This window comes from Frigoribacterium sp. VKM Ac-2859, from assembly GCF_013204925.1.
Lineage (GTDB): Bacteria > Actinomycetota > Actinomycetes > Actinomycetales > Microbacteriaceae > Frigoribacterium.
Map to the genome: position 1 here is coordinate 857749 of NZ_JABMLC010000001.1, position 115343 is coordinate 973091.

The following is a 115343-nucleotide window of genomic DNA, read 5'->3' on the forward strand; positions in this document are numbered from 1 at the left end:
CGGCGAGGACCTTGGCGAAGGTCGTGCCCCAGCTGCCCGACCCCAGGACGGCGACCCGGCGCGGGATCGAGTCGCGCATGACGATCGAGATCGCCTCGGTCGTGACCGCCCCTTCCCCGAGGGCCTCGATGGCGCCTTCGCGTGACTCGGAGCTACTCAAAGCGGCCTGTCTCCTTCTGATGGTTCTTGGTGGGGTTCCAGCGTTCGGCGGGTGCCTTCTCGCCCCGCAGCCGCTCGACCAGCTCGGTGACGGCGTCCATCACCAGGGCGGTGGCGGCCGTGACCGAGGCCTGGTCGAGGGGACGATCGCGGAAGGCCGAGAGGTCGACGGGGTCGCCGATCACGACGGTGATGCGCTTCCGGGGGAAGGCGTGCAGCCGACTCGAGTAGCGACCCATGAGGTGCTGACTGCCCCAGTGCGCCATCGGGACGAGCGGCACCCCGGCGGCGAGGGCGAGGCGCACGGCACCGCTCTTGCCCTTCATGGGCCAGAGGTCGGGGTCGCGGGTGAGGGTGCCCTCGGGGTAGACGATCACGCCACCGCCCCGGGCGACGAGCAGACGCCCGGCCGCCAGGGGGTCGTGGTCGTGGGTGCGACCCGCCCGCTCGACGGGGATGTGCCCCATCGCGTGCATCATGCGACCGAAGATGGGGACCCGGAAGAGGGACGCCTTCGCGAGGAAGCGCGGCACCCGCCCGAGAGACCACATCACACGGCCCACGACCACCGGGTCGATGTTCGTGTAGTGGTTCGGGGTCAGCACGAACGCACCCTCGGCCGGCAGCTTGTCGCCGTCGACGATGTCGATCCGGGCCATCAGGTCGAAGAGCGGTGCCGCCGGAGTCGCGAGGACGCGGAAGAACGCACCCTTCTCCTTGCGACGCCTCCGCGCCGGGACCGGGACGACGGGAGCGTCGGGGTCGGCTGTCGACACCGGCCGATCAGCCCTTGAAGTCGAAGTCGGCGCCCAGCTTGCGCAGCTTCGCGATGAAGTGCTCGTAGCCGCGGCTGATGATGCCGACGTTGCTGATCTTGGACTCGCCTTCGGCGGTCAGGGCCGCGATGAGGTGGCTGAATCCGCCCCGCAGGTCGGGAACGCGGATGTCGGCACCGTGCAAGGCCGTCGGTCCGTTGATGACCGCGGCCTGCTCGAACTCGCGACGCGCGACGCGACGGTCGTGGTCGGGCAGTCCGTCCTTGTGCACCGTGATGTCGGCGCCCATGTCGTTGAGGGCCTCGGTGAACTGGAAGCGGTTCTCGTAGACCGTCTCGTGCACGACCGAGGTGCCCTGCGCCTGCGTCAGGGCGACGATGAGCGGCTGCTGCCAGTCGGTCATGAACCCGGGGTGGACGTCGGTCTCGACGACGACGGGCTTGAGCTCGCCACCGGGGTGGAAGAAGCGGATGCCGTCCTCGTGGACGTCGAAGTCGCCGCCGACCTTGCGGAAGACGTTGAGGAACGTCATCAGGTCTTTCTGGTCGGCGCCCTCGACGAAGATGTCGCCCTTGGTCGCGAGTGCGGCCGAGGCCCAGCTCGCGGCCTCGTTGCGGTCGTTGATCGCCCGGTGCGTGTAGCCGCGGAGCTTCTCGACGCCCTCGATGAAGATCACGCGGTTCGGCTCGACCGAGACGACGGCGCCCATCTTCTGCAGGATCGCGATGAGGTCCATGATCTCGGGCTCGATGGCGGCGTTGCGCAGCTCGGTGACGCCCTTGGCGAGGACCGCGGTCAACAGCACCTGCTCGGTGGCCCCGACGCTCGGGTAGGGCAGCTCGATGTTGGCACCGGTGAGCCCGTCGGGCGCGGTGAGGTGGATGCCGTTGTACGACTTGTCGACGACGGCGCCGAAGGCGCGGAGGGCGTCGAGGTGGAAGTCGATGGGCCGGTCGCCGATGCGGCAGCCGCCGAGGTCGGGGATGAACGCCTCGCCCAGACGGTGCAACAGCGGCCCGCAGAAGAGGATCGGGATGCGGCTCGACCCGGCGTGGGCGTCGATCTCGGCGAAGTGGGCGGACTCGACGTTGGACGGGTCGAGGATCATCTCGCCGCGGGCCGGGTCGGTGATGCGCACCCCGTGGACCGAGAGGAGGCCGCGGACGACGTTGACGTCGCTGATGTCGGGGACGTCCTTGAGGATGCTGGGGGTGTCTCCCAGGAGGGCGGCGACCATGGCCTTCGTGGCGAGGTTCTTGGCACCGCGCACCTCGATGCGACCGATCAGCGGTTTGCCGCCCCGGATGACGATCTCATCGGAGGTGAGCCCCACACGGGCACCTGCTGCTGCTGCGTCTTGGACGAGAGAGTTCACTTACTTCACCGGCAATGTCTTCGGGCGCCAGGCGGCGCGGCGGGATTCGAATTCTGTGATGGCCGCTTCGTCGCGGAGGGTCAGGCCGATGTCGTCGAGGCCTTCGAGGAGTCGCCACTTAGTGTAGGCATCGACTTCGAATCCGACGGTGAGGCTGCCGACCGTGGCGGTCTGCGCCACGAGGTCGACCGTGATCTCGACGCCGGGCTGCCGGTCGATCTCGGCCCAGATGCGCTCGACGTCGTCCTCGGCGACGGCCGCCGCGAGGAGCCCCTGTTTGCCGGAGTTGCCTCGGAAGATGTCGCCGAACCGCGAGCTGATGATCACGTCGAAGCCGAAGTCGCGCAGCGCCCAGACGGCGTGCTCTCGGCTCGAGCCGGTGCCGAAGTCGGGTCCCGCGACGAGGACGCGCGCGCCCTGGAACTCGGGTCGGTTCAACACGAACTCGGGGTCGTTGCGCCACCCGAAGAAGAGGGCGTCCTCGAAGCCGGTCTTGGTGACCCGCTTGAGGAACTGCGCCGGGATGATCTGGTCGGTGTCGACGTTAGAGCGTTTCAGCGGCGCGGCGACGCCGGTGACGGTGGTGAACTTCTGCATCAGCGGACCCCTGCCCGGTCGGTGCCGTCGGCGAGGACGGGTTCGTCGGACGCGCGGACGGTGGTGGAGGCCGCCGCGTCGTCGTCGGCCTGGAGGTCCCACGGCGAGGACAGCGTCCCGCGCACCGCGGTGGCCGCGGCGACCAGGGGCGACACGAGGTGCGTCCGACCGCCCTTGCCCTGGCGACCCTCGAAGTTGCGGTTCGAGGTCGACGCGCATCGCTCGCCCGGTGCGAGCTGGTCGGGGTTCATGCCCAGGCACATCGAGCACCCGGCGAAGCGCCACTCGGCACCGAAGGCGGTGAAGACCTCGTCGAGCCCCTCGGCCTCGGCCTCGAGGCGGACGCGAGCCGACCCCGGCACGACCATGACGCGCACGCCCTCGGCCTTGGTGCGCCCGCGGATGATCGACGCGAACGCCCGGAGGTCTTCGATGCGGCTGTTGGTGCACGACCCCATGAACACCGCGTCGACCGGGATGGCCTTCATCGGCGTGCCGGCCTCGAGGGCCATGTACTCGAGCGCCCGCGTCGCCGCGGCCTTCTCGTTGGGGTCGACGACGGTCTCGGGGTCGGGCACGGAGTCGCTGAGCGACACGCCCTGGCCCGGGTTGGTGCCCCACGTGACGAAGGGCTCGAGCGTGTCGGCGTCGAGGAAGATCTCGGCGTCGAACACCGCGTCGTCGTCGGTCGGCAGGGTGTCCCAGTAGGCGATCGCCTCGTCCCAGTCGGCACCCGTGGGGGCGTGCGGACGACCCTGCAGGTAGTCGTACGTGGTCTGGTCGGGAGCGACCATGCCGGCCCGGGCACCCGCCTCGATCGACATGTTGCAGATCGTCATGCGCCCCTCCATCGAGAGGGCGCGGATCGCGCTGCCGCGGTACTCGAGCACGTAGCCCTGCCCGCCGCCGGTGCCGATCTGCGCGATGACGGCGAGGATGATGTCCTTCGCGGTGACGCCGGGGCGCAGCGTGCCCTCGACGGTGACCGCCATCGTCTTGAAGGGCTTCAGCGGCAGGGTCTGCGTCGCCATGACGTGCTCGACCTCGCTGGTGCCGATGCCGAAGGCCATGGCGCCGAAGGCCCCGTGGGTCGAGGTGTGCGAGTCGCCGCAGACGACGGTGATGCCCGGCATGGTCAGTCCGAGCTGCGGGCCGACGACGTGCACGATGCCCTGCTCGGCGTCGCCCAACGGGTGCAGGCGGACGCCGAACTCGGCCGTGTTGCGACGGAGCGTCTCGATCTGCGTGCGACTGGTGAGGTCGGCGATCGGCTTGTCGATCGCCAGCGTGGGCGTGTTGTGGTCTTCGGTGGCGATAGTCAGGTCGGTGCGACGCAGCGGCCGATCGGCCTGGCGCAGTCCGTCGAACGCCTGGGGGCTGGTGACCTCGTGCACGAGGTGGAGGTCGATGTAGAGAAGGTCGGGGGCGCCGTCTTCGCCCTTGACGACGACGTGGTCGTCCCACACTTTCTCGGCCAGCGTCCTACCCACGGGCACGCCCCTTCTCCTGTATCGACGGAAAGATGATCCGTGGAGTCTACGCCAGTGCCTCCGGCACGTTTCTCGACGGTCGTGGGGTGAACCCCGCCCCGAGGGCGGCCATTCCCGGCGCACCCGGGGGCTGCGGCGAGCGCGTGGGACGAGGGCTCCGAATAGCATGACGACACCCGTCGGGCGGACGACGGCTGCGCTCGACGAGGAGGCCGACCATGAGCCACCCCGAGCGCGCACGCGACCACCCCGGGGAGGCGCGGGTCGTCGGTCGCTGGCACCGCGCCTCCCCGGGTCGTCGCGTCGCCGCCGTGCTCGGCGCCCTGGTGGTGGCGTCCACGCTCGTGGCCGCCGGGGCGGTCTCGGTGGCTCCGCACTACGGGGACGGCCGTCCGTGGACGGGGCTCGCGGTCGACGACCTCAGGCGGTCGCCGGACGCGACCGGTTGGACGCTCGACCTGGCGGCGACGCTCGCCCCCGACGCCCCGCGGCGCTGCCTGAACTTCTGGACCTCCCCCGCGGTCGACGGACTCGTGGCGGTCGGCACCTCGGTCGACCTGGACTTCGGGGACGCCTTGGGGGCGCCGGCCTGCCGCTCGTACGCGTCCGAGGCGAGCACGAGCCTCGTCGGGCTGGTCGAGACGGCCACGGGCACGGTCCGCTGGGTGCACGACCTGGCCCGCGACGTCCCCGACACCGACGCCCTGAGCATCCCCGCGACGCAGGTCGTCCCCTCGGCCGGTCGCGTGCTGGTGCAGACGCAGACGACGGGGGCGACCGTGCTGGCCGCCCTCGACCTGCGCGACGGCTCGCTCGTCGAGTCGACCCGCGGCCGACGCGACCTGCCGAGCGTGAGCGTCGACTCGCGGGGACCCCTGCAGTTGCGCACCTTCTCGGGCATCGCCGGGTCGGGCGATCGGTACCAACTCGTCGAGGCCTCGCGTCTGGCCGACCCGGTGTGGGAGGGCGGGGTCGACTCGGGCAGTTCTCCGGCGCTGCTGAACGACGGCGCCCTCGTGTCACGGGGCGGTGAGACCGTGTTCGTCGACGCCGCCACGGGCCGGGAACGTCCCTTCGCGGCCTCACCGGACGAGATCGCCGTGCCGCCCGTCGGCTCGCCCGTGACGACCGGGGACGGGCGCCGCATCGTCGCCTTCGGCATCGAGAGGACCAGGGCCAACGGCACCGTCGAGGCGCTCGACGAGGACGGGGAGGCCGTCTGGAGCCGACCCACCTCCGGGCGCCGCCTGGCCGTCACGCCGTCCTGCGTGGTCGTCGTCACCGACGGCGACACGGCCGCGGAATGCCTCGATCCCCGCGACGGCTCGGTCCGCTGGAGGACCGACCTCGGCGCCCCGTTCGCGGTCGAGGCCGTGCCGGGTCAGCGCGCGACCGACGTCTTCGTCGTCGTGCAGCGGTCGGGCGGGTCGCGCCTGCTCGCCCTCGACGGCGCCGACGGGCACACCCGCTTCAGCTCGTCCGTGGGGCTGCTCGACGACCTCGCGGCGGCGGGCCGGTCGGTGCTCTACCTGCAGACGGAGGACGGTCGCTCGTCGGGGCGGGAGGTCGCGGCCCTCGACCTGGACGACGGTCGGCCGCTGTGGGCGACCTCGTCCTCGGGCACCGTGGTGTTCTGGGGCGGTCATCTCGTGCGCATCGACGACCAGGGGGTCGCCCGACGACTCGTGGACACCGCCCGCGTCGGGGCGACGTCGTGAGGGCGGGGCGTCGTCTCGCCGTGGCCTACGCCGCCGTGGTCCTGGCGACGCTGGCGACCACGGTGCTGGTCGCGCCGACGCAGCCCGAGTACGGGTCGGACCCGCCGTGGCAGGGCATCGCCGTCGACGACCTCCGGCAGGAACCCGGCACCACCGGGTGGCGCGTCGACCTCCGTGCCGCTCTCGCCCCCGGGGCCCCCGCCGAGTGCCTCCGCTACCGGGCGACGCCCGTCGCGCAGGGGCTCGCACTCGTGAGCGCGGCCGGGGCCTGGACCTACGGATTCGCCAACGACGGCGACTGCGCCACCCCGACCCAGGGGGTCGGCACGCGCATCGGAGCGCTCGACGTCGACCGCGGCACCTTCCGCTGGGTGCACGACGTCGCCGACGACCTCGCCGGGCTCGGCCTGACCGGCCCGGCACTCGTCTCGTCCGTGACGGCGGTGCACGAGGCGGGACTCGTGCTCGTCCGGGCGTCGGTCGACGGCGAGCAGGTGCTGATGACGTTGTCCGTCGAGACCGGGCGACCCGTCGAGGTGGTCGAGACCGGTTCGGCGGGTGACGGGGACCAGTTCCAGACCGTGGGGGCCGTCGTGGTGACCGGTCGACAGCAGGGCGTCGGCGGCGTCTACCGCTACGACCTGCGCGACGCCCGTGACCTCGACCGCGTGACGTGGAGCGGACCCGCCTCGACCACGGGCGTCGCCCTCGCGCTGAGCGACCGGTTGGTCGTCGCGCGGGCCGACGGCTCGGTCCAGGTCGACCTCGCCACCGGTACCGAGCGCCCCTGGGCGGCACGGCTCGACCGTCTCATCGGCTACGTCGTCCACGACGACGTCGTCTACGCCCCCCGAGGAGGCGCGGCCACGGGACGAGGCGACGCCGGCTTCGTCGCGTTGACCGCCGACGGCGAGCGCCTCTGGAGCTCGGACCGGGACGTCCGGGGCGGCTACTCGGTGACACGTTCCTGTCTCGCCGTAACCGACGTGCGCGCGCAGACGGTGACCTGCCTCGACCTCGCGACGGGAGACGTGCGGTGGACCGACCCGGCGTCGAGCTCGTCCGCCGTCGACGGCCTGCCCGGCCAGACCGACGACCGCGTCTTCGCGACGGCGACCGCCGCGGGCCCGGGGCCCGTGGTGGTCCGTGCGCTCGACGGCTCCAGCGGCTCGGCCGGCGCCCGCCTGTCGCTGCCCGACGGAGCCGTCCTCGCGGCGGCGGGACGGACGGTCGGCTACGCCCTGGCCTACGGCACCTCGGGTGGGCGGTCGACCCTCGTCGCGTTCGACCTCTCGAGCGGGCGCGCCCTCTGGGAGCACGCCGCGGAGCTGCAGGTCTACGCCTGGGCGGGGCGGCTGGTGGACGTGGACGTCGAGGGGGTCGCGCGGGTGCTGGTCTCCCCCGAGCGCGTCGCGGTCCCGGCGGGCTCGTCCGGAGGGTGACGCCTCGGCCGCTCGTTCGAACGCGTGTTCGAATCGGGCGTAGGGTGTCGGCACGAGCCTCCCCTTCACCGCCTCGCTGCTCGACGGCCTGTCCGACGGCCCCGACCTCGCGCCACTCGGCGCGCGCGTCGACCACCTCGACCTCGGCGAGGGCGCCTGGCTTGACGTCGTCCCGGGCTGGGCGTCGAACTCCGACGCCCTCTTCGAACGTCTCGTGACCGACGTGCCGTGGCGAGCCGACCGCCGCCAGATGTACGACCGCGTCGTCGAGGTGCCCCGGCTCGTGTCGTCCTACGACGTGGGCGACGCACTCCCGGACCCCGTGCTCGCCCAGGCTCGAGACGACCTCAACGCGTACTACGCGCTCGAACGTGGCGCCCCCGTCGAGCAGCGCTTCGACCGGGCGGGGCTGTGTTTCTACCGGACGGGCGACGACAGCATCGCCTGGCACGGCGACCACGTGGGGCGCACGATCGACCGCGACACGATGGTGGGCATCCTCTCGCTCGGGGCACCGCGCACGCTCGCGGTGCGGTCCCGATCGACCGGCACGACCCGGCGGTTCCCGCTCGGCCACGGCGACCTCCTGGTGATGGGCGGCAGCTGCCAGCGGACCCACGAGCACGCCATCGCCAAGACCAAGAAGGCCGTCGGCCCGCGAATCAGCGTGCAGTTCCGACCGGTGTGGCCCACCTAGCCCGCCTCTGACGGACCGGCCGGCCGCGCGGACCACGGGGCCGTCGCTCGTATGCTGTGCACACGATCGACGACGAGGTGGACGAGTATGCCGGCAACCCGTGACGACGTGGCGCGTCTGGCAGGCGTCTCGTCGAGCACCGTGTCGTACGCCATCAGCGGGCGACGGACCATCTCCGCCGCCACCCGCCGCCGGGTCGAGGCGGCGATGGCCGAGCTGAACTACACCCCCAACGCGTTCGCCCGGGGTCTCGCCGGAGCACGGGGCGGCATCCTCGCCCTGCACTACCCCTACGGACGCCGCGGCGTCACGTCGTCCGAGTTCGAGTACGTGGCGGCGGCCACCGACCGGGCGAGAGAGCGCGGCTACCACCTGCTGCTGTGGTCGAACCCCATCGACGACGTCGAAGGACTCGGCAGCCTCGTCAGCGAAGGCCTCGTCGACGGCGTGATCCTCATGGAGCTCACCGCGCGCGACGACCGCGTCGCCGTGCTGTCGCGGTCGCGCCTGCCGTTCACGAACATCGGTCGCCCCGACGACGTCGAGGGACTCTGGTTCGTCGACGCCGACTACGACTCGCTGGCCCGACAGGCCGTCGACCACCTCGCCGACCTCGGCCACCGACGCGTGTTCTTCCTCGGTCAGAGCATCCGGGCCCCCGAGCGCGGGTCGGGTCCGCTCGACCGCACGACGAGGGCGTTGCGCGGCCCGGCCGACGAGCGGGGCCTGTCGCTCGAGACGCATGCCGCCACCGACTCCGTCCCGGGCGGCCGCCGGGCCTTCGACGCGTTCGCCGCCTCGACGGCCCGCCCCACGGCCGTGCTGGCGTTCAACGAGATGGCCCTCGCCGGCTTCGTGCAGGCCGCGGCGGCGGCAGGCCGGTCCATCCCGGACGACCTCACGGTCGTCGCGCTGAGCATCGGCGACCTCGCCGCCGAGATGACCTCGCCGCCGCTCACGACCGTCAACCCTCCCGGAGCCGACATCGCCGCCGCCGCGGTCGACGACCTCGTCGACCGCATCGAGGGTCGACGCCACGACGCCCCCCACGTCCTCGTCGCCCCCCGTCTCGTCGTGCGGGGCACGTCGGCCGCCGCCCCGTCGGAACGGACTCGCTAGCAGACGCGGTTGCGCGCCTCCTGCGAGTATGTGACACTCATCGTCGACGCGCGTCGACGACGACGTGCGGCGGACGATCACCCCGACAGCACGGGCCGTCCGTTCTTGCGACTCAATGAGGAGACACCAATGCGAGCATCCCTGCACCGCCGCTTCACGGGCCCCCTGGCCATCCTGGCGGCGTCGAGCTTCCTGTTGGCCGGATGCTCCGGCACGGCCGACCCCAACGACCCGAACGCCGGAGGCGCGGGTGCCGGTGACGTCGGAACCGCCGACGGCGTGGTCAACGTCTACGGCACGATCAACGGCGACGAGGCGACCCTGCTCGAGCAGTCGTGGGCCGACTGGGAGAAGGCCAACGACATCGAGATCAAGTACACGGGCGACAAGGAGTTCGAGAAGCAGATCGGCATCAAGGTGCAGGGTGGCGACACCCCCGATCTCGCGATCTTCCCCCAGCCCGGCCTGCTGGCCGACACGGTCGCCTCGGGCAAGGTACAGGAGCTGCCCGCCGACGCCCTGGCCAACGTAAAGGAGGGCTGGTCCGAGGACTGGCAGAAGTACGGTCAGGTCGACGGCAAGCAGTACGGGGCCCCGTTGATGGCGAGCGTCAAGGGCTACGTCTGGTACTCCCCCGCCAAGTTCGAGGAGTGGGGCGTCGAGGTCCCGAAGACCTACGACGAACTCGTCGCCCTGTCCAAGACCATCCAGGAGAAGACCGGCGGCCCGTCGTGGTGCGCCGGCTTCAACTCGGGCGAGGCCAGCGGCTGGCCCGGCACCGACTGGGTCGAGGACCTCGTCCTGCGCGAGGCCGGACCCGACGCCTACGACTCGTGGGTCGCGGGAGACACCGAGTTCACCGACCCCGAGATCAAGGCCGCGTTCGACTCGGTCGGCGACATCCTGCTCGACCCGACCCTCGTCAACGCCGGCTACGGCGACGTGAAGTCGATCAACTCGACGGCCTTCGGAGACGTCGCGACCAACGTGGCGAACGGCAGCTGCGCCCTGACCCACCAGGCCTCGTTCTTCGAGGGCTTCCTGACGGCGGCGAACAACGCCAGCGGACAGCCGGCGACGGTCGCCGAGGACGGCGACGTCTGGGCCTTCCTCACCCCGCCCATGAAGGAAGGCGACCCCGCAGCCGTCACCGGCGGTGGCGAGTTCGTCGCGGCGTTCTCGAACGACGACGACACCGCCAAGGTGCAGGCCTACCTCGCCAGCGCCGACTGGGCGAACAGCCGCGTCTCGCTCGGCGGAGTCATCTCGGCCAACAAGGGACTCGACCCCGAGAACGCCGGTAGCGACCTGCTGAAGGGCGCCGTCGAGATCCTGCAGGGCACCGACACCACCTTCCGCTTCGACGGTTCCGACCTGATGCCCAAGTCGGTCGGCTCCGACAGCTTCTGGAAGGGCATGGTCGACTGGATCGACGGCACCGACACCGACACGGTGCTCGACGAGATCCAGGCCGGCTACACCTCGTAACACCCGCGCCACAGGGGCCACCGCACGTCGGTGGCCCCTGACCCCGCGCCCGCTCGCCGCCCCGCTCGCCGCTCCGAGCGGCGGCGGCGACGGGCCGCGTCCTGCTCGGACCCGAACGTGAAAGGACAGAGATGTCCAGTTTCTTCCAGTGGCTGGCGGGAATCCCGCCCCTGGCGCAGATCCCCTTGATCCTCATCGCCTTCACCGCCCTCGTGGCCGTGGTGCTCGTCTTCGTCGAGTTCGCCCCCCGCCGAGGCACGCAGTACACGATCATCCGACTGGCCGTCTGCGTGGGCGTCCCGGTCGTCGTGCTGCTGGCGTTCGGCCTCTACAACTCGGTCATCTGGGTCGCCGCCGTCGCGGCCGTCCTGGGAGGCGGACTGTTCCTGCTCGACTACCGCTCGAAACGCGGTGCCGGCTACTCGCTGCAGCTGATCGCCTTCATGACCCCGGCCGTGTTCTTCCTCGTCATCGGCCTGATCTACCCGACCATCACGACCGCCGGCCAGGCCTTCATGAAGAACGACGGATCGGGCTTCGCCGGGCTCGACAACTTCGTCTGGGTGTTCACGAGCCCCGACGGCCTGACCGCCTTCGGCAACACCCTCGTCTGGGTGCTGCTCGCACCGATCACGGCGACCGCGATCGGCCTCGCCTACGCCGTCTTCATCGACAAGAGCCGGGGCGAGAAGTTCCTCAAGCTGCTCGTGTTCATGCCGATGGCCATCTCGTTCGTCGGCGCCTCGATCATCTTCAAGTTCTTCTACGACATCCGCCAGGGAGAACAGATCGGCCTGCTCAACGGCATCCTCGTCGCCTTCGGCGGCCAGCCCGTCGACTGGCTGGGGCTCGAACCGTGGAACACGCTGCTGCTCGTGATCGTGCTGATCTGGACCCAGGCCGGATTCGCCATGACGGTGCTGTCGGCAGCGATCAAGGGCGTCCCCGCCGAGCAACTCGAGGCGGCGTCGCTCGACGGCACCAACGGGTTCCAGGCGTTCCGGCACATCACCGTCCCCGGCATCCGAACGACCATCATCGTCGTGCTGACGACCATCTCGATCGCCTCGCTCAAGGTCTACGACATCGTCTCGGCCATGACCGGCGGACGCAACGACACGACGATCCTCGCGTTCGAGATGGTCCGGCAGTTCCAGCTCGGCAGCCGTACCGGCTACAGCTCGGCACTGGCGGTCATCCTCTTCGTGCTCGTGCTGCCGATCGTCATCTACAACGCCCGCCAGATCCAGAAGCAGAGGGAGATCCGATGACTGCCACACCCACCCCCGTCGGAGTCGCCGTCGGCTCGGGCACCGAGAGGCAGCTCAAGCGAGGAATCGCGAAGATCGAGACCTCGAGCGGCAAGCTGAAGAAGGGCACGACCAGCCGCGGCGCCACCATCGCCGCGTTGATCATCGCCGTGATCTGGACTCTGCCCACGGCCGGGCTCTTCATCTCGTCGTTCCGGCCCGCGAACGACATCAAGACGACCGGATGGTGGACCGTCTTCGCCAACCCGGGGTTCACTCTCGACAACTACGCGAACGCCCTCAACTCGGGCGACAGCCTCACGCTCGGGAAGGCGTTCCTGAACTCGCTGGTGATCACGTTGCCGGCGGCGCTGATCCCGATCACGATCGCCAGTCTCGCGGCGTACGCGTTCGCCTGGATCGACTTCAAGGGACGCAACACGATGTTCGTGCTGGTGTTCGCCCTGCAGATCGTCCCGATCCAGATGGCTCTCGTGCCGCTGCTGCGCCTGTTCTCGGACGGTCTGCGCATCGGCGGTCTGTACATCCTGCCGGGGCTCGGGGTGAACGGTCTCGACGGCTCGTTTGCGAAGGTCTGGATCGCCCACACGATCTTCGCCCTGCCGCTGGCCATCTTCATGCTGCACAACTTCATCTCGGAGATCCCGGCCGAGGTGATCGAGGCCGCCCGCATGGACGGCGCCGGTCACGGGCAGGTGTTCTTCCGCATCGTGCTGCCGCTGTCGATGCCCGCGATCGCCTCGTTCGGCATCTTCCAGTTCTTGTGGGTCTGGAACGACCTCCTCGTGGCCACGGTCTTCACCTCGGGCCAGGGCTTGCCGATCACGAAGGCGCTGCAGGACCTCTCGGGGTCGTACGGCCAGTCGTGGGAGCTGCTCACGGCCGGGGCGTTCATCTCGATCATCGTGCCGCTCATCGTGTTCTTCGCCCTGCAGCGGTTCTTCGTCCGCGGCCTGCTGGCCGGCGCCACGAAGGGCTGACCCCGTCGCAGCACGAGAGACCGCCTGGCGATCGCCCGGCGGTCTCTCGTCATGTCGTCCGGTCTTGCGCTGGGCCGGGCCGGGCCGAGTCGGACCGTGCCGTGCCGTGCCGTGCCGGACCAGGTACAGGAAACTAAGAAACCGCCAGGCGAGAGCCTGGCGGTTTCTTTCGGTGCTGGTGACCCCAACGGGATTCGAACCCGTGTTACCGCCGTGAGAGGGCGACGTACTAGGCCGCTATACGATGGGGCCGTATTTGCAACTCGTCGAGTATGCCACACCGCGCGAGCCCGTCACAAATCGAGGCACCGGCGCGTCGAGATCGACCCGCCCGACGCGCGTACAGTCGCTGTCATGCGCCTCACGAAGCTCGAACACGCCTGCCTGATCCTCGAGAAGGACGGGCGCAAGCTCGTCGTCGACCCCGGGTCGTTCACGGCTCCCCTCATCGACCTGCATGACGTCGACGCCGTCGTGGTCACCCACGAGCACGCCGACCACTGGACGCCCGACCAGCTGACCCACCTGCTCGCCACGAACCCCGGCGCGACGGTCTACGGCCCCGCGGGTGTGGCCACGGCCGCCGAGGGCTTCGACGTGCACGTGGTCGGCGACGGAGACACGGTCGAGGTCGGCCCCTTCACGCTGGCGTTCCACGGCTCGTGCCACGCGGTCATCCACGAGAGCATCCCGGTCGTCGACAACGTCGGCGTGCTCGTCGACGGATCGCTGTTCTACCCGGGTGACCAGTTCACGGTCCCGCCGGTGCCGGTCGACGTCCTCGCGACGCCCGTCGGGGCGCCCTGGCTCAAGGTGGCCGAGGTGATCGACTACGTCGCGGCGGTCGCGCCCCGACTGGCCTTCCCCACCCACGAGCAGACCCTCTCCGGCCCCGGGCTCGCCATGCACTTCGACCGCATGAAGGCGTCCGCGCAGTCGATCGGTGGCGACGCCGTGAAGCTCGAGGCGCACGAGTCGATCGAGCTCTAGCCCCACCCGCGACGGGCACTCCCCCGACGACGAACCGCCCCCCTCCGGCCTGACCGGATGAGGGGCGGTTCGTCGACGGCCGCCGTGACTACAGCGTGACGTCGATCTCGCGCAGCGTCTTGGCGTCGATGGCCACGCGCACCTTCTCGACGAGCTCGTCGGGCGCGGGGCTGTCGATGGTCAGGACGCTCAGCGCCTGGCCACCGGCGCTCTGGCGGGCGATCTGCATGCCCGCGATGTTGATGCCGGCGTCACCGAACTCGCGACCGTAGACCGCCACGATGCCGGGGCGATCGGTGTAGACCATCACGAGGTGGTGCGCCGCCAGGGGGACCTCGACGTCGTAGCCGTTGATCTCGACGATCTTCTCGACCTGCTTCGTGCCGGTCAGGGTGCCCGAGACCGAGATCTGCGAGCCGTCGCTGAGCGAGCCGCGCAGGGTGATGACGTTGCGGTACTCGTCGCTGGTCGGGTCGGTGAGCAGACGAACGGTGATGCCGCGCTGCTCGGCCAGCAACGGCGCGTTCACGTAGCTCACCGACTCGCTGACGATGTTCGTGAAGATGCCCTTCAGGGCCGCCAGCTTCAACACGCTGACGTCGTACTCGACCAGGTCGCCGCGCACCTCGACGTCGACGCTCGTCAACGGGCTGTCGGCGAGGCCGGAGAACACCTGACCGATCTTCTCGACCAGGGGGATGCCGGGTCGCACGTAGGGGTCGATGACGCCGCCGGCCACGTTGACCGCGTCGGGGACGAGCTCGCCGCCGAGTGCGAGCCGCACCGAGCGGGCCACCGAGACGCCGGCCTTCTCCTGCGCCTCGTCCGTCGAGGCACCGAGGTGCGGGGTCACCACGACGTTCTCGAGACCCAGCAGCTTCTGGTCGACCGGGGGCTCCTTCACGAACACGTCGAGTCCGGCACCGGCGATCTCGCCGGTGGTCAGGGCCTCGTACAGGCCGTCCTCGTCGATGAGGCCGCCGCGTGCCACGTTGACGACGAAGGCCGACTTCTTCATCGCCTTCATCTGCTCGAGGCCGATCATGCCGGTCGTCTCGGGGGTCTTGGGCATGTGGATCGTCACGAAGTCGCTCGTGGCGAGCAGCTCGTCGAGCGACAGCAGCGTGACCCCGAGCTGCTGGGCGCGGGCCGGCGTGACGTAGGGGTCGTAGGCGACGACGTTCACGCCGAAGGCCTGCAGGCGCGCCGTGATGAGGGCGCCGATGCGGCCGAGGCCGACGATGCCGACCGTCTTCTCGTAGAGTTCGACGCCCGTGTACTTCGACCGCTTCCACTGCCCCTGGGCCAGGGCGGAGTGCGCTGCCGGGATGTGACGCGCGAGGCTGAGGATGTGACCGACGGTCAGCTCGGCGGCGGAGATGATGTTCGACGTCGGTGCGTTGACGACCATGACACCGGCCGTGGTGGCCGCCTTGATGTCCACGTTGTCGAGCCCGACGCCGGCGCGCGCGACGACCTTGAGCGACGGGGCGGCGGCGATGGCCTCGGCGTCGACCTGCGTCGCCGACCGCACGAGGATCGCGTCGGCGTCGGCCAGGGCGGCCAGCAGTGCGGGGCGGTCGGTGCCGTCCACCGATCGCACGTCGAAGTCGGGCCCGAGGGCGTCGACGGTTGCGGGTGACAGTTCTTCTGCGATCAACACGACGGGCTTGGCCACGGGGCGGACGTCCTTCTCTGGGTGATGTTCGGTGAGGGGCCGCGACGCGCCGTGGGCGCGGCTGATGACGACTCTATCGACTCGCGCGGATCGTTACGTCCGCATGACGACGTCCCCGGCGGGCGGCGTCACGGACGCGACCCGCGCCTCCTGGGCTCGCTCAGACGGTCGTGACGTAGGCCGTCAGGGTCAGCGACACGGCCGCCACGAGACCCAGGGCCGCGAACAGCGCCAGCGTGAACTTCCACAGTTCACGACGGCGCCCCACCACGATCGCCGCGACGAAGGCCAGAGGCGGCACGACGACACCCACGATCAGCGGCACCCACGGGGGTGAGACCACCAGACCGTCGAGGCCGTTCTCACGGTAGAACTCGTTGTTCTGCGTGAAGACCTGCGGCACGAGCACGAGGTTCGAGATGGCTTCGAACAGGTCGAAGGCGAAGAAGACGGCGAAGACGATCGCCACGGCGAGGTAGAAGAAGATGGAGGCGCGGCCCGGTTCGCTCGCGTCGCCTGCCGTCACCGAGACGGCGTCGTGCTCGTGGCCGTGGTCGTGCTCGTGGTCGTGCTCGTGCTCGTGCTCGTGGCCGTGGTCGTTCATGCGGAGCCTCCCGTCACGAGGGGCCAGGGGGCCACGAGGAGCGCGCCGAGGGCCATCCACGCGAGGCGACGGCCCGTGCGATCGACGGGGACGAGGACGATGACGGCCACGAACCACGCGATCGGGGCCACCACGGCGAACAGTTCGCCGAGGTTCCACATGAGCGACGAGATCGCATCGGTGAACGGGTTGGTGAAGTCGCCGACGGCGACGATCCAGCCCGCGGCCCAGAGGAGGAACACGCCGCCGAGGACGCCGTGGACCACGAGCGACGCCGAACTCATCACCGCGGGGCCGTCGTCGACGTCGTCCTCGTCTTCTTCGTCCGGGTCGTCGGACTCGTCGACGGGCTCATCGCCTGCACCGTCCGACCGCCGGGCACGACGCGGACGACCCGTCGGCGCAGGCCCCTCGACGTGGCTGCTGTCGGCCTCGTCACCCCAGGTCAGGGCGTCGTCGGCGTCGCCGCCGGTCGGCACCCGCGGGTCGGCTGGCGTCATGCGGTGAGCTTGGACGAGACCGCCGCGAGCAACGCGGGGAACAGCGGGTGGTCGTCCTGGACGCCCGTCAGCGTGCGCGTCAGCTCGTCGGCGGCGAGGCCCGAGCTCAGCAGCGACTGCAGCTCGACGCTCTCGACGTCGTCGGGCACGGAGAAGTCGAGGGCGGCACGCACGGCGCGGACGAGTGCGTCGTAGGGCAGCCCACGCTCGGCGGCCTGGGCCGCGGGGCCGACGAACCGCTCGTGGCGGCTGAGCTTGCGGAGGGGGTTGCGGCCGACGCGTTCGGTCGTGTCGGGGAGGTGCGGGTTGGCGATGCGGACGAGGTTCTTCTCGATGTAGGACTGCTGCTCGTCGGCGTCGAGCTCGTGTTTGGCCACGAGCAGGCCCTTCGTCTCGGCGAGGACGCCGCGGACCTCGGCCATGACCTCGGCGTCGTCCAGGGCCTCACGGATGCTCGTGAGCCCCTTGCGGAACCCGTGGTAGGCGGCCGCGGCGTGGGCGGTGTTGACCGTGAAGAGCTTGCGCTCGATGAAGGGCTCGAGGTCGGCGACCCAGGTGACGCCCTCGATGTCGGGGCGGTGCTCGCCGAACGGCGTGCTCTCGACGACCCATTCGAAGAACGACTCGATGGTGACGTCGAGCGTGCCCCCGGCCTGCTCGGGCACGATCCGGTCGATGGCACAGTTCGCGAAGACGGCGTTCTCGGCCGGATCGTGCTCGCGCACCGCGGCCGCCAGCGAGTCGGTGGCGTTGATGGCGTTCTCGCACGCGATGACGGAGAGCGGCGCCCGATCGGCGGACCGCTGGGCCAGCCCCTTGGCGATGACCGGCGCGACGAACGGCAGGATGCGGGCACCGACCGCGGTGGTCACGACGTCGGCGGTCGCGATCTCGGCGACGAGGGCCGCCTCGTCGGTGCGGCTGTTGATGGCGCGATAACCGTCGACGACGGTCGTACGGCTGTCTTCACCGACCTCGTGCACCTCGAACGACGACTGCGACTGCAGCGCCCCGATCAGGTCGTCGTTCACGTCGGCGAAGACGACCTCGTAACCACTCGCGTGGAGGAACTGGGCGACGAAGCCCCGACCGATGTTGCCGGCGCCGAAGTGCACGGCCTTCTTGCTGTGAGCCATGCCATAGATCATGCCACGACGTCACCGCGCCGGCGGACGGCGAGAGGGCCCCGCACCGGGTGGTGCGGGGCCCTCTCGGGTGGTTCCGGTGCTGCGTCGAGGTCAGCGCGCAGCGCTGCCGTCGACGTAGTCGGAGTCCTGCTGCTTCCAGGCGAACAGGGCACGCAGCTCTTGGCCGGTGGCCTCGATCGGGTGCTCCTCGCCCTTCTTGCGGAGCTCCTTGAACTCGGGCGCGCCGGCGTCCTGGTCCTCGATGAAGCGCTTCGCGAAGGCGCCCGACTGGATGTCGGCGAGCACGGCCTTCATGTTGTCCTTGACGTCGGGGGTGATGACGCGGGGGCCCGAGACGTAGTCGCCGTACTCGGCCGTGTCGGAGACGCTCCAGCGCTGTTTGGCCAGGCCGCCCTCCCAGATCAGGTCGACGATCAGCTTGAGCTCGTGCAGCACCTCGAAGTAGGCGATCTGCGGCTGGTAGCCGGCCTCGGTCAGGGTCTCGAAGCCGTACTGGATCAGCTGCGAGGTCCCGCCGCAGAGCACGGCCTGCTCGCCGAAGAGGTCGGTCTCGGTCTCTTCGGTGAAGGTGGTCTTGATGCCGCCGGCACGCAGGCCGCCGATGCCCTTGGAGTACGACCAGGCGAGATCCCACGCGGCGCCGGAGGCGTCCTTCTCGACGGCGACGATGACGGGCACGCCGCGGCCGGCCTCGAACTCGCGACGGACGGTGTGGCCGGGGCCCTTGGGGGCGACGAGGACCACGTCGACGCCCTCGGGCGCCTCGATGTAGCCGAACCGGATGTTGAAACCGTGGCCGAAGACGAGCGCCTTGCCGTCGGCGAGGTTAGGCGCGATGTCGTCGGCGTACACGTGACGCTGCACCTGGTCGGGCGCGAGGATCACGATGACGTCGCCCCAGGCCGAGGCCTCGGCGGGCGTCTGCACCGTGAAGCCGGCCTCCTCGGCCTTGGCGCGGCTCTTCGAGCCCTCCTTGAGGCCGACGACGACCTCGACGCCCGAGTCGCGGAGGTTCAGCGCGTGGGCGTGGCCCTGCGAGCCGTAGCCGATGACGGCGACCTTCTTGCCCTGGATGATCGACAGGTCGGCGTCGTTGTCGTAGACGATTTCAGTCACGGTGTGGTTCTCCTTGGGTGGTGACGGTGGGGTGTCGGGGCGAGGAGGCGCGGTGCGCGACCCCTCGCGGGTTCAGTTCTTGAAGACGCGGTCGGTGATCGACTTCGCGCCGCGGCCGATGGCCAACAGGCCCGACTGCGAGATCTCCTTGATGCCGTAGGGCTCGAGCACGCGGAGCAGCGCCGTCGTCTTGCCGGTGTCGCCCGTGACCTCGATGACGAGGGCGTCGGTCGACACGTCGACCACCGAGGCGCGGAAGAGGGTGACGGCCTCGAGCACCTGCGAGCGGGTCGTGTTGTCGACGCGCACCTTGATCAGCAGGTGCTCGCGCTGCACGGACTGCGAGTAGTCCAGCTCGACGATCTTGATCACGTTGATGAGCTTGTTCAGCTGCTTGGTGACCTGCTCGAGCGGCAGTTCTTCGACGTCGACGACGACCGTGATGCGGCTCAGCCCCTCGACCTCGCTCTTGCCGACGGCGAGGCTCTCGATGTTGAAGCCGCGCCGGGCGAAGAGACCGGCGACACGGGTCAGCAGACCCGGCTTGTCTTCGACGAGCAGGGACAGGACGTGGCTCATGCGTGTTCTCCGGTCATGTCGCCGTCGCGGGTGGTGTCGGAGGCGCTCGTGCCCGGCGCCTCGTCGTCCCACTCGGGAGCGAGGGCGCGGGCGTGCTGGATCTCGGAGTTCGAGACCCCCTGCGGCACCATCGGCCAAACCATCGCGTCGCGGCTGACGACGAAGTCGATGACGACCGGGCGGTCGTTGGTCGCGAGGGCGAGCTCGATGGCCGCGTCGACCTCGTCCTCGGTGCGGACCCGGATGCCCAGGGCGCCGTAGGCGTCGGCGAGCTTGACGAAGTCCGGCACCATGCGCGTCTCGTGACCCGTGTTGAGGTCGGTGAACGAGTGGCGCCCCTCGTAGAAGAGCGTCTGCCACTGCCGCACCATGCCGAGCGACGAGTTGTTGATGATCGCGACCTTGATCGGGATGTCGTTGATGACGCAGGTGGCCAACTCCTGGTTGGTCATCTGGAAGCAGCCGTCGCCGTCGATAGCCCACACCACGCGGTCGGGCTGGGCGACCTTGGCCCCCATGGCGGCCGGGACCGAATAGCCCATCGTGCCCGCGCCTCCGGAGTTGAGCCAGGCGTGCGGGCGCTCGTACTCGATGAACTGGGCCGCCCACATCTGGTGCTGGCCGACGCCGGAGGCGTAGATCGCCTCGGGGCCGGAGAGCTGCCCGATGCGCTGGATGATCGCCTGGGGTGACAGCAGGCCGTCGTCGGGCTGGGTGTAGCCGAGCGGGAACTGTTCGCGAAGACCCTCGAGGTGCTCCCACCACGCCGCGATGTCGGGCTTGACCCCACCAGTGACCTCGGCGAACGCGCTCGTGAGGTCGGGGATGACGACCTTGGCGTCACCCACGATGGGCACGTCGGCGATGCGGATCTTCGAGATCTCGGCGGGGTCGATGTCGACGTGGACGACCTTGGCACCGGGCGCGAAGAGCTCGGCCTTGCCGGTCACCCGGTCGTCGAAGCGCGCGCCGAGGGCGATGATGAGGTCGCTCTCCTGGAGTCCCAGCACGGCCGGCACCGTGCCGTGCATGCCGGGCATCCCGAGGTGTTGCGGGTGGGTGTCGGGGAACGCACCGCGGGCCATCAGGGTGGTGACGACGGGAGCCCCGGTGAGCTCGACGAGGGCCTTGAGCTCGGCCGACGCCCCGGCGCGGATCACTCCGCCGCCGACGTAGAAGACGGGTTGCTTGGCGTCGGCGATCATCTGGGCCGCGGCGGTGATCTGCTTGCCGTGCGCCCTCGTCACCGGTCGGTAGCCCGGCAGGTCGACGACGGGCGGCCAGATGAAGGGTGCGCTGTTCTGCTGCGCGTCCTTCGTGATGTCGACGAGCACCGGGCCGGGACGCCCCGTGCTCGCGATCTGGTACGCGGCGGCGAGCGTCGCCGGGATGTCCTCGGGCTTGGTCACCAGGAACGAGTGCTTCGTGATCGGCATCGTAATGCCGACGATGTCGGCCTCCTGGAAGGCGTCGGTGCCCATGAGGGTCGAGAAGACCTGCCCGGTGATGGCCAGCAGCGGCATGCTGTCCATGTAGGCGTCCGCGATCGCCGTGACGAGGTTCGTCGCGCCGGGGCCGGACGTCGCGATCGCGACGCCGACGCGACCGGACGCGGCGGCGTAGCCCTCGGCGGCGTGCCCGGCGCCCTGCTCGTGGCGGACCAGGATGTGTCGGATCGCCGTCGAGGCCATCAACTCGTCGTAGAACGGGATGATGGCTCCGCCGGGCAACCCGAAGACGTCGGTCACGCCCAGGTGCTCGAGCGACTTGAGGATGGCGCCCGACCCGGTCAGCACGGGAGGCGCGGTCGGCGCCCCGACGGACGCGCCGGCGCTCGGCCGGGCCGTCCGCGTCGCGGTGCCGGGCGTGGGGGTGGACTCTGCAGGCATCAGTGCCGGTTCCCTGTTCGTGGTCGGTGATCGATGGTGACGGTGCGGGACGCGGCCGTGCACGGGGTGCGACGTCGCGACGGCTCGGCCGGCGGTGGGACGCGTCAGTAGGTGACGGCGCCCTCGGCCGCAGAGCGGACCTGGCGTGCGTACTTCGCGAGGACACCGCGGGTGTAGCGCGGGGGAAGCGGTGCCCAGCCGTCTCGGCGGGCTTCCAGCTCTGCGGCGTCGACGAGTAGGTCGATCGAGCGAGCGGCGATGTCGACCCGAATCAAGTCACCATCGCGCACGAAGGCGATCGGACCGGAGTCGACCGCTTCGGGTGCTATGTGGCCGATGCACAGGCCGGTTGTGCCGCCTGAAAATCGTCCGTCCGTCAACAGTAGTACATCTTTGCCGAGCCCTGCGCCCTTGATGGCCGCGGTGATGGCGAGCATCTCGCGCATGCCCGGGCCGCCCTTGGGGCCCTCGTAGCGGATGACAACCACGTCGCCGGACTCGATGCGCCCCTCGGTGAGGGCGTCCATGGCGCCACGTTCGCGTTCGAAGACCTTCGCCGGCCCCTCGAACACCGACGCGTCGAAGCCCGCCGTCTTGACGACGGCGCCCTCGGGGGCCATCGAGCCGCTGAGGACGGTGAGGCCGCCGGTCGCGTGGATCGGGTTGTCGAGCGTCCGCAGCACCTCGCCGTCGAGCGGCTTCGGCTTGATGGACTCGAGGTTCTCGGCGACGGTCTTGCCGGTGACGGTGAGGCAGTCGCCGTGCAGCAGACCCGCGTCGAGCAGCGCCTTCATGACGACGGGGACGCCACCCATGCGGTCGACGTCGTTCATGACGTACTTGCCGAAGGGCTTGAGGTCGCCGATGTGCGGCACCTTGTCGCCGATGCGGTTGAAATCGTCGATGGTCAGGTCGACCTCGGCCTCGTACGCGATGGCGAGCAGGTGCAACACGACGTTGGTCGAGCCACCGAAGGCCATGGCCACGGCGATGGCGTTCTCGAACGCCTTCTTGGTGAGGATGTCGCGCGTCGTGATGCCCTGACGGAGCATCTCGACGACGGCCTCGCCCGAGCGGTGGGCGAAGTAGTCGCGGCGGCGGTCGGCCGACGGCGGGGCCGCCGAACCGGGGAGGCTCATGCCGAGGGCCTCGGCGACGCTGGCCATGGTGTTGGCCGTGTACATCCCGCCACAGGCACCCTCGCCCGGCACGATGGCGCACTCGATCGCCTTCAGGTCGTCGTCGTTCATGTTGCCGGCCTTGTAGGCGCCCACGGCCTCGAACGAGTCGATGATCGTGACGTTCTTCTCGGTGCCGTCGCTGAGCTTGACCCAACCGGGGGCGACGCTGCCGGCGTAGAGGAAGACGCTGGCGAGGTCGAGCCGGGCGGCGGCCATCAGCATGCCGGGCAGCGACTTGTCGCAACCGGCGAGCAACACCGACCCGTCGAGCCGCTCGGCGTTCATGACGACCTCGACGCTGTCGGCGATCACCTCGCGTGAGACCAGCGAGAAGTGCATGCCCTCGTGGCCCATCGAGATGCCGTCGGACACCGAGACGGTGCCGAACTGGAGCGGGTAGCCTCCCCCGGCGTGAACGCCTTCCTTGGCACCCTGGGCCAGACGGTCGAGCGACAGGTTGCAGGGGGTGATCTCGTTCCAGCTGCTGGCGATGCCGATCTGGGGCTTGCTCCAGTCTTCGTCGCCCATGCCGACGGCACGGAGCATGCCTCGCGACGTGGTGGCCTCGACGCCATCGGTGACGACGCGGCTGCGCGGTTTGATGTCGATCCCGTCCGGGGTGGGCTTCTCTGGCATGGGTCGAGTTTAGGGCGTGACCGCGCTCGCGCCGTCCACCGTCGCCGACGGCCTCAGAGCTCGCCCGGCTCCCCCGCGGCGTCTCCGCTCGACCGCGTCCGCCGACCCTCGTGGTCGCGGGCGTCGTCGTCACCCTCGCTGTCGTCGAGCCCGGACGAGTCCCCGACCCGGTCCATCTCGACGGCCAACGCGTCGGCCGACCCGACGGGCAGGTCGGACACGTCGAGATCGGCGACGTCGCCCTCGGTCGTCTCGGCGATCTCGCCGGCTGCCCGGGCCACGGCGTCGTCGAGTTCGTCCACGACCAACCGATCGCGCAGGAGGTCGCCGTTGCGGTACCCCGCCCGACCGATCATGTGCGCCGAGATGGGTGCGGTGAGCATCTGGAAGACGAGGACGACGAGCAGGGACGCGATCGTCCCCACGGTGTGCTGGTCGAGCGCGATCGCCGCCAGGACCAGGATGAGGCCGAAGATCTGCGGCTTGGTCGCGGCGTGCATGCGCGACAGGGCGTCGGGGAACCTGAGGAGGCCGATGCCTGCCGCGACCGAGAGCAGTGCCCCGCCGATGAGCATGACCGAGGCCGCCACGTCGTAGACCGTCTCGGGGATCACGAGGGATCCTGCTTTGAGACGTAGCGCGCGACCGTGATGGAGCCGAGGACGGCCGTCAGCGCGAGGGCGAGGATGACCGGGATGGTCCGGGTGTGGCCGTTGAAGACCATGTCGGCGGCGAGGACGCAGATCAGGGTGGTCAGCAGCATGTCGGACGCGATCATGCGGTCGAGGATCGACGGCCCCCGCACGATGCGGATGACCGACGCGAGGCCGGCGAACGCAAAGAGCGCTCCGACGACGTAGGCGACGACGGTCACGAGGGACCTCCTTCGTGGGACGAGGAACGGCTGACCGCTTCGTGGACCTCGGCCGCGGCCGGGGTGCCCTCCGCGATGCGACGGCGGTCGTCGTCGCTGCCGAGCACCCGGACGAGGCGGGCCTCGACGACCAGGACGCCGTCGCGGACGCCCTCGACACCGGCGAGGTCCTCGACCGCGAGGGCGTGCAGGTAGAGGATCGACCGCTCGCGGTCGGCCTCGACCACGAGCGACCCGGGGACGAGCGAGATCGCCTCGGCGACGAGGGTCATGATGAAGTCCGACCTCGTGTGCAGCTGCACCGCGACGATCGCGTTCGAGGTCACGCCGCGAGGTCGGACGGCCTGCCAGGCGACGATGACGGAGGCGCGCACCAGGTCGACCACGAAGTGCGCCAGGAAGACCACGGCGTACCAGAGGTTGAACCGGCCGCTCAGTTCGACCGGGGGCAGGAAGAACACCCGGGTCACGAGCAGCGCCACGGCGACGCCGGTGACGAAGGCCAGGACGGTGAACTGGTTCCACAAGGCCATCCAGAGGACGACCAGTCCGACGAGCAGGGGGAGCTGCCGGGCGAGGCTGCGGCCGACCTCGCCGCGGGTGGGACGGCCGGTCACGGGGTGCTCCCCTCGTCTGCGGAGTCCGAGGCGGGTTCGGGCTCGGGCGACGACGGGTCGGACGTCGTCTCTCCCTGACCGCCCGGGAAGACCGTCTGCACGTAGTCGTTCGAGCCGTAGACCCGGCCGGCCGCACGTTCGGCGACGCCGTAGAGCGGGCCGGCGGCGAAGGTCAGGGCGAGCGAGACGAGCACCATGCCCGCGGTCGCGCCCACCATGGTGCGGGGGTTGGTGCGACGTCGCTGGACGGCCACCCGACCCGGGGCCTCCTCGAGGTGCTCGGTGAAGGGCGACTCGTGGTCGTCGACATCGGCCTTCGGGCGCCAGAACGCGAGGTTCCAGGCACGCATGAGCGCGTAGAGCGTCAGCAGCGACGTGAGGGCCCCGGCTCCGATGAGGACGTACACGAGGGGATCGTCGAGCCGGGCACCGGCCTCGAAGAGCGCGACCTTGCCGATGAAACCGGAGAACGGCGGGATGCCGCCCAGGTTGAGGGCCGGGATGAAGAAGAGGACGGCGACGATCGGTGCCGCCTTGAGGAGACCGCCCAGGCGGGTGATCGACGCCGTGCCGCCTCGCCGTTCGATCAGGCCCGCCCCGAGGAAGAGCGTGGTCTGGACCGTGATGTGGTGCACGACGTAGTAGATCGTGGCGGCCAGGCCCTCGACGGTCCCGAGTGCGATGCCGAAGATCATGTATCCGATGTGGCTGACCAGGGTGAACGAGAGCAGACGCTTGATGTCGGCCTGGGCCACGGCCCCGAGGATGCCCACGATCATCGTCAGCAACGCGATGATCAGCAGGTAGACGTTGACGTTGCTCTCGACGAACAGCACCGTCTCGGTGCGGATGATGGCGTAGACGCCCACCTTGGTCAGCAGGCCGGCGAACACGGCGGTCACGGGGGCGGGAGCGGTCGGGTACGAGTCGGGCAGCCAGAACGACAGCGGGAAGATCGCCGCCTTGATGCCGAACGCCGTGAGCAGCATGACGTGGATGATCGTCTGCACGTCGGGCGGGATGGTGTCCATCTTCTGGGCGATGTCGGCGATGTTGACCGTGCCGAGCGCTCCGTAGATCATCGCGATGGAGGCGAGGAACAGGACGGACGACACCAGGCTGACGACGATGTAGACCACGCCGGCCCGGATGCGCTGCTCGGTGCCGCCGAGGGTGATCAGCACGTAGCTGGCCACCAGGAGGATCTCGAAGCCCACGTAGAGGTTGAAGAGGTCACCCGCGATGAAGGCGTTGAACACGCCCGTGGCGAGGATGAGGTAGGTCGGGTTGTAGATCGAGACCGGGGCCTCACCGTCACCGTCGGCCTGGCCCTGCCCGACCGAGAACACGAACACCGCCAGCAGGACGATCGACGAGATGCTGAGCATGAGCGCCGCGAGTCGGTCGACGACGAGCGTGATGCCGAACGGCGCCTGCCAACCACCCACCTGCACGGCGATCGCTCCCTGCGTGTCGACGACCACCAGCAGCACCAGGCTGATGACGACGACGAGCGCCAGGGCGACGATCGAGACCACGGCCTGCGACCGGGGCCGCCGACCGGCGATCATCGCCGCCGCGGCTCCGAGCAGCGGGATGAGGACGACGAGCGGCACGAGGTAGCTGGTGGTCATGCTCGGTGCCCTTTCTCGTCGTGGTGGGGCCGGTCGTCGCGCAGCGGCCGGTCGTCCGTCGGCACGGCCGCTTCGGCACGGCTGCCGAACTCGCTGTCGCCACCCGCCTCGTCGTCACCGTCGCCCTGTTCGGACTCTTCTTCGGCCGGGACGCCGCGACGACCGATCTCGAGGTCTTCGGCGTCGTCCGCGAGGGTGTCGCCCTGGGCCAGCCGCCACGACCGGTAGATCAACGCGAGCATGAAGGCCGAGATGCCGAAGGTGATGACGATGGCCGTCAGCACGAACGCCTGCGGCAGCGGGTCGGCGAAGTCGGCCGGATCGGCCTGACCGTCGACCACGGGGGCCGCGCCGCGACGGCCGGACATGAGGAGGATGAGGATGTTCGTGGCGTTGCCGACGAGCAGGAAGCCCAGCAGCACACGGGTCATGCTGCGCTCGAGCAGCAGGTAGACGCCGCAGGCGTACAGCGCGGCCATGACGACGATCAGGACGAGGGAGACGCTCATGCGCGGCCCCGCTCGGTCGGGGGCGTACCGGCGACGGACACGGGGAGCGCCTCCTCTTCGGGTTCGGACACCTCGCTCGCGTGGCCGAACGCGTCCTCTTCTTCTTGACGGTCGACCTCGGCTCCGAGGCTCCGGAGCACGTCGAGGACGAGCCCGACGACGACCAGGTAGACGCCGACGTCGAAGAAGGTCGACGTGACGAACTCGACGTGGCCGAGCAGCGGCACCTCGGCCTCGACCCAGGTCGAGGTCAGGGCGTCGACGCCGAAGAAGAGCGGGACGAGTGCCGTCGCGGCGACCGTCAGGAGACCGGCCCCGAGGAGCTTGCCGGCATCGAGGGGCGCGGCCGCACCGAGTTCGTACCGACCGCCCGCGAGGTACCGGGCCACGAACGCGAAACCCGCCACCAGACCGCCGGCGAAGCCACCACCGGGCAGGTTGTGACCGGCGAAGAGCAGGTAGATCGAGACGACGATGATGGCGTGGAAGATCAGGCGCACGACCACCTCGAGCAGGATCGACCGGTTCTGCGGGGCGAGTTTGCGCCCGGCCAACAACCAGGCGCGCCGGTCGCCCTCGGTGCTGTCGCCGATCTGCGCCGTCGCCCCGCCGACGGGCACGACCGGCGCCGGCTCGCGCACGGGCCGGACCCGTGCCAGGAACCGCTGGGCACGCGTACGCCGCTCGGGCCGGGGCAGGACGTCGGCGCGGGAGGTCAGGAAGACCAGGCTCGCGACACCGGTCGCGGCGACGATGAGGACCGCGATCTCGCCCATGGTGTCCCATCCGCGGATGTCGACGAGCGTCACGTTGACGACGTTGCGGCCGTGACCGCCGTCGACGGCGAGGTCGGGGAAGGCGCCCGAGACCGTGGGGATCGAGCGTGCCCCGAGGGCGACGACGGCGATGGCGGCCATGACGGACCCGACCGAGATGCCGATGACGGCCCGGATCGCCCGGTGGGTGCGGCCGTTTCGCTCGCCCAGACGGGCCGGCAGCCGACGCAGCACGAGGACGAACGCGATGAGGGTGATGGTCTCGATCAGCGCCTGCGTCAGGGCCAGGTCGGGGGCCCCGTGCAGCGCGAAGAGCGCGGCCATGCCGTAGCCGGTCACCCCGACCAGGACGACGGCCTGGAATCTCTTGTTGGAGAGCGCCGACGCGATGGCGCCGATGATCATCAACCCGCCGATGGCCAGCTGCGCCGGGTAGTCCCAGAGCACGGCGGTGGTCGGCCAGTCGCTGTTGAGCGCCAGCGTCACCACCGACGAGGCGATGAACACGACGAGGATGGTGGCGAGGTAGAAGGGCAACGAACCGCGCTGCGTCGTGGCGGTCGTCCGCGACGCCGTCCGGTCGATGGTCGCCATGATCCGCACGTACCCGTCGGAGGCGCGGGGCAGGAACGAGACGGCCTTCTGCACCTGCGACACCCGGTCGCGCTGCCAGAAGAGGAGGGCCCCGACCCCGAGCGAGACCGCCGTGAAGCCGAGGGCGGGCTCGAGACCGTGCCAGAGCGCCAGGTAGTAGGGGCCGTGCTCGCCCGGGGCCGAGGGGAGCGTGTCGGCATAACGAGCGAAGACCGGACCGACCTGGTACGAGACGAGGCCGAGCACCAGGCCGGCGACGGCCAGGACGATCGGCGACGCCAGGAAGTCGACGTGCTCACGGACGAAGTCGACCGGCTCGACGCCCTTCTTGCGACCGAAGGCCCCCCAGAGGAAGCGCAGGCTGTAGGCGGTGGTCAGGATCGACCCGACGACGACGCCGACCAGGGCGACGACGCCCCAGGCCGACCCGGTCACGGCGTCGTCGTAGAGGGCCGTGAGCACGGCCTCCTTCGCGACGAAGCCGAAGGTCGGCGGCACGCCTGCCATCGAGGCGAGGGCGAGGAGCGTCACCACGAGGAGGACGGGAGCCTGACGACCGAGCCCGCAGAGCTTGCGCAGGTCTCGCGTGCCCGCCCGGTGGTCGATGACCCCCACCACGAGGAAGAGCGTCGACTTGAACAGGGCGTGGGCGACCAGCAGGGCGAGCCCGGCGAGGGCTGCGTCGCGGGTGCCGAACCCCACCACGATCGTCAGGAAGCCGAGTTGGCTCACCGTGCCGTAGGCCAGGACGAGCTTGAGGTCGTGCTGACGGAGCGCGCGGTACCCGCCGAGGACCATCGTGACCACCCCGACGGTGACGATGATCTCTTGCCAGCCGGGCTGATCGTGGTAGCCGGGGGCGAGACGGGCGACGAGGTAGATGCCGGCCTTGACCATCGCGGCGGCGTGCAGGTAGGCACTGACCGGCGTCGGAGCCGCCATCGCGGCCGGGAGCCAGAAGTGGAACGGCACGAGTGCCGACTTCGACAGCGCCCCGACGAGTACGAGCACGACGGCGACCGTGACGACCGTCCCGGTGGGTGGCTGCTCGACGAGCTGGGACAACGAGCTCGTGCCGCCCTGGACGGCGAGGATCACGAGGCCGACGAGCATCGCGAGCCCGCCCGCGGTCGTCACGATGAGCGCCTGCAACGCGGCCCCGCGGCTGGCCTGCTTCGCCGTGTAGTGCCCGATCAACAGGTACGAGAAGACGCTCGTGGCCTCCCAGAAGACGAACAGGACGAACACGTCGTCGCTCGTGACGAGGCCGTACATCGCTCCGGCGAAGGCCACCAGCACGGCGGCGAAGCGTGCCCGACCGGCCTCGTCCCGCTCGAAGTAGCGCGCACAGTAGACGAGCACGAGGCCGCCGATGCCCGTGACGACGAGCGCGAGGACCCAGGCGAGGACGTCCATGCGGAGGGTGAGCGAGATGGCGAGCTGGGGAATCCACGGCACGGCCTCGGTGGGCACCTCGCCCGACAACACGGCGGGCCCCTGGAGGGCCGTGAAGGCGAAGGCCGCGAAGGGGACGACGGACGCCCAGAGGAAGAGCGAACGGCCGAGTCGTCCGCCGACGCAGGCCACGACGACGGCCGCCACGGCGAACGCTGTCAGGACTACGATCACGAGGACCTCCGTCGGCTGGCGACCTCGTCGGACCGGCTCGGCTGAGCGGCGGCGGGGAGTCGCGGCGGAGTGTCCAGACTACCTTGCAGTCACCTGGGAATGCTCAGACCCGGCCATCACACCCGTTCAAGGCATGCGCTCTCAGGCATGACCGAGATGCCCACGCAGGCCGGCCAGTTCGACGAGCAGGTCCGCCACGGCGGCGGGGTCGGCGACGCGATGCATCGCCCCCGTCTCGCCCGGGCCGACCTTGATCGACAGGTCGCCCTCGCCGAGTGCCCGGAAGCCGTCCTCGTCGGTGACGTCGTCCCCGGCGTAGAGGACGCCCGTGGCCTGGACGGCCTCCCGGAGCCGGTCGATGCCATCGTTCTTGCCGGTCGCCCGGACGGCGAACTCGAGGACGTTCTTGCCGACGCGCTCGTGCATGCCGCCGAGCGCCTCGACGGCCTCGCGGGCCGCCGCGTGGACGGCCTCGGTGGTCGCGGCGTCCGCGAGCCGCGTGTGCAGGGCGAGGCCTGCGGGTTTCTCTTCGACGAAGACGCCCTCACGCCCCTCGGCCACACCGTGGACGGCGTCGGACAAGCGCGCACGGCCGGCCTTCTCGTCGTCGCTCAACGAGGTCTCGTGACCGTCGACCCGCACCTCGATGCCGTGCGAGCCGACCAACAGCACCTCGTCGGGGGTCTGGCTGACCTCGATCAACGAGGCGAGGTCGCGCCCGGACACGAGGGCGACGGTGGTCTGGTCGAGTGCCGACAGGCGCATGATCGCGTCCATGGCCGCGGGCAACGCCCGGGCCCGCAGGGGCGCGTCGACCTCGGGCGCCAGGGTGCCGTCGAAGTCGAGCGCGACGAGGAGGCGCGGGGTCGTCGCGAGACGACCGAGCGCGTCGCTCAGGGCCAGGGGGTCGGAACCGGTCACGAGACGTCACCGTCCGTCGTCGCCGAGGCCGGGGCAGGCGTGATCTGCTGCCCGGGTCGTACGTTCTCGAGGGCCTGCAGGAAGGACGCCGACCACTTGGCCACGTCGTTCTCGAGGACGCGACGGCGCAGGGCCCGCATGCGGGTGGTGCGGTCACGCTTGGGCATCTCGACGGCGCGCATGATGGTGTTCTTGAGGCCGCCGATGTCGTGCGGGTTGATCAGCAGGGCGCTCTTGAGCTCGTCGGCCGCGCCGGCGAACTCGCTCAGCACGAGCACGCCGTCGTTGTCGCGCCGCACCGCCACGTACTCTTTCGCGACCAGGTTCATGCCGTCGCGGAGGGCCGTGACCAGCATGATGTCGGCGGCGAGGTACAACGCCACCATCTCTTCGCGCGGGTAGCCGTGGTGGTGGTAGCTGATGGCCGTGTGGCTCATGGTGCCGTAGTCGCCGTTCACGCGGCCGACGGTGAGCTCGATCTCGTCGCGCAGCAGCTTGTAGGTCTCGACCCGCTCACGGCTCGGGCTCGCGACCTGCACGAGCGTGGCGTCCTCGACGCTGAGCCGACCGTCGGCGAGCAACTCGCCGAACGCCTTCATGCGGTGCCGGATGCCCTTCGTGTAGTCGAGACGGTCGACGCCGAGCATGATCGTCTTGGGGTTGCCGAGGCCCTCGCGGATCTCGCGGGCCCTGGCCTGCACGTCGGGGCGCGCGGCGAGCTCTTCGTAGCTGGCGGCGTCGATCGAGATCGGGAAGTGCTTCGCCAGCACCCGGCGGACCTTCGTGCCCCGGCGCGAGACCGGCGCGGACTCGTCGTCGACCGGGACCTCGATGTAGGGGCGCGTCGTCGAGTACCCGAGCAGGTGGCGGACGGCGCGGGAGAAGTTCGACGCGTCGTCCGCCCGCTGGAAGCCGATGACGTCGGCACCGAGCAGGCCCTCGACGATCTGCTGCCGCCAGGGCAGCTGCGAGAAGATGCCGAGCGGCGGGAACGGGATGTGGTTGAAGAACCCGATGGTGACGTCGGGCCGGGCCTCGCGCAGCATCTTCGGCACGAGCTGCAGCTGGTAGTCCTGCACCCAGATGGTGCCGCCCTCTTCGGTGATCTCGGCCGCGCGGTCGGCGAACCGCTGGTTGACCTGCACGTAGGACTCCCACCAGACCCGGTGGTAGGTCGGGGCGGCGATGACGTCGTGGTAGAGCGGCCAGAGCGTGTCGTTGCTGAAGCCCTCGTAGTAGCGCTGCACCTCGTCGGCGCTGAGCGGCACGGGGACGATCTCGATGCCGTCGGACTCGAAGGGCTCGAACTCGAGGTCGGGTTGGCCCGCCCAGCCCACCCACGCCCCGTCGTTGGCCTTCATGACGGGTTCGAGGGCGGTGACGAGACCCCCGGGCGAGTGCTGCCACGACGCCGACCCGTCGTCGGCGATGACCCGGTCGACGGGGAGGCGGTTGGAGACGACGACGAAGCCGTAACGTTCGGGGGTGTCGGGCATGGGGTGGGTCGGCTCCTGTCGCATCGCCCGCACGAACGCGGGACGGCCAGATTATCAGCGGTGCCCCAGACGGCTCCTGGCGACCGGCGTACCCCACCCGGACGATCGTCAGACGAGGCGCAGGGTCGCCTCGGCGGCCCGCACGAGGGACGACCCGTAGCTCGGCCCGTGTCCGGCGGCGTGCACGGCCAACGGGTGGAGCTGGTGCAGCGGCACGCGACCCCGCCACCCCTCGCCCAGTGGCGAGCGCGCCTCGTAGCCCGCCAGCACGTCCTCGAGGTGCGGGCAGCCGAACAGGGCCAGCATCGCCAGGTCGGTCTCGGGATGACCGCCGTGGGCGGCCGGGTCGATGAGCACGACTCCCCCGGCGTCGAAGAGCACGTTGCCGGCCCACAGGTCCCCGTGGAGGCGGGCCGGGGGCAGGTCGTCGTCGAACGCACCCTCGGCGACGAGGCGGCAGGCTCGCTCGACGACCTCGAGGCCCGCCCGGTCGAGACCGCCCGCCCGGACGGCGACGCGGGCGTAGGGCAGGACCCGCTGCTCGGCGTAGAAGACCCCCCAGGTCGCCTTCGGTCGCACCGTCATCGGACGGCTGCCGATGAAGCACGGCCCCGCCCACCCCCGAGGAGGCGCACCGAACGCCTCCGCGCCGCTCGCGTGGGTCACCGCGAGGGCCTCGCCGAAGGCCCGTGCGGCCTCCGCCGTGGGACGGACCTCGTGCACGGGATCGAGGTCGATGCGCCCCGGGGACGCGGCCTGGACGCCGACCGTGCGCGCGCCTCCTCGGGGCGTGGCCTCGGCGAGCCAGGCGAGACCGGCCGCCTCGGCCTCGAAGAAGCCGGCGGGGGCGTCGGCACGCTGCTTCGTGTAAGAGGTCACGGGAATAGCATGCGCCCCATGACCGACACCCGTCCCCCGCGCACCGAGGGGCCCCGCGGCCCCGCCGACGACGGCGCCCGTCCCGACACGACCATCGTCACGCGCGCCTACCGAGGGGGCGAGCTGATCGCCCACGACTTCCCGCTGCACGAGGTGAGCGACCACCTGGAGACGGACGGCTGCCACGTGTGGATCGACCTCACCGACCCGACCGCCGGCGACCTCGCCTCGCTCGAGGACGAACTCGGACTGCACGAGCTCGCCGTCGAGGACGCACTGCAGGACGGACAGCGGCCCAAGGTCGACCGTTACGACAACCATCTGTTCACCGCTCTCTACGACGTGCGCTTCGACCGGGCCAGCGGCGTGCTCGACACGAGCGAGGTGAAGGCGTTCATCACGGAGCGCGCCCTCGTGACGATCCACCATCCGGAGTTCGACGTCACCCGGCTGCAGGCGACCTTCGACCAGAACCGCGACCTGGCGTCGCACGGCGTCTCGTACTTCCTCTGGGGTCTGCTCGACTGCGTCGTGGACCGGCACTTCGGCGCCACGGATGCGCTGGACGACGAGATCGAGGGCATCGCCGACGACCTCTTCGACCCCGCGCCCCGGACCATCGACGTGCAGAAGCGCTCGTTCGCCCTGCGGAAGAGCCTCGTCCAGCTGCGCCGGGTCGCGTCGCCGATGCGCGAGGTGCTGAACACGCTGCTGCGCCGCGACCTGAAGGAGGTCGACTCCGCCATGCACCCGTACTTCCAGGACGTCTACGACCACGTGCTGCGCGTGGCCGAGCAGAACGACTCCCTGCGCGACCTCGTCTCGACCATCCTCGACACGAACCTCAACCTGCAGTCCAACCGCATGAACCTCATCATGAAGAAGGTGACGAGCTGGGCGGCCATCATCGCGGTCCCCACGGCGATCACCGGGTTCTATGGGCAGAACGTGCCGTATCCGGGGTTCCAGTCCGCCGCCGGCTTCGTCACCTCGTGCGTGCTGATCGTGGCGATCGGCGGCCTGCTCTGGTGGCAGTTCAAGCGCCGCGACTGGCTGTAGCCCGCCGTTCCCGCACTGTTCACCGCGGGGTCGACGCCGCCGAGACGCCCCGGTCGTAGCCTGGCCGCGTGATCACGGTCGGAATGAGCACGTCCTGCGTCTTCCCGCTGTCGACCGACGAGGCCTTCCGGCTCGCGCGGCTCATCGGCTTCGACGGGGTCGAGGTGATGGTGACGGCCGACCGGGCGACCCGACGCCCCGAGCTGATCCGCGCGGCGACCGCCCGGTGGGGCCTGCCCGTGCTCTCGGTGCACGCCCCCGTCCTGCCCGTCGCGCACTTCGCCTTCGGTCGTGACCAGGTCGACAAGCTGCGGCGCTCGGCCGGACTGGCCCGCGAGCTGGGCGCCACGACCGTCGTCGTCCATCCGCCGTTCGTCTGGCAGCGGTCCTACGCGGCGCGGTTCGTCGACGTCGTCCGCGAGATCGCGACCGAGACGGGCGTCACCCTCGCCGTCGAGAACATGTTCCCCGTGAGGTTCGGGCCGGCCGGGTTCGACCCCTACCGCCCGGGACACGACCCCTCGTCCCTCGACGTGGAGGCGGCCACCCTCGACTTCTCGCACGCCGCCGTCGCCGGGCGCGACGCTCTCGACCTCGCCCTGGCGCTCGGGCCGAGGTTGCGCCACGTCCACCTGACCGACGGCGTCGTCTCGTCCCGCCCCGGCGGGCTGCACGACCAGCACCGGGTGCCGGGTCTCGGCACGCAGCCGGTCGCCGAGGTGCTCACCCACCTGGCCCGGTCGGGGTGGGCCGGCACCGTCGCCGCCGAGGTGCACACCGACGGGGACGAGGAGGCGCGGCTCGGCCAGCTCCGGCGGACGCTCGCCTTCGCGCGCCGTCACCTCGCGACCGCACCCGCGTCGGGCCCGAGCGCCCGGGACCCTCAGACGAACAGCACCGTCGCGACGACCGCGAGCGGCACGGCGACCGCCGCCACCCCGAGGCCGGCGAGCACGAACCGCCCCCACGCGACCTCGACGCCCATCGACGACAAGCGCGAGTGCCAGAGCAGCGTGGCGAGCGAGGCCCACGGCGTCACGAGGCAGCCGATGTTGACCCCGACGAGCACGGCGACGAGCCGCAGCGGCGACCCGGCCACCGGCTCGAGGGCGAGGTAGGCCGGGAGGTTGTTGGCCACGTTCGCGGCCACCGCGCTGCCGCCCGCCAGTCGCAGCAGGTCGGGCAATTGGTCGCCGGTGCCCACGACGGCTCCGAGCAGGTCCGCCAGGCCGAGCGAGTGAGCGGCCTCGACGACGAGGAACAGCCCGCCGGCGAAGAGCAGCGTGCCCCACGGCACCAGCCCGAGTCGGAGGACGCCGCGGCGGCGGACGGCCGTGGTGACGACGAGCACGAGCGCCGCGACGGCGGCGGGGATCCAGACCTCGACGCCCGAGACCAGGGCCGGCACGAGCAGCCCCGTCGCGACCGCGGCGACGCCGAAGAGCACGCGATCGGCCACGGGCTCGGACGCCGGCGCCTCGAACCGGCCGACCAGCTGACGGCGGTAGCGCAGTCCGATGGCCACGACGGGGACGACGACGCCCACCACGGCGGCCGGTGCGACCAAGGCGGCGAACTGCACCGGGGCCGGTGATCCGAGCTCGTGCAGCGCGAGCAGGTTGGTGAGGTTCGAGACCGGCAACAGCATCGAGGCGCAGTTCGCGAGCCACACCGTCGTCAGCGCGAACGGCATCGGCGGCAGGCCGGCGTGCCGGGCCACGATCACGACCACCGGCGTGAGCAGCACCGCCGTCGTGTCGAGCGAGAGGAACACCGTGCAGAGCACCGCGAGCGCCACGACCAGGAGCCACAGCACGAGCACCCGCCCTCCGGCCAGCCGGGCCGAGGCGGACGCCAGCCACGAGAAGAGTCCGGCCTCCGCCGCGAGCTCCGCGACGATCGTCAGGCCGACGACGAAGCCGAGCACGGGCGCGACCCGTTCGACGAGCGCGAGCAGTTCGTCACCGGTCAGGACGCCGGTGAACACGGCCACGAGGCCGAGCGACACGAACACGCCTCCGAGCAGGGCAGTGCGCACGGCATTCTCCTTCGACCGCAGGACGCACCGGCACGGGACGCCGGGCAGCTCAACCTACCCCCACCCAGACTCGTGCCACGTCACGCGGTACCGTGGTCGAAACGACCCCTGGGAGCCCCACCGTGCGCAAATTCCTCTTCAACGGCGCGATCATCAGCGCGATCTTCTCCGGCATCAGCCTCCTCAAGAGCCTGAGCGCCGGCCCTCGTGACTGGCGCCTCGCCCTCATGGCGATCAGCTGGGCGGCGTCGACCGCGATCGCCGTGGGCAACGTCATCGAGGCCGCGAACGACGACGACTGACGTCTGCCGAGACACCGAGGAGGCGCGTCCCGCTCTGGCGGGGCGCGCCTCCTCGTCCGTGTGGTCGCGTCAGCGACGCCCGTCGACGCCGGGCGTCGGCCCGGCCGGATCGCCGTCGGGACGGCCGGTCGGCAGGCCACCGGGTCGTCCCGCGACGTGCGGGTCGTGTTCCGCCTCGGCGCCGAGCGAGGCCTGGTACTCGGCGACGTCGTGGATCGGGATGGCCGCCGTGAAGAGCGCCGTGCGTTCGGAGTCGGCGTTGTCGCCGCTGAACAGGGCGGAGGCCTCCGACGTCGACCGGTGGGCCCGTCCCTTCGGCGCCGGTTCGGCCTCGACCATCTGCACCCGCGTCCGCGGGATCGACTGCGGGCTCTTCGCGTGCAGCCAGGCGATCAGGTCCTCTCGGACGAGGCAGCGCAGGTCGAACAGGGTCGGTGCGTCCTTGGCCGTGACGAGCACCCTCACCCGCACGTAGCCGGCCTGGGCGTCGGTGACCTGGAGCACCTTGGTGCGTCCGTCCCAGAGGTCCGTCCCCGCGAGGATCACGTCGAGCTCCTTCCGCATGGCCCCCGGGTCGACCCGCCAGTCCAGGTCGAACTCGACCGCTCCGAGCAGCTCGCTGTTGCGCCGCGTCCAGTTCTCGAACGGCGTGGTCGTGAAGTAGGTGGACGGCAGCACGAGACGCCGGTCGTCCCAGACGTGGACGACGACGTACGACAGGGTGATCTCCTCGATCAGGCCCCACTGCCCTTCGACCACGACGACGTCGTCGATGCGGATGGCGTCGCTGAAGGCCAGTTGGATGCCCGCGAAGACGTTCGCCAGGGTCGACTGCGCCGCGAGGCCCGCGACGACCGAGACCAGCCCCGCACTCGCGAGGACGCTCGCACCGACCGCCTCGACCCCCGGGAACCCGAGCAGCACGGTGCCCGCGGCCAGGATCACGATCAGGGCCACGGTCAGCCGTCGGAGGATGAGCACCTGGGTGCGGACCCGACGCGCCACCCGGTTGTCGGGGGTGTCGACCCGGTAGCGCGACAGGCCGAGGTCCTCGAAGAAGATCGCGAGGGCACCCACGAACCAGGCGACGACGACGATGACGGCGCAGCGGAAGGCCTGTGACACCCACCCCTCCCCCGGGTAGTCGGCGGGGAGCAGGGCGTCGAACGACGTGGTCAGCGCGACGACGAGCAGCACGACGAGCAGCGTGGCGCGGAAGGGGCGGCGCATGCGCGTCACGAAGGCCTGCGCCCACTCCTTGCGCTTGGCGACCACGCCGACGACCAGGCCGACGACGGCCGAGACGACGAAGGTGAGGACGACGGCGGCGACGAGCGAGATGACGAGTTGTATCCAGGGCATCCCCCGAGCCTGTCGCATGACGCACGGCTCCGTCCCGGCTGGCCCCTGGGACGATGGAACGGTGAGACGATCCACAGCTTCCCGTCACGAGTCCGCCCCGCCCTCTCCTCCCCGGCGTCACGCCTCCCGGCGACGACGCGTGCTCAAGGGCGTGGCCCTCGGACTGTTCGCCGTGGTCGTGCTCGCCGCCACGGGGTTCTTCGTCTGGGCCAAGACGCCGATGTCGGCGACGGCGTCCTCGCTCGCCTCGGTGTCCGCCGACGAACGGGTCGAGGTGACGAGCAGACCCGACACGGTCGTGATGCGACCGACCGAGACGGCCGCCACCGGCCAGGGTCTCGTGTTCGTCGCCGGTGCCCGGGTCGACCCGCAGGCCTACGAGCAGACCTTCGCGGGTCTCGTCGCCACCGGCGTCACCGTCGTCGTCGAACGACCCACGCTCGGGTTCGGCATCCTGGACCCCCGCCCGCTGTCGACCTTCACCGACCTCGCCCCCGAGGTCGACGCGTGGGCGGTGGGCGGTCACTCGCTCGGCGGGGTGCGTGCCTGTCAGTACGCCGCCGACGACAGGTCGGTGGACGCCCTGGTGCTCCTCGGCTCGTACTGCGCGACGACCGACCTCTCGGACGACGACGAGCTCGCCGTCCTCAGCCTCGGCGGGTCCGAGGACGGCCTCAGCACCCCGGCGAAGATCGCGACCTACCGCGACATGCTGCCGGGCAGCGCGTCGGTGGTCGAGATCGACGGGTCGAACCACGCACAGTTCGGCAGCTACGGCGAGCAGTCCGGAGACGGTTCGGCCACGATCTCGGACGAGGAGGCGCGCGACCGCATCACGCGCCAGCTCACGTCGTTCTTCGCGGGCGTCGGCGTCTAGCCCCCGAGCGCCCGCTGCGCCCTATCGGTGGCGCCGCACGGACGGGCGGGCCCGGCGGCGGTTCAGATCGAACGCTTGCGCTGCCGCAGGGCCTCGAGGGCGAGCCCCTCGGAGGGGTACCGCCCGACGACCTCGCCCCAGCGGGGGTCGGCGCCGCGCAGCGCGACGAAGGCGCCCTGCTCGGCTCGGACGTGGCCGAGCACGCGGTCCGGGGTCGACACCTGGACGAGGTCGGACGAGACGGTGCGCGTGATGACGCGGGCCATTCTCCTCAGGACGTCGGTCGGTGCGGTGGTGCTCACGGGTGGTGCCTCTCGTGGTGCTCGTGCGGGTGGTGCGACGACGTCTCGGTGACGTCCGTCGACGACGCTACCCGCGCCTCCCGGGGTGTGACCTCGGGGTTCGCTGTGCGTCGGGTGTCGTCCGGCTGTGGTTTCACCCGGCTCCGTCACCCACCCACCGGGCCCCGCCCCGGAACCCCGCCGGGCGCCCGGTACGACGACGCCCCGGGCGAGCGGGGCTCGGCCGGGGCGACGTCCCAGGCGGATCGGATCAGCTGGTGAGGCCGTCGACGTAGTCCTGGTTCTCGGAGATCCACTTCTCGACGACGGGGGCGTAGTCGTCGCCGTCGACCTCGTCACCGTTGAACATGGCGTTCTCGAGCGAGGACAGGGTCTCGGTGTCCATCTCGAAGCCCTGCAGCCACTCGGTCAGCTGCGGGAAGTCCGCCGTGAAGCTCTTGCCGCCGAACGAGTGGATGCCCTCGGCGTCGCCCAGGGTGCCCTCGGGGTCGGCGAGGTCCTTGATGGGGAACGCGTCGTAGGCCCAGTGCGGGCTCCACAGCGTCACCGCGATGTTCTCGCCCGCGTCGGTCGCGCTCTTGAGCTCGGTCAGCATGGCGGCGGTCGACGAGGTCTGCAGCTGCAGGTCGCTCAGGCCGTAGGTGGGGATGGTCTCGTCCTGGACGGCGGCCGTGAGGCCTGCACCCGGTTCGATGCCGACGATCTTGCCGCCGAACAGGTCCGCGTTGGCCGCCAGCTCGTCGAGCGAGTCGATCGGGGCGTCCTCGTTCACGGCGACCGCGAGCTTGGCGCCGTCGTTCCAGGCGCCGAGATCGGTCAGGTCGTCGCCGTACTGCTCGATGTACGAGGCGTGGGTGGTCGGCAACCAGGTGTCGAGCACGACGTCGTAGTCGTCGGTGGTGAGCCCGCTGTAGACGGGGGCCACGTCGGCCGGCTGGAGGTTGACCGTGTAGCCCTCGTCCTCGAGGACGGTCTTCCACAGCCACGAGGCCGCGATGCCCTCGTCCCAGCCGTTGAACACGGCGAGGTCGACGACGGCCTGGTCGCCGTTGTCGAGGGTCTCGCCCTCGGCCGACGAGCCGCTGCCGGGAGGCGAGCAGGCGGCCAGTCCGAGGACGGCGGTGGTGCCGAGGGCGATCGATGCGGCGATGGTGCGCTTCTTCATGTGTTCCTTTCGGGTGGTGCAGGAGGCGCGGGTCGGGTGGGTACGTGCTGCTCCCGTCCCGCAGGTGGTCGGGGTCTAGGCCGAGGCCGTCGCGGGTTCGCGGCGGTCGGCCGGGGGCAGGGGCTGCTCGGCCTCGGCGCGGTCGGGAGCCGGGGTCGGCGGGACGGACCGGCGGTTCTGCGCCCGGGCCAGCCGTCGGGCGTGACGGTCGGACCCGAGGGCCGCCGTCATGCGGTCGAGGACGATCGCCAGGATGACGACCGAGATGCCGGCCTCGGCACCCAGCCCGACGTCGATGCGGTTGAGGCTCGCGACGATGTCGCCGCCCAGTCCCCCCGCGCCGACCATGCCGGCGATGACGACCATCGAGAGCGAGAGCATGATCACCTGGTTGACGCCGGCCATGATGCTGGGCTTCGCGAGGGGCAGCTGGATCTGACGCAGGATGCGCCACGGTGACGAGCCGAACGCCTGGCCGGCCTCGACCACCTCCTTGTCGACGCCGCGGATGCCGAGCTCGGTCAGGCGGACGCCGGGGGCCATGGCGAAGACGATGGTGGCGACGATGCCGGGCACGACGCCGACGCGGAACAGCAGCAGGGCGGGGATGAGGTAGACGAACGCGGGCGTCGTCTGCATGAAGTCCAGCACGGGCCGGATGATCTGCGACGCGACGCTCGACTTCGCCGCGAGCACGCCCAGAGGGATGCTCAGCGCGATGGCGAGCGTGCTGGCGACGAGCACGAGGGCGAGGCTCGACATCGCGTTGTCCCACTGGTTGACCGTTCCGATGAACAGCAGGCCGACGGCCGTGCCGAGCGAGAACTTCCAGCCCTTCGCGACGAAGGCGAGGGCGGCGATCACGATCACGACCGCCCAGAAGGGAGGTGCGCCGAGGAAGTACGCGACCCACTCGTAGAAGAACGTGAAGACCAGGCGGACGACGTCGAAGAAGCCGCCCAGGTGGGTGGTGATCCAGTCGACGACGTCCGAGACCCAGGAGCCGAAGGGGATGCGGAGGTACTCGTTCATCGGGTGGCTCCTTCGAGGGTGGCGTCGAGCTCGACGTCCGAGATGCGGGTGACGGGCTCGAGCACGGGGATGGGCGAGGTGGTCGTGTCGACGTTGCCGAGCGCCGCGAGCAGGGTCACGCGGGGGATGACGCCGAGCAGGCGGTCGGCGTCGTCCACGACGGCGATCGGCAGCGGACTCTCGACCGCCAACTCGAAGAGGTCGACCAGCGCGGCCTCGGGCCCGACCTTCGAGAACTCCGCGTTGACGATGGCGGCGAGGTCGGTGTCGTTCGCCTTGACCTGGCGCATGACGTGCCGGTCGCGCACCCAGCCGAGGAGCTTGCGGTCACGGCCGGTGACGAACAGGGCGGCGGTCTGGAGGTCGCGCAGTGATCGCAGGGCGCCCCGGGGGCCGACCGTGAGCGGGACGACCGCCCGGGCGGGCTCCATGACGCTGGCTGCCGTGAGGACGCGCGCCCGGTCGACGTCCTGCACGAACTGGGCGACGTAGTCGTTCGCGGGGTCGGTGAGGATGTCCTCGGGCGTGCCGATCTGCACGATGCGGCCGTCGCGCATGACGGCGATGCGGTCCCCGAGGAACATCGCCTCGTTGAGATCGTGGGTGATGAAGACGATCGTCTTGCCGAGCTTCGCCTGCAGCTCGACGAGCTGCTCCTGCATCTCGCGGCGGATCAGCGGGTCGAGGGCCGAGAACGCCTCGTCCATCAGCAGGATGTCGGTCTCGGCGGCGAGGGCGCGAGCGAGGCCGACGCGCTGCTGCATGCCGCCCGAGAGCTGGCTCGGCAGCTCGTCCTCCCAACCCGCGAGGCCGACGATCTCGGTGACCTCCCGGGCCTTCGCCAGGCGGGCCGCCTTCGCGACCCCCTGCACCTCGAGGCCGTAGGCGACGTTGTCGATGACGGTGCGGTGCGGCAGCAGCGCGAAGTGCTGGAACACCATCGACACGTTCTGCCGACGCACCTCGCGGAGCCGCTTGGCCGGGACGTCCGAGATCGCGGAGCCCGCGACCTCGACCGAGCCGGACGTGGGCTCGAGCAGGCCGTTCAGCATGCGGATGAGGGTCGACTTGCCCGAGCCGGAGAGCCCCATCACGACGAAGATCTCGCCGGGCCGGACGTCGAACGAGGCGTCGATGACGGCAGCGGTGCCGAGGCCCGCGGCCTCGGAGCGGGAGGCGCCGGCCTCGAGTCGGGCGACGGCGTCCTTGGGTCGGCGGCCGAACACCTTGTACAGGTTCCGGGCACGCACGGCAGGCGTAGTGGTCACAGGTGTCTCCAGGCGCGCCGAGGGGGCACCGGCCGCTCGGGCCGGTTCGCCGTCGGCGGCGATCGGGTCGGGCGAACGGGTCGACGACGCGTGCGGACCGTGTCGGCTCAAGCCCACCGTGGAACCACGGGGCGAACCTGTCCTCCGCCGGGTCGGTCATGGGACCGGACCCTCGCGCCACCAGACCGTACGACGACCGGAACCCGAACTGATCGGACCATCGGTCGGCGCGTCCTGATGATGACGGGCCCGGTCTCCCGGGCCTCCACGACCGTAGCCGACATCCGTCGTCCATCCGAATTGCGAACCGGCCCGACGTCGCCGCGGGTGTACCCCGCGCACCCTGCGTCCCGGCGTGTCGCCCATGCCTGCGGGCCTGGTGATCGTCACCCATTCGTTACCCGCATGTGAATCGGCACCGTGCCTCCTGGGGGTTCGCCCGTCTCGCGGCGGTGATGCGGGCGAAAGCGATAGGGGCTACGGTCGACCGATGACGAGTCCCACGAACGGGGGCGGCGACGCCTCCACCGAGACGCACCTCCCGCAAGACTTCTCGCACGAGCAAGAGGGTTTCCAGCACGGGCTCAAGCCGCGTCAGCTGCAGATGATCGCCATCGGCGGGGCGATCGGCACGGGGCTCTTCCTCGGCGCCGGCGGTCGACTGGCCTCGGCCGGTCCGGCTCTCGCGATCGTGTTCGCGATCTGTGGCGTCTTCGCGTTCTTCATCCTGCGTGCCCTCGGCGAGCTGGTGCTGCACCGCCCCTCCTCGGGGTCGTTCGTCTCGTACGCCCGCGAGTTCTTCGGCGAGAAGTTCGCCTACGCGGCCGGGTGGATGTACTTCCTGAACTGGGCGATGACGGCCATCGTCGACGTCACCGCGGTCGCCCTGTACCTGCACTACTGGTCCGCGTTCACCGCGGCACCCGACTGGCTGCTGGCCCTGGTGGCCCTCGCCGTGGTGCTCTCGGTCAACCTGCTGGCCGTGAAGGTCTTCGGCGAGATGGAGTTCTGGTTCGCGATCATCAAGGTCGCCGCTCTCGTGGTGTTCCTCGTGGTCGGCGTCGTGTGGCTCGCGGCGGCGTTCCCCGTGACGCACGACGGTGCCGCGGTCGACACCGGCTGGGGCCTCGTGGCGTCGTCGGGCATCCTGCCGAACGGCCTGCTGCCGGCTGTGATCGTGGTGCAGGGCGTCGTCTTCGCCTATGCCGCGATCGAGCTGGTGGGCACGGCGTCGGGCGAGACCCAGAACCCCGAGAAGGTCGTGCCGCGCGCGATCAACACGGTCATCATCCGCATCGCGGTCTTCTACGTCGGGTCGCTGGTGCTGCTCTCGCTGCTGCTGCCGTACACGGCGTACAAGGCGGGCGAGAGCCCGTTCGTCACGTTCTTCGGCAGCATCGGCAGCCCCGAGGTGGGCGACGTCGCGGGGTCGATCATGAACTTCGTGGTCGTGACGGCCGCGCTGTCGAGCCTGAACGCCGGGCTGTACTCGACCGGCCGCGTGTTGCACTCGATGGGCATGAACGGCTCGGCCCCGAAGTTCACGACGAAGATGTCGAAGGGCGGGGTGCCGTTCGGCGGCATCCTGTTGACCGCGAGCATCACCCTGCTGGGCGTCGTGCTGAACGCGATCGTGGGGGCGAACACGGCGTTCGAGATCGTGTTGAACATCGCGTCTCTGGGCATCCTGACGGCGTGGGGCACGATCATCCTCTGCCAGATGCGACTGCGCCAGTGGGCGAAGCAGGGCAAGGCCAAGGAGCCCTCGTTCCGGTTGCCGGGGGCGCCGGTCACGAGCTACCTGACGCTGGCCTTCCTGGCCGCGGTCGTCGTCCTGATGGCGATCGATTGGCCGATCGGGTCGTTCACGGTCATGTCGCTCGTCGTGATCATCCCCCTGTTGATGCTCGGGTGGCACCTGCAGCGCGACCGCATCCTCGCGGCCGCCCGCCTCCGTGAGGGCATGACGGGCCCCTACCCCGTGACCGGCCGCGACGCCGCCTCGCAGGTCCCCCGCGACGGCCAGTAACCCCGCCACCCCCTGAGCGCAGGAGGCGCGGGCCGCCCCGCCCGCGCCTCCTGCCGTCTCCCCCCGCTGACGACCCAAGCAACCTCACTCCCCCCGTGACGAGCGAAGCGACGTCACCCCCCGTGACGAGCGAAGCGATGTCACCCCCGAGCAACGGCGACCTGGCGGGCCCGGCTTGCTCCCCGTCCGTGACGAGCGAAGCGACGTCACCCCCGAGCAACGGCGACCTGGCGGGCCCGGCTGGTTCCCCGTGCGAGGTGGGCCGCGGTCCGCGGAGCGGACCAGACCCATACGACGAAAGAATCCCCCGCTTCTGCGCCTGCAGAACACGGGGGACCCAATTCTTTCGTGCACCCCCTCGGACTTGAACCGAGAACCCACTGATTAAGAGTCAGTTGCTCTGCCAATTGAGCTAGAGGTGCGTGCTGCGATCTCTCGCAACGACGGTCAACACTAGCATGAGATCCGACCCACTCAGAACCATCGGCGCCGTCCGTGGCGCCCGCAGATCGGAGCACCATGTCCACGAAGCTCGAGAAGGGCGCTGCCGCGCCGACGTTCACCCTCGACGACGAGAACGGTTCGCCCGTCTCGCTGGCGGATTACTCGGGGCAGAAGGTCATCGTGTACTTCTACCCGGCGGCGTCGACGCCTGGCTGCACGACGGAGGCGTGTGACTTCCGCGACAACATCAACTCGCTGAAGTCGTCGGGCTACCAGGTGCTGGGCGTCTCGAAGGACGAGCCCGCCGCCCTGCAGGAGTTCAAGGACGAGCAGGGGCTGAACTTCCCGCTGCTCAGCGACCCCGAGCTGACGGTGCACCAGGCGTACGGCGCCTACGGCGAGAAGAACAACTACGGGCGCATCGTGACGGGCACGATCCGTTCGACGTTCGTGGTCGACGAGCAGGGCGCCGTCGAGCTGCCGCTGTACAACGTGAAGGCGACGGGGCACGTGGCGTCGCTCCGCAAGAAGCTCGGCCTCGACTGACCCCTTCGGCGACGAGGAGCGCAGGAGGCGCGGCGCCGGTCTCGAGGACCGGCACCGCGCCTCCTGCGTGTCGTCTCGCGACGGCGGCGGGCGGGTCGGTCAGTAGACGTGGGGGTCCGAGTCGCGGGCCGAGGTGGCCGCGACGACCGACGGCACGAGCAGCAGGACCACGACGGCGACGGACGGCGCGAGGAGCGCGAGGCCGATGGTCGGGTTGGCGAAGACGCCCTGCAGGCTGCCGATGCCGACCGCGAACTGCAGCACCTGCCACACGATCGCCGCTCCCCTGATCCAGGCCCGGCCGCGCAGGGCGCCGACCATGATGGACCCGAGCCAGGCGGTCGCCAGCAGGGTCAGGACGAAGATCGCGACGGCCGACGGGTACGAGTCGGGACGGGCGACGAGCAGCTCGACGAGCAAGAAAGCCGCCGTTGCGGCGACCAGCAGGAACTCGGCGGAGAGCAGCACGATCACGACCCAGAGCAGTGCGGGTCGACGGGTCTCGGCAGACCGACCGGTCTCGTCTCGGGCGCCGTCCGGGCCTGCTGTGGTCACGTGTGAGCCTCCGAAAAATCCTTGATTTGGCCGTACCAGTATGCGACCATATTCGAGGTCGAAGTGACGCGCACATTGCGGTGCGCGCCTCCCGAATTCTTCTCTTTCCCCATCCCGAACCAGGCGCTTCGACGTGCCTGGTTCTGCACTTTTAAGGAGTACCCATCGATGGATTGGCGCGACAAAGCCGCTTGCCTGCAGGCTGACCCGGAGCTCTTCTTCCCCGTCGGCAACACGGGTCCCGCCGTCGACCAGATCGACAAGGCCAAGGCCGTGTGCGGCCGCTGCACCGTGACCGAGACCTGCCTGCAGTACGCGCTCGAGACCTCGCAGGACTCCGGCGTCTGGGGCGGCCTGAGCGAAGACGAGCGTCGCGCGCTCAAGCGCCGCGCGGCCCGCGCCCGCCGCGCCAGCTGATCGACCGTCGACCGCCCGCTGCGGTCGACCTCCGGCCCTCGGGGCCGATGACGAAGCCCGGCACCTGATCGCAGGTGCCGGGCTTCGTCGCGTCCGGGGCGGGGTCGTCGCCGGCCTCCGTCGTGGCTCAGGGCTGGGTGAGCCAGCGGAACGGGATCTCGATGGTGACCTCGGTGCCGTTGCCGACGAGGGTGTGCCAGTCGATGGTGCCACCGAGTTCGCCCTGGATCAGCGTGCGGACGATCTGGGTGCCGAGCCCCGAGCCGACCTTGCCCTCGGGCAGCCCGACCCCGTTGTCGCGCACCTTGACCGTCAACTCTTCGGCCCGACGGTCGGCGACGATCTCGACCTCGCCGTCGCGACCGTCGAGGCCGTGCTCGACGGCGTTCGTCACGAGTTCGGTCAGGGCGAGGGCCAGGGGCGTCGCGTATTCGCTCGGCAGGGCACCGAAACTGCCCGTCATGGTGGGGCGGACCGTCGTGTTGTGACTCGACGCGACCTCGGCGATCAGCATGAGGACCCGGTCGAAGACGGTGTCGAAGTCCACGTTCTGGCTGAGCCCCTCGGACAGCGTGTCGTGCACGACGGCGATCGACTGCACTCGGCGCATGGCCTGCGTCAGTGCCTCGCGGGCGACGTCGGTGTGGGTGCGACGTGCCTGGATGCGCAACAACGAGGCGACCGTCTGCAGGTTGTTCTTGACCCGGTGGTGGATCTCGCGGATCGTGGCGTCCTTGGTGATCAGCTCGCGCTCTTGGTGACGCAGCTCGGTCACGTCGCGGCAGAGGACGATCGCCCCGACGCGCTCACCGCGGTCACGCAGCGGGATCGCGCGCAACGACACCGTGACCCCTCGCGCCTCGATGTCGGTGCGCCAGGGCGCCCGGCCCGTGACGACCAACGGCAGGGACTCGTCGATCACGAGCTTGCCCGCGAGCAGGCCGGTGGTGACCTCGGCCAGCGACTCGCCTTCGAGTTCGCCGGCGAACCCCATGCGGTTGAAGGCCGACAGGCCGTTGGGGCTGGCGAACGTGACCATGCCGTCGACGTCGAGGCGCAGCAGCCCGTCGGAGGCGCGGGGTGCGCCCCGTCGCGGACCCGTCGGCGCTCCCAAGTCGGGGAAGTCGCCGGCGGCGATCATGGCGAAGAGGTCGTTGGAGCACTGGTTGAAGGTCAGTTCTTGACGGCTCGGGGTGCGCGCCTCGCTGAGGTTCGTGTGCCTCGTGATGATGGCGATCGGTGCGTCGGTCACGTCGGGCCGGCTGGCCCCCAGGCGGCGGAGCACGGGCACGGCCCGGACGCGCGTGGGCGTTTCTTCGTACCAGTCGGGTGCGGCCGAGTCGACGATGCGGGTCGTCGTGAACGCCTGCTCGATCTGCTCGCGCCACTCGGGCCGCACCTCTTGTCCGACGAAGTCGCGGTAGAAGAGCGTGGCCGAACTCGAGGGCCGGGCGTGGGCGACGGCGACGAAGCTGTCGGTCTGCGTGGGGACCCAGAGGACGATGTCCGCGAAGGCGAGGTCGGCGAGCAGCTGCCAGTCCCCCACCAGCAGGTGCAACCACTCGACGTCCACCTCGCTCGAGAGACCCTGGGCGAGAACGAGATCACTGAGCGTCGACACCCGCCCAGTCTAGGTCGACGGTCCGTCCGGCGACGTCGGCCACTCCCCCGCGGGAGGACCCGACCACCGCTTCTCCACAGACCGTCGAGTCGGTCTGGTTTTGCAATCTCACATGTCATATCTTCTAGTCATGCCCGGACGCACGTGAACAGGAAGACTGCTCATGCCCTCGAACCACCACGCCCTCGCCCTCGTCGAGCCCCAGGGACCCACCGCACCGCCTCGGCCGCACCTGAGGCCCGTCCCGCCGCTCGCGGCGCCGGACCCGACCGACCCCGGCCCCGGCGCTGCGCCGGCGGAGGGTCGACCGTCCGGTCCCCGACCTGCCGTCCGCACGGTCCCTCGCGTCGGCACCTCGTCCGGGTCCCCCTTCCCGGACGATCCGGACCTGCTCGTCGAGAACCTGGTCCGCTGCGTCGTCGAGATCCTGGCCGGGGCACGAGAACTCGACCAGGTCTCGCGGTGGGTCACCGAGGACGTCTACCGCACCCTGCACAAGCGGGTCGTCCTGGCCGCCCGGGCCCGGTCCGCACACGGCATGCGTGCTCGGCGACCCGTGTTCACGATCGGCGGCATCCGGTCGAGTTCGCCCGCCGACGGGGTGATCGAATCCGTCGTCGTCGTGCACGGCCGCGCTCGGAGCCGAGCGGTCGCCGTCCGACTCGAGACCTACGACAGCCGGTGGAGAGCAGCGGCCGTGCACGTGCTCTGACGGTCGGCCCGGTCACCGCCGACGGACGACGCGCCCCCGAGCCTGGCTCGGGGGCGCGTCGATCGTCGTTCGGACGACGGGATCAGCGGGTCTTCTTACCGGCCGCCCGACGCTCGGCCCGGTTCACCGAAGCCTCGCCGTCGCCGGTCTTCTGGCCGAAGGCGCCGACCTTGCCGTCGTCGGCCTGCCGTGCCGCCGGGCCACCGGAGGCGCGAGCCGCCGCGATCTCGGGCGAATCGGAACGCTCGGCTTCGTCCTGAGCCTTCTGGGCCTTCGCGGTCGCACCCTTCTCGAGCTGACCGCGCTGGTTGCGTACCTCGACCTCGCCGTCGATGTTGGGAGCCGAGTAGGCCAGCTGGGCCTGCGGTTGCTTCTCGGCCTCGAGCCCCTTGGCCGCGATGACCGGTGCCTCGGTGGCGCCGACCTGGCCCTGCACCTCGACCTCGAGGTTGAACAGGAAGCCCACGGTCTCTTCGCGGATCTGGCCCATCATGCTCTGGAACAGGGCGTAGCCCTCGCGCTGGTACTCGACGAGCGGGTCTCTCTGGGCCATCGCGCGGAGACCGATGCCGTCCTTCAGGTAGTCCATCTCGTAGAGGTGGTCGCGCCAGCGACGGTCGATGACCGACAGCACGACCCGACGCTCGAGTTCGCGCATGGCGGGCTCGCCGAGGGTCTCGGTGCGCGCCTCGTAGGCGACCTTGGCATCGGAGAGGATCTCCTGCCCGAGGAACGCCCGGGTCGCCTTGCCCTTCGAGCCGGCCTCGGTGATGACCTCGTCGATGGTGATCGAGATCGGGTACAGGGTGCCGAGTTCGGTCCAGAGGGCGTCGAGGTCCCAGTCGTCGGGGCTGCCGTCACCCGTGTGCTGGTCGATGACCTCGTTGACGACGTCCTCGAGGAACTTCTGGCTGCGGTCCTTCAGGTCGTCGCCCTCGAGGATGTGGCGACGGTCCCCGTAGATGGCCTCGCGCTGACGGTTGAGGACGTCGTCGTACTTGAGGACGTTCTTGCGGATCTCGGCGTTGCGCGACTCGACCTGCGACTGGGCCGAGCGGATGGCCCGCCCCACGATCTTGTTCTCGATCGCGAGGTCGTCGGGCACGTTGCCGCGACCCATCAACGACTCGGCGGCGCCCGAGTTGAACAGGCGCATCAGGTCGTCGGTCAACGACAGGTAGAAACGGCTCTCACCGGGGTCGCCCTGACGACCCGACCGACCGCGCAGCTGGTTGTCGATGCGACGCGACTCGTGGCGCTCGGTGCCGAGGACGTACAACCCGCCGGCGTCGATGACCTTGTCGGCCTCTTCTTGCACGGCGGCCTTCTGGGCGGCGAACACGTCGTCCCACGCGGCCTCGTACTCGTCGGGGGTGTCCACCGGGCTGAGCCCCTTGGCGTTCATCTCCGCGACGGCAAGGAACTCGGCGTTGCCGCCGAGCATGATGTCCGTCCCGCGACCGGCCATGTTGGTGGCGACGGTCACGGCGCCGGCGCGACCGGCCTGGGCCACGATGGCGGCCTCTCGAGCGTGGTTCTTGGCGTTGAGCACCTCGTGCTTGACGCCCTTCTTGGCGAGCAGTCGCGAGAGGTACTCGCTCTTCTCGACGCTGGTCGTGCCGACCAGCACGGGCTGGCCCTTCTCGTGCCGCTCGACGATGTCTTCGACGACCTGGTCGAACTTGCTCGTCTCGTTCTTGTAGACGAGGTCGGTCTGGTCGATGCGTTGCATCGGACGGTTCGTCGGGATGGGCACGACGCCGAGCTTGTAGGTGCTCATGAACTCGGCGGCCTCGGTCTCGGCCGTACCGGTCATGCCGGAGAGCTTCTTGTAGAGGCGGAAGTAGTTCTGGAGGGTGACCGTCGCGAGGGTCTGGTTCTCGGCCTTGACCGTCACGCCCTCTTTCGCCTCGATGGCCTGGTGGATGCCCTCGTTGTAGCGACGACCGCTGAGGATGCGACCCGTGTGCTCGTCGACGATCAGGACCTCGCCGTTGATGACGACGTAGTCCTTGTCGCGCTTGAACAGCGCGTCGGCCTTGATGGCGTTGTTGAGGAACGAGATGAGCGGGGTGTTCGCCGACTCGTACAGGTTGTCGATGCCGAGGTAGTCCTCGACCTTCTCGATGCCGGGTTCGAGGACCCCGACGGTGCGCTTCTTCTCGTCGACCTCGTAGTCGGTGCCCGCGACGAGGCGCCGGGCGACCGTGGCGAACTCGGTGAACCACCGGTTGGCCTCGCCCGACGACGGGCCCGAGATGATCAGCGGCGTGCGGGCCTCGTCGATCAGGATCGAGTCGACCTCGTCGACGATCGCGAAGAAGTGGCCACGCTGCACCATGTCCTGCGCCTGCCAGGCCATGTTGTCGCGGAGGTAGTCGAAGCCGAACTCGTTGTTGGTGCCGTACGTGATGTCGGCGGCGTACATCTCGCGACGCTCGGCCGGGGTCTGGCCCGACAGGATGCAGCCGGTCGTCATGCCGAGCGCTCGGAAGACGCGCCCCATGAGCTCGGACTGGTAGCTGGCGAGGAAGTCGTTGACCGTGATGACGTGCACGCCGCGCGACGCGATGGCGTTCAGGTACGCCGCCGTGGTGGCGACGAGCGTCTTGCCCTCGCCGGTCTTCATCTCGGCGATGTTGCCGAGGTGCAGGGCCGCGCCACCCATCAGCTGCACGTCGAAGTGCCGGAGGCCCAGGGTGCGCTTGGACGCCTCGCGGACGGCGGCGAAGGCCTCGGGCAGGAGGTCGTCGAGCGATTCACCCGACGCGTACCGCTCGCGCAGCTCGACGGTCTCGTTGCGCAGCTCGTCGTCGGTGAGGGTCGTGAAGTCGTCCTCGAGCTCGTTGACCGCCTTGGCGTAGGCCTTCAGCTTGCGCAGCGTGCGGCCCTCGCCGACGCGGAGGACCTTCTCGAGGACGTTGGCCACTGGTGTGCTCCCATGTGTTCGGTCGAACCCGCGGAACGCTCCGCGGTCTCGCTGAGGTGATCCGCATCGGAGCACCGAGGTGTCGAAGGTCCGTCCTGGACCGGCCCACGATCGTAGCAAGCGTAGTGGCCGACCCCCTGGGAGGCGACAGGGACGTGCCCGCGCCTCCCGGGGTGTCGGCCACCCGGTGGGTCAGGAGGTCAGCTCGCCAGACCCGCCCGCAGGGCCGTCGCCGTCTCTTGCAGGTCGGGCGAGTCCTGGTCGAGCCCGATCACGCCGTAGTCCCAGCCCTTGCGGCGGTACACGACGCTCGGACGCTCGGTCTCGGCGTCGATGAAGAGGTAGAAGTCGTGGCCGACGAGCTCCATGTAGTAGAGCGCGTCGTCGACCGACATGGGCGTCGACGCGAAGACCTTCTCGCGGATGACCACGGGGCAGTACTCCTCTTCGAGTTCGTCGGCGGGGGCCTCGTCGCCCACCACCGTCACGGCCCCGGTGCGGACCTGGTCGAGCGTCTCCGCCGCGGCGGGGGTGACGCCCACGCCGCTGAAGTCGGCCGTGGCCGCCTCGCGCAGCGACGTCGGTCGGTGTTGCCCGCGATGGATCTTCTGCCGGTCCTTCGCCCGGCGCACCCGTTCGAGGAGCCGACCGATCGCGAGGTCGAACGCCGCGTACTTGTCGGCGGCCGTGGACTCGGCCCGCACCAGGGGGCCGGGGCCGATCAGGGTGATCTCGACCCGGTCGTCGCCCGCCTGCCCGCCGGACTTCTCGTGGTGCCGCGACACCTTGACCTCGAGGGCGAGGGCCTTCGTGGCCAGCGCGGCGACCTTGTCTGCCTTCTCGGTGGCGTACTCGCGGAAACGATCGGTGATGCCGACGTTTCGACCCGTGACGGAAATTTCCATGACGACCTCCTGTGGCTATCGACGTGCCGCCTGTCAGCCAGGCGGATGTCCTTTCACGCCTTTTGCCCCACCGTAGCCACCCGGACACCCCCGTGTCACGCACCGTTCACCGTTCGCTCAGGGGCGACCGGCGCCCGAGCCCGACGGGGTGGCGGCCACGCACGCCGCACCGACCACGATCGCGCCCCGGGCGACCAGCGCACGACGCGCCTCCTGGAGGGTGCCCCCGGTCGTCACGACGTCGTCGACGAGGACCACCCGCGACCCCGTGAGATCGCGGGTGGCGCGGAGGCTGCCCTCGCGGTCCCTCAGACGCTGCTGTCGGTCGCGGCCCTTCTGTCCGCCACCGGCCCGCGCCGTCGGCACGAGGACGCGCGAGCCCACCACGAGACCGAGCCGACGCAGCACCAGGTCGACCGGGTCGTAGCCCCGCCGACGCCGCCCCCGTCGTGACGCCGGCACCGGGACGACCAGCAGCGACCGACCGCCCGGGCGCGCGTCCCCGTCGGGTGCCCCCTCGGCCGTCACCTGACCGGCGCAGGACCGGAGAGCGGCACCGAGAGCCGGGGCGAGCACCTCGGCCAGGCGCACGCGTCCGCCGTTCTTGAAGGCCAACACGACGCCCCGCGCCTCGAAGGCGTAGACGAGTCCGGCGAAGACGGTCAGCCCGTCGGGGAGGTCGATCCGCACGACCTCGGGGACGAGCCGGCCCCGGCAGTCGCGGCACAGGCCGACGTCCGGGACGTGGCAGCCCGCGCACGAGACGGGCGACACGACGGACAGCGCCTCGCGGGCGGCCCGCGCCAGGGCGGACCGCGCATCGACGGCGGGACGGGAACGAGGACGCGGCGACCGGGGCACACCGACAGCGTGGACTCCCCCGGGTGCGCACGCCGCGCCTCCGTCGTCGGAGGAGGACGACCGTCCCCCCACCTGCCCTGGGGAGGAGGCGACCCCCGGCGCGTCAGCGCTGGGTCGCCACCAGGTCGGCCGTCAACCCCGTGGCCTGCCAGCTGCTGCCCCGGGGTTCGAGCACGTCGCCGTCGGCACCCAGCAGCAGCAGTCGGTCGAAGCCGTTGCCCCCGACGATCGCGACCGCCTCGCCCGACGGACGGCCGGCGCTCGAGGAGTCCCCGCCGACCTCGGACATCGTCACCCGTGACGACTCCCCGACGGTGGTCAGGACGGCGACGGTCAGTTGGTCGGCCCAGGTCGCGTCGACGGGGGCGCCGTCCGGAGCCGACAGTTCGAGGGTCGGGCCCAGCCGGAGCGGGACCCCGTCGGCGTCCCGCACGACGGCGGCCACGAGGAGGCGCGACTCGCCCTGGTCGTCGAGCAGCAGCAACGCGCGGGTGCCGTCGCGCGAGATGCGGAAGGTCGTGACGCTCGGCCCCGCCGGCAGCGACGTCACCACCGGGTGGGGCGTGCCGTCGAGGGCGTACGCCGTGAGGCTCGTCGGGTCGTCGGCGACGAGCGACCAGACGAATCCCGCGTCGTCGAGCGAGGGGGCGACGAGTCCGGTCCGGGCGTCGACCAACCGGGCTCCTCCCTGAGAGGTGACCGCGTACGCGCCCGACGAGGTGCCGACGGCGGCGGTCGTCTGGTCTGCGGACAGCTCGACCGACCGGGGGCGGAGCGCCTCCACCGCGTCCGAGAGGCCCGGGAGCTGGCTCGTGGCGCTCGTGGTGGCGAATCCCAGCACGCCGTCGGCCAGCACGAGGGGCCGGGCGTCGACCGCGGGGTCGCGCACCGGCACGGGCTGCTGCATGGCCGGCACGGTCAGAGGCGCGCCCTCGACGCTGAGCTCGACGGCGGTCACGGTCGCGAGGGTCGAGAAGCTCGCCAGCAGCTGCGCCTGCATCCGGGCCCGGGCGGCGGGGGTCGCCTCGAGGGCGTCGGCGGTGAGGTCGACGCGGGCCGTCCCGTCGTCGACCGTGATGGCCGTCAACGACAGCTGGGTGCCCTCGGGGAAGGCCGAGACGACGGCACCCTGCAGCCAGTCCGACGGTCCGTCGAGCAGGGCAGTCGCGAGGCGCGTGCTCGTCGACGACCGTGCGAGGAACCACCGCTCGTCGGGCACGAGATAGGTGAAGGTGGGGTCGTAGAAGTAGGCGGCGTGAGACCGGAAGACCGAGTCGAACGTGGCCGGCGAGAGGACGATGCCGTCGGGGGCGTCGCTGATGCGCCACTCGCCGCCCTCGCGGACGAAGGAGAACGCCAGGGACGTCGTCGTGGAGGACGTGGCCGGCGTGTAGTGCCCCGCCGAGTCGACCGTCGCCGAGCCCACGAACGCGTAGTCGAGCGTCGACCCGCCGACCCGCGAGGTCGACCCGACCCCGGGCCTGATGGTGACGCTGGCCCGCGGCTCCCACTCGTCGGCGAAGCCGGCGCTGAGGAACTGCCGGGCCACCCCGTAGTTGTCCTGGGACCCGGTGCCCGCCGAGAGGAAATCGCGCAGCAGTCTCTCTTGCGAACTGCCGGCGACCGGCCCGTTGGGCCGGAACACGAAGTCGCTGACCACGTCGTCGCTGACGGTGTCACCCTGCTGCACCTGACCTGCGTCCGGGATGCCGACGCACCCGGTCAGGGTGATCGCGGCGCCCACGAGGACCGCCAGCACCACGGACCAGCGGCCCCGCCGGGCGTTCCGTCGTGGGTCAGTCATCGTCGGCACCCCCCGCGGACCGCGACGGGATCGGCACGCCCGGCGTCTCGGCCACCGGGACCGAACCCGACCACGGTTCGCCCGTCACCGGCACGGTCGTCTCGCCCCGACGGTCCGGCGGCACGACCGGCAGGGGCGCCCCCTCGATGCGACCGCCCGCCACGCGGGGCAGCGTGACGACGAACCGGCTGCCCGAGCCCGGCTCGGACCAGACCTCGAGCCGGCCGCCGTGCAGGGCCGCGTCCTCGAGGCTGATCGCCAGGCCCAACCCGGTGCCCCCGATGGTGCGCTTGCGAGAGGGATCGGCCCGCCAGAACCGGTCGAACACGCGCGAGGCATCGGCCGGGCTCATGCCCACACCGTGGTCGCGGACGGCCACCGCGACGGCCGTGGCGTCGCTGTCGACCTCGACCTCGATCGGCCGCCCCTCGCCGTGTTCGATGGCGTTGCCCAGCAGGTTGCGCAGGATGCGGCGCAGCCGCCGCGGGTCGATCTCGGCCTCGAAGTACCCGCCCCGGGCGACGACCGAGACGACGCTGCCGGACCCGTCGGCGAGCGGCCCGAACTCGTCGACACCGTCCTCGACGAGACGGACGACCGTGACGGGCTCGGTGTCCAGCTCGACGGCACCGGCGTCGAACCGCGAGATCTCGAGCAGATCGGCGAGGAGCAGCTCGAACCGGTCGACCTGGGTGTGCAGCAGCTCGGCCGTCCGGGCGGCCGAGGGCGTGAACGACGTGCGCTGGTCGTAGAGGACGTCGCCGGCCAGCCGGATCGTGGTCAGCGGCGTGCGCAACTCGTGCGAGACGTCGCTCACGAAGCGTTGCTGGACGCGCGACAGCTCGGCCAGCTGCGAGATCTGGCGCTGCATGGCGTCGGCCATCCCGTTGAAGGAGCGCCCGAGCGTGGCCACGACGTCCTGCCCCTTCTCGGGGATGCGTTCTTCCAGGTGGCCGGCCGCGATCTTCTGGCTGGTCTCGGCCGCCGTGCGGATCGGCCCCACGACCAGGCGGACGACGAGGTAGGTGATCGCCGCGATCAACAGCACGAGTGCCAACGAGCCGATGCCGAGGGTCCGTTGCATGAGGTCGAGCGTGGCCTGCGCGTCGCTGAGGTCGTAGACGAGGTAGAGCTCGTACTGGCCCGCGGTGGGCACCTGCAGGGTCGAGCCGACCGCGATGCCCGGCGAGCCCCCGCCCTGCGAGGTCGGAGGGAGCGACACCGACTGCATCGAGAGACGCTCGTCGTCCGCCGCCACCGCCTCGCGGAGGGCCGGCGAGATCACGGAGTCGGGGAAGTCGGGGCTGGCGATGTTCTGGATGGTCTGCGGGCTGTTCTGCCCCGGCGTCCGGAGGATCGCGATGCTCGTCCCGCCAGGGCTCGAGGTCGAACCCAGGATGGCGGTCTGGGCCTCGTTCTGCAGCGCGTCGAGCTCGACCTGGTTGGCGTCCTCGGTGGCGGTGGCCGAGTCGAAGATGTTCTGCGCGAGGAGCGTCGCCCGGACGCTCTCGGCCTCGACCTGCTCCCGGCGCTGGTCGTAGAGGCTCGTGCCGATCGTCACCGAGATGAGCGTGCCGATCACGGTCACGGCGACGGTCGACAGCACCACGGTGAGCGCGACGGTGCGGAACGACAACGACGACCGCCAGAAGCCGACCACCCGGGTCGGCCACGTGCGCCACGCCGGCGCCCGCCACGACCACGGACCGCCCGAGCGGACGGGTCCGCCCTGGTCGGGCCCCGCGACCGTCGACACGAGCGCCACCCGACCGGGCTACGAACCCGCGCCGGCGCGGTACCCGACGCCGCGCACGGTCGTGACGATGCGGGGCGCGTCCGGATCGTGCTCCACCTTGGCGCGAAGCCGCTGCACGTGCACGTTCACCAGACGGGTGTCGGCTTTGTAGTGGTAACCCCAGACCTGTTCGAGCAGCATCTCGCGCGTGAAGACCTGCTGCGGCTTCGAGGCGAGCGCGAGCAGCAGCTCGAACTCGAGCGGGGTCAGGGCGATCGGGGTGTCACCGCGCCGCACCTCGTGCGCGGCGACGTCCAGGCGGAGGTCACCCACCGTGAGTACGTCGTTCGTGGGCTCGGTGGCCGGGCGGAGCCGGGTGCGGATGCGCGCGACGAGTTCTTTCGGGTTGAACGGCTTGACCACGTAGTCGTCGGCCCCGCTCTCGAGACCGCGGACCACGTCGGCCGTGTCGCCCTTCGCCGTCAGCATGATGATCGGCACGCCGCTCTCGGCCCGGATGAGGCGACAGACCTCGATGCCGTCGAGGCCGGGCAGCATCAGGTCGAGCAGGACGAGGTCGGGTGAGGCCTCGTGGAACGCCTCGAGGGCGGCCGCGCCGTCGCCGCAGAAATGGGGGTCGAACTCGTCGGCGCGAAGGACGATGCCGATCATCTCGGCGAGCGCCGGGTCGTCGTCGACCACGAGGATGCGCGGGTTCATGTTCTCCGTCTGGGCTGGGCCGCTCGGGAGGCGGCACGTCAGGACAGATTAGTGCAGGAGGCGCTCGTCGGCTGGCAGCGCCCGGTCCGGTGTGGAAACATGAACACACTCGTGAGGACGACCTCACGGTCAGGACGACCAGGGGGACCATGAGCGATCCGAACGCCTGGAGCACACCGGGGGGCGACACGTCCCCGCCGCGCTGGGGCGAGCGCGTCGACCCGACGTCACCCGGCCCCGTCCCCGCCGGGCCCGTCCCGGGGGCCGCCCCGGGCGGCAGCACCCCGCCGGCTCCCGGCTGGGCTCCGCCGCCCAAGCCGGGCCTCGTCCCGCTGCGCCCCCTCACCTTCGGCGAGATCCTGGGTGCCTCGTTCCAGGTCTTCCGCCGCAACCCACGGACCACGTTCGGCACGGCCCTGCTGTCGCAGGTCGTCCTGCTCGTGGTGACCGTGGTGATCACCGGCGGCAGCGCCTTCCTCGCCTTCGGACGCGTCGAACAGGCCCTCCCCCGGGACCGGGACGCGGTCCTTGCCGGCGCCGTCGCCGTCGTCGCCGCGTCGGCCCTCGTGCCGATCGCCCTGCAGGTGATCGTCACGGCCCTGTTGCAGGGGCTCTTCGTGCTCGAGACCTCGCGACAGACGCTCGGGGAGAAGCTCCGACTCGGCGGCCTCTGGGCGATGGCCAAGGGCCGCGTCGGCACGCTCGTCGGGTGGTCCGCCCTGCTCACGGTCGCCTACGTCGTGGCGCTGGCGCTCGTGGCCGGCGTCGTCGTCGTCGGCGTGGCCGTCGGCTCCGGGCCGAGCATCGCCGTCGGCGTCGTGCTCGCGGTCCTCCTCGGCCTGGGCCTCCTCGTCCTCGGCGTGTGGCTCACCGTGAAGACTGCCCTCGTGCCGAGCGCCATCATGCTCGAACGGATGACGCTGGGCGCGGCCGTGAGGCGCTCGTGGTCGCTGACCCGCGCCTCCTTCTGGCGGACCTTCGGCGTGATCGCCCTGGTGTTCCTCATGGTCCAGGTCGCGTCGCAGGTCGTCGCGACGCCGTTCTCGGTGCTGTTCAGCGTGCTGACGGGCACGCTCGCGCCGACGGGGGACGTGACCGACCCGACCTTCCTGGCCCTGACGGCGGGCACCTACGCCGTCACCCTCGGCATCACGGCCGTCATCGGCGCGATCGGGTCCGTGCTGCAGGCGGCGTCGGCCGGCCTCGTCTACGTCGACCGACGCATCCGCACCGAAGGGCTCGACCTCGAACTCGTGCGCTACGTCGAGCGCGGCGGGCGGGCGGTCGGAGGACAGCCCGACCCGTACCGCACGCCCGAGGCCCCGGTCCCGCCGACGACGCACCCGGGAGCACCGCGCTGGTGAGCCCGCTGCCCTTCGCCGCCGGGCCTCCCCTGACCCCCGACGCCGACGACGCCCGGCGCGAGGTCCTGCGCGAGCTCACCGGGCCCGAGTACGTGGCGGCGCAGCCGTCCTGGCTCGATCGTGCGGCGCAGGCGTTCTGGGACTGGCTGGGGTCGATCCGGTTCGGAGGGACCGAGGGGGCGCCGGCGGTCGCGCTGATCGTGCTGCTCGCGGTCGTCGTGGTGGTCGTCGTGGTCGTGCTGCTCGTCTACGGGGTGCCGCGACTCAACCGCCGGTCCGCGCGTGACCTCGCCCTCTTCGGCGACGACGACGTCCGTGACGCCGACGCCATGCGGGCCGCGGCCCGGGAGGCGGCCTCCCGGGGCGATCTGACGCTCGCCGTCGCCGAGGCCTTCCGGGCGATCGCCCGTTCGCTGGCCGAGCGGGGCGACGTCGCGGTCTCGCCCGGCACCACCGCACGCGACGTGGCCCGCCGGGCGGGCGACGTCTTCCCCGACCTCCGGGCCGACTTCGCGGACGCCGCCACGGCCTTCGACGGCGTCCGCTACCTCGACCGCCCGGGCACCGACGAGGACTACCGGGCCGTCACGGAGCTCGACCGGCGCGTCACCTCGTCCCGGCGGGTGCCCGCGTGACCGCCGCCGCACCGTCCGAGGCGCCCGCCTCCGTCTCGACCCCCACCGTCGCGGCGTCGGTCCGACGTGCCCGGTTCTGGGTCGCACTCGCCCTCGTCCTGGCCCTCGGCGTCGGGGCGGCGCTCCTCGTGGGCTCGGGCTCGGGAGAAGGCCGCGCCCTCGGCCCCGCGAACGCCGCCCCCGGCGGGGCCAAGGCACTCGTCGAGGTGCTCGGTCGCCAGGGCGTCGACGTGACCGTCACGACCACCCTCGACGAGACCCTGGACCGACTCGGGTCCGGTGGCGGCACGCTCCTCGTCGACGACGCCTCGGGGTTCCTGGTCGGCGACCAGTGGGGGCGTCTCGTCACGGCGACCTCCCACCTCGTGCTCCCCGCCCCGGGACCCGCCGCGCTCGACGCCGTGGCCGCGGGCGTCGCGTCGACCGGCCCGGTCGACGAGGGCACGGCCGGGCCCGCCTGCTCGTCACCGGCCCTCGCGCAGACGTCCCGGGTCGACGTCGCGGGCGTCGCGTACGACGTCGACGCCCCCGGCGCCGTCCGCTGCCTGCCGACCGACGACGGCTACGGGCTCGTCGAGCTGGAGGACGGCGACACGCGCGTGTCCGTCCTGGGAGCCACGGACGCCCTGACCAACGGCTCGATCGGGACGCACGACGACGCGGCCTTCGCACTCGCGCTGCTCGGCGGGTCCTCCGAGCTGACCTGGTACCTGCCCTCGGCCGGCGACCTGCCCGAGGGCGAGGGCACTCTCGCCACGCTGACGCCGTCATGGGTGACGCCGTCGCTGGTCGTGCTCCTCCTGGCCGGAGTGGCCGCGATGGTGTGGCGGGGTCGACGCCTCGGAGCTCTCGTCGTCGAGCGGCTGCCGGTCACCGTCAAGGCCTCCGAGACCACCGAGGGGCGCGCCCGCCTCTACGAGCGCTCCGGGCAGCGCCGCCATGCCCTCGACCAGCTCCGCATCGGCACGCTCGGGCGACTCGCGCGCACGACGGGCCTGTCCTCGACCGCGTCGGTCGACGAGATCGTCGCCCGGGTGGCCGCACTGATCTCGGCCGACCCCCGGGGCCTGCGGCACGTGCTCGTCGACGCCGACCCGGTCGACGACCGCGAGCTCGTCGCGCTGAGCGACAGCCTGCTCGACCTCGAGGGTGCGGTCCGACGGGCGACGACTCCGTCGTGACCCGCCCCGCGCCTCCCCCGCCTCGTCCGATCGCCCCCGCATCGACCCCCACCCCGGAGAAGACCACCAGATGAGCTCAGAACTGCAGCAGACCTTCGCCCGAGTCCGAACCGAGGTGGGCAAGGCCGTCGTCGCCCAGGACGGTGCCGTGACGGGCCTGATCGTGACCCTGCTGGCCCAGGGTCACGCCCTGCTCGAGGGCGTCCCCGGCGTGGCCAAGACCCTGCTCGTGCGCGCCCTCAGCCACTCGCTCTCGCTCGACACCGCCCGCGTGCAGTTCACGCCCGACCTGATGCCCGGCGACATCACCGGATCGCTCGTGTACGACGCGAAGTCGGGCGAGTTCGAGTTCCGGGCGGGGCCGGTGTTCACCAACGTCCTGCTCGCGGACGAGATCAACCGCACGCCTCCCAAGACGCAGTCGGCGCTGCTCGAGGCCATGGAGGAGCGCCAGGTCTCGGTCGACGGCGTCAGTCGCGCGTTGCCGACCCCGTTCCTGGTCGCGGCCACCATGAACCCCGTCGAGTACGAGGGCACCTACACGCTGCCCGAGGCCCAGCTCGACCGCTTCCTGATGAAGCTCACGCTCGACCTGCCGCCGCGCGAGGCCGAGGTCGAGGTGCTCGGCCGTCACGCCGCCGGCTTCTCGCCCCGCGACCTGCGAGCCGCGGGCGTGACCCCGGTCCTCGGGCCCGACGACCTCGCCCGCGCCCAGGCGGAGGTGGCCCGGGTCGGTGCCTCCCCCGACGTGCTCGCCTACATGGTCGACCTGGCCCGGGCCACGCGCGAGAGCCCGTCGGTCAAGATCGGCGTGAGCCCCCGAGGGTCGACGGCCCTCCTCGCCGCCTCGAAGGCCTGGGCGTGGCTGACCGGCTTCGACCACGTCACGCCCGACCACGTCCAGGCCATGGCCCTGCCCGTGCTGCGACACCGCCTGCAGCTGCGGCCCGAAGCCGAGCTCGAGGGCGTCGACGCCGACGCCATCGTCCGCTCGGTGCTGCAGCAGGTCCGGGTCCCGCTCTAGCCATGGCGATCACCGGTTGGTTCGTGGCGCTCGTCGCGCTCGGCGTCGTGCCCGTCGTCCTGACGGGCAGCGGGTGGGCGATCGTCGGCTGGCTCGGCGTCGTCGCCGCGCTGACGGTGCTCGACGTGGCCCTCGCGGCGTCGCCCCGGTCGCTCACCATCCGGCGCGAACTGCCGGGGGCGATCCGTCTCGGCGAGAGCGCACCCGCCCGGCTGACCGTGGTGAACGACGGCCGACGCACGCTGCGCGGACTCGTGCGCGACGCATGGCAGCCGTCCGCCGGAGCGACCCCGACCCGCCGTCGCCTGTCCCTGCGACCGGGGCGGGCCGCGACGCTCACCGTCACGCTGACCCCGTTCCGCCGGGGCGAACGCCGCGCCGGCGGCGTCACCGTCCGCACGGTCGGTCCCCTGAGGCTCGCCGGTCGACAGGCGACGCACGAGGTGCCGGGCGCGGTCCGCGTGCTCCCGCGGTTCTCGTCGCGCAAGCACCTGCCGTCCCGTCTGGCCCGTCTCCGAGAACTCGACGGGCGCACGAGCGTGATGATCCGCGGCCAGGGCACCGAGTTCGACAGCCTGCGCGAGTACGTGCGAGGGGACGACGTCCGCTCCATCGACTGGCGGGCGACCGCACGCCGCGACGACCTCGTCGTGCGCACCTGGCGGCCCGAACGCGACCGTCGGGTGGTCGTCGTGGTCGACACGGGGCGGACCTCCGCGGCCCGCATCGACGACGAACCGCGGCTCGACACGGCCTTCGAGTCGGCATTGCTGCTCGGGGCGTTGGCCTCGCGGGCGGGCGACCGGGTCGACGTCGTCCTCTTCGACCGACGGGTCAGGGGACGGGTGCAGGGTGCGACCGGGCCCGCCCTGCTCTCGTCGATGGTCGAGACCATGGCCCCCGTCGAGCCCGAACTGGTCGAGACCGACTGGGCCGCGGTGCCGGCCCTCGTCCGCTCGGTCACGTCCCGTCGGGCGCTCGTCGTCCTCGCGACCACGGTCGACAGCCCCGGTGCCTCCCGCTCCTTGCTGGCGGCGATCCCCCAACTGACCCGCCAGCACCTCGTGGTCGTCGCGTCGGTCACCGATCCGGCCCTCGACGAGACGGTGATGCGACGGGTCACCCGTGACGAGGTCTACCGGGCCGCCTCGGCCGAGAGGGCCCGACTCGACCAGGGCCGGGTCGCCGCCGCCCTGCGTCAGGTCGGCGCCGACGTCGTGACCGGAGCGCCGGCCGACCTGCCCCCCGCCCTCGCCGACCGCTACCTCGCGCTCAAGGCGGCCGGCCGCCTCTGACGCAGGCTCGGTGGCCGACGACGCGGGATCAGTCGGCCACGAGTTGCGTGGCCCCGGCCTCGAACTCGTCGAGGTCGCCGGTCTGTCCCGCCCGGTGGGCCCGTCCGCCGAGCAGCCACTGATAGGCCAGGAACCCCAGGAGGGCCACGGTGCCGATGCCGATCTTGATCGGCCAGGGCCAGGCCTGCCGGGTGACGAACCCCTCGATGACGCCCGAGACCAACAACGAGAGCATCAACCCGACCGCGATGGTCACGAGCGCGCGTCCGTCCTGAGCCAACGCCTGCGCCCGGGTGCGGGCACCGGGCGCCACCCATGACCAGAAGATCATCAGACCGGCCGCCCCGGCGACGAAGATGCTGTAGAGCTCGAGCTGACCGTGCGGAGCGATGTACAGGAAGAACTGGTCCAGCCGCCCCTGGTCGGCCATGAGCCCGGCCGAGATCCCGACGTTCATGGCGTTGCTGAGGATCGCGTAGGGAACCCAGACCCCGGTGATGCCGAACGCCACGCATTGCGCCGCGATGTACGCGTTGTTCGTCCACACCTGGCCGGTGAACGACGTCGAGGCGCTCTCGGAGTAGTAGTTCACGAAGTCCTGCTCGGCGAACTGTCGGCGGAACTCCTCGCTGCCGAACGAGGCCAGAAGTGCGGGTGTGTTCGCGGCCCAGATCGCGAAGACGGCCGCGACGACCACCGTCACGAGCGTCAACACGAGCGACAGCCACCGCACGCGGTAGAGGGCGGCCGGCAGCTGCGCGACGAAGAAGGTCGGCAGTTGGCTGAACAGGTTGCGGCCCGCGCCCGTGAACCGCAGGCGTGCTCGCGACAGGGTCATGGAGAGCCGGTCGGCCACCACCGAGTCGCCGGTGGCGGTCTTCAGCGCCGACAGTTGCCCGGCCCCCGACTGGTACAGGCGGACGAGCTCGTCTGCCTCGGGCCCGCTCAGTCGCCCGCGCCGGGCGAGGCGCTCGAGTTCGGCCCAGTCGTGGCCGTGAGCGGCGGCGTAGGCGTCGATGTCCATTCTGCTTAGATACTAGGCATGTCCCGCACGAAGGCACGAGGCGCCTCCCCGGTGGTGCTACGACCCGACCAGGTCGAGGCCTTCACGGCGGGTGGGGACGAACTGGTCACGGGCGAGGCGGTCGCTCTCGACCTCCGACCGACGAGCTTCGTGTTGCGCGCGGCCGGGGTGCTCATCGACTACCTGGCCTACGCCCTGCTGCTCGTCGGTGCGTTGGTGCTCGTCTCGTTGCTGAACGACGGCGGGGTGCTCGACGACGCCCTGTCACAGGCGTTCCTCGTGGCGTCGATCGCGATCTGCTTCATCGTCGTGCCGACGGTGGTCGAGACCGCGAGCCACGGGCGGTCCCTGGGCAGACTCGCCGTGGGCGCGCGCATCGTCCGCACCGACGGAGGGGCGATCGGCCTGCGCCACGCCCTCACCCGAGCGCTGGTGGGGCTGCTCGAGATCGTCTTCACCAGTGGCGGCCTGGCCGTCGTCGTCGCCCTGCTGAACGGCTCGTCGCGGCGTCTCGGCGACCTCATGGCCGGCACCTACAGTCGCAACGAACGCGTGCCCAAGGCCGCTCACGTGGTCTACGGCGTGCCGGCACACCTGCAGGGGTGGGCCGAGATCGCGGACGTCGGGCGCCTGCCCGACGGCCTGGCCCGTCGCATCGCGTCGTTCCTGCAGCAGGCGCCGCAGCTCTCCCCGGCCAGTCGTCGACGCGTCGCCGACGAGTTGGCGGCCGAGACCACGCCTTTCGTCTCGCCCGTGCCGTCCGGCGACCCGGAGTTCCTCCTGGCGGGCGTCTCGGCGCTCCGGCGTCGGCGTGAGTCCGCCGCCCTCGCTCGCGAGTCCGCGTTGCTCGACCGCCTCACCCCGGCGCTGACCGAGACGGTCCGGGGCTTCCCCCGGCGCTGACCCGCGTCGCCGTCGACCCCGGCCTCCGCGTCAGGACCGGACGAGCCTCGCGATCGCCGCCGAGGCCTCGCGGACCTTGGCGTCCGCGACGTCGCCTCCCTCTCGGGCCGCCTGGGCGACGCAGTGGGCGAGGTGGTCCTCGAGCAACTGGAGCGCCACGGTCTCGAGGGCACGGGTCGCCGCACTGACCTGCGTCAGGACGTCGATGCAGTACGTGTCGTCCTCGACCATGCGCTGGATGCCCCGGACCTGGCCCTCGGCACGGCGGAGGCGCTTGACGATCTGTTCCTTGTCGCCGCTGTAGCCGACGTGCGTCGCCGTCGCGTGCTCACCCTGCTGCGCCACCCGCGCCTCCTCGTGTGTCGTCCGGTCACGCCGTGTCGACCGGTCCCGCCAGGATACCCCCAGGGGGTAACCGCTCCGCCCGCTCGGCCGCACCCGGCCGACCGTCAGCCGCGGATCAGCCCGAGCACGTCGTCGCGGACGCGCTCCATGCCGGCGGGCGTCGCCGCCTCGGCGTTGAGGCGCAGCAGCGGCTCGGTGTTCGACGGCCGGACGTTGAACCACCAGAACCCGTCGTCGGACGAACCACTGACCGTGAGGCCGTCGAGCTCGTCGAACTCGCCGACCCCGGTGTAGGCCTCGACGATGCGGGCGTACGCCGCCGGCACGTCGGTGACGGTCGAGTTGATCTCGCCGCTCGCCGCGTAGGGCGTGTACCGGTCGGTCAGGGTCGAGAGGGGCTCGGCCTGCGACCCGAACTCGGCCAGGACGTGCATGGCGGCCAGCATGCCGTTGTCGGCGCTCCAGAAGTCGCGGAAGTAGTAGTGCGCCGAGTGCTCGCCCCCGAAGATGGCCCCGGTCGCCCTCATCTCGTCCTTGATGAGCGAGTGGCCGACGCGGGTGCGCACCGGCGTCGCGCCGGCCGCCTCGATGGCCTCGGGCACCGCGCGGGACGTGATGAGGTTGTGGATCACCGAGATCTCAACGTCGGGCTCGGCGGCCCGGACGCGCGCGATCTCGCGGACGGCGACGATCGCCGCCACGGCCGACGGGGTCACGGCGTCACCCTTCTCGTCGACGACGAAGCAGCGGTCGGCGTCGCCGTCGAACGCGAGGCCCAGGTCGGCCCCGTGCTCGAGGACGGCCTTCTGCAGGTCGACCAGGTTGGCCGGGTCGAGGGGGTTGGCCTCGTGGTTCGGGAAGGTGCCGTCGAGTTCGAAGTACAGCGGGACGATCTCGATCGGCAGCTCAGGCAGCCCGGCGGCCTCGCCCAGCACGGCCGGGACGGTGAGCCCGCCCATGCCGTTGCCGGCGTCGACGACGACCTTGATGGGCCGGATGCCCGCGAGGTCCACGAGACCGCGGAGGTACGCGGCGTAGCCCGGCAACGCGTCGTGCTCCCGCACGGTGCCCGGCTCGGCGACGGCCTCGATGCCGTCGGCCAGGAACGAGGAGGCGCGGTCACGGATCGAGGACAGCCCCGTGTCGAGGCTGATGCCCTGGGCGCCGGCCCTGCTCATCTTGATGCCGTTGTAGGTGGCCGGGTTGTGGCTCGCGGTGAACATGGCCGCCGGGGCGTCGAGCGAGCCGGAGGCGAAGTACGACTCGTCGGTCGAGCACAGGCCGAGGGCGACCACGTTCGCACCCCGGGCCCGGGCCCCGCGGGCGAAGGCCTCGGCGAAGCCCGGCGAGGAGTCCCGCATGTCGTGACCCACGACCAGGTCGTGGCCGGCGCCGTCGATCTCGTCGGCGAAGGCCGCACCGAACGCCTCGACCACCTCGTCGGTGAGCTGGGTGCCGACCAGTCCCCGGACGTCGTAGGTCTTGACGAAGGCGGTCAGGTCGACGGGGGCGTTCTCAGAGGTCATGACCCAAAACTACCCGGCGCAGGACCTCCCAGCCCTGCGGGACCGACAACGAGCCCGCGTGGCGGGCGCAGAGGTCGTAGCCGTGCGGCTCGACGCGGTCGCTCAACGGCCCGACCACCACCATCGAGTCGGCGTACACGTAGGTCAGCGTCGCGACGGCCTCGTCGTGACACGTCACCTTGCTGCAGGGTCGACCGTTCATCTGCCCGACAGACTATCGCGAGGGTCCTCGGGGGCCGACCCGCGCCTCCTGGGCGGGCCTACGATGGGCTGATGAGCAGGCCCCGCCGCGCACGCGTCACCGACCGTTCCCGTCGGCGCGACCGCCATGGACGCGGGTTGCGGTCGTCCGCCGCCGGGCCTCACCTGCCCTTCCTGCGGACGAGGGTCGACCTCTTCGACGACATCGTCGCCGCCACCGCCGACTACCTCCGCGAGGCATGGCCCGACGAGCTCGCCGACACGTCGTTCGAGGTCGCCGGCCTCCCCGCCGAACCGGACCGCACCCGGGTCGAACGGTGGTCCGTCGACCGGGCCGCCGGCCGGGTCGTGCTGTACCGCCTGCCGATCGAACGGCTCGCCCCCTCGCACGACCGGCGGGAGGCCGCCGAGGACGAGTGGAACCACCGGGTGCTCGTCGAGGGCTACGTGTTCCGGGCCGTCGCGGACCTCCTCGGCAAGGACCCGTGGGAGCTCGCTCCCGACCGCTGGCGCGACGGCTGACGCGCGACGGGGTCGTCGGGGTGTGTGCCCCCGACGTCAGGGGTAGACGGTCACCGGGGTGGACGCCGGCAGCGGCGAGGTCACCGGCCAGGCGGCGACGGCTCCGGGGGCCGAGAAGCTGACGCCCGCGCGCAGGTCGTCGGCGTTCCCGAGCCGGACGGCGTCGCCCCGTTGCACGTCGACCCCGACCGTGGACCCACCGGGTACCTCGACGTCCCGCTCGTCGCCGTCGCCCACCGTGACCTCGGCCGTGACGGCGTCCTGGCCCGGGTTGGCGAGCCAGAGGCGTCCGCCCTCACCGTCGGGCACGACCACCTCGGTGTCACCGGAGAGACGGGGCGACGAGGCGGCCCAGCTGAGGTCGACGCCTCCCGCGTCCGCGGCGACCGTGGAGGTCCGGGCGGCCACGGCCACGGCCGTCGACGACCGGACGGTGGCCGTGTAGACGCCGTCCTCGAGCCCGTCGATCGGGACGTCGGTGACGCGCCCGCCTTCGACCCGGGTCTCGAACGAGGTGCCGGTGCCGTCGTCGGTGGCCAACGAGACGCTCAGCTGCGAGGGACCCTGGCCCGGGACGAGGACGCGCAGCACCGACTGGAGGTCGGAGGACGACGGGTCGGCGAGTGCTCCCTCGAGGTTGGCGGAGTCGCGGACGACGATCCCCGTGACGACCGACTCGCGAGACGGCGCGGCCGAGCCGGTCACGATGTCCACCCCACCCGGTTCGAGGGTGCGGACGACGCTCTGCTGGAGCGTGGCGACGATCTGCCCGCCGCGACTCGACACGTGGACGGCCGGCGAGACGAGTCCGGTCGCGAAGCCCGAGAGCGGAACCACCTTCTGGCTGCGGGGCGCGACGACGATCCCGTCGATTCCGGGGCCCTGCACCTCGCCGGTCTCGGAACGGATGTCGAGGTCGACGGTGGCGTTGACGTCGCTGGGGTTGACGAGGCTGATGAGCGACACGCGTCCCGTCTCGGTCGAGCCGCCGATCAGCCAGGTCGAGCTGGTGGGCTCGGTGCAGGGTGCCGAGGCGAAGCCGCGCAGGTCGCCCTCGTCGACCGACTGGCTCTGGGCGGCCGCGACGAGGGGCACGTCGGCGCCCTCGACGGGTGCCGTGACCACGGACGGTCGCGAGTCGCTGCCGTCGGCACCGGCGAGCTCGTCGACGTCGACGTCGCCCTCGCTCGACTCCCGGGCCACGGCCGCTCGACCCACCGAACTCGCGGTCGTGGCCTGCTGCCCCTCGGCGTCCGAGAGCTGCAACAGGGCACCGGTGCAGACCCGCTGCTGGTCGACCGGCACGGGCGTCACGAGCTGCCCCGCCGGCACCGTCTCGAAGGAGGGGAGGCGGACGACCGTGGCACCGCCGACGACCGCGGCGGCGACGGCCAGACCGACGACGCCGACCGCGACGCGTCCCGTCGTGGAGAAGACCGATCGCTTATTCATCTCGCTCCTCGTCGAAGGTCGTGGCGGGCTGCTCGGCCTCGGGCGTCCCGGCCCGGGATCGACGTCGTCGCGGCGACGTCGGGATGGCGAGCAACAGGGCGGAACCGAAGACGAGTCCCCAGCTGATCAGGACGATCGGTCGCAGCGGTCCCGCAGCCGGACGCGCCTCGCGCTCGTCCTGCGCCTCCACGTAACGCCAGAGGAGGCCGTTGGACGTGTCGCCCACCGGCAGGAAGTCGGCGTCGGCGTCGAGCGCCTCGCCCGCACGCTGGCCGAGCCGGTCGGCGTCGCCGTCGTCGTCGGTGGCCGTCAGCAACACGAACCCGACGCCCAGTCGACGCAGGTCGTCGGTCGGGTCGAAACCGCTGCGGCTGACGAGGTTGCCGGCCAGGACGGTGAGGTCCTCGTTGACCGAGGTGAGGCGTGGGGCGGTCGAGTCGAGCGTCGACTGGTCGTCGAGCGTCGCTCCTTGACCGTGCTCGAGGGACACGGCGAGCGAGCCGTCCGACTGGGGCGTGAGGACGAGCGTCCCGACGTCGGGTGTCGCCTCGGCCTCGGCGGTGACGTAGGCCGAAAGGATGCGCCCCGAGCTCGGACGGACGTCGGCCACGGGGCCGAACGACGCGATCACGGTGGGGGCCGCTGCGGCGACCGCCAGCACGGCGACCAGGGTGCCGACCGGCGGGGCGACCCGGGGCAGTCGGTCGAGGGTCACGGCCGCGGCGCCGACGAGCCCCAACAAGTAGAGGCTCAGTCCGCTGCCGGCCCAGATCGTGGTCGTGTCGCTGCCGACGCCCGTGACGGACACGTGGGTCGCGGCGACGGCCGTCAGGTAGCCGAGCAGGGCGAGCGACAGGGCGGGGACCGCGCGGCGCTGCGAGCCGACGAACGGCGAGGCCACGGCGAGCAGCGCCAGCGGGGCGATCGCGACGGCGACCAGGACGGCGAGCGTGGCGGACGAGAAACCCGTCCCGGCGATCAGTGCCGTCCAGCCGTTGAGGCCCGTCTCGGGGGACGTGAGCAGCAGCTGCAGCGGTGAGGCCGGGTCCGACCTCGTGGGGACACCGGGGTCGGCGAACACGGCCCACCACGTGCCCCGCTGCAGCTGGGCGACGACGAGGGGGGTGAAGAGGGCCAGCGCGGGCAGCGGCACCGCCACGAGGCGATGGGTGCCACGAGGGCGGCTGACGATCGACCCGAGCCAACCGACGAGGAGGGCCGGCACGAGCGAGGGAGCGGCCGCCGCGACGACGGCGAACAGCAAGGAGGCGGTGGCCCCGGCCGTCCACGACCTCGCGGCCCCGATCATGGCCCAGACGAGGAACGGCAGCGCCACGTGCGCGAGGACGGCACCGAGGTGACCGGACTGCAGACCCGAGAGCAGCGGGGACGAGAGGGCGTAGAGCGCGGCGGCGACGGCCGGCACCCAGGTTCGGCGGGTCACGCGACGGGTGGCGAACCACGCGCCCAGCGCGGAGAGCGGCAGGGCCACGAGGTAGACCCCGAGGACCGCGGTGGACGGCGACCAGGGCGTCAGGCTGCCGAGGACCGCGACGAGCGCGGCGAACGGGTCCGAGGGGCCGAGGAACCCGGTGCCGATCTCGCGCCAGCCGTAGCCCACCGACGACCAGAGCTGACCCACCGAGGTGCTGAGCGGCAGGAGTCCCCCACCCGTGACGGCCGGGTTGCCGAGCAGCGGCAGGAACGCCACCACACCGACGACGGCGGCGACCAGCACGACCCAGAGGCCGCCCGAGTGGACGAAGCTCGCCCGGGGGTCGGGTGCGTCCTCGACGCCGGCGACCTGTGCGTCACGCTCGGTGACCCGTCGTTCTCGGAGCATCGCGCGGGACGCGCGCAAGGGCTCCACCGAGCTCCAGCCGACGCTCTTGGTCCGGGCGAGGGCCCGACGAGCCGATCGTACGTGCGAGCCGCCGAAGGCAGCCCGGAACGCGGTGGCGAACTCGCCCACCACGGCTCCCGGGTTCTTCGTGAGCAGGTGCCAGACGCTGCGCACGACCGCCAGCGGCACCAGGCTGAGCCAGTGCAGCGGCAACAGGGCGGCCGCCGAGTAGACGAGGCGCCGGTGCAGTTGGGCGGCACGGTGCAGGCGCGCCCGGCGGGCGTGCCCGACGGGCCCGTGGCCGAACTCCTCCGGCGGCCCGGCACTGTCGACCTTCGCGTCGGGGACGAGGACCACCCGGTGACCGGCGAGGCGGGCACGGATCGAGAAGTCGAGTGCGGCGTCGACGTGCGGCAGCGCGGGGTCGAAGCCGCCCAGGGCGGTCCAGACCGTGCGACGGACGAGCATGCCTCCCGCCGCGACCCCGAGCACGTCGTCCGTGACGTCGTGCTGGCCCTGGTCGAGTTCGTTCTCGACGCGGGCGAGCGAGGCGCCGTACCGGGTGACGGTCTCGCCGAACTCGGCGATGACACCGGGCTGGCCCCACCGCATCAGCTTGGGGCCCGCGACCGCGACGGAGGGCGACACCTCGACGGTCGTCATGAGGCGCTCGAGCGCCTCGGGCGCGGGTGCGTTGTCGTGACCGAGCAGCCAGACCCACTCGTCGGGGTCCCCGTCGCCCGGGTCGGAGAGCCTCACGCCGTGCGCGGCGGCGGCCCCGAACGTCTTCACGTCGGGAAGCGAGGCCAACTGGGCGGCACCGCTCAGCGACAGCCGACCCGCGGCCGAGTCCTTGCCGCCCGTGTCGACCACCACCAATGCCTCGGGGGGCCGCGTCTGACGCGACAGTCCGTCGAGGGTTCGGTCGAGGTAGGTCGCTCCACCAGGGGCGACGAGGATCGCTGTGACTCTCGGCTGCATGACTCGTGCAGCCTAGGTCGCACCGGCGCGGGCACCGGCTCGGCGCGCCGACGCGACGGGCGAGACGTGCCGACCCGCGCCTCCTGGTCCCGACGATGTCGGGCCATCACGACGGAACGGCACCGACCCGGAGGGGTCGATGCCGTCGGAAGCCGAGGAGGCGCGGGTCAGGCCCGCTTGCGGAGCTTGCGACGCTCGCGCTCGGACAACCCGCCCCAGATGCCGAAGCGCTCGTCGTTCTGCAGGGCGTACTCGAGGCACTGGGCCCGGACGTCGCAGGAGGCGCAGATCTTCTTGGCGTCGCGCGTGGAGCCGCCCTTCTCGGGGAAGAACGCCTCGGGATCGGTCTGGGCGCAGAGCGAGTCCGCCTGCCAGGCCAGCTGGTTCTCGTCGTCGGCGACGATGGTGCGCGACGACGATCCGATGCCGGGGACGCCCAGCTGGATCGGGTCGACGTGCCAGTCGTCCGGGACGCCGGCGCGGTTCTCGTGGATGCCCACAGCGCATCTCCCCTCGTGTCGATCGCCCGTGAATGTACGCGACAAGGTAATTACACCGGTGTCATTACCCATCCGTCAAGTCGAGGGCCAATAAACCCTCCACCCCCCGATCAGGGGCAAGGGAGCCCCGGCGTGTCGGGGGACGTTTCGACGGGAACGGGTGATGTCGGGTACGTGGCGGACGGTCAACCGCGAGGCGCGGCCTGCCAGGCGCTGGTGACCATCTCGAGCAGCGTGTACCGCATCTCCCAGTCGAGGTCGCGCGCCGCCAGGCTGCCGTCGGCGACGATCCGGTCGGGGTCGCCGGGACGACGCGGGGCGATCTCGGGCGTGAAGTCGATGCCGGTGCCCTCGCGCATCGCGGTCATGATCTCGGCGACCGAGACGCCGCCGCCCGAACCGAGGTTGTAGGCCGGCTCGACCGGCTCGCCCGCGTCCAGTCGGCGGGCCGCCGCGACGTGCGAGACCGCCAGGTCGGCGACGTGGACGTAGTCGCGGACGCACGTCCCGTCGGGGGTGTCGTAGTCGTCGCCGTTGATTCGCGGGACGCGGCCCTCGGCGAGCGCGGCGAAGACGAGCGGGAAGAGGTTGTGCGGGCTGGCGTCCCAGAGGTCGGGCCGACCCGAACCCACGACGTTGAAGTAGCGCAGGCTGGTGTGGCGCAGGCCCTCGGCCACCCCCTGGTCGCGCAGCAGCCACTCGCCGATCAGCTTGCTCTCGCCGTAGGGCGACGCGGGTGCCTTGGGCGTGTCCTCGGTGACGAGTTCGGTCGGCGGCGTGCCGTAGACGGCCGCGCTGGACGAGAACACGATCCGGTCGACGCCCCGGCTCGACATCGCCTCGAGGAGGCGGGCGGTCCCCGTGACGTTCTGGTCGTAGGTGTGCAACGGCCGCTGGACCGAGACCCCGGCGTACTTGTAGCCCGCGACGTGGACGACGCCGGTCACGCCGTGCCGGTCGATGGTCTGCTCGATCAGCTCGCGGTCGAGGAGGGAACCCCGGACGAACGGGACGTCGGCGGGCACGAAGGCCTCGAGGCCGGACGAGAGGTCGTCCAGGACGACCGCGTCGATGCCCGCCCCCGTGAGCTCGCGGACGACGTGAGAACCGATGTACCCGGCACCGCCGGTGACCAACCATGACATGGGGCCAACCTACCGGGTGCCCCACGGGTCACGGGTGCCACTCCGAGTGCCGGGTGGGGTGCACGGAGCCGGACGTCACGTGCAGCGGACGGCTCCGCCCGGCCGCTCGGTCCGGCTCAGGCCGGGGTCGCCACGTAGGCGGTGCCGCCGCCGGTCATCGCGAGTCGGACCTCGTCGGGGGTGACGAACGCGGACTCGCCACGACCGAGCCGGATGGTGCCGTCCTGACCCTTGACGTGGACCTCTCCGGCGGTGACCAGGACGATGCTCGGACCGCCGATCTCGACGACGGCCCCCGGACCCTCGGCGTCGACCCGCAGCATCGCGAAGCCCGTGCCGGGAGGCGCGAAGCGCTCGACCCCCCGGGCGACCGGGGTCGGATCGAGACGGGGGACGGGCAGTGGTTCGAAGTCGAGCACCTTCAGCAGCTCGGGGACGTCCACGTGCTTGGGAGTCAAGCCGCCGCGCAGCACGTTGTCGGAGGGCGCCATGAGCTCGACGCCGAAGCCGCCCAGGTAGGCGTGCACGTTGCCGGCGGGCAGGAACAGCGCCTCCCCGGCACGCAGCGTGACCCGGTTGAGCAACAGCGAGACGACCACGCCGGGGTCGCCGGGGTAGCGCTCGGCCAGGTCGACGACCGTGGCGATGCCCGCGCCGTCCGCCCGGTGGGCGGCGGCGAGTTCGCTCACCGCCGCGATGGCCGCGGACGACTCGTCGTCGCCCTGGAAGAGGAAGGCCAGGGTCGACCGCAGGGACTCGCCCAGGTGTCGGCGGAGCAGGTCGAGGCGCCCCGAGCCGTCGTCGAGGAGGTCGAGGTCGGCCAGGGTCCGGGCCGGCTCGCGGAACCCGCAGAGGGCGTCGAAGGTGTCGCTCAACGCCACGATGATCTCGGGCTTGGCCGAGGAGTCCTTGTAGTTGCGCTCGGGGGCGTCGAGCGGGATGCCCGCGGCGTCCTCGCGCGCGAAGCCCTCGCGGGCCTGCTCGGGGGTGGGGTGCGCCTGGATGGACAGCGGGCCGTCGGCCGCGAGCAACTTCAGCAGGAACGGCAGGTGGTCCCGGTCGCGGCCGAGCGCCCTGCCCGGCTCGGCGGCGAACCAGTCGGCGAGGGTGTCGGCACCACCCACGACCGCCGGGGCGACGACGACGCTCGGCGAACCCGGGTGCGCACCGAGCCACAGCTCGGCCTCGGGGCGGCCGCTCGGTCGACGACCGAGCAGGTCGGCGATGGCCGTCGTCGAGCCCCAGGCGTAGTCGCGGGGCGTGTTGGTGATGGCGAGGAACATGGCTTTACCTGCTTGTCGGAGGTCGTGCTTGGTCGCCCCCTACAAAGCGGTGAGGTCGACGACGCCGGGGCGTTGATCAAAGCTACCAACCCCTTGGCGGCGGCTGGGGCGCTGCCTAGGCTCCTGTCGTCCCGACACGAAGCAATGGAGCACGGATGTCATCAGCGACCCTCACCTCGTTCACCTCCCTCGTCAGCGACTTCTACGGTTACGAGGACCTCCTCTCGGACCGCGAGAAGGGCGTGCTGGCCGACCTGCGCCACTACCTCGAGACCGAGGTCAAGCCCGGGGTGAACCGCCACTGGGCCGACGCGACCTTCCCGCACGAGATCGTGAAGGGCCTCGCCGGCCTGGGCCTCTTCGGCATGCCGTGGGAGGAGACGCGCCCGTTCGAGAACTCCGCCGTCTTCCGCGGCTGGGTCGCGCTCGAGCTCGCGCGCGTGGACGCGTCCGTCGCGACCTTCGTCGGCGTGCAGAACGGACTCGCGATGGGCTCGATCGGCGTCGGCGGCTCGCCCGAACAGCGTGCCGAGTGGCTGCCCCGCATGGCGAGCGGTGACCTGGTGGGCGCCTTCGGCCTGACCGAACCGCTGTCGGGGTCCGACTCGGCCCAGGGACTCCGCACGATCGCCACCCGCGACGGCGACGACTGGGTGCTGAACGGCTCCAAGCGGTGGATCGGCAACGCCACGTTCAGCGACATCACGATCATCTGGGCCAAGAGCGCCGAGGACGGCCAGGTCAAGGGCTTCATCGTCCCGACCGACACCGCCGGCTACACGGCGACCAAGATCGAGGACAAGCAGAGCCTCCGCATCGTCCAGAACGCCGACATCACCCTCGAGGACGTGCGCGTGCCCGAGAGCCACCGACTGCAGCAGGCCGATTCGTTCCGCAGCACGGCGGCCGTGCTGCGCCTGACGCGGGCCGAGGTCGCCTGGGCGGCCGTGGGCAACTCGATCGGCGCCTACGAGGCCGCCCTGGCGTACGCCAACGAGCGCGTGCAGTTCGGCAAGCCCATCGCCAAGCACCAGCTGATCCAGGACCTGCTGGTGAAGTGCATCGGCAACATCACCGCCTCGATCGGCATGGTGGTGCGGTGCTCGCAGATGCTCGACGAGGGCACCCAGCGCGACGAGCACGCCTCGCTCGCCAAGGCGTTCACCACGGCCCGCATGCGCGAGACGGTGGGGTACGCCCGCGAGGTCATGGGCGGCAACGGCATCGTGCTCGAGTACGACGTGGCCCGGTTCTTCGCCGACGCCGAGGCGCTGTACAGCTACGAGGGCACCCGCGAGATGAACACCCTCATCGTGGGCCGCAGCATCACGGGCCAGGCGGCGTTCGTCTGATCCGGGAGGGGCGGCCCCCGGTCGCTCCTCCGCGCCTCCCCCGTCGTCTAGCCTGGTGCCCATGACCACGACGTTGCCCGCGCGGCCCGCCCGGACGGCGCCGACGCGCGGAGCCACGACGTTCGCGACGCTGGCGTTCCTCGTGTTGTTCGGTGGCGACGTCCTCCGCAACGGCACCGGCTGGTGGGGCTGGGGGGCGGCCTGCATGGCGATGGTCGTCGCCGCCGTCGTCCTCGTCGTGCGGCATCCGCCCCGGGTACGGACCCTCCCGCGCCTCCTCGTCCTCTTCCTGCTCTTCGCCGTCGTGTCGATCGCGTGGTCGCAGTACCCCGCCGGCTCGGCGATCGGCATCGTCCTCACGCTGATGACGAGCGTGGGCGCCCTGGCGGTCACCGTCGTCGCCTCGTGGCCGACCATCGTGACCGCCCTCGGACGGGCCTTGCGCATCCACGTCGTGGCCTCCCTGCTCTTCGAGGTCGTCGTCGGACTGGTCGTCCGCCAGCCGGTCTGCCCGGTGTACCTGGACTGCACGGATCGGCCGGCGGCGTGGTTCTGGTCGCGCGACGTGCTCTTCGAAGGCGGTCGCATCCAGGGGCTGCAGGGCAACAGCAACATCCTCGCGATCATCGCCCTGCTCGCCCTGATCGTCACGGCGGTCCAGGCGGCGGACCGGTCCATCGGTCGCGGCACGGCGGTGGTCGGTCTCGTCACCTCGCTGCTCGCGCTGGTGCTGACCCGGTCGGCGACCGTCGCGGTGGTCGCGGTGGCCGTCGGCCTCGTGTTGCTGCTGGTGGTGGCGACCCGGCGCCGTGAGCCCGGCCGCCGGGGTCCCGTCTTCGGCGTGGCGGCGCTCGTCGTGCTGGCGGCCGTCACGGTGGTCGTCCTCGCCCGCGGCCCGCTGCTCGCGCTGCTGGGGAAGAGCGGCGACCTGACGGGTCGCACCGACATCTGGTCGGCCGTCTACGACCTCGGCGTCCAGCACCCCGTCGTGGGCTGGGGTTGGGTCAGCTACTGGTTCCCGTTCGTCGAACCGTTCACCGACCTCGCCGAGCGCAACGGCGTCGTGTACCTGCAGGCGCACGACGCGTACCTCGACGTCTGGTTCCAGCTGGGCTGGATCGGCCTCGCGTTGTTCGGGCTCACGATCGTCGGCGTCGTCCTGAGATCGTGGTGGTGGGCCGTCGACCGCCGCATGCTCTCGCGCGAGGTCGCGGCGCCGTGGTCGGCCCTCGACCTGTTGCCCTTGCTGCTCGTGACGGCCCTGCTCGTCCACGGGTTGACCGAGTCCCGGCTGATCGTCGAGTGGGGCTGGGCCACGTTCGTGGTCGTCGTGCTCGTGACGCGCCGCGACCCCTTCGGCTGGACGGGCCACGACCGGTGACGTCCGGCCACGGCCACGGGTTCGACCGCAGCCGCGATCCCCTGCGCCGGTACCTCTCGGCCTGGATCGGCTTCTCGGCCGGCGGGCACTTCTCGCAGGCCCTCTCGGTCGCCATCGTGCTCTACGCGTTCTCGACCCAGTCGGTCCGCGCCCTGATGGGGTGGCCGGGCTCGCTCGCCGTCCTGGGTACCCTCGTGGTGCTCGCGACCCTCTCCCTGGTCGGTGGCCGACACCACATCGAGTGGCACGGCATCCTGCCGGTCTCGCTCATCGCCCTCTTCGGCTTCATGGCCCTCAGCGTCTTCTGGAGCGTGTACACCTGGGTCACCGTCGGCGGTGTGGCCTACGCGGTCGGGTTCGGCGCCCTCGGGCTGTACCTGGCCCTGGGCCGCGACCTGGTCCAGGTGGTGCGGGCCTTCGGGGACGCGCTCCGCATCCTGCTCGTCGTGTCGCTGTCGCTCGAGGTGCTGAGTGGGCTGCTGATCGACCAACCGATCGCGTTCCTCGGAATCCAGGGCAACCTCGCCGCGGGCGGTCCGATCCAGGGCATCTCGGGCACGCGCAACTACCTGGGCTTCCTGGCGACGCTCGCGGTCATCACGTTCGCCGTCGAGTTCCTCACCCGGTCGGTCCCTCGGCGGCAGGCCGTCGCCTCGGGCGTGCTCGCCCTCACGGCGCTCGGTTTCGCCCGCTCCCCCGCGACGGCGATCGCGGTCATCGTCCTGATCGTGGCGGGAGTGGCGCTCGACGCGCTGCGCCGGGCCCCCGAGTCGAGACGGTCGCTCATGCAATCGGTCTTCGCGGTGATCGTGGTGCTGGGTGGTGGGCTGGCCTACGCGGGTCGCTCGCGCCTCCTGGACGCGGTGGACGCGACCAACGACCTGTCGGTGCGGTCGCTGCTCTGGGCGCGCATCCGCGAACTGGCGGCGGTGCACGACATCGTCGGCTGGGGCTTCGTCGGGCAGTGGCCGACCGGGATCTTCCCGTACTCGACGATCATCGCGCCGAGCGGCCGACCGCACGAGACGGGGCTCAACGCGTTCTTCGACATCTGGCTGCAACTGGGCCTGGTCGGCGGGTTGCTCCTCGTCGTCGCCGGCACCCTGGCGTTCGTGCGCAGCTGGATCACGGCGTCCGGTCACCCGATCGTGGCCTACGTCTGGCCGGCGCTCGTCCTGGTGCTGATCGGGGTCACGGCCGTCGCCGAGAGCTTCGTGTTGTTCGAGGGAACCCTGATGACCTTCGTCGCCATCGCGACGATCGCCGCCCGCAAGCGGTCGTGGCGGTCACGGCTGCCGCAGGCGAACCGCCGCTAGGAGGCGCGGCTCGGTCGGATGCCGTCGCGGACGTCGGTCGACGGTGGCGACCCGGCGCGCCGCATCAGTCCTCGACGACCCAGCGCGGCCCGGGGCGGTTGCCGAGCAGGGTCTGCAGCCGGCGTCGGAAGCCCCATTGCGTGACGCGCAGCATGGCCTCGACGACGATGGCCTGGCTCATCTTGGACTCGCCGAGCTCGCGTTCGCGGAACTCGATGGGCACCTCGACGACGCGCCCCCCGCCGTCGAGGACGCGGAGGGTCATGTCGACCTGGAAGCAGTACCCCTTCGAGTCGATGCCCGTGAGGTCCATCGCCTGGAGGGCCTCACGGGTGTAGGCCCGGAAACCGGCGGTGACGTCCTTGAGCTGCAACCCGAGCGCGAGGCGGGCGTAGAGGTTGCCGCCGCGGCTCAGGACCTGGCGCGACACCGGCCAGTTGACCACCGAGCCACCGGGGACCCAGCGGGACCCGATCGCGAGGCTCGGCGTCGACGCACCCGGTGCGCTGACGAGCGAGATCATCTCGGGCAGTCTCTCGGGCGGGTGCGAGCCGTCGGCGTCCATCTCGATGACGACGTCGTAGCCCCGCTCGAGACCCCAGCCGAAGCCCATGACGTAGGCGGACCCGAGCCCGAGCTTGCCGGTGCGGTGCGCCACGTGGATGCGGTCGTCGTCGGCGGAAATCGTCTCGGCGAGCTCGCCGGTGCCGTCGGGGCTGCCGTCGTCCACCACGAGGACGTGGATCTCGGGGACGGCGGCGAAGAGGCGCCCCAGGATGATCGGGAGGTTCTCGACCTCGTCGTAGGTGGGGAGGACGACGAGTGCGCCGGCGCCGGTGTGGGCGGAGGTGGTCATGCGGGGCTTCCGGTTGCGGGGAACCGGCGACGCGTCGGCGTTCCGGTCGGCTGGGCCCTGGGGGGCACGCCGATGACGACTCTAGACCGAGCACCCGATCCGGCCCACACGAGTCGAGCGTTCAGGGGACGTCGTCGACGACGTCGCAGGGCAGGAGGGCCCCCCAGCCCGCCGGAGCGCCGGCCACGTCGGCGACCTCCGCCCCGCCGTCGCAGACGTCCCCGGCGGTCCCCAACGAACGCTCCCACCGGGGCCCGTCGGCGCGCACCGTGTCCGGGCCGACGAACCAGGTCGCCGCGACGACGGCGAGGACGACGAGGGCGGCCGCGCCCGCCGCCCGGAGACGTCGTCGTGTCGAGAGGAGCAGCGCGTCGACGGCGCACAGGCCGACGACGACGAGGAACATCGACGGCACCACCCCGTAGCGGGTCAGCCCGAGTTCGGCCACCCGTCCGGGGTCGTCGAACCAGAACTTCGTGTCGGGACCGTGGTTCACCACGACGTCGAGCGTCCAGAGACCGATCGACGCCACCGCCACCACGGAGGCGAGGACCATCCGCCCGGACGCCACCCGACCCGATGCGTCATCGTCCGACCCGCGGACGGTCGAGCGCCGGGAGGACCGGACCACGACCAGCGCCGACGCCACGAACGGAACGGCCGCAACCACGACAGCGGGCCATCCGGCGCGGTCGAGCAGGTCACCCATCACGGAAGCCGAGGGCACCCAGGTGCCGAGGACGACGGACGTGAGGTAGCCCAGGACGACCTGCGGCACCGTCGAGGCGGCACCCGGGGCATCCGCCCGGGGCGTCAGGGCCGCGACGACGAGCTGGGCGACGAGCGCCGCGCAGAGGACGGCCACGGGGACGAGGTCGCGTCGCGACGGAGTCGTCCGACGGCGGACGAGCCGGGCCAGGACGACGAGCGGCACGAGGAGGACGGCCTGGATCTCGGTGAGGCCGATGAGCAGTGCCGCCACGGAGGCGAGCACGGTGGACGTCGCGCTCCGGTGTCGGTGCAGCAGCAGGAACGGGGTGAGCCACAGCAGGTACCAGTGCAGGTTGGCGAGGTTGCCCGACACCTCGAGCGGGGCGAGCGGCACGAGGACCGTCACGGCCGCGAGTGCGAGCCGGACGACCGGCGACGCCACGAGGCCGCGGGAGCAGCACCAGACCCCGGCGGCCACGACGCCGGCGACGAGACAGGAGAGGACCGTGACACCCGACGCGAGGCTGCCGACGGGAAGCCACGACCACGCGAGATCCGCCACGATGCGGGGCAGGACGTGCAGGTAGCCGTCGTAGGGGACGAACCAGCTCTCGAACGGGCCGCCGGCCGCTCGCTGCTGGACGAAGACCCGCCCGTCCTCGGCCCAGAGCGTGTCGCGGGCCGCCGGGGGCAATCGCAGCCAGGCCACGAGGGCGGCGACGACGGCGATCGCGACCGCGACCGGAGCACGAGCACCTCGGCGCGTCGGACGACCGGGCCGTCCACCCGGGTCGGGCGTGACCCCAGGGATCGCGGGGGTCGGGGTCGAGGTCGTCATGGGCTCATTGTGCCGGTCGGGGCCCGACCTGTTGGTACCATCGGGACCATGTCATCGGCCCTGGCGCAGACTCTCATCGTCATGCCCGCGTACAACGAAGAGGACGTCGTCGCCGACGTCGTCACCGAGGTCTTCGACAAATTGCCCGGCGTCACCGTCCTCGTCGTCAACGACGGTTCGCGGGACGACACGGTCGCCCGGGCGCGATCCGCCGGAGCGACCGTGCTCGACCTGCCCTTCAACCTGGGGGTCGGTGGCGCCATGCGCACCGGCTTCAAGTACGCGCAGCAACACGGTTTCCGGTACGTCGTCCAGGTCGATTCCGACGGTCAGCACGACCCGTCGGGAGTCCCGCTCATCCTCGACGCCCTGGCGTCCGTCGACGTGGCCATCGGCGCCCGCTTCGCCGGCGAGGGCGACTACCAGGTCACGGGTCCCCGCCGATGGGCGATGGTCGTGCTGGCGGCGGTCATCGGTCGGATCGCGCGGACGAAGCTGACCGACACGACCTCGGGGTTCCGCGGCGCCGGGCCCCGGGCCATCGAGATCTTCGCCCAGCACTATCCCGCCGAGTACCTCGGTGACACCGTCGAGTCCCTCGTGCTGGCGGCCCGGGCCGGGTGCTCCATCACCCAGGTGCCCGTCTCGATGCGCCCCCGGGCCGGCGGCACCCCCTCCCACAACCCCGTGAAGGCCGCCGTCTACCTCGGACGTGCGGGCCTCGCCCTGATCATCGCCCTGTGGCGGCCCCCGCTCGCCCTCAGCGTGGAGGCCCCCACCACATGAGCGTCACCACCTACGTCTTCGGCATCGTGTCGGCCGTGCTCGTCCTCTACGTCGTCTTCGAGATGCTCCGTCGCCGACGCGTGCGCGAACGCCACGCCCTCTGGTGGATCTTCGCCGGGGTGCTGGCGCTCGTCGTGGCCGTCTTCCCCGGCATCCTGACCGGCGCCGCCGCGACACTCGGCATCACCGCACCGACCAACCTCGGGTTCTTCCTGAGCACGATCATCCTGTTCCTGGTCTCGGTGCAGCACAGCGCCGAACTCACGGTGCTCGAAGAGAAGACGCGCACGCTGGCCGAGGACGTCGCACTCCACGACGAACGCATCCGTCGACTCGAACGCTCCGTCCACCGGGCGGATCAAGCCTGATGGGACTCCCCCGCGTCACCGTGGTGACCCTCGCCTACGGCGACGAGCCCGTCCTGCACGACTCGGTCTCGTCCGTCCTCGCCTCCACGGAAGTCGACGTCGACGTGGTCCTGGTCGACAACGGGTGCACCAGCGATGCGGTCTCGACGCTGCCCACCGACCCGCGCCTCCGGGTCGTCACACCCTCCGAAAACCTCGGGTTCGCCGGCGGCGTCAACTTCGGGGCTCGACTGGCCGACGGAGAATTTCTCGCGCTCGTCAACAGCGACGCCGAGGTGCGGCCCGACACCCTCGCCAAGCTGGTCGCCGTCGCGTCCCGCCCCGAGGTGGGCATCGCCAGCGGAAGCATCCGCCTGGCCTCCGACCCCGAGGTCATGAACTCTGCCGGCAACCCCGTCCACGTCGTCGGACTCAGCTGGGCCGGCGGGCTCGACGAACCCGCCGCGGACCATGCCCAGGAGGCGCGGGTCGCGTCCGCTTCGGGCGCCGGCCTGGTCATCTCCCGAGAACTCTGGCTACGCCTCCGCGGATTCGCCGACGAGTACTTCGCCTACCACGAGGACGTCGACCTGAGCTGGCGTACCTGGCAGCAGGGGTTGCAGGTCGTCTACGTGCCCGACGCCGTCGTCCTGCACCACTACGAGTTCAGTCGCAACGCGCTCAAGATGTACCTGCTCGAGAAGAACCGACAGATCTTCCTGCGGACGGCCTACGGGCCTCGGCTCCGGGCCCTGACGTGGCTGCCCGCCACCGCGCTCGACGTCGCCATGCGCGTGGTGGCACGCGCGCAGGGTTGGTCGGCCGAGAACGCGCGGGCGCGTCGCTGGATCGCCGACAACTCGGCATGGTTGCGCGAACGTCGCGACTGGGTCCAAGAGGTGCGCACGGCGTCCGACCGCAGCCTCGTGCCGCTGCTCACGGCGACGTTGGATCAGCAGGTGTTCCCGCTGCCCAAGGGTGCCGGCGTGCTCCAGACCGCGATGCGCGCCTACTGGGCCGTCGCGCGCCGACTCGTCTGACGTCGGACGCCGGTTCTTCGCATGCGGCCGGCCCCAGCGGTCAACTGCCGAGCAGCGATGCGATGAAGATCGGTGCCGCGACGAATGTCAGGACGACGCCGACGCGCCTGTTACGACTGAGTAGGACTCCCGCACAGAGCAAGAAGGCGGGGAGCATGGAGATGCCATATCGCACCGGGAGGGTGAAGTAGAACCCGCTGACCGCCATCACGCCGACGGCGAGAAGCGGTCCGGCGATGAGCGCCATGACGAGTGCGGCCCACGAGACGAAGCGTTCGGGGCTACCGGGGCGCGCGGTGACGACGAGCCCCACCACCCCGGCGATGGAGAGCCACGACACGGCGGTCGCGGCGACGACGAGGGCGATGGAGTTCGCCACCCCGGTGGGGTCCTGCGACGTGCCACCCAAAAACTTGAGGCTTTCTTGGATCGCCGACTTGATCGAGAAGGTCTGGGAGACGCCCTGGTCCGGTGACGGCCCGCTCGAGGCGGTCGCCCGGATGACGACCCAGACGGCCTGCCCGGCCACAGACGCGAAGACGGCCACGACGGCGGCGACGACGGATCGGCTGAGCGACCCTGCCACGAACCAGTGGCGACCACCCGGCGACTCCGAGGCGTCGCGGCGAGCCCGGGCGAGGGACCACACCAGCAGTGCCAGCGCGGTCAGACCGACGGCCGCCACGTTCTGCACCTTGAACAGGACTCCAGCGACGGCGATCACCACGAACGCTACGTGCCCGGAACGGCCGGTCATGATGCGGAGCGCCGTGTAGAGCAGCCCAGCCCCGACCGCGAGAGAGGGCGCGTCGGTGCTGAGGTAGGTCGAGGACCAATAGGCCGCAGGTGTCGCGATCAAGAGGGCGCCGATCCCTACGGCGACCCAACGCCCCACCGACAGCAGCCTCATGGACGAGTAGAGCAGGACCATGCCGAGCGCCAACCAGAGTCCCCCCACCAGAGTCGCGGCGTCGAGGAGGCCCACTCCGAACCAGGTCAGTGGTTGCGCGGCGACCCAGGTGGTCGCGAAGTAGAGCGGCGTGTAGATGTCGGCACTCGTGACGCCCTGCATGGGGAAGGCGTCGTCCGCCTCATCGCCCGCCTCCACCTCGGAACACAGGGCCGGGTTGGGGTCGAGCGCCAGGCGCACGCCGTTGCAGGCGATGGCCTCACGCGCGAACTCCCCGGTCTCCTCCCCCTGGGTGACGATCAGTTGAGTCGGCACTTTGCCCAGGTAGTCGACGTACACCCACTCGTCGATCGGCGACATGGCCGTGTTCTGGGGAGCGTGGACCAGCACCATCACGAACGACAACAACACGAGCACGAGCGGGCCGACGAGACGGGTGAGACGGGACCGGACGGGATGCGGCGGGAGGGGATCGACAGTGCCCCCTCGGAAGGTGGCGTCGGGGTCGGCGCTGATGTCTGACACGGGGTTCCTACTCGTCGTTAACGGGATCGCTCGCATGCCCCGGCGTCGTGGGAGCGGACTCGACCACGGGGCCACCCCGGCCGCGGCCCGGGACTCGGAGGTTCAGGACGACCATCGCGACGAGATTGACCGACGACCCTACAAGGAATCCCAAACTACCAGCCTGGACGCCGAGGGACGGGCCGGACACGACGATGACCGCCAGTCCTCCGACGAAACCCGAGATGGATGCGAGCGCCACCTGGCGCGACCGGCCGGCGGCGAGCAGGAGGGCAGCAGGTACCAAGGCGATGGTGAAGACGAAGACTCCGAGCATCAGGAACTGCAGCAGAGGCACCGCCTCGACGCCGACGGCCGGATAAAAGAGCGGTAGATAGATCGGGGCCAGGGCGGCGACGGCGCCGAACCCGAGGGCCATCACGCCCGCCAGCCCGATCACGAGCCCCGCCGTCCGGCGGTTCCGGAACGAGGCCCCGTCGCTGCGATGGGCGAAGGCTGGGATGACGATCTGGCTGATGGCCTGACCAAGCATGGACGCTGGCGTCGCCAGGGTGAAGGCCGCGGCGTAGACGCCCGCCTGGGCGCCCGGCCCGAAGTACTGGGCCGAGAGCATGGCCAGCTGCAGCAGGCCGTTCGTGGTCAGACCGGCGAGAACGTTCCACGCCGCGAACGACAGCACGCCGTCGACGTCGCCCGTGAGCGGCTGACCGGACCGGGACCGAGGCCAGTTCACGACGGCGAATACCGTGTACGCGACGGAGAGGGGAACGAGAGCCCACGCCGGGTCTCCGACGACGGCGACGACCGCCACCAGCCCTAGGCTGAGGGTCGCTGTGAGACCGTCCCAGAGGGCGACCCGAGCGGCACGGTGTCGCCCTAGTTGGACGCCTCGGGTGTACGCGTAGACGCCGTACCCGGCCACGAGCCAAGCCGCCGACAGGGCGACTCCGATCCCGTTGCCCAGCACGAGCGCCGTCGGGACGGCCGCCAAAGCGAGGGCTGCGGTCGAGACCGCCATCGAGCGATCCAGCAATCTGGCGAGCGGTCGGGTGCCCACCTTCTCGTGTGACGCGACGGCGAAGAACCGTGAGGCCGCGGTACCGGCCGCCGTCGGCCATAGAAGAGCAGCGAAGATCGAGAGCGAGAGCAGGGCGCTCGCGTGCCCGAGAGCCTCGGTGCCGAACACCCGGCCGAGCACGACGGTGTAGGCCAGGCGCGAGACGCCCTGCACGACGATGCCCGCCGTCGACAGGACAGCCGACGAGGCTAGGGCGCTCGATCCGGCGGGCGTCGTCAGCGGTTCTCCCACCGGGTGCGCACCTTCGACACGACTCCCCCGACGCCCTCGACCCGGTAGTAGTGGTAGACCCTCCCCAGATCGTGGCGGATGCCGTACTGCTTCCGTCGATTGCGGACCTTCACCTTGGCGTGGGTCAGGGCGGTGAGATCGGGCTCGCCGGAGCCGCCCTTCTTGTCGGCCGCGCGCATGGGCTCGCGGACGAACTCGACCAAGGGCGTGAGGACGTTCTCCCAGGTGAACCCCTCACGCACACGCTTGACGTTCGCCACGTGGCGGCGTCGGGCCGAGTCGTCGAAGAGGACCGACTCGAGCGCGTTCGCCAATCCGTCGACGTCGCGTTCGTGCACGACCACCCCGAGGTCTTCCTTGCCGACGAGCTCGGCGAACGAGTCGCCGTCGGTCGTGACGATCGGCAGCTCGGCCCAGAGGTAGTCGAGGATTCGGGTGCGGAACGAGAACGTGGTCTCGAGGTGCTCGTAGTGCGTCGAGACGCCTGCATCGGCCTCGCGCAGGTAGGCCCCCCGATCGTCGTAGGGAATCCAGGCTTCGTTGAAGAAGACGTGGACCCCGGTGAGTCCGAGCTCGTCGGCCACGGCACGGACCTTCGCGACAATGTCCATCTCGGGGACGTCGGGGTTCGGGTGCTGCACGCCCATGAAGAAAAGCTTGACCTCAGGACGACGTCCGCCCAGCTTGCCGATCGCCCGCACGAGCGTGATCGGGTCGAACCAGTCGTAGATGCCCCCGCCCCAGACGACGAGCTTGTCGTCGACACCGATACCGGGAAGGACCCCCTTGACCACGGCGCGGTCGTGGCGCGGTGGGGTCGACGACAGCCCAAACGGCACGACACCGATGAGGCTGCGCAACTCGGGGTCGCGCGAGTACGTGCGGGCGTTGACCCGGCCCGATCCCGCGAGCTGGCCGAGCCAGAAGAGGCGCTGACGCTCGGAGGCGCAGATGAAGTAGTCGCCGAGCTCGAGTTGGTGGTTCAGGGTGTCGGCGGCGTCGAGGATCTGACGGTCCCACGCCTCGACGTCGGTGCTCCGACCCTGCTCGAGCTGTTCGAGATGGAGCGGATCGTAGACGTCGACGACCAGCACCTTTCGGGTCGACTCGAGCACGGGGAACAGCCGCAGGGCGTGCCCCTGGACGATGATCACGTCGGCCCAGGCCTCGTGCTCGACCATCTGCCTGGGGTGACGATGGGGAACCGTCACGACCTCGAAGCTGTCGTCGATCGACGTCGAACGAGTCATGCTGACCACGCGGACGTCGTGTTCGAGTGCGAGCTCGCGCGCCATGCTAGTGGCCCGGATGGCAGGGCCCGCCATCTTGGCTCCGATGGAGTCACCCGTGACGATCAACACCCGTCGACGCTTGACGACCTCGAGCACGTCGAGGGATGCGACAATCTTGTCGTATCCGGCCAGGTAGCTCTCGATCGGGTACGCTGGCTCGTCGCGGTTGCCGAACAGGTCGAGCAATTGCCGATCGTCCCTGACTCGCGACGCCTGGATCTCTCGTCTCGATTCGGTGAGCGACGGCAGCATCTCGACGAACTGGTCGATCCCGTAGATGCCCGCCATGCCTTTCTTGGGCACCGGTCGGGTCTCGACGGAGTCGTCGCCCGGGTTGCGCAGATCGAGCTCGGTCGAATCGAGTTCACTGCGACCGACGGCACGCCGCACCACGAGAGCCAGCGCGCCGGGCAAGGCCTTGTCGAGCTGCTCTTGCCCGAGGTTCTTGTACAGCGTGAACAGTGCGTTCCGTTCGAGCAGGTAGGTCTCGCGGAAGTCACCGAACTTGTTCATCGACGCGTGGTGTTTGTGGAACGCGACCGACCGCGGTTGGTAGCGGAACCGCCACCCGAGCAGGTTGAGACGCCAACCGAGATCGACGTCGTCGTAGAACATGAAGTAGCGGTCGTCGAACCCGCCCAGCTGGTCGAAGAGGTCCGCGCGGATGAACATCGCGGCACCCGTGCCGAAGAGGACGTCTTTCTCGACCTCCCAGGCCCCCGTGTCGGGGCCACCGGCATGGGGTTTGTACCCCATGCCGTACCACGTCATGGCCGCTTCGGTGAAGTCGACGTTGACGCCCTCCCAGTCCAGCACTTTGCTGGCGACGGCTCCGATGTCGGCGCCGGCAGCGAAAGTGTCCATAGCCGCGCGGATCCACGAGACGTCAGGCCGGGCGTCGTTGTTGAGGAACGCGACGATCTCACCCGAGGAACGTTCGACCCCGAGGTTGCAGCCGCCGGTGAAGCCCAGATTGCCGCCGGACTCGACGAGCGTGAAGTCGAGGGACGACTCCTTGAGGCGTGCGACGTGATCCGCACCGGAGTCGTTGTCGACCACGATGATCTCGAGCTTGTCGGCCGGCCAGTCCTGGGCGGCGAGCCCCTCGATGCTCGTGAGCGTGTCGTCGGTGCCCTTGTAGTTGACGAGGACGACGGAGACGACCCCCGGTTTGCGGTCTTTCATGAATTCCCTTCGTCGGCGCGACATCGCCCGGCGCGTGGGCGACGAGGGCGCAGACAGCGCCACGGCACGTCGATACTACATTCTCGAGGAGAGACGCCCTCGCCCAGCGCGATCCGTCGAGCCTGCGACGGACTCGCCGCAGGTAGAGTGACCACCGTCGTCATCGAAGCGATCGCCCTGATGCCCCCTACCCCACCCGAGAGCATGACCGTCACGACAGAACAGCCGACCCCGACGCCGGACATCTCGGCGCACTACCGTGCACTCACCTCGGGGGAGCGCGCCGCCGGGCCTCGCGGGACGATCATGTTCTGCGTTTCGACGGCCGACCTCTCGGAGGGCAAGGGTGACCTCTACGTGGCCGCTGGCCTCGCCTCCGCCCTCTCCGCGGAAGGATGGGGAGTCATCTTTTGGCCTGCTGAGCGGTGGAACGAGGAGCCGCCCGTCGCGACGGATGTCGCCGTCGTGATGATCGAGTCGTTCGTCCCCGGGCTGCTCCCCCCATCGACCGCGACCATCGCCTGGGTCCGCAACTGGACCGCGTCCTGGGCAAAACTTCCCTACCTCACCGAGTTCGACGGAGTCTGGGCCTCCTCCGGTCTGGCATCGGAGCACCTCGAGGCACGTTTCGGGCGCCCCGTCCCGATCGTCCCGATCGGAGTCGACGAGGCACTCTTCGTCGATCCCGGAGTCGAACGCGACATGCCGATCGTGACCACTGCCAACTTCTGGGGTGTCGAGCGACGCCTCCGGGCCGTGCTCGACGACCTGAGCGACACACATCCCGTCGTGTGGTTCGGGGCAAATGGCGCCCATCTCGAACGATCTCCGCGAATAGACCACCGCGACCGGGTCGACTTCTTCGAACTCCCGGAGGTCTACGGTCGCAGCCAGCTGGTCGTCGACGACGTGATCGATCCCGCTGCCGAGTTCGGCAGCCAGAACAGCCGAATCTTCGAGGCACTGTCGACCGGAACGCCCGTGACGACCAATACCAGTTCCGGCCTCGCCGAGCTGGGGCTCGGAGACCTACCCGTGTTCGATGACGCACATTCCCTCCGACGGGTCGTCGATCGGTTCGTCGACCCTTCGCCCGAGCAGCAGCACGAAGTCGCCGAGTGGACACGTCTGGTCCGCAGTCGTCACTCCTATTCGGCACGCGCGCGATTCGTCGCTCCGCTCCTCGACGGGGCCATCGACAGTGCACGCGGCCGATCCTCGCGTTCCGAGATGCTTCGCTGGATCACGGTGAAGCAAGAGGAACTCCGGCACGCCTCGCGCGAACGCGACGGCCACCTGATCACGGTGCGACGCCTCGAACGAGAGGCCGAGGCCTTGGCGGACACCATCGGGGATCTGCAGGGCAGACTGGCCGAGACGGTCGGCCCCCTCGAGGAACTGCGCGAACTCAAGGGCAGCCGGGCCTACACGCTGCTCGAGCGATACCGCTCCGTCGCGTCCCGGGCGCGCGGCCGCTGAGCCGCCACCAGGCCCCCGGGCGGAGGCTGCGCATTTCGCACCAGCCCCCGTCCCGTCATCTGACGGTCACGGTCGCGCAGGCAGCCCGGTTCTCGCCCGGGCCGACGTTGATGGCGAAGGCGCACAACTCGTGGGTGCCCACGCGCAGTCCGGGAACCGACACGTCGAACTGGTGGTTGGCACCGTACGGAGGGTAGGTAGTGGCGAGCGAGGGCTTCGCCACGTCGGCCGTGACCTTCGTCGTCAGGATGCCGTCGACGTAGACGTGCACACGCAAGGCCTCGACGGAGTCGGGGTCGATCGTCCAACCTCGGAGGCGTGCCGTTCCCACCGCAGGAGACGATGCCTCGTCGAGGAGGATGGCCGGGGCACCGCTCACGGCCCGAACGGACGAGCACGCGACCGTATTGGCGCCGACGCCCACGTTGATCGCGTAGAAGCAGATCTGGTGGGTGCCCGGACCGACGCCCGCGAGAGTGGTCGAGAAAGCATGGCCCGCTCCGTATCCGGGGAAGGCGGTCGAGAGGGATTCCTTCGCGAGGTCAGCCGAGAACTTCGTGTTGAGCATTCCGTCGACGTAGACGTGGACGCGGACGGGATCGACCGTGTCGGGATCGACGGACCAGCCACGGACGAGCACCTGGCCGAGATCGGTGGCCCGAACCTCGTCCAAGTACAACGCGGGCGGACCCTGCGGTCCGACCACGTTCACGCAGCCACCCGCGTTCTCACCGGGGCCCTGGTTGATGGCGTAGACGCAGACTTGGCGAGTACCGCTGGCGACACCTGTGAGGCTCGCGGTGAAGGCGTGCCGAGCACCGTATCCGGGGAACGCAGTCGCGAGCGAAGCCTTCTCGACGTCGGCCGTCAGCTTCGTCGTGAGGACTCCGTCGAGGTAGACGTGCACACGGACCGGATCGACGGTGTCGGGGTCGAGGGCCCAGCCCCGCAACGTGATGACCCCGGGCGACGTCGAGGACGCCTGGTCGAGATAGATCTGCGGTGAGCCCGACGGAATCTGGACGGTCGAGCAGCCCAGGCGGGTGTCCTGACCCGAGCCGACGTTCGTGATCGTGGTGCACACGCTGTGCGCACCTGGAGCGATGCCGGTAGCCGTGAGCGTGAAGGCGTGTTTGCTGCCCCAACCCGGGTAGACAGCAGGAAGACTCGGCTTGTCGACATCGGCCCGAGCAGTCACGACCTCTCGGCCGTCGATGCTCAGGCGGACCGTGACGGGGTCGACGACGTCGGGGTCAATGGCCCACCCTCGCACGGCGATGGTGGCGGGCGAGGCGGAGACCTGGTCGATGTAGCCGAACGGGGCCCCGGAAGCCACGGTGAACGAGCGGCACTCGAGCAAGGTGTTGCCTCCGGCCATCACGTTGATGGCGATCGCGCAGATGCTGTGAGCCCCGGGAGCGACCCCGGTAATGACCTTGGAGAACCCGTGGCGCGTGTTGGACGCGCCGAGGGTCGGCGCCAGGTGGGGATAGTCGATGTCTGCCGTCGCACTGGTCACCCCCTGACCGTCGATGTAGAAGTCGACGCGGATGGCCCCGGTGCTGTCGGGGTCGACAGCCCAGCCGCTGATGGCGACCTGCTGGAACCCTGCGGTCGCCGCGTCGACGTAGCCGTACGGGTTCGTCCCGCCGGTCGTGGAGCCGAACCAGTCCGTGTAGAGACGGAAGAAGTTCCGATTGCCGTACGCCGAGCAGGAGTCCCCGGTGCCGTACATGTTGTTGAGGGCAGCGGCGTTCGGCGTGTACGGCGTGTAGATGTACAGCGAGGCCGTGGCCTGGTTGTGGATGTACACGGGCTTAGTGCCACAGGCGGCGTTGGGGTGGTAGAAGACGTTGTTCGTCCGGCCTGCCTGGTAGCTCCACGACGTGGGCGTCGCCGCGTACCGCTTGAACTGCAGGGCAGCGCCGTAGACCTGGTTAAAGAAGCCGTAGTACTGGGCGTCGCAGGCCGCCGTGTCGGGGCACCCGAAGCCCGTCGCTGAACGATACATGTAGGCCGTGGGCGCGGACGACGTGACGATTCCTTGCTCTTTCTCGAGGAGGACGAGTAGGGCCTTGGGGCTGATGCCGCAGACCTGCGAGACGTTGTAGATGATGCGGGCGGCCGATTGCCCGGGACCTCCGGGGTAGGTGCCGCAACGCTGGCCGCTGTCCTGGCGTGTCGTGGTGTCCATGGAGTAGTTCTTCAGACAGGTGGGGCCAGAGGTCGCGCGACAGGTGGGAACCTGTTGGTTCAGGAACGACTGGATGCTGTCGAGTGACATCGATTGGGCGTCGTAGAAGTTCTTGTCGCTGATGATGTTGCCGGCATCGAAGTCGGCGCCCGACGCGGCTTCGGCTCGATCAGGGGCTGCTGCCACGGAGAACGCCGTCAGGGCGGAAGCCACCAACGCGAAGGCCACCAGGGGGGCCAGCCACTTCTTCATCATCAGGGCACCTCGATTTGCTGGGGGTCTGAAGCGACGGACTCGTTGCCCACCACATAGCGAATGGTCACGCTCCACGCACCGGACGACAGTTCTGATCGGGGGACGGAGAACTGACCGCAGTCGACACTCGACGCGGAGGCCTGCGGGGTGCTCGTTCGCTGGACGGTCACCGAACCGCGCGAAACCACAAGACGACAGGTACCGTCGGGATCGAGCTGCCCGCTGACCACGCCGCCGACTTCGAGCCGCGACAAGGCGGCGTTCCACGAAGCGAACGTGACCAAGGGCGAGGCCGGATAGTCCCCTGGGTCGGGATCGACCGCCGGCTCGGTGCTCGTCGCCTGGGGGAAGGGCTGTCCCGCGATGCCGGTGGTCGGTGCCGCGCCGGGTTCATCGCCGTTCGGCGTCGGCGTCGGCGTCGGCGTCAACGGGCCGGTGGACACGCTCGCCGAGCCGGTGGGCCGCACCGCGGGCCCCGAGTCGTCTCCCGTGGCTGTGCAGGCGGCCAGCCCCAGGAAGGCGACCGTACCGAAGGCGACGGAAGCGAGGACGGAGCCACGGCGTTGGTCGTGGGGCATTGTTGTGACCTGTCTGATCAAAAGGTTGGAATCCACCGTAACCCAGCATCTGGTCAGGTTCGACGATCGACTCGTCATCGTTATCTATCGGGCGCAGTCCCGTCCTCGTAAGGCCGACGCTGCTGAACGGCACGACGGTTATGCTTGCCCAGTCCATTTCCGCCGACCGGATCGCGTGATGACCTCCAATTCCCGTATTGAAGCCCTCTACCACGAACCACTCGTGGTGATCGGGGCTCCCGCAAAGGCGTTCCGTGGCACCGGCAAGTCCCTCCGCGACATCGTGGGCCAACGCGAGATGCTCTCGTTGCTCGTCCGCCGTGATCTCAAAGCGCGGTATAAGGACAGCGCTCTCGGATTCGTCTGGTCACTGGTCCGCCCCTTGACCCAGCTGCTCATCTACTACGTGGTGCTCGGCCAGTTCCTCGGCGCGGCACGAGGCATCCCCGACTTCGCGATCTACGTCTTCACGGGATTGACGGCATACACGTTGTTCAGCGAGATCGTGGCCGGGGCCACCAGCTCGATCGTCGGCAACAGCGGTCTGATCAAGAAGGTCTACATCCCGCGTGAAGTCTTCCCCCTCGCCAGCGTGGGAGCCGCCCTCTTCAACTTCTGCATCCAGTTCGGCATCCTGCTGGCGGCCACCCTCGTTCTCGGCAAGTTCCCCCTCACCTCGGAGCTGGTCTACCTCGTCCCTGCCCTACTAGTCATCGTCGTGTACGGCACCGCGCTCGGGCTCGTCCTCTCGGCCCTCAACGTCTACCTCCGTGACGTGCAATACCTCATCGACGTGGGGCTCATGGTCCTCCTGTGGGCCTCGCCCATCGTCTACGCCTGGTCGCAGGCCAAGTCCGTCCTCGGGGACGGTCTGCTGCTGCAGCTCTATACCGACAACCCCCTCACCCTTTCGGTGCTGTCCCTGCAACGAGCGATCTGGACCGCCGGTCATGACAGCGTCGTATACCCGGAGCACCTCATGCTCCGTTTGGTCATAGCGCTCGCCGTCGGGCTGGTCCTCCTCTTCGGCGCGCAACGCGTCTTCTCCCGACTCCAGGGCAACTTCGCCCAAGAACTGTGAGCACCATGACCACGGACGACATCCTCAGCACCGAACCACGCCCCTCGACCGACGCCCCGGACGTCATCGTCGTCGAGGGGGTCTCCAAACGGTTCACGGTCCGGAAGGACAACTCCCTCAAAGAGCGACTCGTGACCCTCGGCAAGATGGGCCGACGACACCGCCAGGACTTCTGGGCCCTGAAGGACGTCGACGTCACCATCAAGGCCGGCACGACCGTAGGTCTGATCGGTCAGAACGGCTCGGGCAAGAGCACGTTGCTGAAGGCCATCGGAGGCATCATCCAACCCACCACCGGTACGGTCTCGCGTCGCGGGCGGCTCGCCGCGCTCCTCGAGCTCGGTGCTGGCTTCCACCCCGACCTCACCGGCCGCGAGAACGTCTTCCTGAACGCGGCCCTGCTCGGACTCACGCGCCAAGAGACCGAGGCCCGCTTCGACGACATCCTCACCTTCTCGGGCATCGGCGACTTCATCGACACACAAGTGAAGTTCTACTCGTCGGGCATGTACGTCCGTCTCGCCTTCGCCGTGGCCGTGCACACCGACCCCGACGTCCTGCTGGTCGACGAGGTCCTGGCCGTCGGCGACGAGGCGTTCCAGCGGAAATGTCTGGACAAGATCCGTTCGTTCCAGGCCGAAGGGCGAACGATCATCATCGTCACCCACTCGCTTGCTCAAGTGCAGGAACTCTGCACCAGGGCCGTTTTCCTGAACAAGGGGACCGTCATGTTCGACGGTGATCCGAACGACGCCGTCGCCCTCTTCCGAGACCTCCTGGAGGATCGGCGTCAGACCGAGGCCGAAGCCGCTCACGACCCCCTCGTCGGCTCCGGCCACGTGACGAGTGTCGTGGTGTCGGCCGCCGGTCGCGGCGAGGGTACCAAGGTGCTGCCCGGAGACGACCTCGAGGTCACGATGGAGTTCGAGCACGCCACCGGCATGGACGAGTGGATCGCCGCCTTGCAGATCAACAGCGCGTCCGGCCAGGTCGTCTACGGCACGACGAGCACTCGCATGGGCATCGACCTACCACGGCTCCTGGGCACGAGGCGCCTGCGTTTCGTCCTGAAGGACGTCGCGTTCGGCGAAGGCAAGTACTTCGTCAACGCGTCCCTCATGGACCCTCGGGGCGTCCACGTCCACGACCTACCGCAGGGCGCCTCCTTCGACGTCCCCGCCTACGCGCTGGCCGTGGGAACCGTCCATGCCGAGCCCGAGCTCGTCCAGCTCTGAGCCGACGACGCTGGTCGTCGTCGTCAACTGGAACAACGCCGCGCTGACGGCACGCTGTGTCGAGGCCCTCGACTCCCAGGTCGGCGATGCCGACTTCGACCTGATCGTCGTGGACAACGGCTCGGAGGACGACTCGGTCGAACGCCTACGTCCCGCTCTCGGAAGCCGACTTCTGCCGCTCGGGCACAACGGTGGTTTCGGGGCCGGGGTGAACGCAGCGATCCGTTCCCGCAGGGCCGACCGGTACGTCCTGGTCAACAACGACGCGGTACCCGCGCCTCGTTTCGTGGCCGAACTCACGGCCGCCGCCGACCGGGCGTCCGACCACGTGGCAGCGTTCACGGCGCGTCTCGAGCTCGAGGGACGATTCGTCTCGGCACCCGTCGACGACGCCGCTCCCGACGACTTCGTCGCCGCCGACGGATCGCGGTGGAGGCGGGCCGACGAGGGCGCCGTGCTGGTCAACTCCACCGGTGGCGTCCTCGATGCGTCGGGCAACGGCCAGGACCGTGACTGGCTCAGCCCCGCCGAGAAGTCGGGTGGTTCGAAGGTCTTCGGATTCTCGGGTGGCGGCGCGCTGCTCCGAGCATGCGCCCTCGACCGGGTGGGCTTGTTCGACGAATCGCTCTTCATGTACTACGAGGACACCGAGTTGAGTTGGCGACTCGCGGAGCACGGCTTCGTCGTCCAGCACGTCCCGAAGGCAGTGCTGGTCCACCGCCACTCGGCCTCCTCGGGGACGTCGTCCTGGGTCTTCCTCTTCCACAACACCCGCAACCGGATAAAGGTCGCCGTCTGGCACGCCTCGGCCCCCACCGTGGTGCGCGCCGTGCTCCGCACGCTGGTGCGGGTCATTCGATCGCCGCGTGACACGTCCGCGGCCGCCATCCGATCCGGGTACATCGCGGCCCTCCGCGACCTGCCGTCCGACCTCCGACGACGTCGTCGGTTCACCCGGCAGGCGACGCACAGCCGTCGTGAGATCGACACCCGGACAGGTCTTCGACGTACGCCCTGAGCCCTGCCGACTGCATGTCGAGCGGGACCACGAGGCTATGCTTGTCGACGGTCCATCGAGTCGATCAGGGAAGGGCGGCGTGTGCCACACATCTCCGTTCTCGTCGACGGCACGGCCATGCCGTCCGCTCTCGGAGGCGTCGGCCGCTACGTCGAGGGCCTTTCGGGCGCGCTGGCCGAGCTCGACGTCGACCTGACGATCGTGGTGCGTCCCGAACACGTCGCGCACATGCGTGAGGTCGCGGCCGGCGCACGAGTCGTCGCCGCACCCGGGTGGACCACCCGCACGCCCCTGCGGTTCCTCTGGGAACAGACCGGACTGCCCCTGCTCGCCCGGCGTCTTGGCGTCGACGTCGTCCACTCGACGCACTACACCTTTCCGGTCCTGCGCAGACGAGGTTCGGTGGTCACATTGCACGACGCCACGTTCTTCAGCGATCCCCAGTGGCACTCGACGGTCAAGAGGCTCTTCTTCACCGCGTGGACGAGGGCCGCGCTGCGTTCGGGGCGACCGTGCGTGGTTCCGAGCGACGCGAGTGCCCGCGAATTCGTGCGTCACGTCAGCCGGTGCCGCTCGACCGTGACGACGACTCCTCTGGGGGTCGACTTCACGGTCTTCCGCCCCCCCACTGACGCAGAGACCGCCTCGTTCCGGACTTCCGTGGGTCTCGAGCCCGACCACCGCTGGATCGCGTTCCTCGGCACGATCGAGCCCCGCAAGAATGTCGGAGCCCTCCTGCGGGCGCACGAGCGCCTATGCGGCGAATCGGCCGACGTCCCCTTCTTGCTGGTCTCCGGGGCACGCGGCTGGGACACCGATGCTCTCACCGCCCTTGACGACCGACCCCCAGGAGGCGCGGTGCGTGAACTCGGGTACCTGCCGGTCGACGAGCTCCGCAGCCTCCTCGGCGGGGCGGAGGTCGTCGTCTACCCCAGCCTCGGAGAGGGCTTCGGTCTCCCCGTGCTCGAGGCTCTGGCGTGCGGCGCCTGCGTCCTGACCACGGACAGGCTCTCGTTGCCCGAGGTCGCGGGTGACGCAGCCGCCTACACGGAGCCCGACGAGGACTCCCTGGTCGAGGCCCTTCGCACCCTGCTGGCCGATGCGGACCGGCGCACTTCCCTTCGCGGCCGTGCCGTTCCCCGGGCTGGCCGCTTCACCTGGGTGGCGACCGCCGAGGCGAGCCTTCCGGCGTACGACGAGGCGGCATCATGATGCCTCGGGTTGCTGTGGTGACCGTCACCTACAACACGGGAGAGACGCTCCGTCCGCTTCTGGCCAGCATCCCCCGGGCCAGCTCGGACCCGGTCGTGACCGTGGTGAGCGACAACGGCTCGAGCGATGTCGACCTCGTCCGGTCCATCTCCTTGGAGAACGGCGCCTCGTTCGTCGTGTCGGGACGGAACCTGGGTTACGGGGGCGGGGTGCGCCACGGTCTCTCGACCGTCACGGACCCGGTCGAGTTCGTCCTGGTCACGAACCCTGACGTCGTCCTCGGCGACGGGGCCATCGACCGTCTTGTCGAGGCCGCAGAACGGCTTCCCCGAGCGGGTTCGCTCGGGCCCAAGATCATCGACGAGACGGGCGTCGTCTATCCGTCGGCCCGGCGTCTTCCGTCGTTGCGGACCGGCATCGGTCATGCGGCCTTCTCCCGGCTCTGGCCGGGCAACCCCTGGAGCCAGTCCTACTGGGCCGCGCGAGAGACAGCGGTCGAACGCACGGCCGGGTGGCTGTCCGGGGCCTGCGTGCTCGTCCGACGATCCGCCTTCGACGAGATCGGTGGCTTCGACGAGGGCTACTTCATGTACTTCGAGGACGTCGATCTGGGGGCGCGGCTCGGACGTGCCGGGTGGGACAACGTCTTCGTCCCGACTGCCGTGGTGATGCACAGCGGAGCCCATTCGACCTCCGGCAGTGCCAAGACGATGGAACGGGTTCACCACGACAGCGCCTACCGGTACCTGTCCCGTCGCTACCGGGGGCCGATCCTCGGGCCGCTTCGAGCGGCGTTGAAGGTCGGACTGCGAGTCCGTAGCTGGTGGGTCACCCGATGAGACGCCCATCCGTTCCTCAGGTTCGGGCCCGTCTTCGTCACGAGTCGAGGCGACTGGCCCGGCGCGCGCTCGAGATCCTGGGCCAGGGTGAACGCCTCGATGTGTTCCTCGCCCGGCGACGCGCGCTCCGTGCCCTCACTCCCGGCGGCTGGCACCAGCAACTCCTGACGCTGCTCGAGAGCGGCGTAGCGCTGTCGACCACCGGCCGTTGGGCCTCCGCCTCACGGGACTCCGTCCCGCTGGTGGTGTGTCTCTGGAATCGACCAGAACGCATCGACGACATCATCGCGATGCTTGAGTCACTCGATCCGACACGACCCGTGCGTCTTCTACTCTGGAACAACGCGGTCGACGAACGCGACTCCTACGCCTGGCTGCAAGACCACGAACCCCGGGGGGCCCTGGCCAGCATCGACCTGGTGCACAGTGCCGCGAACATTGGTGGCCTCGCCCGCTTCGTGGCGGTCCGCTTGCTCCGCAACGCCGGCTACGAGGGCCCTGTCCTGATGCTCGACGACGACCAGGACGTCACGCCGTCGTTCGTGGGCGACCTGTTGGCCAACTACCAGCCCCGCAGCATCGTCGCCTGGTGGGCCTTCGACTTCGGTCCGTCGTATTGGGACCGGGTTCAGATCGATCCGGGTGATCGTGCGGACCACGGTGGGACCGGTGGAACCGTCCTCGATTCCTCGTTGGTCGACGACGACCGGTTCTTCCTGTCGCTGCCGGAGCGTTATGCCTTCCTCGAGGATCAGTGGATGTCCCACTACGCCCGTTCGCTCGGCTGGTCGATCGTCAAGGCCGACACCGAGATAGGGTTCGTGCTCGAGCACAAAAATCAATATCACGGCCTGCACGAACGCAAGGACGAGTTCCACCGGCACCTGAAGGACGGGACCGTCACGACTGGTCGCCCCCTGCGCTCGTCGTCCCGTGGACGTCGCCGCGGGCGGTTTCACCAAGCCGGGTCCTGACTGACGAACCAGCAGTGTTTCCTCGGAACGCGAAGGCCCGCTCGCCCCAGGGCGAACGGACCTTCGTCGAGTGGTGGGGTCAGACCGACAGAAGACGTTGCAGGTAGACGCCGTAGCCGCTCTTGGCCAGGGGGGCCGCAAGGGCGGCCAGCTGCTCGTCGTCGATCCACCCGTTCCGCCAGGCGATCTCCTCGATGCAGCCGATCTTGTGCCCCTGACGGTCTTCGATGACGCGCACGTACTCGGACGCCTGCATCATCGATTCAAACGTCCCCGTGTCGAGCCAGGCAGTGCCTCGGTCGAGGACTTGGACCTGGAGACGACCCGCGTCGAGGTACCGTTCGTTCACCGTCGAGATCTCGAGCTCGCCTCGCGCGCTCGGTTCGATCGTCTTGGCGATCTCGATGATCTCGTTGTCGTAGAAGTAGAGGCCCGGCACGGCATAGTTGCTCTTTGGTGCGACCGGCTTTTCCTCGATCGAGATGGCACGGAAGGCCTCGTCGAACTCGACGACGCCGTAGGCCTTGGGGTCGGCGACGTGGTAAGCGAAGATCGTCGCCCCCTCGACGTCGGCGTTCTTCTTGAGGTTCGAGCCGAGACCCACCCCGTGGAAGATGTTGTCGCCTAGGACGAGTGCGACACTGTCGGAACCGATGAAGTCCTCACCGATGATGAAGGCCTGGGCCAGCCCGTCGGGCGAGGGCTGCACGGCGTACTGGACGTCCATTCCGAGTTGAGACCCATCGCCGAGCAGGGCCCGGAACTGCTCGTTGTACTCGGGGGTCGTGATAACCAGGACCTCGCGGATGCCCGCCATCATGAGCGTCGACAAGGGGTAATAAACCATCGGCTTGTCGTAGATGGGCATGAGCTGCTTCGAGATGCCCTTGGTGATGGGCCAGAGGCGCGTACCGGACCCGCCCGCCAGGATGATGCCCTTCATGTCAGTTGCCCTCCTTGGCGTCGAGCGAAGCGTAGAAAGCCCGCATGTCGGACCAGGTCGGAAGGAGACCCGAGGCCGCCGCTTCGGAGAGCGACGGAGCGGCGGTGTCCTTCGAGGAGAGCAGGGGCTCGCCGGCTGCATCGGGAAAGACGAGGCCAATCTCGGGGTCGAGCGGATTGATGCCGTGCTCGCGCTCGGCCCGGAAGGTGTCGGTCACCAGGTAGCTGACCGTCGCGTCGTCGCTCAGCGCTACGAACGCGTGACCGAGCCCCTCAGCGAGGTAGATGGCCCGCCTGTCGACGTCGTCGAGCAGCACCGTGTCCCACTGGCCGAAGGTAGCGGACCCGACCCGGATGTCGATGACGTAGTCGAGGACCGCGCCATGGGTCGCCGTGACGTACTTCGCCTGGCCTCTGGGGACGTCGGCGAAATGGATGCCGCGCACGACACCTCTCTTGGACACCGAGGTGTTCGCCTGTCGCAGATCGACGGAGTGGCCGACCACGTCGGCGAGCGCGTCAAAGCGATACCACTCGAGGAACACGCCACGGTCGTCACCGAACTGCTTCGGTGTGATCTCGTAGCTGTCTGGGATCTTCAGTTCACGGATCTGCACGCCGAGAGTCTACCAACCCGACGGCGCAGGACCTCGGTCAGCGTCGGGAGTAGTCGGCCCCAGTCCTCAACTCTGACCGCGGGATCGACAACGAAGCCAGGATGTCGTAGAAGCCGGCGGCGTTGACGTTGCGCGGAGCCATGCCGACGGCGCGGAGGGCGACGACGGTGGGCTCGGTCGTCACGTGGCGCAGCATGCGCGGCGCGACGACGCACACGTAGCCGCGTCCGACCTCGGGAAGGGTGTCGTAGCAGTGAAGGACGATCATGGTTTTCCTCTCAAGGGACGGGCGTCAAGCCCGCCAGTAATCCGCGTCCGTGACGACGGCGGACCGGGGGATGGACAGAGCGTCGACCAGGAGTTCGAAGTGGCTGCGGGAGATGGCGTCGAAGTAGGGAACCCCGATGGCACGGAAGGCGTTGACCTTCTCGATGGTCGTGAAATGACGAAGGAAGCGGAAGCCGAGGACGCAGGTGTAGCTCGTTCCGACGCCCGGCATGGCCTCGGGCACACGGAGGGCGATCAGACCGGAGTCGTTCGGGACGGCGTTGGCAGGCCCCGTGTACGCGGAGACGAAGTCGAAGTGCCATGGCTCGGGTCGGGAGAAGGTGTTGCCCGTGGGGCTCCAGCCGAACGACGGGGCGTTCGCGTCCATCCATCGCTTCGCGCTCGAACCCGACGTCTCCACTCCGGAGCCGAAGTCGCAGGAGATCCCCCAGCCGTGGTTGCTCGTCCCCGGATAGGCCGCGAGGTTCCCGGTGCCGGCCTGGTATCTGTTCCAGTAGTCGACCTGCCGATCGTAGGACCGGTAGCCCTCGGTGATCCGGAGTGGCCGTCCGACGGCGCTTTGGAAGGCGAGCCCGAGCCCGAAGAATTGACGGGCCGCGTCGTCACGCAGGAACCCGCTGCCGGCGACCGACGTCGGCACGAGTTCCAGCATCGAGGCAGGGATGCGCCCATTGGATTGACCGCCCCAGGCGGACAGTGCCGCCTGCGCCACGGCCTCCGCAACGGTGTCGACGCCGACGGTCGCCTCGGCGAGGAGCAAGGCTGCCCGGGCCGAACTGGGACGTAGACCGTCCGCCGCACCCACCACGACGGCCGCTGCGCCGACGGCTCCGGCATAGGCCAGCAATCGACGGCGGTCGAGGACGGACGCGCCGGCGGGCAGACTTCTGGAGTCGGAGTCGTCGAGGGGCATGGGACGACGTTCGCACGAGAGTGGCGACTGGTCTACCCCTCGGAAGCGCGCACTGCACGTCCCCCGCACGCTGTACCCCGGTTTTCCGGCGCTCGAGGCCGGATGGTCCCCCACGACTGGGGTCACGAGGCGTCCTCGTGCGTCCGGGCCGATGCGGCCCTCCGGGTGGTCCGCGCTGTCGGCTAAGATGTCTCGACCGCCTGCGATCGACCCCAAGGGACCACTGTGAAAATTCTCGTCACCGGTGGAGCCGGCTTCATCGGCTCCAACTTCGTCCGCCGCACCCTCGAAGACGCCTACCCGGGCCTCGAAGGGGCCGAGGTCGTCGTCCTCGACGCGCTCACCTACTCGGGCAACGAGGCCAACCTGGCGAGTGTCGCCGACTCCCCCCGTTACACGTTCGTCAAGGGCGACATCCGTGACGGTGCCCTGCTCGACACGCTCTTCCCCGAGGTCGACGCCGTGGTCCACTTCGCCGCGGAGTCCCACGTCGACCGCTCGGTCCGCGACGCCTCGATCTTCGTCGAGACGAACGTGCTGGGAACGCAGCAGCTGCTCGACGCCGCCCTGCGCAACGACCTGAAGCGCTTCGTGCACGTCTCGACCGACGAGGTCTACGGCTCCATCGCCGAGGGCTCCTGGGCCGAGGACCGACCGCTCGAACCGAACTCGCCCTACTCAGCCTCGAAGGCCGGGAGCGACCTGCTCGCCCGCAGCTACCACCGTACGCACGGGCTGAACGTCTCCATCACGCGCTGCAGCAACAACTACGGCCCCTACCACTTCCCCGAGAAGGTCATCCCGCTCTTCGTCACGAACCTGATCGACGACGTGCACGTGCCGCTCTACGGCGAGGGCAACAACATCCGGGACTGGCTGCACGTCGACGACCACACCCGTGGCATCGCCATGGTGCTCGTCAACGGTCGCGCCGGAGAGATCTACAACATCGGCGGCGGGACCGAGCTCACCAACAAAGAGCTCACCGAGATGTTGCTCGAGGCCACCGGCAAGGACTGGTCGTACGTCGACCGCGTCCAGGACCGTCTGGGCCACGACCTGAGGTACTCCGTCGACATCTCGAAGATCCGGGACGAGCTCGGCTACGAGCCCCAGGTCCCGTTCGAGAAGGGTCTCGCCGACGTCGTCCAGTGGTACCGCGACAACCGCGAGTGGTGGCAGCCGCTCAAAGAGCGCGCCGCCCTCTGATGGCCGCCCCTCAGAACTCGAAGTACCTCGTCACCGGGGCCCGGGGCATGCTCGGCACCGACCTGCTCGAGGCGCTCTTCGGGCGTGACGTCACGGTCCTCGGCCGCGCGGACCTCGACGTGACCGACCGGGACGCCGTGTTCGCCGCTGTCGAGGGACACGACGTCGTCATCAACGCCGCCGCGTACACCGCCGTGGACGCGGCCGAGACCGACGAAGAAGCCGCATTGGCCGTCAACGGCACCGCCGCCGGTCTGCTGGCCGAGGCGACGGCATCCGTCGGGGCGAAGCTCGTCCAGGTCTCGACCGACTACGTCTTCGACGGCGATGCCGCCACGCCCTATGCCGAGGACGCCACGATCGCGCCGGTCAGCGCCTACGGCCGCACGAAGGCCGAGGGAGAGAAGCTGGCCCTCGCCGCCAACCCGGAGGGCACCTTCGTCGTGCGCACGGCGTGGCTGTACGGTGCCCACGGGGGCAACTTCGCGAAGACGATGGTCAAGCTCGCAGGCTCGCACGACACCGTCAAGGTCGTCGACGACCAGCTCGGTCAGCCGACGTGGACGGCCGACCTCGCGGCCCAGATCGTCGCGCTGCTCGACTCCGACGCTCCGGCCGGCGTGTACCACGGCACCAACTCCGGCAGTACGAGCTGGTTCGAGTTCGCCCGGGCCGTCTTCGACGAAGCCGGACTCGATCCGGCCAGGGTCTTGCCGACGGACAGCTCCACCTTCGTCCGTCCCGCACCGAGACCGAGCTACAGCGTCCTCGGCCACGACGCATGGGGGCAGGCCGGACTGGCGCCCATGCGTCCGTGGAGAGAAGCGCTGGCCGAGGCCGCGAGCAGGGGAGTGTTGCAGACCGATGACCACGCTGCGAGTAGTCGTTGACCAGATCCTGGCTCCCATCCCCGGAGGCATCGGGCGCTACACGGAAGAGCTGACCCGGGCCCTCGTCGAGACGGCTCCCCGCGGCTGCGACGTCGAGGGCGTCGTGGCGGCCCACCCGCAAACCGATTACGACCGGTTGACGGACCTGCTCCCGGGGCTGTCCCGTGTCGCCAAGTCGCCACTCGGTCGCCGTGAGTTGTCGCTGGCGTGGCAGGGCGGCGTCGTCGGCCTTCCCGGCCGGGGGATGGTCCACGCGACCAGCCTGCTCGCTCCCCTCTACCGTCACGACCGCGCACTCGACCCGGGAACGCAGACCGTCGTCACGATCCACGACACGGTGCCGTGGACCCACCCCGAGACCCTCACCCCTCGTGGCGTCCGCTGGCACAAGGCGATGACCAAGCGGGCCTTCAAGCACGCCGACGGCGTCGTCGTGCCGACGCACAGCGTCGCTCGCGAACTCTCCGAGTTGTTCCCCTTCGGCGACCGCCTGCGCGTCATCGGCGGCGCCGTGAGCCCCAAGCTCGCCGTCCCCGCGGACGCCGACGAGGTCGCCGATGCCCTGGACCTTCCTGAGCGGTACGCCCTCAGCGTCGGCACCCTCGAACCGCGCAAGGGCATCGAGCCCCTCATCCAGGCCCTCGCACACCCCGACGCCCCCGACCTGCCTCTGCTGATCGTTGGCCCCGAGGGATGGGGAGACGTCAAGGTGGCCGACCTGGTCGCCGCGGCAGGGCTCCCCGCCGACAAGGTCCGCACGATGGGCTTCGTGTCGGACGAGCAGCTCGCCGTGCTGTTGCAGCGCGCGGCCGTCTTCGTGTTCCCCAGTCTCGCCGAGGGGTTCGGCCTGCCCGTCGTCGAGGCGTTCAGCCTGGGCACGCCCACCATCGTCTCGGATGCCCCCGCCCTCCTCGAGGTCGCGGCGGATGCGGCCGTCAGCGTGCCGCGGGAAGACTCCGCCGGCTACCCGGAGCGCCTCGCCCAGGCCATGTTCCAGGTCGTCTCCGACGTCGAACTGTCGACACGTCTCGGCATCGCCGGGATCGACCGGGCGCGCGCCTTCAGCTGGCGGGACTCGGCCGACAAGGTGTGGCAGCTGCACGCCGACCTCTGAGGAACCCTGAGGCCCGGGTCACGACGCGCGTGACCCGCGCGGCAGAGGGGCGCCTCCTCACCCGTTCCGCTTCCGCACACCGGCCTCGACGCACGGCCTGAGACGGGTCGTCAGGGTGCGGTGACGGACGTCGTGGCCTGCGCCACGGCGGTGCGCATCGCGTCGTAGTCCGGGTAGACGTTGTCATAGGTGGGCGGCACGAGTTCGAGGCTCGTGATCTGCTGCGACTTCGCCTTGACGGCCAGGTCGACGAAGGCGGCCAGGGCACCCTGCGGGATGTCGGTGTCGACGGTCTGCACACCGGCCGACGCGACCGCCTGGAACTTCGACAGCACCGTCGCCGGCTGGAACTGGGACAGGAGCGCCTGCTGCACCTCGCGCTGACGAGCCATGCGGTCGTAGTCGCTGGTACCGTGCCGCGCCCTGGCGTACCAGAGGGCGTGGTACCCGTCGAGCTTCTGCTCGCCGGGCTCGATCCAGCCGTCGACGTTGATCGGCTGACCGTTGCCGTCCACGCCTCCGTTGATCGGGATGCGCTGCTGCACGTCGACCTGGATGCCGCCGAGCGCGTCGATGAGGTCGACGAAGCCCTGCATGTCGATGAGGGCGTAGTACTGCACCGTCAGGCCCGTGATGCCCTCGACGGCGTCGCGCATGGCCTCGACCCCGGGGTTGCTTCCCCTCGACTCGGCATCGGGGTAGAGGTCGGGATGCTCTTCCCCGTAGGTGTAGAGGAAGCTCACGAGGCAGTCGTCACCGCAGTCGTAGCCGTCGGGGTACTCGCCGTACAGCGGCGATCCCGCGACGAAGGGCGCGTCGTACAGGTTCCGCGGGATTCCCACGATGGTGGTCGCACCGGTCTCGGCGTCGATGCTGGCGACCGAGATGCTGTCGGGACGCAGACCCGTGCGGTCGGCCCCCGCATCACCGCCGAGCAACATGATGTTGTAGCGACCGTCCACAGGAGGCGCGGCGTCGGCCCTCGAGGTGAAGAGACTGTTCAGCAGACCGTGCTGCACCCCGGCGAGATAGGCCCCGTAGGCGGCGGGCCCGACGGTCACCACCATCAAGAGCACCATCGCTCCGGCGAGGAATCCTCGCGCCGAGGGGGCCGTCCGGACGATGCGGGCCAAGCGCAACGTGTCGACGGTCAGCACCACCCACAACACCGCGTAGTACGCGAGGAAGACCTGGACGATCGTCAGGGCGACGACGTTGGTCGCGATCTCGATCAGGGGCGAGCGGAAGGCGAACGCCAGGACGATGACGACGACCGCGACCGCCCAGAAGACCAGGGTGGAGGCGAGCCCCCACCGGCCGAGCCGGCGGCTGCCCGCGAGCACCTGGGCCGAGCCGGGCACGACCACGTTCAACAGGACGAGCACCCACGCTCGCTTCGTCATGAAGGGCTCGGAGGTGGCGTCGGGGTGACGCACGGGCAGGGACGTGCTCACAGTGATCGGCGCAGGTCGGCGTTCTTCTGCTCGACCAGACCGGCGAGGGACTCGGCGTGACGGGCCAACCGCTCGGCGACGGCCGGGTCGTGCGTGCCGATGATGCGGGCCGCGAGCAGGCCGGCGTTGACCGAGCCACCGATCGACACGGTCGCGACGGGGATGCCCGCCGGCATCTGCACGATCGAGAGCAACGAGTCCAGACCGTCGAGCTTGGCCAGCGCGACGGGCACGCCGACCACGGGCAGGGTCGTCACCGAGGCGATCATGCCGGGCAGGTGCGCTGCTCCCCCGGCCCCGGCGATGACGACGGAGATCCCCCGACCGGCGGCGTCTCGACCGAAGGCGATCATCTTGTCGGGCGTGCGGTGCGCCGAGACGACCTCGACCTCGTGCGGGATGCCCAGCTCGGACAAGATCGTCGACGCGCCCTGCATGGTGGGCCAGTCGCTGTCGGAGCCCATGACGATCGCGACCTTCGCGGGCACGGCGGGGTCGTTCGGGCGCACGTCGGTGCTCTTCGGGTCGGACACGGACTAGAGGATAGCCGTCAGTCGGTGAAGAACTCGACAGCGGCGCGCGCCCGGAAGACGGCCTCGTCGAGGTCGTCGCCGACCACGGTGACGTGACCGACCTTGCGACCGGGCCGCGGCTCCTTGCCGTAATCGTGGACCTTGACCGCCGGCTGGTCGGCCATGAGAGCGGGGAGACGGTCGGCCATCGACCCGGTCGCCGGTCCGCCGAGCACGTTCAACATGACGCTCCACGGGCGGTGGCAGTCCGTGTCGCCCAGGGGCAGGTCGAGCACGGCCCGGAGGTGCTGTTCGAACTGGCTCGTGGTCGACCCGTCGATCGTCCAGTGGCCGGTGTTGTGCGGCCTCATGGCGAGTTCGTTGATCAGCAGCCGCTCGTCGGTCGTCTCGAAGAGCTCGACGGCCAGGACCCCGGTGACGTCGAGCCGCTCGGCGACCGTCCGCGCGATCTCGTCGGCCAGGTCGGCCAGCCGACCGGCACTCGAGGGCGCCGGGGCGAAGACCTCGGAGCAGACCCCGTCGCGTTGGACGGTCTCGACGAGAGGCCACGGGACGATGTCGCCGCTCGGCCGACGGGCCACGAGCTGCGACAGCTCACGCCGGAACTCGACGAGCTCCTCGACGAGGAGGGCGCCTCCGTTGCCGTCCTCGGCCAGGGCTCCGAACCAGTCGTCGGCTTCGTGCGCGGCCGAGACCACGCGCACGCCTTTGCCGTCGTAACCGCCCCGCGCGGTCTTGACGACCGCCCGGCCTCCGTGGTCGGCGAGGAACGCCTCGAGCTCGGAGGCGTCGTGGACGGCCGCCCAGTCCGGGACGGGCAGCCCGAGCTCGGTGAGCCGCTGACGCATGACGATCTTGTCCTGCGCGACGGCCAGCGCGGACGGCCCGGGATGCACGGGCACGCCCGCGTCGACGAGGGCGGTCAGGACCTGCTGGGGGACGTGCTCGTGGTCGAAGGTGACCACGTCGACCGTGCGGGCGAATTCGAGGACGACGTCGACGTCGTGGTAGTCACCCACCTGTGTCGCCGCCAGCCTGGCCGAACTGCCCTCGGCCTCGGCGAGGACGCTGATCTCGATGCCGAGGTGGACGGCGGGCGGGATCATCATACGGGCGAGCTGGCCGCCACCGATCACGCCGACACGGTTTGCCATCTGGTCCTCTTCCTGTCGTGCTCCGGGCGTCACCGGGAGAGGACGGGCTCATCCGTCGGCTTCCGGCTCGAACCATCTTGCCCGATGGTCGACCTGGCCGTCGCGAGGCTACGGTCGCCCGAGCCCCCGGAACTCGAACCCGGCCTCGCGCCACTCGGCTGGGTCGAACACGTTGCGCGCGTCGACGATGCGTCGCCGGGAGACGAGGGCGGCGACGTCGGCCGGACGCAGCGCCTTGAACTGCGCCCATTCGGTGAGGACCAACACGAGCTCGGCGTCGCGGAGGGCGGTGGGGACGTCCCCGACGTAGGTGAGGTCGGGAGCCAGCCGGGCGGCGGTCTCGTTGGCCTCGGGGTCGTGGACGACCACGTCGGCCCCGGCGGCGTGCAGTCGTCGGGCGACGTCGAGGGCCGGCGAGTCGCGGACGTCGTCGCTGTCGGGCTTGAACGCCACCCCGAGGACGGCGACGCGCGCACCGCGCACCTCGCCGAGCAACTCGCCCGCGAGCTCGACGACGCGGTCGCGGCGGCGCAGGTTGACGGCGTCGACGTCGGCGAGGAAGTCCAGCGACTCGAGCCCCAACTCGCGCGATCGGGCCCGGAACGCCCGGATGTCCTTCGGCAGGCACCCGCCGCCGAAGCCGAGGCCGGCGTTGAGGAACCGGCGGCCGATGCGGGCGTCGTGCCCGATCGCGTCGGCCAGCTGCGTCACGTCCGCACCGGTGGCCTCGGCGATCTCGGCCATCGCGTTGATGAACGAGATCTTCGTCGCGAGGAACGCGTTGGCCGAGACCTTCACCAGTTCGGCCGTCGCGTACCCGGTCACGAGCCGGGGCGTGCCGGTCGCCAGAGCCGTCGCGTAGACCTCGTCGAGCACGGCCGTCGCCCGCTCACCGGCGTCACCGTCGGGCACTCCGTAGACGAAGCGGTCGGGCGCGACGGTGTCGGCCACGGCGAAGCCCTCGCGGAGGAACTCGGGGTTCCAGGCCAGGTCGGCCCCGGAGGAGGCGCGGACCAGGTCGGCGAGTCGGCTCGCGGTGCCGACGGGAACGGTGGACTTGCCCACCACGAGGTCGCCGTCGGCGAGGTGGGGCAAGAGCCCCTGGACCGCGGCGTCGACGTAGGTGAGGTCGGCCGCGTCGCTGCCCGGGGTCTGCGGGGTGCCGACGGCGACGAAGTGGACCTGCGAACCGGCGGCGTCGGCCGGGTCGGTCGAGAACCGCAGTCGCCCCGAGTCGAGGGCCCGGCGGAGCGCCTCGGGCAGTCCGGGTTCGAAGAACGGGGCGTGACCCGACGAGAGCAGGGCGATCTTGCCCGGGTCGACGTCGATGCCGACCACGTCGTGCCCGAGGTCGGCCATGCACGCGGCGTGCACGGCTCCGAGGTAACCGCAACCGATGACTGAGATTCGCATTGTAATATCCTATATCACGCGAGCCGGATCAGATGACCCGGTCGTCGCCCCATGAAGTGGTGTCGGCGTGTCCGACGGACTGCTCGTGCTGGCGACGCTGCGCGACGCTGTTGAGGTTCGACTCCATCAGGTCGTGCAGGGTCGATTGGACGAGGTCGGCCGACGGCACGTCCCAGAGGACGAGCGGACGGTCGAGGCCGGTGTTGATCAGGACGTCTCCGCTGCCGAAGGCGCTCTGGACCGAGTTCTTGCGCACCGTGAGGTCGTAGCCGCGGCTGTGGAGCAACTCTTGACGAGTGCGCACGAACAGCCCCTTGCGCACGACGAGGCGACGCGAGGTGATGACGTAGCGCTTGCCGAGCCAGATCAGCACGGGCACCAACCAGAGCAGAACGATGAGGGCGACGGCCGCACCCAGCACGACGTAGTTCTGCCAGGCGACGTCGAAGCGACCTCCGAAGTAGCCGGTGGCCGCGCAGATGCCGACGAGCCCGAGGGACGGCCAGAACAGCACGCGGGCATGGGGACGCAGCCGCGCGACGACGTACTCGGTCGGCTGTGGTCCGTCGCTGCTCACAGGCTCATTCATACCGCAGATGCGTGACGTCACCCGAAGCGACGGCCGTCAGCCCGCCGGTCGAGGCGGAACGCACGACCAACCGGCCCGCCTCGTCGACGTCGACGGCCTCGCCCACGAGAGCCGCGCCTCCGGGGAGTTCGACGCGGACGTCGCGCCCCAGCGTCGCGCAGTGCGTGCGCACCAGCGCCAGGGCGCCGCTCGCCACGGCGTCGCCCCGGGCCGCGACGAGGTCGGCGACGAACCGGGCCAGACCGGAGACCCAGGCCGACAGCACGGCGTCGGCGAGCTCGAGAGCCGTGCCCCGCGCACCGTGCAGACCGAGCGACGTCGAGGTCGGCGTCGGCAGCTCGTCGGCCGGCACCGTGAGGTTGACCCCGGCCCCCACGACCACGGCGCTCGCGTCGGGCCTCAGCTCGGCCAGCAGACCGCAGACCTTTCCGCCGGCCACCTGCACGTCGTTGGGCCACTTCAGCGTGACGTCGCCGCCCGGGAGCAGGCCCTGGACGGAGGCGCGCATCGCGACGCCGGCGAGGAGCGGCACCCAGCCGAGCGAGTCGACCGGCAGGTCGCCGCGGCGAAGCAGGACGCTCGCCGCGAGGGATCGACCGGGCGCGGTCTCCCATCGTCGACCGAGTCGGCCCCGCCCGGCGGCCTGGTCGAGGGTCAGCCAGGTCGCCAGGTGCGGCTCGTCGACGGCGGCCAGCAGGTCGGCGTTGGTCGATCCGGTGGACTCGAGCACCACGAGACGGGGGCTGACGGACGCGCTGAGGGGGAAGTCCATCGGGTCAGCCTAGGCGGCCTCGGTTGACGACTCCTACGACGTGCGACGCCGTCCACGCGTGGAAACCTCCAACGGATGGCTGCGGGTCGGTCAGTAGAGTGAAGCGCGTGACTCCTGACTCCGCGCCACTCACCGACGCCGCGCCCGACCTGCACACCACCGCGGGCAAGCTCGCCGACCTCAAGGCCCGCTATCACGAGGCCGTGACGGCCAGCGGCGAGGCCGCGATCGCGAAGCAGCACGCCAAGGGCAAGAAGACGGCCCGCGAACGGATCGACGAGCTGCTCGACCCGGGTTCGTTCGTCGAACTCGACGAGTTCGTCCGACACCGCACCCACGCCTTCGGCATGGAGGCCAAACGGCCCTACGGCGACGCGGTCGTCACGGGAACGGGCACGATCCACGGCCGCCAGGTCGCGGTCTACTCGCAGGACTTCACCATCTTCGGCGGCTCGCTCGGCGAGGTGGCGGGTGAGAAGATCATCAAGGTCATGCAGCTGGCCCTCAAGACCGGGGTGCCCATCATCGGCATCCTCGACTCGGGCGGAGCGCGCATCCAGGAGGGCGTCGTCGCCCTGGGCAAGTACGGCGAGATCTTCCGACTGAACACGGCCGCCTCGGGCGTCATCCCCCAGATCTCGCTGATCATGGGCCCCGCGGCCGGAGGCGCGGTGTACTCCCCCGCGCTGACCGACTTCGTGATCATGGTCGACAAGACCAGCCACATGTTCGTCACCGGCCCGGACGTCATCAAGACCGTGACGGGCGAGGACGTGGGCTTCGAAGAGCTCGGCGGAGCCCTGACCCACAACAAGGTCTCGGGCGTTTCGCACTACCTGGCGAGCGACGAGGACGACGCCCTCGACTACGCCCGCGCGCTGCTCTCGTACCTGCCCGACAACAACCTGGCCGACCCGCACGTCTTTGACGTGCCGGTCGAACTCGAGACCACCGACCACGACCGCCAGCTGAACACGCTGATCCCGGACAGCCCGAACCAGCCCTACGACGTCATGACGGTCATCGACCACGTCGTCGACGACGGCGAGTTCCTCGAGGTCCAGCCGCTGTTCGCGCCCAACATCGTCGTGGGCTTCGGCCGGGTGGAGGGCCGTCCGGTGGGCGTGATCGCCAACCAGCCGTCCGCCATGGCTGGCACCCTCAACATCGAGGCCGGCGAGAAGGCCAGTCGTTTCGTGCGCTTCTGCGACGCGTTCAACATCCCGATCCTCACCCTGGTCGACGTGCCCGGCTACCTGCCCGGCACGGACCAGGAGTGGACCGGTGTCATCCGTCGCGGAGCCAAGCTGCTCTACGCCTACGCCGAGGCCACGGTCCCGCTCGTGACGGTGATCACCCGCAAGGCGTACGGCGGCGCCTACATCGTCATGGGGTCGAAGCAGTTGGGTGCCGACATCAACCTCGCGTGGCCCACGGCCGAGATCGCCGTGATGGGCGGTCAGGGCGCAGTCAACATCCTCTACCGCAACGAGATCAAGGCGGCGGCCGAGGCGGGCGAAGACGTGGCGGCCGTGCGCACGCGACTGGCCAACGAGTACACCTACAACGTGGCGAGTCCCTTCCTCGCCGCGGAGCGGGGCGAACTCGACGGTGTCGTCGAACCGGCCGCGACCCGCGTCGCCGTCATCAAGGCACTGCGGGCCCTCAAGACCAAGCGGGCGACCCTGCCGCCGAAGAAGCACGGGAACATCCCCCTGTGAGTGGTCGCCACGCCGCCGACTCCCCCGACCCGGCGGACTCCCCCACCGACTCGGTCGAGCAGCCGTCGGCTCCCCTCATCAGGGTCGTCGCCGGGGACCCGACGCCGGACGAACTGGCGGCCGTCACGGCGCTTCTCGCCGCCGTCGCGGCCGGCCGGGCCGAATCGGCGACGACGACGTCCTCCCGACCCATGACGTCGGGCTGGACGCGATCGGCCCGGGCACCCCGTCCCGTCATCACGGCCGGAGAAGGCCGCTGGCGGGGTTTCGAGGGCTGACGCCCCCGGAACGGGGGTAGACGCAGTCATCTTCCCCCACCTGTCCCCCTAAATGACGACTGCACCCGGGGCCCCGACCCACCATGCTTGCTCTTGCTAGGTGTCTCTCTCGGAGTCACACCACCAGCAGGACCACATGGGTAGTGGATTCCTGCCGGGGGGAGTCAGGGCGACATTCGGGTTGCCGCCCTGACTCAGGGTCTCGGAAGGGCCGGACGATCGTCCGGCCCTTCCCACTTCCACCCGCCCCGTTGCGAGGCTGCCTGGTGGGTGATCAGGGCGCCGAGCGAGGGATCTGCAGCCAGAGCTGCACCTCGTCGGCGTCGTCGTCCTCGTCCGCGTCGGCCGAGACACCCCGGCCGAGGGCGCTCGACGACAGGTCCGGCGAACCGAGCCCGACGACCGTGACGGCGTCGTCCCCCCCGCCCTGGACGGTCCGGACGATGATGCGATCGGCGAGCGAGCCGCGGAGGGCCTCGGCGAGCACGGCATGGACCCGCCGCAGGTCGGTGGGCCCGAGGTCGTCGAGGCCCCCCTCGTCGAGGAGGCTGACGACGGCCCCGCGACGGCGCGCCGCCATGACCTCGTGACGCACGTCGTCGTCGAGGAGGCGGCGTCCCCGGATCTCGTCCCGGATCGCCCCCTCGAGGTTCAGGCACTCCTGTCGCTCGTCCGCGGTCAGGTCACCGTGCCGATCGACGATGGTCTGGAGCATCGGTCGTGCCGTCCGGCCCGTCTGCAGCAGCCGGTACTGCCGCTCGTTCACGTGGGCTTCCTGCGCGGCCTGCCAGTCCGCCGCCTCGTGCTCGGCGAGGATGAACTCACGCGTCTCGCGCCCGGCACGCGTCAGCGTGCTCGACATCGCGTGGCTGAAGGCGACCCAGACCACGCTGCCGACGATGCCGAGGTCGGCGATCTGTTCGGCCCCGGCCCAGAGCACCCCGTGAGCCGCCATGAATCCGACCCCGAGCCAGGCGAACCCCTGGCGGCGTCTCGTCGACACGATCACCATGAGCGTGCCCACGGCCGCCACGTACCACGTGGCGTAGCCGTTCTTCACCGAGCTGTCGAGCTCCGAGGTCACGACCAGCGGGAGGACGATGCTGACGGCGAGGCAGAACGAGGCCAGCCACACGGGCATGATGACATGGCGGCTGGGCCACAGCACGGCCACGGTCGCCGCGGCGTACAACACCATGCACGCGACGACGGGCAGCGGATCGGTGAACCGGTCCAACGAGGCCACGGCGAGGACCAGATGGTAGGCCGAGAAGACGGCGGCGAGCGAGACGATCAGCCACCGCGGCACGGACACCCTCACGCGACGCCCTCCGGGATGCCCGTCTCGTCGGCGCGGTCGGGCGAGGAACGGGGAGCCGGTCCCCCCTCGAGGAGGGCGCCGACCGGCCACTGCAGTCGCACGAGGGTTCCGCGCCCCGGTGCCGAGTCGATGGTCGCGAGTCCGCCGGCGTTG

General features: G+C 70.4%; 104 protein-coding genes, 2 tRNA genes and 1 pseudogene (2 of these 107 only partly in view). 41 read left to right on the plus strand and 66 right to left on the minus strand.

Annotation, left to right across the window (positions count from 1 at the left end):
* The 5 genes from HQQ78_RS03975 to leuC all read right to left on the minus strand — a co-directional run.
* Positions 1–79: the beginning of an NAD(P)H-dependent glycerol-3-phosphate dehydrogenase gene (locus HQQ78_RS03975; RefSeq protein WP_173152148.1), read on the minus strand. Its footprint begins 935 nt before the window's first position; the window shows 79 of its 1014 coding nt (coding positions 1–79); its start codon is at positions 77–79; its stop codon lies off the left edge, out of view.
* 73 nt (positions 80–152) lie between these two features.
* Positions 153–935, minus strand: a complete 783-nt coding sequence (locus tag HQQ78_RS03980; protein WP_371740342.1) for a lysophospholipid acyltransferase family protein — start codon at positions 933–935, stop codon at positions 153–155.
* A gap of 7 nt (positions 936–942) precedes the next feature.
* Positions 943–2310 (minus strand): UDP-N-acetylglucosamine 1-carboxyvinyltransferase, encoded by a 1368-nt coding sequence (gene murA / locus HQQ78_RS03985; protein WP_043593953.1) that lies wholly within the window; start codon positions 2308–2310, stop codon positions 943–945.
* Positions 2311–2907 carry a 3-isopropylmalate dehydratase small subunit gene (gene leuD, locus HQQ78_RS03990; protein WP_056046227.1) on the minus strand — a complete coding sequence of 199 codons (597 nt, stop codon included), beginning with the start codon at positions 2905–2907 and terminating at the stop codon, positions 2311–2313.
* Entirely contained in the window at positions 2907–4397 is a 1491-nt protein-coding gene (leuC, locus tag HQQ78_RS03995; protein WP_371740400.1) for a 3-isopropylmalate dehydratase large subunit, read from the minus strand. The genes leuD and leuC overlap by 1 nt, the downstream gene beginning before the upstream one ends.
* Before the next feature lie 218 nt (positions 4398–4615).
* Here leuC and HQQ78_RS04000 point away from each other — a divergent pair, with 218 nt between their 5' ends.
* The 7 genes from HQQ78_RS04000 (at position 4616) to HQQ78_RS04030 (ending at position 13112) form a co-directional block, all read left to right on the plus strand.
* Positions 4616–6115, plus strand: coding sequence for a PQQ-binding-like beta-propeller repeat protein (locus HQQ78_RS04000; protein ID WP_173151111.1), 1500 nt, complete (start codon positions 4616–4618; stop codon positions 6113–6115).
* Positions 6112–7557 (plus strand): PQQ-binding-like beta-propeller repeat protein, encoded by a 1446-nt coding sequence (locus HQQ78_RS04005; protein WP_173151112.1) that lies wholly within the window; start codon positions 6112–6114, stop codon positions 7555–7557. Before HQQ78_RS04000 ends, HQQ78_RS04005 begins: the two co-directional genes overlap by 4 nt.
* Positions 7558–7771: 214 nt before the next feature.
* Positions 7772–8254: an alpha-ketoglutarate-dependent dioxygenase AlkB gene (locus HQQ78_RS04010; RefSeq protein ID WP_371740343.1), complete on the plus strand. Its 483-nt coding sequence runs from the start codon at positions 7772–7774 to the stop codon at positions 8252–8254.
* Between the two features lie 87 nt (positions 8255–8341).
* Positions 8342–9373, plus strand: coding sequence for a LacI family DNA-binding transcriptional regulator (locus HQQ78_RS04015; protein ID WP_173151114.1), 1032 nt, complete (start codon positions 8342–8344; stop codon positions 9371–9373).
* Between the two features lie 129 nt (positions 9374–9502).
* The gene (locus HQQ78_RS04020; RefSeq protein ID WP_056046236.1) at positions 9503–10861 is read left to right on the plus strand and encodes an ABC transporter substrate-binding protein; all 1359 of its coding nucleotides are present in this window, start codon (positions 9503–9505) and stop codon (positions 10859–10861) included.
* Positions 10862–10992: 131 nt separating this feature from the next.
* The gene (locus HQQ78_RS04025) at positions 10993–12132 is read left to right on the plus strand and encodes a carbohydrate ABC transporter permease (protein ID WP_173151116.1); all 1140 of its coding nucleotides are present in this window, start codon (positions 10993–10995) and stop codon (positions 12130–12132) included.
* Positions 12129–13112: a carbohydrate ABC transporter permease gene (locus tag HQQ78_RS04030; RefSeq protein WP_173151118.1), complete on the plus strand. Its 984-nt coding sequence runs from the start codon at positions 12129–12131 to the stop codon at positions 13110–13112. The genes HQQ78_RS04025 and HQQ78_RS04030 overlap by 4 nt, the downstream gene beginning before the upstream one ends.
* A 176-nt stretch (positions 13113–13288) precedes the next feature.
* Here HQQ78_RS04030 and HQQ78_RS04035 read toward each other — a convergent pair.
* Positions 13289–13364: transfer RNA gene (locus HQQ78_RS04035), tRNA-Glu, on the minus strand.
* A gap of 102 nt (positions 13365–13466) precedes the next feature.
* On the opposite strand from HQQ78_RS04035, the gene HQQ78_RS04040 reads away from it, so the two are divergent.
* On the plus strand, positions 13467–14102 hold the full coding sequence (locus tag HQQ78_RS04040; protein ID WP_173151120.1) for an MBL fold metallo-hydrolase: 636 nt from the start codon (positions 13467–13469) through the stop codon (positions 14100–14102).
* Positions 14103–14190: 88 nt separating this feature from the next.
* Here the strand turns inward: HQQ78_RS04040 and serA are convergent, their stop codons facing one another.
* From serA to HQQ78_RS04125, 17 genes are all read right to left on the minus strand, one after another.
* Entirely contained in the window at positions 14191–15780 is a 1590-nt protein-coding gene (gene serA, locus HQQ78_RS04045) for a phosphoglycerate dehydrogenase (RefSeq protein WP_056046242.1), read from the minus strand.
* A 160-nt stretch (positions 15781–15940) separates the two neighbouring features.
* A complete protein-coding gene (locus tag HQQ78_RS04050) occupies positions 15941–16384 on the minus strand; it encodes a hypothetical protein (RefSeq protein ID WP_173151122.1) in 444 nt (147 codons plus the stop codon).
* The gene (locus HQQ78_RS04055; protein ID WP_173151124.1) at positions 16381–16884 is read right to left on the minus strand and encodes a hypothetical protein; all 504 of its coding nucleotides are present in this window, start codon (positions 16882–16884) and stop codon (positions 16381–16383) included. The genes HQQ78_RS04050 and HQQ78_RS04055 overlap by 4 nt, the downstream gene beginning before the upstream one ends.
* Positions 16881–18020 carry a mannitol-1-phosphate 5-dehydrogenase gene (locus HQQ78_RS04060; RefSeq protein ID WP_123570815.1) on the minus strand — a complete coding sequence of 380 codons (1140 nt, stop codon included), beginning with the start codon at positions 18018–18020 and terminating at the stop codon, positions 16881–16883. The genes HQQ78_RS04055 and HQQ78_RS04060 overlap by 4 nt, the downstream gene beginning before the upstream one ends.
* Before the next feature lie 102 nt (positions 18021–18122).
* The gene (ilvC, locus tag HQQ78_RS04065; protein ID WP_159826233.1) at positions 18123–19148 is read right to left on the minus strand and encodes a ketol-acid reductoisomerase; all 1026 of its coding nucleotides are present in this window, start codon (positions 19146–19148) and stop codon (positions 18123–18125) included.
* Between the two features lie 72 nt (positions 19149–19220).
* Positions 19221–19727, minus strand: coding sequence for an acetolactate synthase small subunit (gene ilvN / locus HQQ78_RS04070; protein ID WP_043593980.1), 507 nt, complete (start codon positions 19725–19727; stop codon positions 19221–19223).
* Positions 19724–21616 (minus strand): acetolactate synthase large subunit, encoded by a 1893-nt coding sequence (locus HQQ78_RS04075; protein WP_082460282.1) that lies wholly within the window; start codon positions 21614–21616, stop codon positions 19724–19726. Before HQQ78_RS04075 ends, ilvN begins: the two co-directional genes overlap by 4 nt.
* 104 nt (positions 21617–21720) lie before the next feature.
* The gene (gene ilvD, locus HQQ78_RS04080) at positions 21721–23433 is read right to left on the minus strand and encodes a dihydroxy-acid dehydratase (RefSeq protein WP_173151126.1); all 1713 of its coding nucleotides are present in this window, start codon (positions 23431–23433) and stop codon (positions 21721–21723) included.
* Positions 23434–23486: 53 nt separating this feature from the next.
* Entirely contained in the window at positions 23487–24047 is a 561-nt protein-coding gene (gene mnhG / locus HQQ78_RS16310; RefSeq protein ID WP_371740345.1) for a monovalent cation/H(+) antiporter subunit G, read from the minus strand.
* The gene (locus HQQ78_RS15745) at positions 24044–24307 is read right to left on the minus strand and encodes a monovalent cation/H+ antiporter complex subunit F (protein ID WP_054145652.1); all 264 of its coding nucleotides are present in this window, start codon (positions 24305–24307) and stop codon (positions 24044–24046) included. The genes mnhG and HQQ78_RS15745 overlap by 4 nt, the downstream gene beginning before the upstream one ends.
* Positions 24304–24924, minus strand: coding sequence for a Na+/H+ antiporter subunit E (locus HQQ78_RS04095; protein WP_056046254.1), 621 nt, complete (start codon positions 24922–24924; stop codon positions 24304–24306). Before HQQ78_RS04095 ends, HQQ78_RS15745 begins: the two co-directional genes overlap by 4 nt.
* Positions 24921–26558: a Na+/H+ antiporter subunit D gene (locus tag HQQ78_RS04100; protein ID WP_173151128.1), complete on the minus strand. Its 1638-nt coding sequence runs from the start codon at positions 26556–26558 to the stop codon at positions 24921–24923. The genes HQQ78_RS04095 and HQQ78_RS04100 overlap by 4 nt, the downstream gene beginning before the upstream one ends.
* The gene (locus HQQ78_RS04105) at positions 26555–27067 is read right to left on the minus strand and encodes a Na(+)/H(+) antiporter subunit C (RefSeq protein ID WP_173151130.1); all 513 of its coding nucleotides are present in this window, start codon (positions 27065–27067) and stop codon (positions 26555–26557) included. The genes HQQ78_RS04100 and HQQ78_RS04105 overlap by 4 nt, the downstream gene beginning before the upstream one ends.
* Complete coding sequence (locus HQQ78_RS04110) at positions 27064–30066, minus strand: Na+/H+ antiporter subunit A (protein WP_173151132.1); 3003 nt, start codon at positions 30064–30066, stop codon at positions 27064–27066. Before HQQ78_RS04110 ends, HQQ78_RS04105 begins: the two co-directional genes overlap by 4 nt.
* Positions 30067–30207: 141 nt before the next feature.
* Positions 30208–30987: a trehalose-phosphatase gene (otsB, locus tag HQQ78_RS04115; protein ID WP_159826223.1), complete on the minus strand. Its 780-nt coding sequence runs from the start codon at positions 30985–30987 to the stop codon at positions 30208–30210.
* On the minus strand, positions 30984–32483 hold the full coding sequence (otsA, locus tag HQQ78_RS04120) for an alpha,alpha-trehalose-phosphate synthase (UDP-forming) (protein WP_173151134.1): 1500 nt from the start codon (positions 32481–32483) through the stop codon (positions 30984–30986). Before otsA ends, otsB begins: the two co-directional genes overlap by 4 nt.
* 108 nt (positions 32484–32591) lie before the next feature.
* Positions 32592–33362 carry a fructosamine kinase family protein gene (locus HQQ78_RS04125; protein WP_173151136.1) on the minus strand — a complete coding sequence of 257 codons (771 nt, stop codon included), beginning with the start codon at positions 33360–33362 and terminating at the stop codon, positions 32592–32594.
* 18 nt (positions 33363–33380) lie between these two features.
* Between HQQ78_RS04125 and HQQ78_RS04130 the strand changes: the two genes are divergently transcribed.
* On the plus strand, positions 33381–34421 hold the full coding sequence (locus HQQ78_RS04130; protein ID WP_173151138.1) for a magnesium transporter CorA family protein: 1041 nt from the start codon (positions 33381–33383) through the stop codon (positions 34419–34421).
* 83 nt (positions 34422–34504) lie between these two features.
* A pseudogene (locus HQQ78_RS04135) lies at positions 34505–35233 on the plus strand (sugar phosphate isomerase/epimerase family protein); the annotation flags it as partial.
* A 71-nt stretch (positions 35234–35304) separates the two neighbouring features.
* Here the strand turns inward: HQQ78_RS04135 and HQQ78_RS04140 are convergent.
* Positions 35305–36459 carry an SLC13 family permease gene (locus tag HQQ78_RS04140; RefSeq protein WP_173151140.1) on the minus strand — a complete coding sequence of 385 codons (1155 nt, stop codon included), beginning with the start codon at positions 36457–36459 and terminating at the stop codon, positions 35305–35307.
* Positions 36460–36581: 122 nt separating this feature from the next.
* On the opposite strand from HQQ78_RS04140, the gene HQQ78_RS04145 reads away from it, so the two are divergent.
* On the plus strand, positions 36582–36761 hold the full coding sequence (locus HQQ78_RS04145) for a hypothetical protein (RefSeq protein WP_043593989.1): 180 nt from the start codon (positions 36582–36584) through the stop codon (positions 36759–36761).
* A gap of 69 nt (positions 36762–36830) precedes the next feature.
* On the opposite strand, the gene HQQ78_RS04150 is transcribed toward HQQ78_RS04145, so the two are convergent.
* Positions 36831–38123 carry a mechanosensitive ion channel family protein gene (locus tag HQQ78_RS04150; protein WP_173151142.1) on the minus strand — a complete coding sequence of 431 codons (1293 nt, stop codon included), beginning with the start codon at positions 38121–38123 and terminating at the stop codon, positions 36831–36833.
* Positions 38124–38262: 139 nt separating this feature from the next.
* Between HQQ78_RS04150 and HQQ78_RS04155 the strand changes: the two genes are divergently transcribed.
* Positions 38263–39000, plus strand: coding sequence for an alpha/beta hydrolase (locus tag HQQ78_RS04155; RefSeq protein ID WP_371740346.1), 738 nt, complete (start codon positions 38263–38265; stop codon positions 38998–39000).
* A 62-nt stretch (positions 39001–39062) separates the two neighbouring features.
* Here the strand turns inward: HQQ78_RS04155 and HQQ78_RS04160 are convergent, their stop codons facing one another.
* From HQQ78_RS04160 to HQQ78_RS04175, 4 genes are all read right to left on the minus strand, one after another.
* Positions 39063–39302 carry a hypothetical protein gene (locus HQQ78_RS04160; RefSeq protein WP_148053626.1) on the minus strand — a complete coding sequence of 80 codons (240 nt, stop codon included), beginning with the start codon at positions 39300–39302 and terminating at the stop codon, positions 39063–39065.
* A gap of 250 nt (positions 39303–39552) precedes the next feature.
* Entirely contained in the window at positions 39553–40467 is a 915-nt protein-coding gene (locus HQQ78_RS04165; protein WP_173151146.1) for a glycine betaine ABC transporter substrate-binding protein, read from the minus strand.
* A gap of 75 nt (positions 40468–40542) precedes the next feature.
* Positions 40543–41499 (minus strand): proline/glycine betaine ABC transporter permease, encoded by a 957-nt coding sequence (locus HQQ78_RS04170; protein ID WP_173151148.1) that lies wholly within the window; start codon positions 41497–41499, stop codon positions 40543–40545.
* Positions 41496–42767, minus strand: coding sequence for a glycine betaine/L-proline ABC transporter ATP-binding protein (locus HQQ78_RS04175; RefSeq protein ID WP_200412242.1), 1272 nt, complete (start codon positions 42765–42767; stop codon positions 41496–41498). The genes HQQ78_RS04170 and HQQ78_RS04175 overlap by 4 nt, the downstream gene beginning before the upstream one ends.
* A gap of 490 nt (positions 42768–43257) precedes the next feature.
* Between HQQ78_RS04175 and HQQ78_RS04180 the strand changes: the two genes are divergently transcribed.
* A complete protein-coding gene (locus HQQ78_RS04180) occupies positions 43258–44796 on the plus strand; it encodes an amino acid permease (protein WP_123570384.1) in 1539 nt (512 codons plus the stop codon).
* 349 nt (positions 44797–45145) lie between these two features.
* Here the strand turns inward: HQQ78_RS04180 and HQQ78_RS04185 are convergent.
* Positions 45146–45218: transfer RNA gene (locus HQQ78_RS04185), tRNA-Lys, on the minus strand.
* 97 nt (positions 45219–45315) lie between these two features.
* On the opposite strand from HQQ78_RS04185, the gene bcp reads away from it, so the two are divergent.
* The gene (gene bcp / locus HQQ78_RS04190) at positions 45316–45786 is read left to right on the plus strand and encodes a thioredoxin-dependent thiol peroxidase (protein ID WP_123570409.1); all 471 of its coding nucleotides are present in this window, start codon (positions 45316–45318) and stop codon (positions 45784–45786) included.
* Positions 45787–45885: 99 nt separating this feature from the next.
* Here bcp and HQQ78_RS04195 read toward each other — a convergent pair whose 3' ends face one another.
* Positions 45886–46341, minus strand: a complete 456-nt coding sequence (locus HQQ78_RS04195) for a hypothetical protein (protein ID WP_173151149.1) — start codon at positions 46339–46341, stop codon at positions 45886–45888.
* Between the two features lie 168 nt (positions 46342–46509).
* Between HQQ78_RS04195 and HQQ78_RS04200 the strand changes: the two genes are divergently transcribed.
* A complete protein-coding gene (locus tag HQQ78_RS04200; protein ID WP_043594001.1) occupies positions 46510–46758 on the plus strand; it encodes a WhiB family transcriptional regulator in 249 nt (82 codons plus the stop codon).
* 127 nt (positions 46759–46885) lie between these two features.
* On the opposite strand, the gene HQQ78_RS04205 is transcribed toward HQQ78_RS04200, so the two are convergent.
* Positions 46886–48379, minus strand: a complete 1494-nt coding sequence (locus HQQ78_RS04205) for a sensor histidine kinase (protein ID WP_173151150.1) — start codon at positions 48377–48379, stop codon at positions 46886–46888.
* A gap of 163 nt (positions 48380–48542) precedes the next feature.
* Between HQQ78_RS04205 and HQQ78_RS15750 the strand changes: the two genes are divergently transcribed.
* Positions 48543–49091 carry an Rv3235 family protein gene (locus tag HQQ78_RS15750; RefSeq protein ID WP_254065005.1) on the plus strand — a complete coding sequence of 183 codons (549 nt, stop codon included), beginning with the start codon at positions 48543–48545 and terminating at the stop codon, positions 49089–49091.
* An 82-nt stretch (positions 49092–49173) separates the two neighbouring features.
* Here HQQ78_RS15750 and secA read toward each other — a convergent pair whose 3' ends face one another.
* From secA to mtrA, 6 genes are all read right to left on the minus strand, one after another.
* Positions 49174–52020, minus strand: a complete 2847-nt coding sequence (gene secA, locus HQQ78_RS04215) for a preprotein translocase subunit SecA (RefSeq protein WP_173151151.1) — start codon at positions 52018–52020, stop codon at positions 49174–49176.
* Between the two features lie 200 nt (positions 52021–52220).
* A complete protein-coding gene (hpf, locus tag HQQ78_RS04220) occupies positions 52221–52925 on the minus strand; it encodes a ribosome hibernation-promoting factor, HPF/YfiA family (protein WP_056046276.1) in 705 nt (234 codons plus the stop codon).
* Between the two features lie 117 nt (positions 52926–53042).
* The gene (locus HQQ78_RS04225) at positions 53043–53786 is read right to left on the minus strand and encodes a ComF family protein (RefSeq protein ID WP_371740347.1); all 744 of its coding nucleotides are present in this window, start codon (positions 53784–53786) and stop codon (positions 53043–53045) included.
* A gap of 103 nt (positions 53787–53889) precedes the next feature.
* Positions 53890–55590: an LpqB family beta-propeller domain-containing protein gene (locus HQQ78_RS04230; protein WP_173151152.1), complete on the minus strand. Its 1701-nt coding sequence runs from the start codon at positions 55588–55590 to the stop codon at positions 53890–53892.
* The gene (mtrB, locus tag HQQ78_RS04235) at positions 55583–57355 is read right to left on the minus strand and encodes an MtrAB system histidine kinase MtrB (RefSeq protein WP_371740349.1); all 1773 of its coding nucleotides are present in this window, start codon (positions 57353–57355) and stop codon (positions 55583–55585) included. The genes HQQ78_RS04230 and mtrB overlap by 8 nt, the downstream gene beginning before the upstream one ends.
* Before the next feature lie 9 nt (positions 57356–57364).
* The gene (gene mtrA, locus HQQ78_RS04240; protein WP_056046282.1) at positions 57365–58045 is read right to left on the minus strand and encodes an MtrAB system response regulator MtrA; all 681 of its coding nucleotides are present in this window, start codon (positions 58043–58045) and stop codon (positions 57365–57367) included.
* 149 nt (positions 58046–58194) lie between these two features.
* Here mtrA and HQQ78_RS04245 point away from each other — a divergent pair, with 149 nt between their 5' ends.
* From HQQ78_RS04245 to HQQ78_RS04265, 5 genes are all read left to right on the plus strand, one after another.
* Positions 58195–59409: a hypothetical protein gene (locus HQQ78_RS04245; RefSeq protein ID WP_173151153.1), complete on the plus strand. Its 1215-nt coding sequence runs from the start codon at positions 58195–58197 to the stop codon at positions 59407–59409.
* Complete coding sequence (locus HQQ78_RS04250) at positions 59406–60044, plus strand: DUF4129 domain-containing protein (RefSeq protein ID WP_173151155.1); 639 nt, start codon at positions 59406–59408, stop codon at positions 60042–60044. The genes HQQ78_RS04245 and HQQ78_RS04250 overlap by 4 nt, the downstream gene beginning before the upstream one ends.
* Positions 60041–61225 (plus strand): DUF4350 domain-containing protein, encoded by a 1185-nt coding sequence (locus tag HQQ78_RS04255; RefSeq protein ID WP_173151157.1) that lies wholly within the window; start codon positions 60041–60043, stop codon positions 61223–61225. The genes HQQ78_RS04250 and HQQ78_RS04255 overlap by 4 nt, the downstream gene beginning before the upstream one ends.
* A 70-nt stretch (positions 61226–61295) precedes the next feature.
* Entirely contained in the window at positions 61296–62249 is a 954-nt protein-coding gene (locus HQQ78_RS04260) for a MoxR family ATPase (protein WP_056046296.1), read from the plus strand.
* 2 nt (positions 62250–62251) lie between these two features.
* Positions 62252–63544: a DUF58 domain-containing protein gene (locus tag HQQ78_RS04265; protein WP_173151159.1), complete on the plus strand. Its 1293-nt coding sequence runs from the start codon at positions 62252–62254 to the stop codon at positions 63542–63544.
* Positions 63545–63572: 28 nt separating this feature from the next.
* Here the strand turns inward: HQQ78_RS04265 and HQQ78_RS04270 are convergent, their stop codons facing one another.
* Entirely contained in the window at positions 63573–64568 is a 996-nt protein-coding gene (locus HQQ78_RS04270) for a stage II sporulation protein M (RefSeq protein ID WP_173151161.1), read from the minus strand.
* Between the two features lie 18 nt (positions 64569–64586).
* Here HQQ78_RS04270 and HQQ78_RS04275 point away from each other — a divergent pair, with 18 nt between their 5' ends.
* Entirely contained in the window at positions 64587–65471 is an 885-nt protein-coding gene (locus tag HQQ78_RS04275; RefSeq protein WP_123570418.1) for an RDD family protein, read from the plus strand.
* A gap of 30 nt (positions 65472–65501) precedes the next feature.
* Here the strand turns inward: HQQ78_RS04275 and HQQ78_RS04280 are convergent, their stop codons facing one another.
* From HQQ78_RS04280 to HQQ78_RS04290, 3 genes are all read right to left on the minus strand, one after another.
* A complete protein-coding gene (locus HQQ78_RS04280; protein ID WP_233568399.1) occupies positions 65502–65753 on the minus strand; it encodes a metal-sensitive transcriptional regulator in 252 nt (83 codons plus the stop codon).
* A 167-nt stretch (positions 65754–65920) separates the two neighbouring features.
* Entirely contained in the window at positions 65921–67342 is a 1422-nt protein-coding gene (locus HQQ78_RS04285) for a phosphomannomutase/phosphoglucomutase (RefSeq protein ID WP_173151163.1), read from the minus strand.
* On the minus strand, positions 67332–67544 hold the full coding sequence (locus tag HQQ78_RS04290; RefSeq protein ID WP_056046306.1) for a DUF3499 family protein: 213 nt from the start codon (positions 67542–67544) through the stop codon (positions 67332–67334). Before HQQ78_RS04290 ends, HQQ78_RS04285 begins: the two co-directional genes overlap by 11 nt.
* Before the next feature lie 71 nt (positions 67545–67615).
* Between HQQ78_RS04290 and HQQ78_RS04295 the strand changes: the two genes are divergently transcribed.
* The gene (locus HQQ78_RS04295) at positions 67616–68065 is read left to right on the plus strand and encodes a metallopeptidase family protein (protein ID WP_173151165.1); all 450 of its coding nucleotides are present in this window, start codon (positions 67616–67618) and stop codon (positions 68063–68065) included.
* Between the two features lie 36 nt (positions 68066–68101).
* Here HQQ78_RS04295 and HQQ78_RS04300 read toward each other — a convergent pair whose 3' ends face one another.
* The 5 genes from HQQ78_RS04300 to manA form a co-directional block, all read right to left on the minus strand.
* Entirely contained in the window at positions 68102–69517 is a 1416-nt protein-coding gene (locus HQQ78_RS04300) for a DUF5719 family protein (RefSeq protein ID WP_159825352.1), read from the minus strand.
* Positions 69510–72341, minus strand: a complete 2832-nt coding sequence (locus HQQ78_RS04305) for a glycosyltransferase family 2 protein (RefSeq protein ID WP_173151166.1) — start codon at positions 72339–72341, stop codon at positions 69510–69512. Before HQQ78_RS04305 ends, HQQ78_RS04300 begins: the two co-directional genes overlap by 8 nt.
* 167 nt (positions 72342–72508) lie before the next feature.
* The gene (locus HQQ78_RS15600) at positions 72509–72841 is read right to left on the minus strand and encodes a WhiB family transcriptional regulator (RefSeq protein WP_173151170.1); all 333 of its coding nucleotides are present in this window, start codon (positions 72839–72841) and stop codon (positions 72509–72511) included.
* Positions 72842–73026: 185 nt separating this feature from the next.
* Positions 73027–73986, minus strand: a complete 960-nt coding sequence (gene galE / locus HQQ78_RS04315; protein WP_173151172.1) for a UDP-glucose 4-epimerase GalE — start codon at positions 73984–73986, stop codon at positions 73027–73029.
* A 116-nt stretch (positions 73987–74102) separates the two neighbouring features.
* Positions 74103–75269, minus strand: coding sequence for a mannose-6-phosphate isomerase, class I (gene manA, locus HQQ78_RS04320; protein WP_173151174.1), 1167 nt, complete (start codon positions 75267–75269; stop codon positions 74103–74105).
* Between the two features lie 155 nt (positions 75270–75424).
* Between manA and HQQ78_RS04325 the strand changes: the two genes are divergently transcribed.
* From HQQ78_RS04325 to HQQ78_RS04335, 3 genes are all read left to right on the plus strand, one after another.
* Complete coding sequence (locus tag HQQ78_RS04325) at positions 75425–76621, plus strand: acyl-CoA dehydrogenase family protein (protein WP_056046317.1); 1197 nt, start codon at positions 75425–75427, stop codon at positions 76619–76621.
* Between the two features lie 61 nt (positions 76622–76682).
* The gene (locus tag HQQ78_RS04330; RefSeq protein WP_173151176.1) at positions 76683–78002 is read left to right on the plus strand and encodes an O-antigen ligase; all 1320 of its coding nucleotides are present in this window, start codon (positions 76683–76685) and stop codon (positions 78000–78002) included.
* Positions 77999–79318: an exopolysaccharide production protein gene (locus tag HQQ78_RS04335; RefSeq protein WP_173151178.1), complete on the plus strand. Its 1320-nt coding sequence runs from the start codon at positions 77999–78001 to the stop codon at positions 79316–79318. Before HQQ78_RS04330 ends, HQQ78_RS04335 begins: the two co-directional genes overlap by 4 nt.
* A 64-nt stretch (positions 79319–79382) precedes the next feature.
* Here the strand turns inward: HQQ78_RS04335 and HQQ78_RS04340 are convergent, their stop codons facing one another.
* Both HQQ78_RS04340 and HQQ78_RS04345 read right to left on the minus strand, forming a co-directional pair.
* Positions 79383–80174 carry a polyprenol monophosphomannose synthase gene (locus HQQ78_RS04340; protein ID WP_173151180.1) on the minus strand — a complete coding sequence of 264 codons (792 nt, stop codon included), beginning with the start codon at positions 80172–80174 and terminating at the stop codon, positions 79383–79385.
* A gap of 121 nt (positions 80175–80295) precedes the next feature.
* Positions 80296–81723, minus strand: coding sequence for a hypothetical protein (locus HQQ78_RS04345; protein ID WP_173151182.1), 1428 nt, complete (start codon positions 81721–81723; stop codon positions 80296–80298).
* A 48-nt stretch (positions 81724–81771) separates the two neighbouring features.
* On the opposite strand from HQQ78_RS04345, the gene HQQ78_RS04350 reads away from it, so the two are divergent.
* The 3 genes from HQQ78_RS04350 to HQQ78_RS04360 are packed head-to-tail and all read left to right on the plus strand — an operon-like array spanning position 81772 to position 83896.
* Positions 81772–82509, plus strand: a complete 738-nt coding sequence (locus tag HQQ78_RS04350) for a glycosyltransferase family 2 protein (RefSeq protein ID WP_159825363.1) — start codon at positions 81772–81774, stop codon at positions 82507–82509.
* The gene (locus tag HQQ78_RS04355) at positions 82506–82877 is read left to right on the plus strand and encodes a DUF2304 domain-containing protein (RefSeq protein ID WP_123570430.1); all 372 of its coding nucleotides are present in this window, start codon (positions 82506–82508) and stop codon (positions 82875–82877) included. The genes HQQ78_RS04350 and HQQ78_RS04355 overlap by 4 nt, the downstream gene beginning before the upstream one ends.
* Complete coding sequence (locus tag HQQ78_RS04360) at positions 82877–83896, plus strand: glycosyltransferase family 2 protein (protein ID WP_173151184.1); 1020 nt, start codon at positions 82877–82879, stop codon at positions 83894–83896. The genes HQQ78_RS04355 and HQQ78_RS04360 overlap by 1 nt, the downstream gene beginning before the upstream one ends.
* A 40-nt stretch (positions 83897–83936) precedes the next feature.
* On the opposite strand, the gene HQQ78_RS04365 is transcribed toward HQQ78_RS04360, so the two are convergent.
* The 3 genes from HQQ78_RS04365 to HQQ78_RS04375 are packed head-to-tail and all read right to left on the minus strand — an operon-like array spanning position 83937 to position 89117.
* Positions 83937–85331, minus strand: a complete 1395-nt coding sequence (locus HQQ78_RS04365) for a hypothetical protein (RefSeq protein ID WP_173151186.1) — start codon at positions 85329–85331, stop codon at positions 83937–83939.
* Positions 85332–85338: 7 nt separating this feature from the next.
* The gene (locus HQQ78_RS04370) at positions 85339–86640 is read right to left on the minus strand and encodes a lipopolysaccharide biosynthesis protein (protein ID WP_173151188.1); all 1302 of its coding nucleotides are present in this window, start codon (positions 86638–86640) and stop codon (positions 85339–85341) included.
* The gene (locus tag HQQ78_RS04375; RefSeq protein WP_173151190.1) at positions 86625–89117 is read right to left on the minus strand and encodes a glycosyltransferase; all 2493 of its coding nucleotides are present in this window, start codon (positions 89115–89117) and stop codon (positions 86625–86627) included. Before HQQ78_RS04375 ends, HQQ78_RS04370 begins: the two co-directional genes overlap by 16 nt.
* A gap of 702 nt (positions 89118–89819) precedes the next feature.
* Between HQQ78_RS04375 and HQQ78_RS16315 the strand changes: the two genes are divergently transcribed.
* Positions 89820–90596 (plus strand): glycosyltransferase, encoded by a 777-nt coding sequence (locus tag HQQ78_RS16315; RefSeq protein ID WP_371810520.1) that lies wholly within the window; start codon positions 89820–89822, stop codon positions 90594–90596.
* A gap of 55 nt (positions 90597–90651) precedes the next feature.
* Here the strand turns inward: HQQ78_RS16315 and HQQ78_RS04380 are convergent, their stop codons facing one another.
* On the minus strand, positions 90652–93045 hold the full coding sequence (locus tag HQQ78_RS04380; protein ID WP_173151192.1) for a hypothetical protein: 2394 nt from the start codon (positions 93043–93045) through the stop codon (positions 90652–90654).
* On the minus strand, positions 93045–93623 hold the full coding sequence (locus HQQ78_RS04385) for a hypothetical protein (RefSeq protein ID WP_173151194.1): 579 nt from the start codon (positions 93621–93623) through the stop codon (positions 93045–93047). The genes HQQ78_RS04380 and HQQ78_RS04385 overlap by 1 nt, the downstream gene beginning before the upstream one ends.
* 178 nt (positions 93624–93801) lie before the next feature.
* Here HQQ78_RS04385 and HQQ78_RS04390 point away from each other — a divergent pair, with 178 nt between their 5' ends.
* The 6 genes from HQQ78_RS04390 to HQQ78_RS04415 all read left to right on the plus strand — a co-directional run bounded on the left by HQQ78_RS04390 (position 93802) and on the right by HQQ78_RS04415 (position 99982).
* A complete protein-coding gene (locus HQQ78_RS04390; protein WP_159825381.1) occupies positions 93802–94704 on the plus strand; it encodes an ABC transporter permease in 903 nt (300 codons plus the stop codon).
* 5 nt (positions 94705–94709) lie between these two features.
* Positions 94710–95939: an ABC transporter ATP-binding protein gene (locus tag HQQ78_RS04395; RefSeq protein WP_173151196.1), complete on the plus strand. Its 1230-nt coding sequence runs from the start codon at positions 94710–94712 to the stop codon at positions 95937–95939.
* The gene (locus HQQ78_RS04400) at positions 95911–96957 is read left to right on the plus strand and encodes a glycosyltransferase family 2 protein (protein ID WP_173151198.1); all 1047 of its coding nucleotides are present in this window, start codon (positions 95911–95913) and stop codon (positions 96955–96957) included. The genes HQQ78_RS04395 and HQQ78_RS04400 overlap by 29 nt, the downstream gene beginning before the upstream one ends.
* 81 nt (positions 96958–97038) lie before the next feature.
* The gene (locus tag HQQ78_RS04405; protein ID WP_216844155.1) at positions 97039–98169 is read left to right on the plus strand and encodes a glycosyltransferase family 1 protein; all 1131 of its coding nucleotides are present in this window, start codon (positions 97039–97041) and stop codon (positions 98167–98169) included.
* A complete protein-coding gene (locus HQQ78_RS04410; RefSeq protein ID WP_159825517.1) occupies positions 98169–99008 on the plus strand; it encodes a glycosyltransferase family 2 protein in 840 nt (279 codons plus the stop codon). The genes HQQ78_RS04405 and HQQ78_RS04410 overlap by 1 nt, the downstream gene beginning before the upstream one ends.
* Positions 99009–99109: 101 nt before the next feature.
* On the plus strand, positions 99110–99982 hold the full coding sequence (locus tag HQQ78_RS04415; RefSeq protein WP_173151200.1) for a hypothetical protein: 873 nt from the start codon (positions 99110–99112) through the stop codon (positions 99980–99982).
* Between the two features lie 79 nt (positions 99983–100061).
* On the opposite strand, the gene rfbA is transcribed toward HQQ78_RS04415, so the two are convergent.
* Genes rfbA through HQQ78_RS04435 form a run of 4 tightly spaced genes read right to left on the minus strand, consistent with a single transcriptional unit; the run spans position 100062 to position 102742 of the window.
* A complete protein-coding gene (gene rfbA, locus HQQ78_RS04420) occupies positions 100062–100925 on the minus strand; it encodes a glucose-1-phosphate thymidylyltransferase RfbA (RefSeq protein ID WP_159825396.1) in 864 nt (287 codons plus the stop codon).
* A gap of 1 nt (position 100926) precedes the next feature.
* The gene (locus tag HQQ78_RS04425; RefSeq protein WP_159825398.1) at positions 100927–101541 is read right to left on the minus strand and encodes a dTDP-4-dehydrorhamnose 3,5-epimerase family protein; all 615 of its coding nucleotides are present in this window, start codon (positions 101539–101541) and stop codon (positions 100927–100929) included.
* A gap of 37 nt (positions 101542–101578) precedes the next feature.
* Positions 101579–101809 carry a hypothetical protein gene (locus HQQ78_RS04430; RefSeq protein WP_159825400.1) on the minus strand — a complete coding sequence of 77 codons (231 nt, stop codon included), beginning with the start codon at positions 101807–101809 and terminating at the stop codon, positions 101579–101581.
* Between the two features lie 24 nt (positions 101810–101833).
* A complete protein-coding gene (locus HQQ78_RS04435; RefSeq protein WP_159825402.1) occupies positions 101834–102742 on the minus strand; it encodes a D-alanyl-D-alanine carboxypeptidase family protein in 909 nt (302 codons plus the stop codon).
* Positions 102743–102967: 225 nt separating this feature from the next.
* On the opposite strand from HQQ78_RS04435, the gene rfbB reads away from it, so the two are divergent.
* From rfbB to HQQ78_RS04450, 3 genes are read left to right on the plus strand one after another with little or no spacing between them, the layout of a single operon-like run.
* Positions 102968–103951: a dTDP-glucose 4,6-dehydratase gene (gene rfbB / locus HQQ78_RS04440; RefSeq protein ID WP_056225636.1), complete on the plus strand. Its 984-nt coding sequence runs from the start codon at positions 102968–102970 to the stop codon at positions 103949–103951.
* Positions 103951–104841, plus strand: a complete 891-nt coding sequence (rfbD, locus tag HQQ78_RS04445; RefSeq protein WP_173151202.1) for a dTDP-4-dehydrorhamnose reductase — start codon at positions 103951–103953, stop codon at positions 104839–104841. Before rfbB ends, rfbD begins: the two co-directional genes overlap by 1 nt.
* A complete protein-coding gene (locus tag HQQ78_RS04450; protein WP_173151204.1) occupies positions 104816–105955 on the plus strand; it encodes a glycosyltransferase family 1 protein in 1140 nt (379 codons plus the stop codon). The genes rfbD and HQQ78_RS04450 overlap by 26 nt, the downstream gene beginning before the upstream one ends.
* A 110-nt stretch (positions 105956–106065) precedes the next feature.
* On the opposite strand, the gene HQQ78_RS04455 is transcribed toward HQQ78_RS04450, so the two are convergent.
* The 6 genes from HQQ78_RS04455 to HQQ78_RS04480 form a co-directional block, all read right to left on the minus strand.
* The gene (locus HQQ78_RS04455; protein ID WP_173151206.1) at positions 106066–107358 is read right to left on the minus strand and encodes an LCP family protein; all 1293 of its coding nucleotides are present in this window, start codon (positions 107356–107358) and stop codon (positions 106066–106068) included.
* A gap of 47 nt (positions 107359–107405) precedes the next feature.
* Positions 107406–107873 (minus strand): 5-(carboxyamino)imidazole ribonucleotide mutase, encoded by a 468-nt coding sequence (gene purE / locus HQQ78_RS04460; protein ID WP_173152166.1) that lies wholly within the window; start codon positions 107871–107873, stop codon positions 107406–107408.
* Positions 107874–107959: 86 nt separating this feature from the next.
* Positions 107960–109129, minus strand: a complete 1170-nt coding sequence (locus HQQ78_RS04465; RefSeq protein ID WP_371740350.1) for a 5-(carboxyamino)imidazole ribonucleotide synthase — start codon at positions 109127–109129, stop codon at positions 107960–107962.
* A 75-nt stretch (positions 109130–109204) separates the two neighbouring features.
* Complete coding sequence (locus HQQ78_RS04470; RefSeq protein WP_173151210.1) at positions 109205–110509, minus strand: UDP-glucose/GDP-mannose dehydrogenase family protein; 1305 nt, start codon at positions 110507–110509, stop codon at positions 109205–109207.
* Between the two features lie 28 nt (positions 110510–110537).
* Positions 110538–111086, minus strand: coding sequence for a PH domain-containing protein (locus HQQ78_RS04475; RefSeq protein WP_371740351.1), 549 nt, complete (start codon positions 111084–111086; stop codon positions 110538–110540).
* A gap of 4 nt (positions 111087–111090) precedes the next feature.
* Positions 111091–111870, minus strand: a complete 780-nt coding sequence (locus HQQ78_RS04480) for a biotin--[acetyl-CoA-carboxylase] ligase (RefSeq protein ID WP_173151214.1) — start codon at positions 111868–111870, stop codon at positions 111091–111093.
* Between the two features lie 107 nt (positions 111871–111977).
* Between HQQ78_RS04480 and HQQ78_RS04485 the strand changes: the two genes are divergently transcribed.
* The gene (locus HQQ78_RS04485) at positions 111978–113591 is read left to right on the plus strand and encodes an acyl-CoA carboxylase subunit beta (protein WP_056047698.1); all 1614 of its coding nucleotides are present in this window, start codon (positions 111978–111980) and stop codon (positions 113589–113591) included.
* Positions 113588–113869 (plus strand): acyl-CoA carboxylase epsilon subunit, encoded by a 282-nt coding sequence (locus HQQ78_RS15755; RefSeq protein WP_173151216.1) that lies wholly within the window; start codon positions 113588–113590, stop codon positions 113867–113869. The genes HQQ78_RS04485 and HQQ78_RS15755 overlap by 4 nt, the downstream gene beginning before the upstream one ends.
* A 274-nt stretch (positions 113870–114143) precedes the next feature.
* Here the strand turns inward: HQQ78_RS15755 and HQQ78_RS04495 are convergent, their stop codons facing one another.
* Both HQQ78_RS04495 and HQQ78_RS04500 read right to left on the minus strand, forming a co-directional pair.
* Complete coding sequence (locus HQQ78_RS04495) at positions 114144–115190, minus strand: hypothetical protein (protein WP_173151218.1); 1047 nt, start codon at positions 115188–115190, stop codon at positions 114144–114146.
* Positions 115187–115343 carry the end of a sensor histidine kinase gene (locus HQQ78_RS04500; RefSeq protein ID WP_173151220.1) on the minus strand. 1151 nt of this gene lie beyond the right edge of the window, so only the last 157 of its 1308 coding nucleotides appear in the window; its start codon lies off the right edge, out of view; its stop codon occupies positions 115187–115189. The genes HQQ78_RS04495 and HQQ78_RS04500 overlap by 4 nt, the downstream gene beginning before the upstream one ends.

What these genes read in the sequence shown, in the direction of transcription:
- leuD (WP_056046227.1), bottom strand. Translation starts at nt 2,907, where the DNA reads ATGCAGAAGTTCACCACCGTCACCGGCGTCGCCGCGCCGCTGAAACGC.
- HQQ78_RS04000 (WP_173151111.1), top strand. Translation starts at nt 4,616, where the DNA reads ATGAGCCACCCCGAGCGCGCACGCGACCACCCCGGGGAGGCGCGGGTC.
- HQQ78_RS04015 (WP_173151114.1), top strand. Translation starts at nt 8,342, where the DNA reads ATGCCGGCAACCCGTGACGACGTGGCGCGTCTGGCAGGCGTCTCGTCG.
- HQQ78_RS04020 (WP_056046236.1), top strand. Translation starts at nt 9,503, where the DNA reads ATGCGAGCATCCCTGCACCGCCGCTTCACGGGCCCCCTGGCCATCCTG.
- HQQ78_RS04025 (WP_173151116.1), top strand. Translation starts at nt 10,993, where the DNA reads ATGTCCAGTTTCTTCCAGTGGCTGGCGGGAATCCCGCCCCTGGCGCAG.
- HQQ78_RS04030 (WP_173151118.1), top strand. Translation starts at nt 12,129, where the DNA reads ATGACTGCCACACCCACCCCCGTCGGAGTCGCCGTCGGCTCGGGCACC.
- HQQ78_RS04040 (WP_173151120.1), top strand. Translation starts at nt 13,467, where the DNA reads ATGCGCCTCACGAAGCTCGAACACGCCTGCCTGATCCTCGAGAAGGAC.
- HQQ78_RS04050 (WP_173151122.1), bottom strand. Translation starts at nt 16,384, where the DNA reads ATGAACGACCACGGCCACGAGCACGAGCACGAGCACGACCACGAGCAC.
- HQQ78_RS04055 (WP_173151124.1), bottom strand. Translation starts at nt 16,884, where the DNA reads ATGACGCCAGCCGACCCGCGGGTGCCGACCGGCGGCGACGCCGACGAC.
- HQQ78_RS04060 (WP_123570815.1), bottom strand. Translation starts at nt 18,020, where the DNA reads ATGGCTCACAGCAAGAAGGCCGTGCACTTCGGCGCCGGCAACATCGGT.
- ilvN (WP_043593980.1), bottom strand. Translation starts at nt 19,727, where the DNA reads ATGAGCCACGTCCTGTCCCTGCTCGTCGAAGACAAGCCGGGTCTGCTG.
- HQQ78_RS04075 (WP_082460282.1), bottom strand. Translation starts at nt 21,616, where the DNA reads ATGCCTGCAGAGTCCACCCCCACGCCCGGCACCGCGACGCGGACGGCC.
- ilvD (WP_173151126.1), bottom strand. Translation starts at nt 23,433, where the DNA reads ATGCCAGAGAAGCCCACCCCGGACGGGATCGACATCAAACCGCGCAGC.
- HQQ78_RS04100 (WP_173151128.1), bottom strand. Translation starts at nt 26,558, where the DNA reads ATGACCACCAGCTACCTCGTGCCGCTCGTCGTCCTCATCCCGCTGCTC.
- HQQ78_RS04105 (WP_173151130.1), bottom strand. Translation starts at nt 27,067, where the DNA reads ATGAGCGTCTCCCTCGTCCTGATCGTCGTCATGGCCGCGCTGTACGCC.
- otsA (WP_173151134.1), bottom strand. Translation starts at nt 32,483, where the DNA reads ATGCCCGACACCCCCGAACGTTACGGCTTCGTCGTCGTCTCCAACCGC.
- HQQ78_RS04130 (WP_173151138.1), top strand. Translation starts at nt 33,381, where the DNA reads ATGACCGACACCCGTCCCCCGCGCACCGAGGGGCCCCGCGGCCCCGCC.
- HQQ78_RS04150 (WP_173151142.1), bottom strand. Translation starts at nt 38,123, where the DNA reads ATGCCCTGGATACAACTCGTCATCTCGCTCGTCGCCGCCGTCGTCCTC.
- HQQ78_RS04165 (WP_173151146.1), bottom strand. Translation starts at nt 40,467, where the DNA reads ATGAAGAAGCGCACCATCGCCGCATCGATCGCCCTCGGCACCACCGCC.
- HQQ78_RS04170 (WP_173151148.1), bottom strand. Translation starts at nt 41,499, where the DNA reads ATGAACGAGTACCTCCGCATCCCCTTCGGCTCCTGGGTCTCGGACGTC.
- HQQ78_RS04180 (WP_123570384.1), top strand. Translation starts at nt 43,258, where the DNA reads ATGACGAGTCCCACGAACGGGGGCGGCGACGCCTCCACCGAGACGCAC.
- bcp (WP_123570409.1), top strand. Translation starts at nt 45,316, where the DNA reads ATGTCCACGAAGCTCGAGAAGGGCGCTGCCGCGCCGACGTTCACCCTC.
- HQQ78_RS04200 (WP_043594001.1), top strand. Translation starts at nt 46,510, where the DNA reads ATGGATTGGCGCGACAAAGCCGCTTGCCTGCAGGCTGACCCGGAGCTC.
- HQQ78_RS15750 (WP_254065005.1), top strand. Translation starts at nt 48,543, where the DNA reads ATGCCCTCGAACCACCACGCCCTCGCCCTCGTCGAGCCCCAGGGACCC.
- hpf (WP_056046276.1), bottom strand. Translation starts at nt 52,925, where the DNA reads ATGGAAATTTCCGTCACGGGTCGAAACGTCGGCATCACCGATCGTTTC.
- HQQ78_RS04230 (WP_173151152.1), bottom strand. Translation starts at nt 55,590, where the DNA reads ATGACTGACCCACGACGGAACGCCCGGCGGGGCCGCTGGTCCGTGGTG.
- mtrA (WP_056046282.1), bottom strand. Translation starts at nt 58,045, where the DNA reads ATGAACCCGCGCATCCTCGTGGTCGACGACGACCCGGCGCTCGCCGAG.
- HQQ78_RS04245 (WP_173151153.1), top strand. Translation starts at nt 58,195, where the DNA reads ATGAGCGATCCGAACGCCTGGAGCACACCGGGGGGCGACACGTCCCCG.
- HQQ78_RS04260 (WP_056046296.1), top strand. Translation starts at nt 61,296, where the DNA reads ATGAGCTCAGAACTGCAGCAGACCTTCGCCCGAGTCCGAACCGAGGTG.
- HQQ78_RS04265 (WP_173151159.1), top strand. Translation starts at nt 62,252, where the DNA reads ATGGCGATCACCGGTTGGTTCGTGGCGCTCGTCGCGCTCGGCGTCGTG.
- HQQ78_RS04270 (WP_173151161.1), bottom strand. Translation starts at nt 64,568, where the DNA reads ATGGACATCGACGCCTACGCCGCCGCTCACGGCCACGACTGGGCCGAA.
- HQQ78_RS04275 (WP_123570418.1), top strand. Translation starts at nt 64,587, where the DNA reads ATGTCCCGCACGAAGGCACGAGGCGCCTCCCCGGTGGTGCTACGACCC.
- HQQ78_RS04285 (WP_173151163.1), bottom strand. Translation starts at nt 67,342, where the DNA reads ATGACCTCTGAGAACGCCCCCGTCGACCTGACCGCCTTCGTCAAGACC.
- HQQ78_RS04290 (WP_056046306.1), bottom strand. Translation starts at nt 67,544, where the DNA reads ATGAACGGTCGACCCTGCAGCAAGGTGACGTGTCACGACGAGGCCGTC.
- HQQ78_RS04295 (WP_173151165.1), top strand. Translation starts at nt 67,616, where the DNA reads ATGAGCAGGCCCCGCCGCGCACGCGTCACCGACCGTTCCCGTCGGCGC.
- HQQ78_RS04300 (WP_159825352.1), bottom strand. Translation starts at nt 69,517, where the DNA reads ATGAATAAGCGATCGGTCTTCTCCACGACGGGACGCGTCGCGGTCGGC.
- HQQ78_RS04305 (WP_173151166.1), bottom strand. Translation starts at nt 72,341, where the DNA reads ATGCAGCCGAGAGTCACAGCGATCCTCGTCGCCCCTGGTGGAGCGACC.
- galE (WP_173151172.1), bottom strand. Translation starts at nt 73,986, where the DNA reads ATGTCATGGTTGGTCACCGGCGGTGCCGGGTACATCGGTTCTCACGTC.
- manA (WP_173151174.1), bottom strand. Translation starts at nt 75,269, where the DNA reads ATGTTCCTCGCCATCACCAACACGCCCCGCGACTACGCCTGGGGCTCG.
- HQQ78_RS04325 (WP_056046317.1), top strand. Translation starts at nt 75,425, where the DNA reads ATGTCATCAGCGACCCTCACCTCGTTCACCTCCCTCGTCAGCGACTTC.
- HQQ78_RS04330 (WP_173151176.1), top strand. Translation starts at nt 76,683, where the DNA reads ATGACCACGACGTTGCCCGCGCGGCCCGCCCGGACGGCGCCGACGCGC.
- HQQ78_RS04340 (WP_173151180.1), bottom strand. Translation starts at nt 80,174, where the DNA reads ATGACCACCTCCGCCCACACCGGCGCCGGCGCACTCGTCGTCCTCCCC.
- HQQ78_RS04345 (WP_173151182.1), bottom strand. Translation starts at nt 81,723, where the DNA reads ATGACGACCTCGACCCCGACCCCCGCGATCCCTGGGGTCACGCCCGAC.
- HQQ78_RS04350 (WP_159825363.1), top strand. Translation starts at nt 81,772, where the DNA reads ATGTCATCGGCCCTGGCGCAGACTCTCATCGTCATGCCCGCGTACAAC.
- HQQ78_RS04355 (WP_123570430.1), top strand. Translation starts at nt 82,506, where the DNA reads ATGAGCGTCACCACCTACGTCTTCGGCATCGTGTCGGCCGTGCTCGTC.
- HQQ78_RS04360 (WP_173151184.1), top strand. Translation starts at nt 82,877, where the DNA reads ATGGGACTCCCCCGCGTCACCGTGGTGACCCTCGCCTACGGCGACGAG.
- HQQ78_RS04375 (WP_173151190.1), bottom strand. Translation starts at nt 89,117, where the DNA reads ATGAAAGACCGCAAACCGGGGGTCGTCTCCGTCGTCCTCGTCAACTAC.
- HQQ78_RS16315 (WP_371810520.1), top strand. Translation starts at nt 89,820, where the DNA reads ATGCCGATCGTGACCACTGCCAACTTCTGGGGTGTCGAGCGACGCCTC.
- HQQ78_RS04380 (WP_173151192.1), bottom strand. Translation starts at nt 93,045, where the DNA reads ATGATGAAGAAGTGGCTGGCCCCCCTGGTGGCCTTCGCGTTGGTGGCT.
- HQQ78_RS04385 (WP_173151194.1), bottom strand. Translation starts at nt 93,623, where the DNA reads ATGCCCCACGACCAACGCCGTGGCTCCGTCCTCGCTTCCGTCGCCTTC.
- HQQ78_RS04390 (WP_159825381.1), top strand. Translation starts at nt 93,802, where the DNA reads ATGACCTCCAATTCCCGTATTGAAGCCCTCTACCACGAACCACTCGTG.
- HQQ78_RS04395 (WP_173151196.1), top strand. Translation starts at nt 94,710, where the DNA reads ATGACCACGGACGACATCCTCAGCACCGAACCACGCCCCTCGACCGAC.
- HQQ78_RS04400 (WP_173151198.1), top strand. Translation starts at nt 95,911, where the DNA reads ATGCCGAGCCCGAGCTCGTCCAGCTCTGAGCCGACGACGCTGGTCGTC.
- HQQ78_RS04410 (WP_159825517.1), top strand. Translation starts at nt 98,169, where the DNA reads ATGCCTCGGGTTGCTGTGGTGACCGTCACCTACAACACGGGAGAGACG.
- rfbA (WP_159825396.1), bottom strand. Translation starts at nt 100,925, where the DNA reads ATGAAGGGCATCATCCTGGCGGGCGGGTCCGGTACGCGCCTCTGGCCC.
- HQQ78_RS04430 (WP_159825400.1), bottom strand. Translation starts at nt 101,809, where the DNA reads ATGATCGTCCTTCACTGCTACGACACCCTTCCCGAGGTCGGACGCGGC.
- HQQ78_RS04435 (WP_159825402.1), bottom strand. Translation starts at nt 102,742, where the DNA reads ATGCCCCTCGACGACTCCGACTCCAGAAGTCTGCCCGCCGGCGCGTCC.
- rfbD (WP_173151202.1), top strand. Translation starts at nt 103,951, where the DNA reads ATGGCCGCCCCTCAGAACTCGAAGTACCTCGTCACCGGGGCCCGGGGC.
- HQQ78_RS04450 (WP_173151204.1), top strand. Translation starts at nt 104,816, where the DNA reads ATGACCACGCTGCGAGTAGTCGTTGACCAGATCCTGGCTCCCATCCCC.
- HQQ78_RS04455 (WP_173151206.1), bottom strand. Translation starts at nt 107,358, where the DNA reads ATGACGAAGCGAGCGTGGGTGCTCGTCCTGTTGAACGTGGTCGTGCCC.
- purE (WP_173152166.1), bottom strand. Translation starts at nt 107,873, where the DNA reads ATGGGCTCCGACAGCGACTGGCCCACCATGCAGGGCGCGTCGACGATC.
- HQQ78_RS04470 (WP_173151210.1), bottom strand. Translation starts at nt 110,509, where the DNA reads ATGCGAATCTCAGTCATCGGTTGCGGTTACCTCGGAGCCGTGCACGCC.
- HQQ78_RS04480 (WP_173151214.1), bottom strand. Translation starts at nt 111,870, where the DNA reads ATGGACTTCCCCCTCAGCGCGTCCGTCAGCCCCCGTCTCGTGGTGCTC.